This is a genomic window from Minwuia sp., from assembly GCF_048263705.1.
Taxonomy (GTDB): domain Bacteria; phylum Pseudomonadota; class Alphaproteobacteria; order Minwuiales; family Minwuiaceae; genus Minwuia.
Map to the genome: position 1 here is coordinate 401841 of NZ_JBLXDV010000001.1, position 115343 is coordinate 517183.

At 63.5% G+C, this 115343-nt stretch carries 97 protein-coding genes (2 of these 97 cut by a window edge); 49 read left to right on the forward strand and 48 right to left on the reverse strand.

Annotated elements, in window-relative coordinates; genetic code table 11:
* A protein-coding gene (locus tag ACN0X7_RS01760) for a formate--tetrahydrofolate ligase (RefSeq protein WP_417513461.1) crosses the window boundary here: on the forward strand, positions 1–1175 show its 3' portion. Its footprint begins 502 nt before the window's first position; the window shows 1175 of its 1677 coding nt (coding positions 503–1677); the start codon falls outside the window, past its left edge; its stop codon occupies positions 1173–1175.
* A gap of 242 nt (positions 1176–1417) precedes the next feature.
* On the opposite strand, the gene ACN0X7_RS01765 is transcribed toward ACN0X7_RS01760, so the two are convergent.
* Positions 1418–2005 carry a glutathione S-transferase family protein gene (locus ACN0X7_RS01765; protein ID WP_417513463.1) on the reverse strand — a complete coding sequence of 196 codons (588 nt, stop codon included), beginning with the start codon at positions 2003–2005 and terminating at the stop codon, positions 1418–1420.
* Positions 2006–2013: 8 nt separating this feature from the next.
* Entirely contained in the window at positions 2014–2598 is a 585-nt protein-coding gene (locus ACN0X7_RS01770) for a glutathione S-transferase family protein (protein ID WP_417513465.1), read from the reverse strand.
* Positions 2599–2719: 121 nt separating this feature from the next.
* Here ACN0X7_RS01770 and ACN0X7_RS01775 point away from each other — a divergent pair, with 121 nt between their 5' ends.
* Positions 2720–3292, forward strand: a complete 573-nt coding sequence (locus ACN0X7_RS01775; RefSeq protein ID WP_417513466.1) for a peroxidase-related enzyme — start codon at positions 2720–2722, stop codon at positions 3290–3292.
* Here ACN0X7_RS01775 and ACN0X7_RS01780 read toward each other — a convergent pair.
* The 7 genes from ACN0X7_RS01780 to ACN0X7_RS01810 form a co-directional block, all read right to left on the reverse strand.
* Positions 3271–4206, reverse strand: a complete 936-nt coding sequence (locus ACN0X7_RS01780; RefSeq protein WP_417513468.1) for a dihydrodipicolinate synthase family protein — start codon at positions 4204–4206, stop codon at positions 3271–3273. The genes ACN0X7_RS01775 and ACN0X7_RS01780 overlap by 22 nt on opposite strands.
* A gap of 129 nt (positions 4207–4335) precedes the next feature.
* Positions 4336–5142, reverse strand: coding sequence for a 3-methyl-2-oxobutanoate hydroxymethyltransferase (gene panB, locus ACN0X7_RS01785; protein WP_417513470.1), 807 nt, complete (start codon positions 5140–5142; stop codon positions 4336–4338).
* Between the two features lie 113 nt (positions 5143–5255).
* Positions 5256–5774, reverse strand: coding sequence for a hypothetical protein (locus ACN0X7_RS01790; RefSeq protein ID WP_417513472.1), 519 nt, complete (start codon positions 5772–5774; stop codon positions 5256–5258).
* Positions 5771–6325 (reverse strand): hypothetical protein, encoded by a 555-nt coding sequence (locus ACN0X7_RS01795; protein WP_417513474.1) that lies wholly within the window; start codon positions 6323–6325, stop codon positions 5771–5773. Before ACN0X7_RS01795 ends, ACN0X7_RS01790 begins: the two co-directional genes overlap by 4 nt.
* A gap of 171 nt (positions 6326–6496) precedes the next feature.
* The gene (locus tag ACN0X7_RS01800) at positions 6497–8131 is read right to left on the reverse strand and encodes a 2OG-Fe(II) oxygenase family protein (RefSeq protein ID WP_417513476.1); all 1635 of its coding nucleotides are present in this window, start codon (positions 8129–8131) and stop codon (positions 6497–6499) included.
* A gap of 5 nt (positions 8132–8136) precedes the next feature.
* Positions 8137–8931 (reverse strand): enoyl-CoA hydratase, encoded by a 795-nt coding sequence (locus ACN0X7_RS01805; protein WP_417513478.1) that lies wholly within the window; start codon positions 8929–8931, stop codon positions 8137–8139.
* A 140-nt stretch (positions 8932–9071) separates the two neighbouring features.
* Positions 9072–10250, reverse strand: coding sequence for a CaiB/BaiF CoA transferase family protein (locus ACN0X7_RS01810; RefSeq protein ID WP_417513480.1), 1179 nt, complete (start codon positions 10248–10250; stop codon positions 9072–9074).
* 217 nt (positions 10251–10467) lie between these two features.
* On the opposite strand from ACN0X7_RS01810, the gene ACN0X7_RS01815 reads away from it, so the two are divergent.
* Together ACN0X7_RS01815 and ACN0X7_RS01820 are read left to right on the forward strand one after the other, a co-directional pair.
* Entirely contained in the window at positions 10468–11346 is an 879-nt protein-coding gene (locus ACN0X7_RS01815; RefSeq protein ID WP_417513482.1) for an alpha/beta fold hydrolase, read from the forward strand.
* Between the two features lie 158 nt (positions 11347–11504).
* A complete protein-coding gene (locus ACN0X7_RS01820) occupies positions 11505–12356 on the forward strand; it encodes a metallophosphoesterase family protein (RefSeq protein WP_417513484.1) in 852 nt (283 codons plus the stop codon).
* Positions 12357–12367: 11 nt separating this feature from the next.
* Here ACN0X7_RS01820 and trpE read toward each other — a convergent pair whose 3' ends face one another.
* Positions 12368–13888 carry an anthranilate synthase component I gene (trpE, locus tag ACN0X7_RS01825; protein WP_417513486.1) on the reverse strand — a complete coding sequence of 507 codons (1521 nt, stop codon included), beginning with the start codon at positions 13886–13888 and terminating at the stop codon, positions 12368–12370.
* A 4-nt stretch (positions 13889–13892) separates the two neighbouring features.
* Entirely contained in the window at positions 13893–15791 is a 1899-nt protein-coding gene (locus tag ACN0X7_RS01830; protein WP_417513488.1) for a SurA N-terminal domain-containing protein, read from the reverse strand.
* A gap of 143 nt (positions 15792–15934) precedes the next feature.
* Between ACN0X7_RS01830 and tpiA the strand changes: the two genes are divergently transcribed.
* The 10 genes from tpiA to ACN0X7_RS01880 all read left to right on the forward strand — a co-directional run bounded on the left by tpiA (position 15935) and on the right by ACN0X7_RS01880 (position 31501).
* Positions 15935–16678: a triose-phosphate isomerase gene (gene tpiA / locus ACN0X7_RS01835; protein WP_417513490.1), complete on the forward strand. Its 744-nt coding sequence runs from the start codon at positions 15935–15937 to the stop codon at positions 16676–16678.
* Between the two features lie 112 nt (positions 16679–16790).
* On the forward strand, positions 16791–17111 hold the full coding sequence (secG, locus tag ACN0X7_RS01840; RefSeq protein WP_417513492.1) for a preprotein translocase subunit SecG: 321 nt from the start codon (positions 16791–16793) through the stop codon (positions 17109–17111).
* 81 nt (positions 17112–17192) lie between these two features.
* Positions 17193–18827 (forward strand): CTP synthase, encoded by a 1635-nt coding sequence (locus ACN0X7_RS01845; RefSeq protein ID WP_417513494.1) that lies wholly within the window; start codon positions 17193–17195, stop codon positions 18825–18827.
* A gap of 3 nt (positions 18828–18830) precedes the next feature.
* On the forward strand, positions 18831–19682 hold the full coding sequence (kdsA, locus tag ACN0X7_RS01850; RefSeq protein WP_417513496.1) for a 3-deoxy-8-phosphooctulonate synthase: 852 nt from the start codon (positions 18831–18833) through the stop codon (positions 19680–19682).
* 144 nt (positions 19683–19826) lie between these two features.
* Positions 19827–21101 (forward strand): phosphopyruvate hydratase, encoded by a 1275-nt coding sequence (gene eno / locus ACN0X7_RS01855; protein WP_417513498.1) that lies wholly within the window; start codon positions 19827–19829, stop codon positions 21099–21101.
* Between the two features lie 81 nt (positions 21102–21182).
* On the forward strand, positions 21183–22337 hold the full coding sequence (locus ACN0X7_RS01860) for a CaiB/BaiF CoA transferase family protein (RefSeq protein ID WP_417513500.1): 1155 nt from the start codon (positions 21183–21185) through the stop codon (positions 22335–22337).
* Positions 22334–23077 (forward strand): SDR family oxidoreductase, encoded by a 744-nt coding sequence (locus tag ACN0X7_RS01865; RefSeq protein WP_417513502.1) that lies wholly within the window; start codon positions 22334–22336, stop codon positions 23075–23077. Before ACN0X7_RS01860 ends, ACN0X7_RS01865 begins: the two co-directional genes overlap by 4 nt.
* Before the next feature lie 105 nt (positions 23078–23182).
* Complete coding sequence (locus ACN0X7_RS01870; protein ID WP_417513504.1) at positions 23183–25495, forward strand: ATP-binding protein; 2313 nt, start codon at positions 23183–23185, stop codon at positions 25493–25495.
* Positions 25496–25499: 4 nt separating this feature from the next.
* Positions 25500–30344 (forward strand): hypothetical protein, encoded by a 4845-nt coding sequence (locus tag ACN0X7_RS01875; protein ID WP_417513506.1) that lies wholly within the window; start codon positions 25500–25502, stop codon positions 30342–30344.
* Positions 30341–31501 (forward strand): aminotransferase, encoded by a 1161-nt coding sequence (locus ACN0X7_RS01880; protein ID WP_417513508.1) that lies wholly within the window; start codon positions 30341–30343, stop codon positions 31499–31501. Before ACN0X7_RS01875 ends, ACN0X7_RS01880 begins: the two co-directional genes overlap by 4 nt.
* A 143-nt stretch (positions 31502–31644) precedes the next feature.
* Here the strand turns inward: ACN0X7_RS01880 and ACN0X7_RS01885 are convergent, their stop codons facing one another.
* Entirely contained in the window at positions 31645–32160 is a 516-nt protein-coding gene (locus ACN0X7_RS01885; protein ID WP_417513510.1) for a GNAT family N-acetyltransferase, read from the reverse strand.
* Positions 32151–32900 carry a glucose 1-dehydrogenase gene (locus ACN0X7_RS01890; protein WP_417513512.1) on the reverse strand — a complete coding sequence of 250 codons (750 nt, stop codon included), beginning with the start codon at positions 32898–32900 and terminating at the stop codon, positions 32151–32153. Before ACN0X7_RS01890 ends, ACN0X7_RS01885 begins: the two co-directional genes overlap by 10 nt.
* Positions 32901–32966: 66 nt before the next feature.
* Between ACN0X7_RS01890 and ACN0X7_RS01895 the strand changes: the two genes are divergently transcribed.
* The gene (locus ACN0X7_RS01895) at positions 32967–33590 is read left to right on the forward strand and encodes an SCO family protein (RefSeq protein WP_417513514.1); all 624 of its coding nucleotides are present in this window, start codon (positions 32967–32969) and stop codon (positions 33588–33590) included.
* A gap of 95 nt (positions 33591–33685) precedes the next feature.
* Here ACN0X7_RS01895 and ACN0X7_RS01900 read toward each other — a convergent pair whose 3' ends face one another.
* The 9 genes from ACN0X7_RS01900 to ACN0X7_RS01940 all read right to left on the reverse strand — a co-directional run bounded on the left by ACN0X7_RS01900 (position 33686) and on the right by ACN0X7_RS01940 (position 44692).
* The gene (locus ACN0X7_RS01900) at positions 33686–34480 is read right to left on the reverse strand and encodes an ABC transporter ATP-binding protein (RefSeq protein WP_417513516.1); all 795 of its coding nucleotides are present in this window, start codon (positions 34478–34480) and stop codon (positions 33686–33688) included.
* Positions 34481–34566: 86 nt separating this feature from the next.
* Positions 34567–35820, reverse strand: a complete 1254-nt coding sequence (locus ACN0X7_RS01905; RefSeq protein WP_417513518.1) for an ABC transporter substrate-binding protein — start codon at positions 35818–35820, stop codon at positions 34567–34569.
* 57 nt (positions 35821–35877) lie between these two features.
* Positions 35878–36948: a branched-chain amino acid ABC transporter permease gene (locus ACN0X7_RS01910; protein ID WP_417513520.1), complete on the reverse strand. Its 1071-nt coding sequence runs from the start codon at positions 36946–36948 to the stop codon at positions 35878–35880.
* 12 nt (positions 36949–36960) lie between these two features.
* Positions 36961–37890, reverse strand: a complete 930-nt coding sequence (locus tag ACN0X7_RS01915) for a branched-chain amino acid ABC transporter permease (protein WP_417513715.1) — start codon at positions 37888–37890, stop codon at positions 36961–36963.
* A 23-nt stretch (positions 37891–37913) separates the two neighbouring features.
* Complete coding sequence (locus tag ACN0X7_RS01920) at positions 37914–39803, reverse strand: AMP-dependent synthetase/ligase (RefSeq protein WP_417513522.1); 1890 nt, start codon at positions 39801–39803, stop codon at positions 37914–37916.
* 17 nt (positions 39804–39820) lie between these two features.
* On the reverse strand, positions 39821–40618 hold the full coding sequence (locus ACN0X7_RS01925; RefSeq protein WP_417513524.1) for an ABC transporter ATP-binding protein: 798 nt from the start codon (positions 40616–40618) through the stop codon (positions 39821–39823).
* 87 nt (positions 40619–40705) lie between these two features.
* Positions 40706–43039: a PAS-domain containing protein gene (locus ACN0X7_RS01930; protein ID WP_417513526.1), complete on the reverse strand. Its 2334-nt coding sequence runs from the start codon at positions 43037–43039 to the stop codon at positions 40706–40708.
* A 97-nt stretch (positions 43040–43136) separates the two neighbouring features.
* Complete coding sequence (locus ACN0X7_RS01935; RefSeq protein ID WP_417513528.1) at positions 43137–43637, reverse strand: isoprenylcysteine carboxyl methyltransferase family protein; 501 nt, start codon at positions 43635–43637, stop codon at positions 43137–43139.
* Positions 43634–44692, reverse strand: coding sequence for a type III polyketide synthase (locus ACN0X7_RS01940; protein WP_417513530.1), 1059 nt, complete (start codon positions 44690–44692; stop codon positions 43634–43636). The genes ACN0X7_RS01935 and ACN0X7_RS01940 overlap by 4 nt, the downstream gene beginning before the upstream one ends.
* Before the next feature lie 281 nt (positions 44693–44973).
* On the opposite strand from ACN0X7_RS01940, the gene ACN0X7_RS01945 reads away from it, so the two are divergent.
* Positions 44974–45660, forward strand: a complete 687-nt coding sequence (locus tag ACN0X7_RS01945; protein WP_417513532.1) for a DUF502 domain-containing protein — start codon at positions 44974–44976, stop codon at positions 45658–45660.
* Here the strand turns inward: ACN0X7_RS01945 and recG are convergent.
* Positions 45652–47721, reverse strand: a complete 2070-nt coding sequence (gene recG, locus ACN0X7_RS01950; protein ID WP_417513534.1) for an ATP-dependent DNA helicase RecG — start codon at positions 47719–47721, stop codon at positions 45652–45654. The two genes, ACN0X7_RS01945 and recG, sit on opposite strands and share 9 nt — an antisense overlap.
* 103 nt (positions 47722–47824) lie before the next feature.
* Between recG and ACN0X7_RS01955 the strand changes: the two genes are divergently transcribed.
* Together ACN0X7_RS01955 and mfd are read left to right on the forward strand one after the other, a co-directional pair.
* The gene (locus ACN0X7_RS01955) at positions 47825–48103 is read left to right on the forward strand and encodes a succinate dehydrogenase assembly factor 2 (RefSeq protein ID WP_417513535.1); all 279 of its coding nucleotides are present in this window, start codon (positions 47825–47827) and stop codon (positions 48101–48103) included.
* A gap of 11 nt (positions 48104–48114) precedes the next feature.
* Entirely contained in the window at positions 48115–51609 is a 3495-nt protein-coding gene (mfd, locus tag ACN0X7_RS01960) for a transcription-repair coupling factor (protein ID WP_417513537.1), read from the forward strand.
* Between the two features lie 6 nt (positions 51610–51615).
* Here the strand turns inward: mfd and ACN0X7_RS01965 are convergent, their stop codons facing one another.
* Positions 51616–52272 (reverse strand): DsbA family oxidoreductase, encoded by a 657-nt coding sequence (locus ACN0X7_RS01965; protein ID WP_417513539.1) that lies wholly within the window; start codon positions 52270–52272, stop codon positions 51616–51618.
* Positions 52273–52337: 65 nt separating this feature from the next.
* Here ACN0X7_RS01965 and ACN0X7_RS01970 point away from each other — a divergent pair, with 65 nt between their 5' ends.
* Entirely contained in the window at positions 52338–53105 is a 768-nt protein-coding gene (locus ACN0X7_RS01970) for an SDR family NAD(P)-dependent oxidoreductase (protein WP_417513541.1), read from the forward strand.
* Positions 53106–53124: 19 nt separating this feature from the next.
* Here the strand turns inward: ACN0X7_RS01970 and ACN0X7_RS01975 are convergent, their stop codons facing one another.
* Together ACN0X7_RS01975 and ACN0X7_RS01980 are read right to left on the reverse strand one after the other, a co-directional pair.
* Complete coding sequence (locus ACN0X7_RS01975; protein WP_417513543.1) at positions 53125–53532, reverse strand: response regulator; 408 nt, start codon at positions 53530–53532, stop codon at positions 53125–53127.
* A gap of 249 nt (positions 53533–53781) precedes the next feature.
* Positions 53782–54903, reverse strand: a complete 1122-nt coding sequence (locus ACN0X7_RS01980; protein ID WP_417513545.1) for a trypsin-like serine peptidase — start codon at positions 54901–54903, stop codon at positions 53782–53784.
* A 297-nt stretch (positions 54904–55200) separates the two neighbouring features.
* On the opposite strand from ACN0X7_RS01980, the gene ACN0X7_RS01985 reads away from it, so the two are divergent.
* The 11 genes from ACN0X7_RS01985 to ACN0X7_RS02035 all read left to right on the forward strand — a co-directional run bounded on the left by ACN0X7_RS01985 (position 55201) and on the right by ACN0X7_RS02035 (position 71850).
* The gene (locus ACN0X7_RS01985; protein ID WP_417513547.1) at positions 55201–56700 is read left to right on the forward strand and encodes a VWA domain-containing protein; all 1500 of its coding nucleotides are present in this window, start codon (positions 55201–55203) and stop codon (positions 56698–56700) included.
* 13 nt (positions 56701–56713) lie between these two features.
* Positions 56714–58174, forward strand: a complete 1461-nt coding sequence (locus ACN0X7_RS01990; RefSeq protein WP_417513549.1) for an SrfA family protein — start codon at positions 56714–56716, stop codon at positions 58172–58174.
* A 70-nt stretch (positions 58175–58244) separates the two neighbouring features.
* A complete protein-coding gene (locus tag ACN0X7_RS01995) occupies positions 58245–61235 on the forward strand; it encodes a virulence factor SrfB (RefSeq protein WP_417513551.1) in 2991 nt (996 codons plus the stop codon).
* Positions 61236–61244: 9 nt separating this feature from the next.
* Positions 61245–63986, forward strand: a complete 2742-nt coding sequence (locus tag ACN0X7_RS02000; RefSeq protein ID WP_417513553.1) for a virulence factor SrfC family protein — start codon at positions 61245–61247, stop codon at positions 63984–63986.
* A gap of 4 nt (positions 63987–63990) precedes the next feature.
* Complete coding sequence (locus ACN0X7_RS02005) at positions 63991–65115, forward strand: hypothetical protein (RefSeq protein WP_417513555.1); 1125 nt, start codon at positions 63991–63993, stop codon at positions 65113–65115.
* Positions 65116–65162: 47 nt separating this feature from the next.
* Positions 65163–67091 carry a vWA domain-containing protein gene (locus ACN0X7_RS02010; RefSeq protein ID WP_417513557.1) on the forward strand — a complete coding sequence of 643 codons (1929 nt, stop codon included), beginning with the start codon at positions 65163–65165 and terminating at the stop codon, positions 67089–67091.
* Between the two features lie 2 nt (positions 67092–67093).
* Positions 67094–67810 (forward strand): ABC transporter ATP-binding protein, encoded by a 717-nt coding sequence (locus ACN0X7_RS02015; RefSeq protein ID WP_417513559.1) that lies wholly within the window; start codon positions 67094–67096, stop codon positions 67808–67810.
* Complete coding sequence (locus ACN0X7_RS02020; RefSeq protein WP_417513561.1) at positions 67807–69039, forward strand: FtsX-like permease family protein; 1233 nt, start codon at positions 67807–67809, stop codon at positions 69037–69039. Before ACN0X7_RS02015 ends, ACN0X7_RS02020 begins: the two co-directional genes overlap by 4 nt.
* Positions 69020–70576, forward strand: coding sequence for a formylglycine-generating enzyme family protein (locus ACN0X7_RS02025; protein ID WP_417513563.1), 1557 nt, complete (start codon positions 69020–69022; stop codon positions 70574–70576). The genes ACN0X7_RS02020 and ACN0X7_RS02025 overlap by 20 nt, the downstream gene beginning before the upstream one ends.
* Positions 70577–70588: 12 nt before the next feature.
* Positions 70589–71359 (forward strand): hypothetical protein, encoded by a 771-nt coding sequence (locus ACN0X7_RS02030; protein WP_417513565.1) that lies wholly within the window; start codon positions 70589–70591, stop codon positions 71357–71359.
* Positions 71359–71850, forward strand: a complete 492-nt coding sequence (locus ACN0X7_RS02035; RefSeq protein ID WP_417513567.1) for a hypothetical protein — start codon at positions 71359–71361, stop codon at positions 71848–71850. Before ACN0X7_RS02030 ends, ACN0X7_RS02035 begins: the two co-directional genes overlap by 1 nt.
* 9 nt (positions 71851–71859) lie before the next feature.
* Here the strand turns inward: ACN0X7_RS02035 and ACN0X7_RS02040 are convergent, their stop codons facing one another.
* Positions 71860–72774 carry a hypothetical protein gene (locus ACN0X7_RS02040; RefSeq protein WP_417513569.1) on the reverse strand — a complete coding sequence of 305 codons (915 nt, stop codon included), beginning with the start codon at positions 72772–72774 and terminating at the stop codon, positions 71860–71862.
* Between the two features lie 253 nt (positions 72775–73027).
* Between ACN0X7_RS02040 and ACN0X7_RS02045 the strand changes: the two genes are divergently transcribed.
* Positions 73028–73714, forward strand: a complete 687-nt coding sequence (locus ACN0X7_RS02045) for a CheB methylesterase domain-containing protein (protein ID WP_417513571.1) — start codon at positions 73028–73030, stop codon at positions 73712–73714.
* Between the two features lie 81 nt (positions 73715–73795).
* Here ACN0X7_RS02045 and ACN0X7_RS02050 read toward each other — a convergent pair whose 3' ends face one another.
* The gene (locus tag ACN0X7_RS02050; RefSeq protein WP_417513573.1) at positions 73796–74110 is read right to left on the reverse strand and encodes a hypothetical protein; all 315 of its coding nucleotides are present in this window, start codon (positions 74108–74110) and stop codon (positions 73796–73798) included.
* A gap of 305 nt (positions 74111–74415) precedes the next feature.
* Between ACN0X7_RS02050 and scpA the strand changes: the two genes are divergently transcribed.
* The 3 genes from scpA (at position 74416) to ACN0X7_RS02065 (ending at position 77904) form a co-directional block, all read left to right on the forward strand.
* Entirely contained in the window at positions 74416–76572 is a 2157-nt protein-coding gene (gene scpA / locus ACN0X7_RS02055; protein WP_417513575.1) for a methylmalonyl-CoA mutase, read from the forward strand.
* A gap of 64 nt (positions 76573–76636) precedes the next feature.
* Positions 76637–77248, forward strand: coding sequence for a hypothetical protein (locus tag ACN0X7_RS02060; protein ID WP_417513577.1), 612 nt, complete (start codon positions 76637–76639; stop codon positions 77246–77248).
* 35 nt (positions 77249–77283) lie between these two features.
* Positions 77284–77904 carry a trimeric intracellular cation channel family protein gene (locus tag ACN0X7_RS02065; RefSeq protein WP_417513579.1) on the forward strand — a complete coding sequence of 207 codons (621 nt, stop codon included), beginning with the start codon at positions 77284–77286 and terminating at the stop codon, positions 77902–77904.
* On the opposite strand, the gene ACN0X7_RS02070 is transcribed toward ACN0X7_RS02065, so the two are convergent.
* The 3 genes from ACN0X7_RS02070 to ACN0X7_RS02080 form a co-directional block, all read right to left on the reverse strand.
* Positions 77901–79700 carry an ATP-binding cassette domain-containing protein gene (locus tag ACN0X7_RS02070; RefSeq protein ID WP_417513581.1) on the reverse strand — a complete coding sequence of 600 codons (1800 nt, stop codon included), beginning with the start codon at positions 79698–79700 and terminating at the stop codon, positions 77901–77903. The genes ACN0X7_RS02065 and ACN0X7_RS02070 overlap by 4 nt on opposite strands.
* Before the next feature lie 136 nt (positions 79701–79836).
* Positions 79837–81513, reverse strand: a complete 1677-nt coding sequence (gene ettA, locus ACN0X7_RS02075) for an energy-dependent translational throttle protein EttA (protein ID WP_417513583.1) — start codon at positions 81511–81513, stop codon at positions 79837–79839.
* Between the two features lie 93 nt (positions 81514–81606).
* Complete coding sequence (locus tag ACN0X7_RS02080) at positions 81607–82104, reverse strand: PAS domain-containing protein (protein WP_417513585.1); 498 nt, start codon at positions 82102–82104, stop codon at positions 81607–81609.
* Positions 82105–82294: 190 nt separating this feature from the next.
* On the opposite strand from ACN0X7_RS02080, the gene speB reads away from it, so the two are divergent.
* The 5 genes from speB to ACN0X7_RS02105 all read left to right on the forward strand — a co-directional run bounded on the left by speB (position 82295) and on the right by ACN0X7_RS02105 (position 86505).
* On the forward strand, positions 82295–83347 hold the full coding sequence (gene speB / locus ACN0X7_RS02085) for an agmatinase (RefSeq protein WP_417513587.1): 1053 nt from the start codon (positions 82295–82297) through the stop codon (positions 83345–83347).
* A 61-nt stretch (positions 83348–83408) separates the two neighbouring features.
* Entirely contained in the window at positions 83409–83696 is a 288-nt protein-coding gene (locus ACN0X7_RS02090) for a ferritin (protein WP_417513589.1), read from the forward strand.
* Positions 83697–83707: 11 nt separating this feature from the next.
* Positions 83708–85015, forward strand: a complete 1308-nt coding sequence (locus ACN0X7_RS02095) for an MFS transporter (RefSeq protein ID WP_417513591.1) — start codon at positions 83708–83710, stop codon at positions 85013–85015.
* Positions 85012–85560: a tetratricopeptide repeat protein gene (locus ACN0X7_RS02100; protein WP_417513593.1), complete on the forward strand. Its 549-nt coding sequence runs from the start codon at positions 85012–85014 to the stop codon at positions 85558–85560. The genes ACN0X7_RS02095 and ACN0X7_RS02100 overlap by 4 nt, the downstream gene beginning before the upstream one ends.
* Positions 85561–85563: 3 nt before the next feature.
* Positions 85564–86505, forward strand: coding sequence for a ChaN family lipoprotein (locus tag ACN0X7_RS02105; protein ID WP_417513595.1), 942 nt, complete (start codon positions 85564–85566; stop codon positions 86503–86505).
* A gap of 114 nt (positions 86506–86619) precedes the next feature.
* Here ACN0X7_RS02105 and ACN0X7_RS02110 read toward each other — a convergent pair whose 3' ends face one another.
* On the reverse strand, positions 86620–86760 hold the full coding sequence (locus ACN0X7_RS02110) for a hypothetical protein (RefSeq protein ID WP_417513597.1): 141 nt from the start codon (positions 86758–86760) through the stop codon (positions 86620–86622).
* Between the two features lie 36 nt (positions 86761–86796).
* Here ACN0X7_RS02110 and ACN0X7_RS02115 point away from each other — a divergent pair, with 36 nt between their 5' ends.
* Positions 86797–87258 (forward strand): pyridoxamine 5'-phosphate oxidase family protein, encoded by a 462-nt coding sequence (locus ACN0X7_RS02115; protein ID WP_417513599.1) that lies wholly within the window; start codon positions 86797–86799, stop codon positions 87256–87258.
* A gap of 15 nt (positions 87259–87273) precedes the next feature.
* Here ACN0X7_RS02115 and ACN0X7_RS02120 read toward each other — a convergent pair whose 3' ends face one another.
* The 10 genes from ACN0X7_RS02120 to ACN0X7_RS02165 form a co-directional block, all read right to left on the reverse strand.
* Positions 87274–87792, reverse strand: a complete 519-nt coding sequence (locus tag ACN0X7_RS02120) for a pyridoxamine 5'-phosphate oxidase family protein (protein ID WP_417513601.1) — start codon at positions 87790–87792, stop codon at positions 87274–87276.
* 10 nt (positions 87793–87802) lie between these two features.
* On the reverse strand, positions 87803–89734 hold the full coding sequence (locus tag ACN0X7_RS02125) for a flavin-containing monooxygenase (protein ID WP_417513603.1): 1932 nt from the start codon (positions 89732–89734) through the stop codon (positions 87803–87805).
* Positions 89735–89898: 164 nt separating this feature from the next.
* Positions 89899–90066 (reverse strand): 50S ribosomal protein L33, encoded by a 168-nt coding sequence (gene rpmG / locus ACN0X7_RS02130; RefSeq protein ID WP_417513605.1) that lies wholly within the window; start codon positions 90064–90066, stop codon positions 89899–89901.
* Between the two features lie 71 nt (positions 90067–90137).
* Complete coding sequence (locus tag ACN0X7_RS02135; RefSeq protein WP_417513607.1) at positions 90138–90548, reverse strand: DUF6524 family protein; 411 nt, start codon at positions 90546–90548, stop codon at positions 90138–90140.
* Between the two features lie 18 nt (positions 90549–90566).
* The gene (locus ACN0X7_RS02140; RefSeq protein WP_417513609.1) at positions 90567–92648 is read right to left on the reverse strand and encodes a molybdopterin-containing oxidoreductase family protein; all 2082 of its coding nucleotides are present in this window, start codon (positions 92646–92648) and stop codon (positions 90567–90569) included.
* 68 nt (positions 92649–92716) lie between these two features.
* Complete coding sequence (locus tag ACN0X7_RS02145) at positions 92717–93421, reverse strand: histidine phosphatase family protein (protein WP_417513611.1); 705 nt, start codon at positions 93419–93421, stop codon at positions 92717–92719.
* Positions 93422–93496: 75 nt separating this feature from the next.
* The gene (gene rnr, locus ACN0X7_RS02150) at positions 93497–95740 is read right to left on the reverse strand and encodes a ribonuclease R (protein ID WP_417513613.1); all 2244 of its coding nucleotides are present in this window, start codon (positions 95738–95740) and stop codon (positions 93497–93499) included.
* Complete coding sequence (gene topA / locus ACN0X7_RS02155; RefSeq protein WP_417513615.1) at positions 95737–98346, reverse strand: type I DNA topoisomerase; 2610 nt, start codon at positions 98344–98346, stop codon at positions 95737–95739. The genes rnr and topA overlap by 4 nt, the downstream gene beginning before the upstream one ends.
* Before the next feature lie 104 nt (positions 98347–98450).
* Positions 98451–99572 carry a DNA-processing protein DprA gene (gene dprA / locus ACN0X7_RS02160; RefSeq protein WP_417513617.1) on the reverse strand — a complete coding sequence of 374 codons (1122 nt, stop codon included), beginning with the start codon at positions 99570–99572 and terminating at the stop codon, positions 98451–98453.
* A gap of 109 nt (positions 99573–99681) precedes the next feature.
* Entirely contained in the window at positions 99682–100218 is a 537-nt protein-coding gene (locus tag ACN0X7_RS02165) for a peroxiredoxin (RefSeq protein ID WP_417513619.1), read from the reverse strand.
* A 202-nt stretch (positions 100219–100420) separates the two neighbouring features.
* Between ACN0X7_RS02165 and ACN0X7_RS02170 the strand changes: the two genes are divergently transcribed.
* From ACN0X7_RS02170 to ACN0X7_RS02180, 3 genes are all read left to right on the forward strand, one after another.
* Positions 100421–101191, forward strand: coding sequence for an enoyl-CoA hydratase/isomerase family protein (locus tag ACN0X7_RS02170; protein ID WP_417513621.1), 771 nt, complete (start codon positions 100421–100423; stop codon positions 101189–101191).
* Positions 101192–101291: 100 nt separating this feature from the next.
* Positions 101292–101750: a DUF302 domain-containing protein gene (locus ACN0X7_RS02175; protein WP_417513623.1), complete on the forward strand. Its 459-nt coding sequence runs from the start codon at positions 101292–101294 to the stop codon at positions 101748–101750.
* Positions 101751–101811: 61 nt separating this feature from the next.
* The gene (locus ACN0X7_RS02180; protein WP_417513625.1) at positions 101812–102732 is read left to right on the forward strand and encodes a DMT family transporter; all 921 of its coding nucleotides are present in this window, start codon (positions 101812–101814) and stop codon (positions 102730–102732) included.
* Positions 102733–102769: 37 nt separating this feature from the next.
* On the opposite strand, the gene ACN0X7_RS02185 is transcribed toward ACN0X7_RS02180, so the two are convergent.
* The 3 genes from ACN0X7_RS02185 to ACN0X7_RS02195 form a co-directional block, all read right to left on the reverse strand.
* Entirely contained in the window at positions 102770–103231 is a 462-nt protein-coding gene (locus ACN0X7_RS02185; RefSeq protein ID WP_417513627.1) for a thiol-disulfide oxidoreductase DCC family protein, read from the reverse strand.
* Positions 103232–103521: 290 nt separating this feature from the next.
* Positions 103522–103896, reverse strand: a complete 375-nt coding sequence (locus tag ACN0X7_RS02190; RefSeq protein ID WP_417513629.1) for a hypothetical protein — start codon at positions 103894–103896, stop codon at positions 103522–103524.
* Between the two features lie 125 nt (positions 103897–104021).
* A complete protein-coding gene (locus ACN0X7_RS02195) occupies positions 104022–104624 on the reverse strand; it encodes a DedA family protein (protein ID WP_417513631.1) in 603 nt (200 codons plus the stop codon).
* 390 nt (positions 104625–105014) lie between these two features.
* On the opposite strand from ACN0X7_RS02195, the gene ACN0X7_RS02200 reads away from it, so the two are divergent.
* Complete coding sequence (locus ACN0X7_RS02200; protein WP_417513633.1) at positions 105015–106337, forward strand: tyrosine-type recombinase/integrase; 1323 nt, start codon at positions 105015–105017, stop codon at positions 106335–106337.
* Between the two features lie 151 nt (positions 106338–106488).
* A complete protein-coding gene (locus ACN0X7_RS02205) occupies positions 106489–107556 on the forward strand; it encodes a hypothetical protein (RefSeq protein WP_417513717.1) in 1068 nt (355 codons plus the stop codon).
* A 73-nt stretch (positions 107557–107629) separates the two neighbouring features.
* Here the strand turns inward: ACN0X7_RS02205 and ACN0X7_RS02210 are convergent, their stop codons facing one another.
* Positions 107630–108784: a reverse transcriptase family protein gene (locus tag ACN0X7_RS02210; protein ID WP_417513635.1), complete on the reverse strand. Its 1155-nt coding sequence runs from the start codon at positions 108782–108784 to the stop codon at positions 107630–107632.
* Between the two features lie 176 nt (positions 108785–108960).
* Positions 108961–110181 (reverse strand): hypothetical protein, encoded by a 1221-nt coding sequence (locus tag ACN0X7_RS02215; protein WP_417513637.1) that lies wholly within the window; start codon positions 110179–110181, stop codon positions 108961–108963.
* Positions 110182–110373: 192 nt separating this feature from the next.
* Between ACN0X7_RS02215 and ACN0X7_RS02220 the strand changes: the two genes are divergently transcribed.
* From ACN0X7_RS02220 to ACN0X7_RS02235, 4 genes are read left to right on the forward strand one after another with little or no spacing between them, the layout of a single operon-like run.
* Positions 110374–110997: a type IV toxin-antitoxin system AbiEi family antitoxin domain-containing protein gene (locus ACN0X7_RS02220; RefSeq protein WP_417513639.1), complete on the forward strand. Its 624-nt coding sequence runs from the start codon at positions 110374–110376 to the stop codon at positions 110995–110997.
* Positions 110987–111898, forward strand: a complete 912-nt coding sequence (locus ACN0X7_RS02225) for a nucleotidyl transferase AbiEii/AbiGii toxin family protein (RefSeq protein WP_417513641.1) — start codon at positions 110987–110989, stop codon at positions 111896–111898. Before ACN0X7_RS02220 ends, ACN0X7_RS02225 begins: the two co-directional genes overlap by 11 nt.
* On the forward strand, positions 111895–113322 hold the full coding sequence (locus tag ACN0X7_RS02230; RefSeq protein WP_417513643.1) for a toll/interleukin-1 receptor domain-containing protein: 1428 nt from the start codon (positions 111895–111897) through the stop codon (positions 113320–113322). The genes ACN0X7_RS02225 and ACN0X7_RS02230 overlap by 4 nt, the downstream gene beginning before the upstream one ends.
* Positions 113312–114874, forward strand: a complete 1563-nt coding sequence (locus ACN0X7_RS02235; RefSeq protein WP_417513645.1) for an argonaute/piwi family protein — start codon at positions 113312–113314, stop codon at positions 114872–114874. The genes ACN0X7_RS02230 and ACN0X7_RS02235 overlap by 11 nt, the downstream gene beginning before the upstream one ends.
* A gap of 134 nt (positions 114875–115008) precedes the next feature.
* On the opposite strand, the gene qatD is transcribed toward ACN0X7_RS02235, so the two are convergent.
* Positions 115009–115343 carry the end of a Qat anti-phage system TatD family nuclease QatD gene (gene qatD / locus ACN0X7_RS02240; protein ID WP_417513647.1) on the reverse strand. 421 nt of this gene lie beyond the right edge of the window, so only the last 335 of its 756 coding nucleotides appear in the window; its start codon lies beyond the right edge, outside the window — the gene reads right to left on this strand; the stop codon is at positions 115009–115011.

Genomic DNA, 115343 nt, shown 5'->3' on the forward strand with positions numbered 1-115343 from the left:
TGCTGGACATGAACGACCGCGCCCTGCGCGATGTGGTGCACAGTCTCGGCGGCATCGGCAACGGCTATCCGCGCCAGTCGGGATTCGACATCACCGTGGCATCGGAAGTCATGGCGATCCTGTGCCTGGCGACCAGCCTGGAAGACCTGCAGAAGCGCCTGGGCGACATCATCGTCGCCTATACCCGGGACCGGAAGCCGATCTATTGCCGGGACCTGAAAGCGGACGGCGCGATGACCGTGCTGCTGAAAGACGCGATGCAGCCCAATCTGGTGCAGACGCTGGAAAACAATCCGGCCTTCGTCCATGGCGGCCCGTTCGCCAACATCGCGCACGGTTGCAATTCCGTCGCTGCGACCACGGCTGCGCTTAAGATCGCAGACTATGTCGTGACCGAAGCCGGGTTCGGTGCGGACCTGGGTGCCGAGAAGTTCATGAATATCAAGTGCCGCAAGGCGGGGCTGGCACCGGACGCCGTGGTCATCGTGGCGACGGTGCGCGCGATGAAGATGAATGGCGGTGTCGCCAAGGACGATCTGAACGCTGAGAACGTGGCAGCCGTCGAGAAGGGCTGCGCGAACCTGGGCCGCCACATCGAGAACGTGAAGAGCTTCGGCGTTCCGGCCGTCGTCGCGATCAACCACTTCGTCAACGATACCGATGCCGAGATCGCGGCTGTGAAGGCTTATGTCGAGGCGCAAGGATCCGAAGCCATCGTCTGTCGGCACTGGGCGGAAGGCTCTGCGGGCATCACCGATCTGGCGCACCGCGTCGTGGAGATCGCCGACAGCGGCGTGTCGCAGTTCAGCCCGCTCTACCCCGACGAGATGCCGCTGTTCGAAAAGATCGAGACTGTCGCGAAACGCATCTATCGCGCCGACGAGGTCATCGCGGAAAAGAAGATCCTCAATCAGCTGAAGAAGTGGGAAGCCGACGGCTACGGTCACCTGCCGGTCTGCATGGCGAAGACCCAGTACAGCTTCACGACCGACCCGAACCGCCGCGGCGCGCCGGTCGGCCATTCGCTGCCGATCCGCGAAGTGCGGCTGTCGGCGGGCGCGGGCTTCATCGTGGTGGTGTGCGGCGAGATCATGACCATGCCCGGCCTGCCGAAGGTCCCGGCCGCCGAGCAGATCATGCTCAATGACGCCGGAGAGATCGACGGCCTGTTCTGAGTACCTGTTCGCCTCGGGCTCGTTGCATGGATGCCGGCGTTCCAAAGGCAATCTGAGGCCGTTGAACCTCTCATGCGGGTCATGCCCGCCGCGCGCGGGCATCCGGCGAACCGATGAACTTGCGGCGAAGCCGCCCCGGACCCCCGCACGGAGGCGGGGGTGACCCGTCGGGGAGATGTCGGCTCAGTCAATTACTGGATTGATCGGTATTCGGTGCACCTGTGAGTGCATGGAAGCGCCGATCAGAACACCGGTGCCGTCTCCGCGACGTCCTTGTCTTGCATCATGGCGTCGAACCACACCGCCAGTCCTTCGCGGCCGCCGCGCCAGTTGTCGTCCGCGCCGCGCCAGTCGGCATAGCCCAGGGCCGCGACGGCGGAGAATGTCGCGAGGTTCATGTCCGCAGGCTTGCCGGAGAGCCGCTCGTTCAGCGCATCGTAGCAGCGCATGATGCGGTCGGTTTCCTTCCCGACGATGGCGACGGACGGGGGGCAGTCCGTCTTCTGGCGCTCCATGTTGCGAACGTAGAGCGCATCCGTCAGCACCTGACCCAGGCCCTCCAGTTCCAGCAGCCGCTCGTCGAAACTCATCAACCTGCCGCCGGATTTCTCGCAGAGGTAGCCGGTGATGATCAGCGTCTCGGTCAGGTACACGCCGCTGTCGGTCAGCAGACCGGGGACCTTCGCACCCGGACCGTACTGTTTCAGCACCTCGCCGCCACCCTCCCGCATGCTGCCGAGACCGACTTCCTCGACCGGCAGCCCGGAGAACCGGGCCGCCAGCCGCGCCCGCCGGGCGTAGGGCGAGTTCTGCGTGTAGAAGAGCTTCATCGGTGGTCCTAGAACACTGGCGCGGTTTCAGCGACGTCGCTGTCCTGCATCATGGCGTCGTACCATGCGGCAAGCCCGTCGCGGCCCTTGCGCCATTCATCATCCGCACCGCGCCAGTCGGCATAGCCCAGTGCCGAGATGGCAGCGATGGTCGCCAGGTTGATCTCTGCGGGCTTGCCCGAAAGGCGCGCATCCAACGCGTCGTAGCAGCGCGCGATCCGGTCGGTCTCGGTCTTGAGTACGGTGGGCGAGGGCACGCCGTCCTCGGCCAGCCGTTCCTTGCTGCGCTTGTAGGTGGCGTCCATCAGAACCGATGCGATGCCTTCGATCTCCAGCAGCTTCGGTGTGTAGTCCATCAGGTCGTTTGCACTCTGGGCGTCGATATAGCGGGTGATGATCAGCGTCTCGCACAGGCAGGTGCCGTCATCCAGCAACAGGCCGGGAATCTTGGCACTGGGACCCGCAGCCTCCAGAACCTTGCGCGCCTCCGGATCCTTCGACACGTCCAGTTCCTGAATGTCGAGGCCGGACTTGCGGGCGGTGAGCCGCGCGCGGCGGGCATAGGGTGAGTTCTGGGCGTGCAGCAGTTTCATGTGGCGATCCCTCATATTGCATTGCAGGCTTGCGTCGGTGCGACGGCCTGCAAGGTTGATTGTCCAGATGATGCGGACGATAGACAGGTCAACAGCGATGACCAACAGAAAGTGATCTCCCATGACCGATGCCGCGATCAGCCGCTATCCCGTGCCCGATATCAACGACCTGCCCGATGACCTGAAGGAGATGGTCCTGACCGTGCAGGAGAAATCCGGATTCGTGCCGAACGTGTTTCTGGGCATGGCCCACCGGCCCGACGAGATGCGCGCCTTCTTCGCGATGCACGATGCGCTGATGGAGCGCGAAGGCAACCTGACCAAGGCCGAGAAGGAGATGATCGTGGTGGCGACCTCTGCGGCGAACGGCTGTCAGTACTGTGTCGTCGCCCACGGCGCGATCCTGCGTATCCGGGCGAAGAACCCGCTGATCGCCGATCAGGTGGCCATCAACTATCGCAAGGCCGATATCACCCCGCGTCAGATGGCCATGCTGGATTTCGCCATGAAGGTCTGCCTCGACAGCCGCAGCATCAACGACGATGACTTCGAGACCCTGCGCGGCCATGGCTTCGATGATGAGGACATCTGGGACATTGCCGGGATCACGGCCTTCTTCGGTCTCAGCAACCGGGTCGCGAATTTCACGTCCATGCGCCCGAACGACGAATTCTACGCCATGGGTCGCGGGTAGGGTTCCAGCCCCGCCGCGTAGCGTTTCAGGCAGTCCAGCCCCAAATCGGTTGGCGCCTGAGTTGGCGCGCGGTCGTGGACGGGGCCCAGTTCCAGGCGCTGTGCGGTCAGGCGCTTGCCGTAGCAGATGAACTGTTCGACCGACTGCATCAGGAACGTGACCAGCGGCAGGATATCGGCGTAGACTTTCTCGGCCCCGGTCTCGTCGCCGGACAGCAGCATCTCCCAGATGCGGACCTGAACATCGGCCAGTTCCGGCGCGATGATCATGCCGCTGCAGCCCGCTCGGAAATTGTCTGTCAGCTCGAGTCCGCCCCGGCCATTGAGGACATCCAGCCGGTCCCCGGTCGCTTCGATGGCCGCCCGGATGTCCAGTGCTGACCCCTCACCCTTCAGCAGCGTGAAGTTCGGACAACGTTCGGCGAGCCGCACCAGTCCGCTGTCCGACAGGCTGTTGGGCAGAAAGGCCGGCGCGTTCTGGATCGCGCAGGGCAGGGGGCTGGCGTTCATCACTTCCGCAAAGAAGGAAAGCAGTTCGGCCTCGCTGACCGTGCGGTCGCGCGGCGGCTGGAGTATCACCCAGTCGACCCCCAGTCGGGCCGCCTGCTCGACAAAGGCGATCTGCTCGGGCGGCTGGTTGCCGTAGACGGTGATGGAAACCGGAACGCGGCCCGCCGTGTCCTCGATCAGCCAGCGCATCACGTCCAGCCGCTCCGCCGGCGTCAGCTTGTGCACCTCGGTTGCCAGTCCCAGCGCCGCCATGCCGTGCGCGCCGGACGCGATACAGGCTTCCGTCTGCCGTCGCATGGCGTCACGGTCCAGCGCGCCGTCTGCGTCAAAGAAGGCGTACAGGATGGCGTAGATGCCGCGTCCCAGACCGCTGGCGGTCGATGGATGACCCTGCTGTAAACTCATATGGCCATCCCCGCCCTGCGCGGGGATCCGGTGCGGCGCTGCCGCGAGTCGCTGCCTTCGCCGGATGCCCGCGCAAGGCGGGCATGACACTTTGGTGCCGGGTCGGACACCGTCACCTGATCCGTGCAGCTATTCAAAACAGTGCTCCTTGCCGGGAAACTGGCGGGTGCGTACGTCGTCAGCATAGGCGGCGACCGCTTCCCGGGCACCCGTCGCGTGCTCGGCATAACGCTTGACGAATTTAGGCGCGTAATCGCTGGCGCGCCCCAGCAGATCGTTGATCACCAGGATCTGTCCGTCGCAGGCCGGCGATGCGCCGATCCCGATGGTCGGCGTCGATACCGTCTCGGTGATTTCGCGGGCCAGCGGCTCGATGGTGCCCTCGATGACGATGGCAAACGCACCGGCGTCGCAGATGGCCTTTGCGTCGGCCATGATCTTCTCCGCCATGCCGGTCTTGCGGCCCTGCGTGCGGAACCCGCCGAGCATCGCGGCCTTCTGCGGCATTAGGCCGACATGGCCCAGCACGGGAACGCCGCGTTCGGTCAGGAATTTCACCGTGGGGGCCATTTCCTGACCGCCCTCCAGCTTGATCGCCGAACAGCCGGTTTCGCGCATGATATGGGTGGCATTGCGGAAGGCCGTCTCCGGGCTCTCCTCGACCGTGCCGAACGGCATGTCCACGACGACGAGGGCATGCGACGCGCCGCGCACCACCGCCTTGCCGTGCAGGACCATCATGTCGATTGTCACGCCCTGCGTATTCGGCAGGCCGTGGACCACCATGCCGAGAGAATCCCCGACAAGGATCAGATCGACCAGATCGTCGATCTCACAGGCGGTCGGATGGTCGTAGGCGGTCAGCGCCACGATTGGCACCTTGCCCTTGCGCGCGCGAATTGCGGGAACACTCAGGGCCTTTGGGGGCGTACTCATCACACGAGACTTTCCTGATCTGGAAGACAGTCGTGCTGAGCGTAGTGCGTGGCGGGAGGGAACGACACCGTTCCGCCGACATGGGCGGGTTGCATCGAAGCGGCAGCGCGGCCTCAGGCCGTGGCCTGCTCCTTCAGTTCGGCGTCCGGGTCGGACAGCTGTTCGACGACCAGACCCAGTCTGGCGATCAGGTCATCAAGTGCCGGACTGGTCTCCTCCGGCGATGCGATCGCGATGCGCAGGGCCTCCACATGAACGGTGTATGATTCGTGGCAGAAGACTTCCTGTGCCTGCATGCGCGAGATCAGTTCACTCATGCTGGTGGCGATCTCGCATATCTTTCCGATCTGCAGAAACGACGCGATCTCGACGATCTCCACGGCGCGCGCATAGGCCTGCGCGAGGGCTGCGTGCGGGAAATCATCGCTGTCGGCGCACTGTCGGCCCCGTTCGCGCAGAAATTCCAGGTTCAGGCGGATGCGGTTCAGCGCCTGACCTGACATGGCCGCAATCGCCGTGTTCGCGTCGGCCAGGCACTGCGCACGCGACTTGCCGCCCGGTTTTCGTGCCATCTTCGCGAACGAGGAGACCGTGGTCGTGTCGATACGCACATCTTCCCGGGCCTGCGTCATCCGACGATTGCCAGTTCGCTGTCGGCTGCCGTCCGGTCTGCTGGATCGGCATTGCGCACGTCCGTCGCGCGCCGCGCCTTTGCGGCCCCCATGCGGTCGACGTTGATCCGGCGGCACGGGCCGCAATAGGGTTCCGATTCGACGAAGGGTCTCGGCTTCAGTGCCAGCCATGCCAGACGGTCGTAGATCGCCGTGGCGGTCAGCGGTGTCGTCATGACCATATTCGCACCGCTGTCTCGCGACGCCAGAACGTCCCGGTAGCGGGAATGGCCGTAGGTCAGCAGGATCGGTATCTCCCGCGCTGTCGCCGTTTCGCTGCGTCGGATTTCCGCCACGATGCGGCGCGTGTCATCGGCACCCAGGGAATTGTCCAGAATGGCCAGGTCGATCCAGCCGCCCGCGAGCGCCTGCCGTGCGGCCTTCACGTCTCCGACCAGTTCGATGTGCCGGATGCCGAAGCCGCGCAGGATCGAATCATAGAGCTTGGAGGTGATCGTGCTCTGATGGCCGATCAGTATCCGCGCTTCTGAAAAATTCGGTGCGTGGGTCATCGTTGTGGCAGGTCCATTCCGATCCATGCCGTGAGGGCAAGTTGTCAGAAGGGATAGGACGCTGTTCGGTTTAACATTTGTTTAATTGAGGGCGTCGTCAGCCGCGAAACGCTGTGTTTTTTGGTTGCCCGATCAATTGAATATCGCGGTTTGTAGTAACTGCGTAAGTCTTCAGAAGCCGATGGCGCGATCGGCGGGCATGATGTCGAAGGCCACGCTGATCCGTTTCTCGTCGGTTTCGAACGGGATCGTGCGATGACCGAAATAGGCCGGGAACAGGACAATCAGTCCTTCGCGCGGCCGGATCAGCCGGACCGGCGGTTCATTCTGCGCGTCCAGCATGTAGTAGGCGCGCCCGAACTCCAGCCAGCCCGCCGGTTCCCGGGCGGGGTCTTCCATGATCCGGGGCAGCTTCGGATAGTAGACGCCGCTCAACCAGGACGGCGGATGGAAGTGAACGTCCTGAAAGCCGCCCCGGTCGATGATGTTCGCCCAGCATGCGATCTCGGTCTTTTCGGGACGGCGGGCCAGAAACGGGTGATCGGCATCGACCGGATGCGCCGCGCGATAGTGCGCCGTCGCGGTTTCGATGATCGACCGGAACGCGGTCGCGACCGGATCATCGCCGTCCAGCAGTTCGCGCGTGCTCTGCCCGCCCTTCAGCGAACGGTTCAGGGGGGAATAGGACAGGCTGGGGTGCGGTTCGATATAGCTGACGAACGCCGTGTTGAACGCCTCAATGGAATCGAACCCCTCGGGCGCGGCAGCCATCTCGGCCAGAACCAGACCATCGATATCGTAGATCGACCGGGCTTCATCGTGGCGTCCGAGTTCGTTCAGGGCCATGGCCTTGTAGGCCAGCGCGGTATTGTCGCCGGGGCGGGCGTCCAGCGCCTGTTCGGCGAAGGCCAGCGCGCTTTCGGGATCGCGGTTCCTGAAGTGCGTCAGGGCAAGCATGTTCATGAAGTCGGACGAGCCGGGATGGGTCGACAGCGCCCGGCCCAGCACCTTCAATGCCTCGTCGGTCCGCCCGGAGACAGCCAGCGCATAGCCCAGATCGTAGGTGATGTTGGGGTCGTTCTGGAAGCTGCGCGAGGCCTGGCGGTGCGGCTCGATCGCTTCCTCGAACCGGCCCGCCTTGCTCAACAGGTGGCCCAGATTGCGCTGCGCCGCGGCGTGTTTCGGGTTCAGGCGCACGGCTTCCTTATAGGCGGACAGCGCGCCTTCCAGATCGTTCTTGCGGCTCAGCACGGTGCCGAGGTTGAAATGCACGTCCGGATTTTCCGCGCTGATCACCAGGGCCTGCCGATAGGCCTTTTCAGCACCGTCCGCATCGCCGGCCTGCTGCAGCGAGGCGCCGATCTGTTCCAGGATGCCGACATGTCCCGGCGCGTGCTTCAACGCCTTCTTCAGGGTTTCGGCGGCGGCCAGCCACTTGCGGTTGGCGTACTGCGCCCGTCCCAGGTTGGCGAGCACGTTCACATCGTCGGGCAGGCGTTTCAGCAGCCCTTCGAACACGTCTTCGGATTCCAGTGTCCGTCCCGCCAACCCTAGAAAGACGCCCAGATTGAACTGGATCTCAGGCACGGACGGATCGGCCTTGGCGGCCATCTGCAGGAAGTTCAGCGCGATGTCGGTACGTCCGCGCGCCTGCTCGGCCATGCCGGAGATGAACAGCGCGGGCGCGCTGCGCGGCTGCACCTCCAGCACCTGCTTGGCGGCGCGCAGGGCGACCTTCGCCTTGCCGTTGCGCATGGCGTCGCTGGCTTCCTTCAACAGGGCATCGATCTTGTCTGCATCGGCCATCCGGTTCAGCGTCCCTTGAACTGCGGTTTGCGTTTTTCCATGAAGGCCGTGCGGCCCTCGACGAAATCGGCGCTGGCGAAACAGGCCATGATGGCATCGTCGCAGGCATCCAGATCGCGGCTTCCCGGATCCTTCAGCAGCTCGTCCACGGACATCTTCGCCGCTTTCATCGTCAGCGGTGCGTTCTCGGCGATCAGCCCGGCATAGTCGCGCACATATTGTTCCAGCTCTGCGGCGGGGACGACGCGGTTGACCAGGCCCATCATCCGCGCTTCCTCGTGATCGAATTGCCGCGCGGTGAAGAATATCTCCTTGGCGAACGACGGTCCGACAATGCCGATCAGCCGCTTGATCCCCTGCCAGGCATAGCCCAGCCCCAGACGTGCCGCGGGCACCGCAAAGCGCGTGTTGTCGGCGGCGATACGAATGTCCGCGGTCAGTGAAACCGCCAGCCCGCCGCCGATGCAATAGCCGTTGATCATGGCGATGACCGGCTTGGGCGACGCGATCAGGGCCGCCTGCGCCTTGCCCGAAATCGCATCGTACAGCTTCGTGGTCTCGGGTGAATTGCGCTTCTCGCCGAATTCGGAAATGTCCGCGCCCGCGATGAAGGCCCGGTCGCCCGCGCCCTTCAGCACGATGACCCGGATCGCGTCGTCGGCCAGGAAGTCTTCCATGATCGCGGGGATGGCCGCCCACATCTCGACCGAGACGGCGTTGCGCTTTTCCGGCTGGTTGAAGGTGATCCAGCCGATGGCCCCGTCCTTCTCCGCCAGCATCTTGGTCGTGTCGAGTTTCATGTGTTTTCCCCGGTCGCGTTGGTCGTGCCGCCTTCGGATGCCGTCATCCCGGCCCTGTGCCGGGATCCGGAGCGGCGTTGCCGCAAGTCATAGGTTCGACCGGATGCCGGGACAAGCCCGGCATGACGCGTGATCGGGTTTCAGATCACGCCGTCCCGGCGCAGCCGTTCGATTTCGTCGGTTTCATAGCCTGCCTCGGCCAGAATGTCGCCGGTTTCCGCGCCCTTGTCGCCCGCGCGCCGCCACAGTTTCGGGTCGCTGCCCGACAGGGTGATCGGCTGTGCCACCAGTTTCAGTTCCGGCCCACCATCTTCGACCGCGCGGGCCATGCCCAGGTGCTGCACCTGCGGATCGGCGAAAGTCTGGTCGATGCTGTTGATCGGGCCGCAGGGCACGCCCGCCGCATTGAGGGTCTCGATCCAGTCCGCCGTCGTGCGGGTCTTCAGGATGTCGGCGATCCGCGCGTTCAACGCATCGCGGTTGCGGTAGCGCTGCCCGCCGTCGAGATAGTCCGGATCGTCGATCAGGTCCGCCGCACCGATGGCATGGCAGAAGCGTTCGTACAGCTTTTGCCCGGCAGGCGCCGCGTTCATGTAGCCGTCGGCGGTGGGGTAGGCGTTGGTCGGTACGCCGGTCGGATGTTCGTTGCCGACCTGGCCCGCGACCTCGCCGTCCATCAGCCAGCGCGCGGCCTGAAAGTCCAGCATGAAGGTCTGCGCCTGCAAGAGGCTGGTCTGCACCCACTGGCCCTTGCCGGTGCGCGCCCGCTGGATCAGCGCCATCATCGCGCCCTGTGCCGCAAGCAGACCGGCCGTCAGGTCGGCCACCGGAATGCCCACCCGCATCGGCCCGCGCCCGGGCTCCCCGGTGATCGACATCAGGCCGCCCATGCCCTGTGCGATCTGGTCGACGCCGGGGCGTTTCTCGTAGGGCCCGTCCTGTCCGAAACCGGAGATCGAGACATAGATCAGCCCTTCGTTCACCGCCGACAGGTCTTCATAGGCGATCTTCAGGCGATGCTTCACGTCGGGGCGATAGTTCTCGACCACCACGTCCGCCGTTTCGGCCAGCTTCAGCAGCACGGCCCGGCCCGCATCGGACTTCAGGTTCAGCTCCATCGACCGCTTGTTGCGATGCAGGTTCTGGAAGTCCGGGCCCTTGCGCGGTCCGCCCAGTCCGCCGTCGCCGCCCGCGCTGTCCGGCACCTCGATCTTGATCACGTCCGCGCCCCAGTCCGCGAACTGCCGCACCGCCGTCGGGCCCGCCCGAACCCGCGTCAGGTCCAGCACGCGTATCCCGCTGAGTGGTAGATCGGTCATCGTCGTTCCTCCCTCGTGCGCAGAGTTTAGGGGGCGCTGAAAATACTTGCACGGACGATCTCGCACACTCTCCGCCGTCCCGGGACGTGATCCCGGGACCCAGCCGGGCGCATCCGTCGGACTGGGCTGCGGGATCAAGTCCCGCAGCGGGCTGGTGTTATTGTTGTCAGGCTTGCGATAACCTTGGTGGACCTGATACCGATTCCGGAAGATACCCATGCCTCTCAGCACCGTTGGCCCGACGTCCCGCACCTATTTCTCGCAGCGGATGCGCCTGCATTACGTGGACTGGGGCAATCACGACAAGCCGCCGCTGCTGCTCGTCCACGGGGGCAGGGACCATTGCCGCAACTGGGACTGGGTGGCCGAGCGCTTCCGCGACGACTGGCACGTCATTGCGCCGGACCTGCGCGGCCATGGCGACAGCGAATGGTCGACCGACGGCACCTACACGATGCTGGGATATGTCTACGATCTGGCGCAACTGATCCATCAGCAGGGTCTGGCACCGGTGACCATCGTCTCGCACTCGCTGGGCGGCAATATCTCGCTGCGCTACACCGGCCTCTATCCCGAGAACGTCCGCCGCCTGGTCGCCATCGAGGGGATGGGACCGTCGCCGAAGGTGATCGCCGAGCGCGCGGGCGAGACCATCGACCTGCGCCTGCGGAACTGGATCGACGGCGTGCGCGGTTCGTCGGGCCGCAGCCCGCGGAAGTACGCCTCCATCGAAGACGCCTTCAGCCGCATGCAGGAGGAGAACAAGCACCTCTCGCCCGAACAGGCCCGCCACCTGACCGTGCAGGGCGTGAACCAGAACGAGGACGGCACCTATTCCTGGAAGTTCGACAATTACGTCCGCAACTGGCCGCCCTATGACATGCCCGAAGAAGACCTGCAGCACCTCTGGGGCCGCATCACCTGTCCGACCCTGCTGGTCTACGGTGCCGACAGCTGGGCCTCGAACCCGGTCGAGGACGGAAGGATCAAACACTTCAACAACGCCGAAGTCGTCACCTACGACCGCGCGGGGCACTGGGTCCAGCACGATCGGCTGGATGACTTCTGCGACCGGGTTGAAGCGTTTATCAAATAGCGAGGCGTTTCGTTGGCACTTGCTGATGCTTGCACGTCATCCCGGCCTTGTGCCGGGAACCGGGAAGAAGTCCATCCGGCCATATCGGTCCAGAGTGGGACTCGGCGCTGGACCCCGGCACAAGGCCGGGGTGACAGTTCGCATGTGAGGCAATGACCATGACCCTCCGCCTCGCCCTCATCGCTGACATTCACCACGGACCCGATCAGGGCACGAAGATCGGCACTGCCGCCGTGCGGTTGCTGCGCGACCTGCTGCCGGAGATGAAGGCCGTGGATGCCCATGCGGTGATCGAGCTGGGGGACCGCATCAACGATGTGGACCACGACACCGACATCGCGCTGCAGCGGGAGGTGGCCGAGCAGTTCGGGCTGGCGGGGATCGAGGCGGCGCATCTGCTGGGCAATCACGACAATCACCAGATCAGCCGGGCCGAGGCCGAGAACGCCTTCCAGCGCAGCTTCGACAGCTATTCGTTCGACGTGAACGGCTTCCACATCGTGATCTGGAACGCTCACACCCACCTGACGCGGGAGCGGGGCTTCCACTTTGCCGAGGGCGATCTGGACTGGCTGCGGGCCGACCTCGCCGCGACGGACCGCCCGACCGTGATCTGCACCCATGCGCCGCTCGACAACGGTTCGATGGTCGGCAATTTCTATTTCGAGCGGTTGCCGCAGTACGCGGGCTATGAGACCGAGGGCGCGGCGGCCCGCGAGATCATCGAGCGCAGCGGCGTGGTGGTACTCTGTCTGGCGGGCCACACCCACTGGAACGCGGTCAATGTGATCGACGGCATCCCCTATGTGACGATCCACTCCCTGACCGAGAGCTTCACCACCGCGGGCAAGCCGACCGGCGCGTGGGGCATGGTCGAGATCGGCGAGATCATCGACGTACAGGTCTTCGGACGCGACCCGGCACGCTATCTGCTGCCGCGCCGCGATCTGTCCGCGCACTGGCTGCACAAGCACAAACCCTGGGCACCGAAGCCGCCGTCAGCGGCCTGATCCGGCACGCGTCAGCGCATGTTGCCGCTGCGGTTGGCGTAGCGGACGGCCTCTTCGGCGGCGCGCATCAAGGCCTTGGCCTTGTTGACGGTCTCCTGATATTCGGCTTCCGGGTCGCTGTCGGCGACGACACCGCCGCCGGCCTGCACATACATCACGCCGTCCTTGACGACGGCGGTGCGCAGCACGATGGCCGTGTCCATGGCCCCGTCTGCCGAAAAATAGCCGATCCCGCCCGCATAGAGATGGCGCTTGTCCTTCTCCAGCTCCTCAATGATTTCCATCGCGCGGACCTTCGGCGCGCCGCTGACCGTGCCGGCCGGAAAGCCGCCGATCAGCGCGTCCAGCGCATCATGGTTCTCGTCATCCAGTTCGCCGGTGACGTTGGAGACGATGTGCATCACGTGGCTGTAGCGCTCGATGACGAACTTCTCGGTCACCTTCACCGAGCCGATCTTCGAGACCCGCCCGACATCGTTGCGCCCCAGGTCCAGCAGCATCAGGTGCTCGGCCAGTTCCTTCGGATCGGACAGCAGGTCCTCCGCCAGCGCGACATCTTCGGCGGGTGTCGCGCCGCGCGGGCGCGTGCCCGCCAGCGGGCGCACGGTGACCTCGCCATCGCGCACCCGGACCAGGATCTCGGGGCTGGACCCGACAACCGAGAAATCGCCGAAGTCGAGGAAATACATGAAGGGCGAAGGGTTGGTGCGGCGCAGCGCGCGATAGAGCGCCAGCGGCGGCAGCGTGAACGGCACCTCGAAACGCTGCGACGGCACGATCTGGAAGATGTCGCCCGCCCGGATGTATTCCTTCGCGCGTTCCACCATCGCGTGATACTCGGCCCGCGTCGTGTTCGACGTCGGTTCGGGCAGGGTGCCGATGTCTTCCGTTGCGCTGCGGTTGTGGGGCAGGGCGCGATCGAAATCGGCCACCGCATCGGCCAGCCGCTCGCAGGCGCGGGCATAGGCCTGCCGCGCGCCCACACCGGATTCGGGCCAGACCGGCGTGACGATCGTGACCATGTCCCGGACGCTGTCGAAGATGGCGATCACGGTAGGCCGCACGAACAGCGCATCCGGCACGCCCAGCGCGTCGCGGTTGCCCGACGGCAGACGTTCCATCAGCTTGACCGTGTCATAGGCCATATAACCGAACAGGCCCGCTGACATGGGGGGCAGTTCCTGCGGCAGGTCGATGTGGATTTCCGCCAGCAGCTTGCGGAAGCTTTCCAGCGTCGGATCGGGACAGGGTTCGAAGGCATCCGGATCGAAACGCGCCGAACGGTTGATCTCCGCCCTGTTGCCCTGCGCCCGCCAGATCAGGTCCGGCTTCATGCCGATGAAGGAATAGCGGCCGCGGATCGCGCCACCCTCGACCGATTCCAGCAGGAAGCAGTTGGGACGTCCGTCCGTCAGTTTCATGTAGGCGGAAACCGGCGTCTCCAGATCGGCCACGATTTCGGTATAGACGACCTGGCCGTCTCCCTGATCGTAGCGGTTCTGGAAGTCCTGCAGACTCGGCGTGAAGCTCATCGGATCAGTTCAGGTAGATGTTGTTCGGATCGACGGCCTGGCGGTAGGCGGGCTCCATGATGCTGTAGCCCACATCCTCGCGCAGCGCCTCAAGGTACTGCGACATCAGATCCTCGGCGAAGGCCTCGCCGATGGTGCGCGTCAGCACGCCGACCTGCGCGTCATCTTCATCGATCTCGGCGGGCTTGATGGCATCGACGGTCGCGATCAACTGGCTGCCGTCGGTCGGTGCAGCACCGGACACGGCCTCGCCGGCGGAGGCGCTGAACGCGGCCTGCCGTGCCTCGCCGGCCAGTGAGGGCGCGCCGCTCTGGCGGGTGATGCCTTCGACGGTTTCGATCTCGACTTCCAGTTCGGCGGCGATCTCGGCCAGCGTTGCGCCGCCCTGTATCCGCTCCATCAGCCGGGCCCGCTCGGTGGCGGCCAGTTCGGCCAGCTTCTGACGCTTCCAGGCGCCGGCAACATCATCGCGCACCTCGTCGAACGGGCGCAGGGCGGGTTCGGCGATCGTCAGCGGTTCGACCAGAAGCAGGGACCCGTCGTCGAGTTCCTGCGCGATCAGTTCGTCTCCGGGCTGGGTGCCGAAGAGTATCTGCAGGGCTTCGGGCGGCAGATCTGCCGCGACGGCATCGCCTTCCGCCGTCCGACCGGCCCGATCGACTGGCGGCAGGTCCTCGGCCTGCATCTCCAGCGCGACCGCAACGTCGGCGACGCGGCCCCCGCCGGCCAGTTCATCCTCGATGCGGTTCGAGAATTCGACAAGCCGATACTGAGCTTCCTCCAGCTTCAGGTCGCTGATGATGGTTTCGCGCACCTCATCAAGCGGCTGCACGACCTCTTCCGTCACGTCCCCTACCTGGATCAGATGCCACCCGAAGGTGCTCTCGACAGGGCCGGTGACGGTGTTCGCTTCCGCCGCGAAAGCCGCGTCCCCGACCTCGCCCGGCAGTTCGCCCGAACGCACGACGCCAAGATCGATGGGGGCCGCACCGGTGGCTTCCTGCACGACGGTTTCGAAGGTGACGCCTTCGTTGATGCGTGCCATCGCGGCGCTGGCGGTCTCCTCGGTCTGGAAGATGGCCTGTTTGACGGCCCGCGTACCCGCCGTGGTGAACTCGGCGATCCGCGATTCGTAGGCCGTTTGGATGGGACGTTCGTCGATCACCAGATCACCGGTCAGGTCCTGCGCCGTGATGTGCAGAACCTTGGCACTGCGGCGCTCGGGCGACGAGAAAAGCTGGGGGTTGTCCTGGTGAAACGTTTTCAGTTCGTCTTCGGCGGGCTCGCTCGCGCTGGCCAGCTGGTCGTTGGCAATCTCGATGAAGCTGACGTCGCGTGCCTCAAGCTGGTAGGCGAGAATCGCACGGGCCAGCGGATCCTGACCGTCCTGCAGCCCGGCCGTGATGGTGGACTCGATCTGGCGGTTGATCATGTCCTCGCGCAGGCTTTCGATGAACTGCTGTTCGCTGAAGCCCGCGTTCCGCATGATCGTGTCGAACCGGATGCGGTCGAAATTGCCCGCCGGACCCTGGAAGGCCGGGTCGGACTGGATGGCCGCGGCCACGGCCTGATCCGAAACGCCCAGATTCCAGTCTTCCGCCTGGGCCAGCAGCGCGTTGCGATCAATCAGTGCCGACAGGGTCTGTGCGTAAAGACCGGCTGCGATGGCCGTCTGCGTGTCGATGGGTCGGTTTTGCTGACGCCGTACGGCCTGAATGCGCCGCTGTGCCTCGTTGATGAAGGCGTTGCTGCGGATCTCGCGGTCGCCGACGTGGGCGACGGGCGGGTTCACGGGTGCGGTGACATAATCGGCGACACCCCACATCGCGAAGCTGAGAATCAGGAGGGCAAGCAGGGCACGCACGACCCATTTGGTCATGCCTTTCTGGGCGTTCTGCATCATGACTGGTACGCGGCTCCGCATCTTGAGAATGGCTGGCGGACATTAGTCGCCACATTGCCCGCCCGCAACTGCTGCCAGACGGTGACGTGGCAGCTTTTCCGGGTTATGCAACGGCAAATCATCAACAATGCGGGAGTGATGGCATGCTGATCGCCGGAAACTGGAAAATGAACGGATCGCTGGCGGATATCGGAAGCTTTGCCGACGCACTGTCGAAGAACATCCGAAAGGCCGGGGAGGTCTCCCTGCTGATCTGCCCGCCGTCGATCTTCATTCACCCGCTGATGGGCGCTTTCGCAAAGGCCGGGCTTTCGGACAGGGTCTCTGTCGGCGCGCAGGATTGTCACGTCGCGGAAAGCGGCGCGCATACCGGCGATGTCGCCGCCGCGATGATCGCCGAAGCGCGGTGCAGCCACATCATCGTCGGCCATTCCGAACGCCGCACCGACCATCTGGAAGACAGCGCGCTGGTAAAATCCAAGGCCGAGGCCGCCATCCGGGCCGGGCTGACCGCGATCGTCTGCATCGGCGAGACCGAGGCTCAGCATCAGGCGGGCGAAACCGACGCCGTGCTGGCGGCGCAGATCCGCGGCTCGTTGCCGGCGGGCGCGACGGCCGGGAACACCGTCATCGCCTATGAACCGGTCTGGGCCATCGGCACCGGTCTGACGCCCTCGTTGACGGATATCGAGAATGCACACCGCCATATCGCCGAGATCGCCGGAGAAATGGTCCAGGGGCAGGTGCCTGCCATCCTGTATGGCGGTTCGGTAAAGCCTTCCAACGCCGCCGAGATTCTGGCGGTTGAGGGCGTCGGCGGCGCACTGGTCGGCGGTGCCAGCCTGAAGGCGGAGGACTTTCTGGGGATTGCTGCAGCCGCGCCCTGATCGGTCGGGCTCATTCGCCGCGCCCGTGAACAGGGTTTGAACCCTTTCCACAGCGTCCCCAAATGTGTAAAAGCGCGCGTCCGATCCAAACAGCCTGGAAACAGAACACCCCATGGTCACAGTCATTCTTGTCATCCACGTCCTGATCGCCATCGCCCTGATCGGCATCATCCTGATGCAGCGCTCCGAAGGCGGTGCGCTCGGCATGGGCGGCGGTGGCGGTGGCGGCGGCATGGGCGGTATCATGTCAGGCCGGGGCACGGCGAACCTGCTGACGCGCGGCACGGCGGTGCTTGCGGCCGGTTTCTTCGCGACCTCGATCATTCTGGCGATTCTGGTGGGCGGCGATCGCGAATCGGGATCGATTCTCGATCAGCCGGTTCAGGAACAGCCGGTTCTGCCGAGCGGCCCCGTCGTTCCGCAGTCAGACTAACCTACTGAAAACAGGACATCCGGCGCCGGTCGCGAGATCGGCGCTTTTTCGTGCGCGCATTATCCGTTAAGGGGAAGGTCCATGACGCGGTACATCTTCATCACCGGCGGCGTGGTCTCCTCTCTGGGCAAAGGACTGGCGTCAGCCTCTCTGGGCGCGCTGTTGCAGGCGCGGGGCTACACGGTCCGCCTGCGCAAGCTCGACCCCTACATCAACGTCGATCCGGGCACCATGAGCCCCTATCAGCACGGCGAGGTCTACGTCACCGAGGACGGGGCGGAGACCGATCTGGACCTGGGCCATTACGAGCGCTTCACCGGTGTGGATGCGCTGCAGTCGGACAATGTCACGACGGGGCGCATCTATCAGACGGTGATCGAGCGGGAGCGGCGCGGGGACTATCTGGGCGCGACGGTGCAGGTGATCCCGCACATCACCGATGCCATCAAGGAGTTCATCCAGGCGGGCACCGAAGGCCATGATTTCGTGCTGGTCGAAATCGGGGGCACGGTCGGCGATATCGAAAGCCTGCCGTTTCTGGAAGCCATTCGCCAGTTGGGTCAGCAGCTTGGCCGTGACCGCGCCATGTTCGTGCACCTGACCCTGGTGCCCTACATCAAGGCGGCGGGCGAACTGAAGACCAAGCCGACGCAGCATTCGGTGAAGGAACTGCGTTCCATCGGTATCCAGCCGGAGATGCTGGTGTGCCGCTGTGAGACCGGCATTCCCGAGGGCGAGCGCCGCAAGATCGCACTGTTCTGCAACGTGCGCGCCGAGGCGGTGATCCAGGCACCCGATATCGACAACATCTACAACGCGCCGATCATGTTCCACGCGCAGGGGCTGGACAACGAGGTGCTGGCGCATTTCCGTCTGGATTCGAACGACGAGCCGGACCTGACGCGCTGGAAGCGGATCGGCGAGCGGGTGAGCAGTCCCGAGGGCGCGGTCAAGATCGGCATCGTCGGCAAGTACATCGGCCTGCCGGATGCCTACAAGTCGCTGGCCGAAGCCCTGCGTCACGGTGGCATCCACAACAATGTCCGTGTCGATATCGAATGGTTGGATTCCGAACTGTTCGAGAACGACAGCGCGGCGGTCCAGCGGCTGGAGGATGTGCACGCGATCCTGGTCCCCGGCGGTTTCGGCGAGCGCGGTGCGGAAGGCAAGGTCAAGGCCGTGCAGTTCGCGCGCACCCGCAATGTGCCCTACTTCGGAATCTGCTTCGGCATGCAGATGGCGGTGGTCGAGGCGGCCCGCAGCCTGGTCGGCCTGAACGATGCCAGCTCGACCGAGTTCGGGGAGTGCCAGGACCCGGTGGTGGGGCTGATGACCGAATGGGAAACCGAGACCGGCATCACCGCAAAACGCACCAACAGGGACGACAAGGGCGGCACCCTGCGACTCGGGCGCTATCCTTGTGAGTTGAAGGAAGGATCGAAAGCCGCTGAAATATATGAAACTTCCCTCATCAGTGAGCGCCACCGGCATCGCTACGAGGTGAACGTCAACTACCGCGAGGTGCTGGAGGCCAATGGCCTGACCTTCTCCGGCCTGTCGCCCGACGGGCTTTTGCCCGAGATCGTGGAACTGGAAGATCACCCCTGGTTCATCGGCGTGCAGTTCCACCCCGAATTGAAATCCAAGCCGTTCGACCCACATCCACTGTTCGCCTCGTTCATCGAGGCGGCCGTGAAACAGTCACGACTGGTCTGACCCATGCCTGATAGCGCGAAGACACCTGCACCCGGCCGCATGACTGCGGGATCGGTGACCATGGGCAATGACCTGCCGCTGGTGATCATTGCCGGTCCCTGCCAGCTGGAAAGCCGCGACCACGCGATCGAGATGGCAACGGCGATCCGCGAGATCGGCGCGCGCACCGGCGTGCAGATGATCTACAAGTCCAGCTTCGACAAGGCCAACCGCACCAGCCTGAAGGGCGCGCGCGGACTGGGGCTGGAGAAGTCGCTGGCGGTCTTCGAGGAGATCCGGTCTTCCGTCGGCCTGCCGGTGCTGACCGACATCCATACCGCCGAGCAGTGCGCGATCGTCGCGCCGTCGGTCGACGTGCTTCAGATCCCGGCCTTCCTGTGCCGCCAGACCGACCTGCTGCTGGCCGCCGGCGAGACAGGCTGCGCGATCAACGTGAAGAAGGGGCAGTTCCTGGCCCCCTGGGACATGAAGAACGTCGCCGACAAGATCCTTTCGACGGGCAACACCAATGTGTCCGTCTGCGAGCGCGGGGCCAGCTTCGGCTACAACACGCTGGTCACCGATTTCCGCAGCCTGCCGATCATGGCACAGCAGACCGGATGCCCGGTCGTGTTCGATGCCACCCATTCGGTGCAGCAGCCGGGCGGTCAGGGCGGCAGTTCCGGCGGCGACCGGACCATGGTGCCCTATCTGGCGCGCGCGGCGGCGGCGGTCGGCGTGGCGGCGATCTTCATGGAAACCCATCAGGATCCGGACAACGCGCCCTCCGACGGGCCGAACATGGTGCCCGTACAGGAGCTTGAGGCGCTGGTCGCGACCCTGAAGCAGTATGACGCCCTGACCAAGGCGCTCTGACGCCACCGGAGATTTCGGCGGGTGTGGCGCATTGCCCGGGATTTATCTCGCCCTTTGTGATTTTCAGCGCCTTGGGGTACGAGATGTTCCGGCCCGGCGTTCGTCGGGTAACCGCAACCATTATCGCCAGATCAGGGGGTTCCGATGACCGCCATCATCGACATCGTAGGCCGTGAAATTCTCGACAGCCGGGGCAACCCCACGGTCGAAGTCGATGTGCATCTGGAAAGCGGTGCCTACGGGCGTGCTGCCGTGCCGTCCGGCGCGTCGACCGGCTCCTACGAGGCTGTCGAACTGCGCGATGGCGGCGACCGCTTCGGCGGCAAGGGCGTGCGGGATGCCGTCGAGGCCGTCAACGGCGAGATATTCTCCGTCCTGTCCGGCATGGATGCCAGCGACCAGCTGGCCATTGACCGGATGCTGATGGAACTGGACGGCACGCCGAACAAGGCACGCCTGGGTGCGAACGCCATTCTGGGCGTCAGCCTGGCCTGTGCCAAGGCAGCGGCAGATGCCCTCGGCCTGCCGCTCTACCGTTACGTCGGCGGTGTTTCGGCGCGGACCCTGCCGGTGCCGATGATGAACATCCTGAACGGCGGCGCGCACGCCGACAACCCGATCGACATCCAGGAATTCATGATCATGCCGGTTGGCGCGGAGAGCTTTTCGGAGGCCCTGCGGTGCGGCGCGGAGATCTTCCACGCCCTGCGCAAACGCCTGTCTGATGCGGGCCACAACACCAATGTCGGCGACGAGGGTGGCTTCGCGCCGTCACTGAAGAGTTCCGATGAAGCGCTTGGTTTCATTATGACTTCCATCGCAGCGGCGGGCTATCTGCCGGGCGAGGACGTGTTCCTGGCGCTGGATGCCGCCTCGACCGAGTTCTACAAGGGCGGCAAGTACGCGCTTGAGGGTGAGGGCAAGTCGCTCGACGCCGGCGGCATGGTCGATTACTACGCCGATCTGTGCGGACGCTACCCGATCATTTCCATCGAGGACGGATGCGCCGAGGACGACTGGGCGGGCTGGGCCGCGCTGACCGAACGTCTGGGGGACCGGGTGCAACTGGTCGGCGACGACCTGTTCGTGACCAACCCCGCGCGGCTGGCCGACGGCATCGCCCGCGACGTTGCCAATTCCATCCTGGTGAAGGTAAACCAGATCGGCACGCTCAGCGAGACGCTGGAAGCCGTCGAGATGGCGCATCATGCGTCCTACACGGCGGTGATGTCGCACCGTTCGGGCGAGACCGAGGATTCGACCATCGCCGATCTGGCGGTCGCCACCAACTGCGGACAGATCAAGACCGGTTCGCTGGCCCGCTCCGACCGCACGGCCAAATACAATCAGCTTCTGCGGATCGAGGACATGCTGGGGCCGGACGCGATCTACGCAGGCCGGTCTGTGCTGCGGTTCTGATCTGCGCAGAGTTGCCTTGAGCCGCGGCACGTAATCCGCCACTCTGCCCCGCAGTTCATTCATTCGCGGGGAGGCGAAATCATGCGCGGTCAGGGACCATTGAGCGGAATCAAGGTAGTCGAGCTGGCGGGCATTGGTCCCGGCCCCATGGGCGGGATGCTGCTGGGCGACCTCGGCGCGGACGTGGTCCGCATTGATCGCCAGACCGCCGCCGATCTGGGGATCGACCGCGGTTCAGCCAAATGGGATCTGCTCAATCGTTCCAAACGCTCTGTCGCCGCCAACCTGAAAATGGCGGAAGGCGTCGAGACCGTCCTGTCGCTGGTCGAGAAGGCGGATATTCTGATCGAGGGCATGCGGCCCGGCGTGACCGAGCGTCTGGGGCTCGGTCCCGACGAATGCTGGGCGCGCAATCCGAAGCTGGTTTATGGACGTGTCACAGGCTGGGGGCAGGAAGGTCCGATCGCGCACGCCGCCGGTCACGACATGAACTACATCGCGATCACCGGTGCGCTGCACGCCATCGGCGACACCGGCGGCGCGCCGGTTCCGCCGCTCAATCTGGTCGGTGATTTCGGCGGTGGCGCGCTCTATCTGGCGTTCGGCTGCCTGGCGGCCTACATCGAGGCCCAGAATTCTGGCAAGGGTCAGGTGGTCGATGCCGCCATGGTCGATGGTGCATCCAGTCTGATGACCGCGATCTACGGAATGAAGGCGGCGGGCCGCATGATTCAGGAGCGGGGCGCGAACCTGCTGGACGGCGGCGCACACTTCTACAGCGTCTATGAGACCAGCGATGGCAAATATGTCTCCATCGGCTCGATCGAGAAGAAGTTCTACGCGGAACTGATCGAGCGCACGGGCATGAGCCCGGACGATATGCCGGATCAGATGAACCCGAAAAAATGGCCGGAGTACAAGGAGAAGCTGGCCGCCGTGATCAGGAAGAAGACCCGCGACGAATGGGTCGAGATCATGGAGGGCACGGACGTCTGCTTCGCACCGATCCTGGATATGGACGAAGCCCCGAATCATCCCCACAACGCAGCCCGCAATACCTTCATTGAGGTCGAGGGCGTGCAACAGCCGAACGCAGCGCCCCGTTTCTCGCGCACGCCTGCGGGAACGCCGACTGTCGCGCCCAATCCGGGTCAGGATACGGCTGACGCACTGTCCGAATGGGGCTTCAGCGCCGATGAGATCGAGCGGCTGAAAGCTTCGGGCGCGGTCTCGTGAGCAGCGACAGGCTGGCGGGTCGTACCATCTGGATCACGGGTGCGGCGTCGGGCCTGGGCAAGGCCTCGGCCCTGCGCTGCGCCGAAGCCGGTGCGGGATTGATCCTGACCGATCTGAAGGCGCCGGACGAACTGGCGGCACATATCGGCGCACAGGCCCAGGCCTTCGCGCAGGACGTCACGGACGAGGAATCGTGGGACCGGATCGCCGACGCGGCGGGCGCGTTCCACGTGCTGGTCAACAATGCCGGTGTCGGGGAAAACCGGGCGTTGGCCGAAACCTCACTGGCGCAGTGGCGTCGGGTGCTGGACGTCAATCTGGATGCGGTCTTTCTGGGGACGCGTCTGGCGTTCCGGCGCATGAAGCCAGGCGGATCGGTGATCAACGTCTCGTCTGTCCTGGGCATGGTCGGCAATGTCGGAACCGCCCACTATGGCGCGTCCAAGGGCGGTGTCCGGCTGTTGACGAAACACGCCGCCGTCGAGGCCGCCCAGACCGGACTGGGGATTCGTGTGAATTCCATCCATCCGGGCTACATCGAAACGCCGATGGTGATCGACGCCGTGAACCGGCAGCCAGCGCCCGATCAGATCCGGGCCCATATCGCCGGTCGTCACCCGGTCGGCCATCTGGGCGAACCGGACGACATCGCCCATGCGGTCGTCTATCTGGCGTCCAACGAGAGCAAGTTCGTGACCGGCACCGAAACGGTCGTCGATGGCGGGTACACAGCCTGGTGAGCGCCGGCTCGTTCCCCCGCAACTTCATTGCCTGAAAGACCCAGTCATGACAGGTTGAGGGCAGGGATCAGGGGGGCTTGATCAGGGCTGGGAGGCGTTCGAGCGATGAGCAGCGTCGACGCGTCGGGAAACCGCAGGGAACCTGTGCTTCAGAATGTCGATGTCTCGTTGCGCCGGGACGCCGATGGCCGCAGCGATTCGCCATCTCTGGACCGGGACGCGCGGGTCCGGGCGGAGATGATCTCGGAGATGATCCGGGAGTCCGGACAGCTGAGGACCAGCCCGTTCGTTTTCATCGCGGTTCTGGCGATGGTTTACGTGGACCGCGCGCCGATCTGGCCGACCGTGCTGCTGATTGTGGGAACGGCCATCTTTGTCATCGTCGGGATGCGGCTTCGGCGCGCCTTCGAGGCGGCGGACCCGGTACCTGCGAATGCCGAGGCGTGGGGCTTGCGCTACACGGTGCTTTCGGGATTCGTCGGGCTGGTCTGGGGACCGGCGCTGGCCGGATACTTCGATCCCGGCTCCTATCCGTATCAGGCCTTCCTCGCCCTGCTGACCGTGGGATCGCTGTTCGCGGTGATCATGCACCGTGCGCTCTATCCGCCAGCCTTCATGGCGCTGGCGTTTCCGGCGGCCCTGCCCCTGATCGTGATGTTCGCGCTGAACGGGGACAGGATCAGCCTGGTGACCGCGCTCCTGGGCGCGCTGGGCCTGATCGGCATGATGGGATGGCTGCGCGTGCTGCATCGCCGCTTCCGGGAATCCTTCGCCCTGCGGTTCGAGAACATCGATCTGATCGAACGGCTGGAGGCGGCGCACCGGGCGGCTGAGACGGCGCGTCAGTCCGCGGAAGCCGGGGACCGCACCAAGTCGGAGTTCCTCGCCACGATCAGCCACGAACTTCGCACACCCATGAATGGCATCATCGGCATGACCGGGCTGATGCTGGGCACAAAGCTGACAGCCCAGCAGACGTCCTATGGCGAGATCATCCGGGAATCGGCGGACGCGCTGCTCAACCTGATCAATGACATTCTGGATCTGACCAAGCTTGAATCGGGGCGAATCGATCTGGACGAGAGCCCCTTCGAGCTGACCCAGACCATCGAGGGCGCAGCGGGGCTGATGGCGGAGCGGGCGCAGGCAAAGGGCCTCAGCCTGACCAGTCATATCGGTCCGGATGTGCCCGACATCATCACGGCGGATGCCGGAAGGTTGCGTCAGGTGCTGCTCAATCTGTTGAGCAACGCCATCAAGTTCACCGAAGACGGGGCGGTGGACCTGTCGGTCGATCTTGCGCCCCACGCGCGCTCGGTGCTGCGCATCCAGGTGCGCGACAGCGGTATCGGCATTGATCCTGAAACGCTGCCGCGACTGTTCCGGCCTTTCAGCCAGGCAGGCGGTATCTCGCGGCGCTATGGTGGTACGGGTCTGGGGCTGGCGATTTCCCGGCGGCTGGTGGATGCCATGGGCGGCGAGATCAGTGTCGAAAGCACGCCCGGCGAAGGCACCCTGTTCACGGTCGATATGCCGATCCGTTCAGGCAAGACCGTACGCCATCCGGAATCGCTGGAAGGCCTGCGCGTTCTGCTCGCGGGTCCGGAAGGCAGGACCCGTGACGCTGCGGCGCGGTACGCGCGCGACTGGGGCGCACATGTCGTCGAGGCGACTTCTCTCGGCGAGATGGCCGGATACCTCCGGGACACCGACTGCGTCGTGATCGACTGGCGGGTGGAGGGCGGTGCGGCACGGTTGGCGCGAGAACTTCGCGCGCATCCAGACCATGCGGACCAGCGGCTGATCCTGACGGTGCCGGTCGGTGTCATCGAATCCGTGTCGGAAGATGAAGACGCCCTGTTCGATACGCGCCTGCTTCAGCCGCTGCGGCGCAACGCGTTTCACCGGGCGCTGTCGGGGAAGGCGGCACAGGACACGGTGCATGGCGATGGCTCGATCCGGAGACCGAAACATTCCCCCGACAGGAGTCTGCGCGTGCTGGTGGTCGACGACGTCGCGGTCAATCAGAAGCTGGCGGTTTCCATCGTCGAGATGGCGGGTCACGAGGCCGTCGCGGCCGGCAGCGCACGCGAGGCGCTGCAGGCGCTGCGTGCCCTGCCGTACGATCTGGTGCTGATGGATGTCGAGATGCCGGAAATGGACGGGCTGGAAGCCACGCGCACCATCCGCCAGATGCCGGGCGCGACCGGCGAGATCAGGATCATCGCCATGACGGCCCATCCCGGCGGCACCTTCATCGACCGCTGCCTGGAGGCGGGCATGGACGGATTTCTGGCCAAGCCGCTGAATGCTGAGGAACTTTTCAGGTTGTTGGGCGCGCAGTCGGCGCATGGATCGGACACCGGCATGTCCGTTCAGGCCGGGGCGGCACACGAGCGCAAGCAGGACGGAGAGTAGGGTGATGCTGTTGAAATGGACCGGCAATCGTGTCGATGGGGCCGATGTCCCGGCTGAATCCGAGGCGGCTTCAGGGTCCTCGGTGGCGGCCCGTCGGCGCAAGGTTGCCCTGCTGCTGACCGGTGTCACGATTGCCTGGTTCGCGGTGGCGATCCTCTATTTCAGCATGATCGCCGGGCTGGGATCGCTGTTGCTGATGCTGCCGCACGAGGTGGCACTGGTGCTGCTGGCGGTCATCCTGCCGCCGATGTTTGCCTGGCTGGTAGGGGCTGTGTTCTGGCGCGGCTTCGAGACCGAGCGCAGCCGCGCCGCGCTGCTTGAGGTGCTTTCCGACGTCAGCGGGCCGGACGCGGAAGCCGAGGCCCGGCTGAACGCGGCCGCGATGGCCCTGCGGCGGATGAGCCAGTCGGTCGAGACCGAACTGTCGAATGCGTTGGCCCGTTCGGACGAGCTGAACCGCCGTATCGAGACGGGCACGCAGCAGATGTCCGCGCTGGCGCAGCAGGCGGGTGCGCGCAGCGCCGAGGTCTCGGGCCTGGTTCAGGATGCAGCCAGTCAACAGCGCCAGTTGCTGACCGACCTGCAGGCGCTGGGCGAACAGACGCGCGAAATGGGCCGGACCGATGCCAACCAGCTTGCGGCCGCGGTCGAGGCCGCGGCACGCCGCGCCAGCGAGATTTCGGTCGCGCTGGACGCCAAGGCGAAGGCCATGACCGAAACCGTGGAGATGGTTACCAGGCGGGCGCATGAAATCGGGGCGGTTGTGGATCAGCCCATGACGCGCCTGCGCGAGGACAGCGAACAGACGGTGCGGCGTCTGAACAACGCGTCGCAGGAACTCAGGAATCGCGTCGAGGGACTCAATCAGGAGATCGTGCGCACGGCCGAGCAGGCGGGACATGCGAGCCAGGGTGTTGAAGGCAGTGCGGTGCGTCTGCGCGCGGTCGGTACCGAGATGCGTTCCGCCCTTGCCGAGGCCGGTGACGCGGTCGGCACACGGACCGAAGAATTGCGTGCGCTGGTCAGCGGCGCCATCCGTTCGTCGGATCAGGCGGCGCAGCGGCTGGATCAGCGGCTTTCCCAGTTTGCGGCGTCGCTCGATAGCATGAACGTCAGCGCTGGGGAAACCGAAGAGGTGCTTTCCGCGACGGCGGACCGGATGGGATCGGCGGTCGACCGGTTCGCGGATCAGGTGTCGTCGGTCCGTGAACTGGCGGGGGAAACGGTGGATCAGACCGATGCCGCTGCGGCAAGCGTCATGGAGGCCGGCGCCGCACTGGGGGCCTCGGCCCGTCAGATCGTGGCGACGCAGGAACGTTTCGCGCGCTCGCACGACGAGATCACCGCGACGATCACCCACCTCTCCGGGGTCGCGGAGGAAGGGATCTCGGCGCTGGAAGAACGCATCCGGGAGGCCGCTTCCTTCGCGCAGGCGGCGGCGGAGCGGTCCGGCGGAACGCTGGATGCGGTGGTCACGGGCATCGGCAGTGCCGCACGCGACCTCAATCGCCAGATCGCCCTGATGGAGCAGCAGGCACGACAGAGCGAGGCACAGGGTAGTGGGACCGCCGACATACTGGCGCTGCGGCTGGGTGAACTGAAATCGGTCCTGTCGGAGGTCCAGGCGGAGACGGCCCGCAGCCATTCCGGCATGAAATCGCTGACCGAGAGCAGCGGCGAACTGCTGGCCGAGCTGTCGCGCACGGTTGGCGGCCTCAATCGCGCCGTCTCTGACACCGTCGAGAGAACGGACCGCGCGGTCGGCGATGTTGGCGGTTCGGTGCGCGATCTGGAGGATGCGACAGTCAGGGCCGAGGGCAGGCTGACCCAGCTTTCCGATGCGGTTGCCGACCGGGCGGACAGTTTCGATGCCGTAGCCGAACGGATGCGGGAAGCCGCGGCGGGGATCGAGCGCGATACCGCAACGCGCATGGAAACGGTCGCCGATCGGGTCGAGACCATCACCGAGGTCGCCGAGCAGGCCTATGGCAAGCTGTCGGGCTCGCTGACGGCCCTGTTCAGCGATCTGGAACAGCGCGCGGAACAGATGACCGGGTCGGTTTCGCGGGCATCCGACCAGTCGGCGGCGGCGGGCGACCGGCTGAACGAGGCCTCGGCGGAACTGGCGCTGATCCTCAAGGATATCGATCATTCCGTGACCGGTGCCGGTGAAAGCTTCGGCGCGCTGGATCAGCGCGTGCGGGATGTCGCGCTAACGATCCGGGCCGGTGTCGAACAGAACCTCGCCGCACTTGAAGCGCGCGGCCAGACCGTCACCGCGAATCTGCTGGACGGATCGGCCGATCTGACCGCGGCCTCCGAGGAACTGGAACGTCGCAGCGCATCTTCGCTGCAGAGGCTGACGGCCGCGCGGGCGGCGACCGTGACCCAGGTCGACGAGATGGAGACACGGTTGGCGAACCTGTCGGAGGCCTGGGGTACGCGAGCGGCCCTGCTGGACAATGCGGCGGAAAAGATCGAGGCCTTCACCGGTCGGATCGAAGGCGAGACAGCCGATCGCCTCGCCGGGTTCACGGCGCGCCTGTCAGAGGCCACCGGTTTCGCGCGTGCGACCGTGCGCGCGCTGGATGACCAGCGCGCGCTGCTGACGGACACCAGTGCCGAAATCGGTGAGAAACTGAACGGCGTCGTGGCCGGACTGGAACAGCGGATGGTCGATCTGGCCAGCGCATCCGACGACACCGTCGAAAGGCTGAAGGGCCGGATTGACGCGCTTGAGGCTCAGGCGGCGAAACTGGGCAGTACCTCGGACGATATCGCCGATACGGCGGGCGTGAATGCCGAGCGCCTGCAGGCTGTACTCACGGGCCTGGGGACGGCTTCGCAAAGCCTGAACGGCAAGGTCGCCGAACTGATTGATGCCGCGGAAACCGGCTCGGTTCTGCTGGCGGACCGGGGCGAAGCCATGGGTGAAAAAGGGGCGGCGGTGCTGACGTCGCTGTCACGGTCCGCGGACGGGCTTTCGGGGCAGGGCGACCGCATCTCGGCATTGCTGACCCGCCTCAGTGCCGAGGCGCAACAGTCCGATGCGTCATTGTCGGAAACCATGTCGGCCATGGCTGACAAGGTGCGCGAATCCACCGAACTGGCCCGCATCACCTCGGACACGCTGCTGTCCGGCACGGATGCATTGGTGGCCGAGGCCGGACGCGTGCATACCGATATCTCCGCGACGACGGCAGATCTGCAGCAGCGCATCGAGACCATCCGGATCGCCGGCGGCCAGACGGCGGAACGCATTGCGGGCGCGGCCAGCGAGATCGAGATCCGGACATCTGCGCTGCAGTCCCTGGGGCAGGAGACCGAGGCCGAGATCCTGCAGCGCGCTCAGACGGTTGCCGATCGCATGCAGTCGCTGACGGATCTGAACCGGTCATCGCAGGTCGCGTTCGAGGATTCGGCACGCAGCATCGCGCAGTCATCCGAAGTGGGAGAGGCGCGCGCGCGGGCGGCGGTCGCGGCGATGCAGGAGGCCGTTGCAGCCCTTGAGGCGGCCCTGCCGCGCGCCAGCGGGCTTCAGGTCTCGGCGGAGGCGTTGAAGGAGACGGGCCAGTCGGTGACCGAGATCATCGGAAAGCTGGAAACCGGCAGCCGCGATGCAATCGAACGCCTGTCCACCGAGCGGGATGCCTTCGCGGGCGAAAACCGGCGCATGGCCGACGAGGTCGGGTCCGGCCTGTCGCGGTTCAACGCGACCCTTGAGGAAACCCGCGCGCGGATGTCGGCGTTCGTATCGGGCGAGCAGAAAGCGGCGGAGACGGCGGAGGCCGTCGCTGCGAGACTCGACAGCCAGCTTGAGCGGACCGAGGTCATCACGACCCGGTTCGACGAGAAGGGCGCGGCGCTGGACCGCCTGCTGAGTGACAGGATCGCAGCCGTCGAAGCAGCCGAGCAACGCGCAGCCGAAGCCGCGACCCTGCTTGCCGAAAGCTTCGAGCGGGAGCAGGCGCGGCTGTCGGAGATGCGCGACCTGACCGTGGCGGAACGGGAAGCCTTCGGGGCCTCGACGGCGGCGGCACTCGACGATCTGAGGGCGCGCGCTTCGGACTTCCTCGATCATGTTCGGACATTGAATGCGGCCGCTGACGCGTTGCGGGCGGATCTCGGCGATGCCACCGACCGGATATCGAAGGATGTCGCGACGGCGTCCGAGGCCGGTGCGAAGATCGCCGGGGTGGCCGAGCAGTCGGCGCAATCCCTGATGCGTCAGCGGGAGGCCTTTGCCGGATCGGTCGAGCAGGCCGAACAGGCGGCACGCCGGGCACGCAAGGCCCTGGGCGAACAGGCGACCGCGATCGCCAGCGCTTCACAGGCAGCGACCATGCAGTCCGGTCTGGCAACGCGCGCCTTTGAAGGACAGGCCGCGCGGCTGGACCAGTCCGCGCGCAAGGCTGCGGAAACCGCCCGTGATCTGGACGAGAAGGCGCGCACCGATCGGGACCGGCGCTTTCTGCAATCGGCGTCCTACGTCGCCGAAGGGCTCAACTCGCTGGCGCTGGATCTGCACCGCATTCTGGACAGCGAGGACACCGAGGCGCAGTGGCAGAAGTACTATCGCGGCGACAGGGGCCTGTTTGCCCGTCGTCTGGTCAGTCGCGCGAACCGCAGGGAGATCGCACGCCTGTACGAAGGTGACGGCGACTTCCGCCGCAACGTCGATCTGTACCTGAACGAGTTCGAATCGGTGATGCTCGCGGTTGACGAATCCGACCACGAAGGGCTTCTGCTCAGCGTGTTCCTCAGCGCGGACGTCGGAAAACTCTACCTCGTTCTGTGCGAGGCGCTGGATCGGAAACCGGCAAGCAGGAAACAGAGAAGCAGTCGATGAAGCAGGGCAACAGCATTCTGGCCGAATATGGCGTCACCGTTTTCGAAGTGATGAGCCGTCTGGCGATCGAGCATGGATCGATCAATCTGGGGCAGGGATTTCCCGACGACAACGGCCCTGCCGATGTCCGCAAGGTGGCGGCGGAGGCACTGGAAGATCAGCCGAACCAGTATCCGCCCATGATGGGCGTGCCGGAACTGCGCCAGGCGGTGGCGGCACATGGCAAGCGGTTCTACGGCCTGGATGTGGACTGGCAGACGGAAACGATGGTGACTTCGGGCGCGACGGAATCCCTGGCCGCCTGTTTTCTCGCCCTGATCGAGCCGGGCGACGAGGTAATCTGCTTCGAGCCGCTCTACGACTGCTATCTGCCCATGATCCGCCGTGCGGGCGGCATTCCGAAGCTGATCCGGCTATCGCCGCCGGACTGGGCGGTGCCGGCGGATGCGCTGCAGGCGGCGTTCGGCCCGAAGACCAAGCTGGTGCTGCTGAACAATCCGCTGAACCCGGCGGGCAAGCGCTTCAGCCGGGAAGAACTGACCACGCTGGCCGATCTGGTGATCGCGCACGACGCGTTCGCGGTGTGTGACGAGGTCTACGAGCACATCGTCTTCGACGAACAGGATCATGTGCCCCTGATCACCTTGCCCGGCATGCGCGCCCGCACGGTGAAGATCGGGTCCGCCGGCAAGACCTTTTCGCTGACCGGCTGGAAGGTCGGTTACATGACCGCTGCTGCGCCTATCCTGCAGCGGATCGCCAAGGCGCATCAGTTCCTGACGTTCACGACACCGCCGAACCTGCAACGGGCCGTGGCGTTCGGCCTGATGAAGGACGATGCCTATTTTGCCAGCCTGTCGTCGGACATGCAGGCCAAGCGGGACCGGATCCGCGATGGCCTGTCCGATGCGGGCTTCACGCCGGCATTGTGCGAGGGCACCTATTTTCTGAACGCGGATATCCGCAGCCTGGGGTTCGATGGCAGCGATGTCGATTTCTGCAGCCAGATCACGACCGAAGCCGGTGTCACCGCCGTGCCGGTGAGCGCCTTCTACGCATCGCCGGACGCGCCGGACAATTTCGTGCGTTTCTGCTTCAGCAAGCAGGACGGCTTGCTGGATGACGCCGCGGCGAAGCTGAAAGCCTACTTCGGGTAGAGCGTTCCAGCCTTTGATTGAAAGGGCCAAACGCACAGGGTGTCACCCCCGCCTCCGTGCGGGGGCGAAGAACAACCCGGCGAACACCGCAGTTCAGGAAGGCTCCCGGATAAACCGGGGGTGACAGTCCGGGAGTCGGTGATTCAGTCAGGGACAGGACGGTGCGGGCGTAGGGCAGGCTTTGTCGGCCTGCGCATGGTGATGCTTGTGGGACGGCGATAGCCGGCGTGGGCATCTTCGCCGGTCTTCACGAAGCCCAGCCGGCGGAAGGTCTCGTGATTTTCCAGCAGTTCCACGCGCGTCTGCAACTCAAGGTATGCGAGGCCGCGCTCGTGGGCCATGGCCTCTGCCTGTTCGAAGAACTGCCGCGCCAGCCCCTGACCGCGTGCCTGCGCCGTAACCGCGACCTTGCCGACATAGAGGCAGTCGGGCCTTGGATCGAGGAAGGCGCAGCCCACGATCTCGTCGCCCTGCCAGGCGATCAGGGCGATTTCCCGCCCGGCCTTCGCGCGCAGGCCGTCCAGATCGAGCCGGTTCATCGACGACGGCGGGTCAATGCGGTCAGCCATGTAGGCGAACGCGTCGCGCAGGAGTTCAAGAACCTCGGGCCAGCGATCGAAGTCCGCCGGCGCGGGCGCGATCGTCGTGGTCAGACGCACCGTCCGCCATCAACCTCGATGCAGGTGCCCGTGATGAAGACCGCGTCGTCGGATGCCAGGAACAGGCAGGCGTTGGCGATATCGAGCGGTGTACTCATGCGACCCAGCGGAACGGTGGCCACGAATTTCTCTCGGATTTCCGGTGTGTCCTCGCCGCCCATGAACTCCGACACCATCCCCGTATCGCCGATCACGGGATGGATCGCGTTGACCCGGACCTTGTAGGGTGCCAGTTCCAGCGCCATCGACTTGGTGATGACCGATGCCGCACCCTTGGAGCCATTGTACCAGGTCAGGCCGGGGCGGGGGCGCTCGGCGGCGGTCGAGGACGTGACGATGATCGATCCGCCTTCCTCCTTCAGCAGGTCCAGCCCATGCTGCGCGACGTAGTAGAGGCTCTTGACATTCACCGCATAGATTCGGTCGAAGGTGTCCTCGTCGACTTCCCACATCGGACCGTTGCGCTGCGGGACACCGGCGTTGCAGACCAGACAGTCCAGCCTGCCGTCGAAGCGGGAGCGCGCGCGGGAAAACATGCCCTTGACGCTGAGGCTGTCGGCGACGTCGGCTGTGTGGGCAAAGGCGTCGCCGCCGATCTCCTCGGCCACCCGCTTCGCCGCATCCGCATCGATATCGACGACCATGACCGCCGCGCCTTCTTCGGCAAATCGCCGTGCGATGCCCTCACCGAACCCTGATCCAGCGCCTGTGACCAGCGCGGTTTTATCCTCCAGCCTCATGCGTTTCCCCCCTTGCGACCGCTTGTCATCATGATTGTGCGCCTTTCCGGCTGTATCACAAGCGCTATGAAACGTTCTCAGATTGCCGGAATTATTATTCTGGTCATTGCCGCCGTGGTCGGCGTCAGTGCGATCCTTCTCAATCTCGCAAGGAATGAACCGCAGGTCGCGGGCGGACTGGGTGTCAGCCGCGCCGTGCCCGTGGGCGGACCTTTCACGATGACCGACCATACCGGGCAGCGTGTGACCGAGAAGATGATGGAAGGCCGGTATTCGCTGATCTATTTCGGCTACACATTCTGCCCCGACGTCTGCCCCACCGAACTGCAGGACATGGCCGTGGCCCTAGATCTGGCCGGGGAAGCCGGTAAAAAGGTGACGCCGGTGTTCGTTACCGTCGATCCGTCACGTGACGGGCAGGAAGAAATCGCGGCCTATGTCGAGGCCTTCCACCCCAGGATGATCGGCCTGCGCGGAACCGAGGCGGAAACCACCGAGATGGCCAGCGCCTACCGGGTTTTCTATACGCCGGTCGAGCAGACGGGCCAGAAGGACGACGAATATTACCTGATGGATCACTCCAACTTCATCTATCTGATGGGGCCGGACGGCAAGAACATCGCTGTCTTCAACGGCGAGGTCGATCCGCAGCTGATGGCCGAAGGTATCCGGCAGGCCGTGAAGGGCTGACGGGACAACGCCACCACGGGCGACTGCGGTCTGCCCGGAAAGGTATTAGGTGACAGGCTGCGACGGGGCGGTGTCCGCCCGGACGCCGAACGGACTCAGGACAGCCAGCGTTTCCGCCGACGGTAGTGCTTCACGTTGCGGTAGGAGCGCTTGTCGCCGCCTTCGCCCAGGCCCAGGTAGAATTCCCTGATGTCCGAATTGTTGGCCAGCTGCTCGGCGGGGCCTTCCATCACGATCGATCCGTTCTCCATGACGTAGCCATGGTCCGCGATCGAAAGGGCCAGATTGGCGTTCTGTTCGACCAGCAGGATGGTCACGCCGGCTTCCTCGCGCATGCGCTGGATGATGCCGAAGATCTCCTCGATGATCAGCGGCGCCAGGCCCAGCGACGGTTCGTCCAGCATGATGACCTTGGGATCGGACATCAGCGCGCGGCCGATGGCCAGCATCTGCTGCTCGCCGCCGGAAAGGTAACCGGCCTCGCCGGACCGGCGTTCCTTCAGCTTGGGGAAGAAGGTGTAGACCATGTCGATCTTTTCGCGGACGGTCTTGATGTCGGGCACGATATGCGCACCCGCCAGCAGATTGTCCTCGACCGACAGGTGCGTGAAAATCCGGCGGCCTTCGAAGACCTGCACGATGCCGCGTTTGACGACCTCATGCGGCGGCAGCTTGTCGATCCGCTCGCCCTCGAACTCGATCGAACCGCGCGTGACCTCGCCGCGTTCGGGCCGCAGCAGGCCGGACACCGACTTCAACGTCGTCGATTTACCCGCGCCGTTCGCCCCCAGAATGGTGGTGATCGACTGCGGCTTGACCTCGATCGAGATGCCCTTCAGCACCAGGATCACATTGTCATAGACGACTTCGATGTTGTTGATGACGATCATCTGCCGCCCCTTTGAAAAACAGTCTGTCGTGAAAATTGTCAAACTCCGGACCGGCGCATGCACCGGTCCGGAAATATCAGGCGCTGCTATTCCTTCTTCTGAGCAGCGTCTTCCTTGATCATCTCGAAGACGACATCGCGATAGCCCTTGAACCAGTCGGTCTTCGCGGCGTAGCCGTCCTTGGTGACCGTGAAGACACGGACCCAGCCGCCGCCTTCATGGTCGCCACCGCCGAGGTTCAGCGGCGGGATCAGGCCACCCAGCGAGAAGTCCTTGATCTGGTGGAAACCGTCGCGCACCTGTTCGCCGGTGATGTCGGCCTTGCCGCCGTTCGCCTTGATGGCGTTGCGGATCGCCTCGACATGCAGCGCCTGGGTCAGGATGCCGCGGTTGTAGAAGACGGTCTTGTCCATCTCGGCAGGCGGTTCCTCACCGGCCGCCTTGTACATGTCGCGGATCTCCTGACGGATCGGGAAATCGTCGCCCACGCCGGCAAACTGGATGCCGTTGTAGCCGACGTTCTCGGCGAAGCCGCCAGCGGCTTCAATATCCGATTCCGAAGCGCCCCACACGAAGGAGACAACCTTGCTGAGCGGATAGCCGGCGCGGTTGAACTCTTTCAGCTGCACGGAAGGTGCACGGCCGAACAGATGGCTGATCACGAAGTCGGCCTTGAAGCGACGCGAGATGTCACGAACCTGGTTGGACATTTCCACGCCCGGTGCGGGCACCGGGAATTCCTGCAATTCAAATCCTTCGATCTCAGCAAGCTTGCGGATCACGGGCAGGCCTTCACGTCCCGCCGGGTTGTCGTAGAACAGGTAGGCGATCTTCTTGCCCTTCAGCTCGCCGCCGAGCTCATCCTTGGCGAACTGAACCGCGCCACCGGCCTGTGACCAGTAGCTCGCGGCCGCCGGGAACAGGAACGGATAGCTGGCGCCATCCGCCGACGCGGCGGTACCGAAACCCGGTGACGTGCCCGGAATCTTGTCTTTCTGAAGATCCGCCGTCAGGGCCTGGGTGATCGGCGTACCGTAGAGGCCGACCAGGACGGCGCCTTCGGACTTGAAGCGCTGGTAGGCTTCGACCGACGGCGGCACCTTGTACTGGTTGTCGACCTCGATCATCCGGATCGTGTGGCCTTCGACGCCGCCCTTGGAATTGATCAGGCGGATGTAGTCGTTGTAGCCGGTGCCCATGCCGACGCCGACATTGGCGGTCGGTCCGGTCCGGTCATTCAACTGACCGATGACGATTTCACCGGCCTGTGCGGCGGAGAACGCCGCAACCGCACCGGCGATCACGCCCGCCGCGGTGAGTGTTTTGAAGAGACGTTTCATTTGTTTACCTCCCTGGGGTTATCCGCCTGTCTCTGTCGAGGCGGAATTCTTTGAATTCTAGTACGAGAAGGGCCAGACCCGGAAATAGTTCCGGATGTTCAGCCAGAGCCTGTTGAGTCCGTCCGGTTCGACGACCAGGAAGAACATGATCAGGCCGCCGAAGATGATCAGGCGCAGATGCGACTTGATGCCGGCGAGCGCACCGATGTCATCGGTGAACAGGGGGCCGACACTGGTCATGAACTGGTCGATGCCGATCGGCAGGATGGTCACGAAGATCGCGCCGAAGATACTGCCGAGGACCGATCCCGCGCCGCCGATGATCACCATGGCCAGATAGTCGATCGATACCACGAGCGGGAAGAATTCATTGTTCGCCACGCCGGAATAATAGACGAACAGTACACCCGTCACGCCCGCGTAGAAGGACGAGATCGCGAACGCCGTCAGCTTGTAGCGGCGCACGTTGATACCGATGATCTCGGCCGCGATATCCTGATCGCGGATGGCGATGAAGGCCCGTCCCACACGGCTGCGTGCGATGTTCAGTGACGCGATGATCGCGATCGTCGCGACGACAAGGATGAAGTAGTACAGCTCACGCTGGCTATCCAGTTCCTCCCCGAACAGCACCGGACGCGGCACCTGGATGGATGCCGCGAAGCCGCCCGATATGGAGGGCGTGTGGATGATGATCCAGTCGATGATGAATTGTGCCGCCAATGTCGAAATCGCCAAATACAGTCCCTTGATGCGCACCGAGGGAAACCCGACGATGATGCCGATGAAGGCGGCCATCAGACCGCCCGCCGGCAGCGTGATCCAGAAGGGCAGATCAAGTCGGGTTGCCAGGTTCGCAGCTGTATATGCACCCACGGACATGAACGCAGCATGACCAATCGAGATCTGTCCCGTGAGGCCGAGCAGGATGTTCAGGCCCAGGGCCCCGACAACCGCGATGCCCACCAGGTTCAGCAGGGTGATGTAGCGGTCGCCGACGATCGCCGGTGCAACGACATAGAAGATCACCAGTAGTGCGACGATGGTGAATTTCGAAATGGGCAGCGGATACAGGGCCTGATCGGCCGCATACGTGCTCTTGTAGTAACCGCTCTCGCGATGAAACATGCTGCTGCCCCCTTACACGCGCTCGATGATCTTCTTGCCGTACAGGCCGTACGGACGGAAGAAGAGCACGATGATCATCAACACATAGGGCAGGAAGTCCTTGGTCCCGCCGCCCTCGAAGGGGAAGAACTCCCGGAACCATTCCTGCGTCATGGCCGGATCGAGATAGGTGCCGCCCCATGCCTCGACGATCCCGACGATGATGCCGCCCACGATGCAGCCCTTGATCGATTCCAGGCCGCCCAGAATGACCACGGGGAAGACCTTCAGGCCAACCACCGCGAGCGTGTTGTCCACGCCGATGGCGCTGCCCCAGAGCAGGCCGCCGAGCACCGCCACGACACCGGCCATCGACCAGGCGAGAACGAAATACATCTCGACGTTGATGCCCATGGCCATCGAGACGCCGTGATTGTCGGCAACCGCGCGCAGGGCCACGCCCTTGCGGGATTTCATGAAGAACAGGGTGAAGCCGGCGAAGAAGATCACGGCGATCGCGGCACCCACCACGTTGATCGGCGTCAGATAGACCTCGCCGATGATCCAGGGATCGTTCGGAATGCCGAGATCCAGCGAGCGTGTCGATGACCCGAAGATCATGGGGAACAGGCCTTCCAGAAAGGCTGCGAGACCGATCGTCGCCATGATGATCGAAACCACCGGCCGACCGATCATCGGGCGCAGGACCACCCGCTCAAGCGCGACGTTGAAGACGATCATGAACACCAGGGCGATGATGAAGCCCAGGAAGATCGGCACGCCGTAGTCGGCAGCCAGCGCTGCGACCATGATGCCGGCGATCATGATGAACTGACCCTGTGCGAAATTGATCGCGTCGGTCGACTTGTAGATCAGGACGAAACCGAGCGCGACGAGCGCGTACATCAAGCCGATCAACGCGCCGTTGATGGTCGATTCCACGAAATACCAGACTGCAAACATGTCCACGGTGAAAAGCCTCCCCTCTAGGCCGCTTCCTGAATCGTCAGGTGCGCTTCCATCGTGGCCTTGCGGCCATCTTCAAAAGTTACTTCGGTCTCGATATCGACCTCGTTCGCGCCGCCGTAGAAGGCCTCGATCACCGGAGCATAATGCTCGGCGATGTAGCCGCGCCGCAGCTTCCGTGTGCGTGTCACCTCGGCGTCGTCCGCATCCAGATCCTTGGCCAGCAGCAGGAACCGCTTGATGCGGCTGACGGCGGGCAGCGATGGATTGATGCGGGTGATCTCGTCATGGATCAGGTCGCGGACTTCCTGCTTCTGCGACAGGTCCACATAGTTCGAGTAGGCGATCCCCGCCTTCTCGGCCCAGTTGCCGACCGTGTTGTAGTCGATCGCGATCATCGCACAGACGAACGGCTTCTCGTGGCCGAACGACACGGCCTCCGAAATGTAGGGGCTGAACTTCAGCTTGTTTTCCACGAACTGCGGTGCGAACGGGGAGCCGTCCACCAGCTTGCCCACGTCCTTCGCCCGGTCGATGATGGTCAGTTCACCGGTGCTTTCCAGGATCCCGGCATCGCCGGTATGGAACCAGCCATCCTCGTCGATGGCTTCGCGTGTGGCTTCCTCGTTCTTGTAATAGCCCACGAAGATGCCCGGGCTCTTCACCAGAACCTCACCATTCTCGGCGATCTTCACGTCGATGCCGGGGCAGGGCTTGCCCACATTGTCCGGCGAGGCGTGGCCGTCCTTCTGCAGGGTCACCGTCCCGCAGGCCTCGGTCGAGCCATACAGCTGCTTGAGGTTGATGCCGAATGCGCGGAAATAGCGGAACGTGTCGGGGCCCAGCGGCGCGCCACCGACATAGCACCAGCGCGCGCGCCGAAAGCCGTATTGGTCGCGGATGGGGCCATAGACCAGAATCTCGCCCAGCGCCTTCTTCAGTTTCAGACTTGTCGGCACCGGCTTGCCTTCCGCCTTCAGGTTCTCGGCCTTGACGGCGGCATCCTTGAACGTGTTGTAGACCCACTTCTTCAACGGCGGGGCATCGTTCGCCTTCACCTGAATCTCGGACAGGATCATCTCGAAGTTCCGGGGGGCGGCAACCAGGCCGGTCGCACCCAGTTCCCGGCCGTCACGGCGGAACGTCTCGGGTTCTTCGGGGCAGTTGGACGAGCATCCGGCCACGATGCTGACGGCGGTGCCGTACAGGGCTTCACCGACCCATGCCAGCGGCAGGTAGGAGAGGAAGTCGTCGCTCTCGCGGACGTCCTCATTCTCCAGGAAGATCCGGGCGGAGGTCACGAGATTGCGATGCGACAGCATCACGCCCTTCGGATTGCCCGTCGTGCCGGACGTGTAGCACATGAAGGCGATATCCTCGGGCTTCACCGCGCGGGCGGCAGCCTCGAAATCCGCGGCGTTCTGCTGCCGGCCCTCTTCCTGAATGTCCTCGAAGCTCTTCAGGATGGAATCGTCATAGCCGCGCAGACCGCGCCCGTCGTCGAAGACCAGCAGTTCGAGGCCGGGCAGGTCTTCGCGGATCGACATGATCTTGTCGACCTGCTCCTGATCCTCGGCCACGATGACCTTCACTTCGGCGTTGTTCAGCACGAAGTTCAGTTCGGAAGCGATCGCATCCTGATAGACGGGGACGGCGGTGCCGCCGAGACAGACCGCAGCCATTTCCGCCCAGTACAGGCGGGGGCGGTTGCTGCCGGCGACGCACAGTTTGTCGCCGGGGCCGAAACCGCGCGCTTTCAGTCCCAGCGCGAATTCCCGCACGTTGCGAATGTAATCGGACCAGGTGTAGGTCTGCCAGATGCCGAGATTTTTCTCGCGCATGGCCGGCTTGTCGCCGCGTTTCTGTTCGTTTTCCAGCAGCAGGCTGGCGAGTGTGTCCGTGTCAGACATCCGTCAGGATCCTCCTGTCAGTTAGATGTGCCGAGATAGGCCTTGATGACCGCCGGGTTGGCCTGAACCTCCGAAGGGGTGCCTTCGGCGATCTTCTCACCCTGATCCAGCACCGCGACATGGTCCGAGATGTCCATGACGACACCCATGTCGTGCTCAATCAGAATGATGGTCGTGCCCAGCTCTTCGTTCACGTCGAGGACATAGCGGGCCATGTCCTCCTTTTCTTCCTGGTTCATGCCGGCCATGGGTTCGTCCAGCAGCAGGAGCTCCGGCTCCAGCGCCAGCGCGCGGCCCAGTTCCACGCGTTTCTGGAAACCGTAGGCCAGGGCGCCGGTCGACTGCTTGCGCAGGTCGTTCAGCTTCAGGAAATCGATGATCTCCTCGCAGCGCTTCCGGTTCGCGATCTCTTCCCTTTGTGCCGGTCCCCAGTAGAGAAACGAACTCAGCACGCCGGACTTCATCCGCACGTGCCGTCCCAGCATCAGGTTTTCGAGAACGTTCAGGCCGCGAAACAGGGCGATGTTCTGGAACGTTCGCGCGATACCGATCTCCGCGCGCTCATTCGGGCGCAGATCGTTGATCCGTTTTCCGTTGTAATCGATGGATCCGCTGTTGGGCGTGTAGAAACCGCTGATCATGTTGACCAGTGATGTCTTGCCTGCCCCGTTCGGTCCGATGACTGAAAAGATAGAACCCCGTGGCACGTCGATCGAGACGTCTGCCACAGCGCGCACGCCGCCGAAAAACTTCGACACGCCGTCTACTTCCAGAATGACGTCGCTGGACGTCGATGCCTGTTGCACCGCTGTCATAGCCCTCCCCAATGCGCAGTCGTTCTTGTTGTTGACTGAACACTACCAGCGGGTAGCGGAAGAATCCAAGCACCTAATGCAACGAAATTATCTCGTGATGTTTTCCGGTGTGTTTACCCGTGCAACGGGGAGTTTCAATACCGCTTCCGTCCCGACGCCTTCGGTGCTGGAAATCTCGACGGTTCCGCCATGCAGTTCGGCGAGGGAGCGCGACAGGGGCAGTCCCAGGCCGGTGCCCTCGTATTTTCGCGACAGCCCGGTGTGGCCCTGCGAAAAGGCCTCGAACATCTGTCCGACCCGGTTTGCCGGGATGCCGATTCCATCGTCCGCGACGCTCACGGTCAGCCATTCCGGGCCAAGTTCGGACGTCACGCGGATGGTGCCGCCTGATTCGGTGAACTTCAGGGCGTTGGACATCAGATTGAGAATGATCTGTTTCACCAGACGCTCGTCGGCATGCAACTCGATCTCGCCCTCCGGTTCCTCGATATCCAGCTGGATCTCCTTCGCGGCCGCGCGCTCGTGAAAGAACCTGACGGATGCGGCGATCGCCGTCCGCAGCGAAAACCGGGTTTCGCGGATCGAGAACTGGCCGGATTCGGCTTTCGACAGATCCAGGATATCGTTGATGACCCTCAGAAGATGGCTACCGCTCTCGTATATGTCGCTGACGTAATCATTGTACTTGCTGTTGCCCAGCGGTCCGAACATCTGCTTTTCCAGGATCTCCGAGAAGCCGATGATGGCGTTCAGCGGAGTCCGGAGTTCGTGGCTCATGTTGGCGAGGAATTCCGATTTGGCGCGGCTCGCCAGTTCGGCTTCGGTTTTCGCGCGCATCAGATCCTGCTCGGCTCTCATGCGCGCGGTCACGTCGCGTGCGATGACCTGTACCGTCGGCAGGCCATCGAATTCGATGATCGAGGATTCCGTCTCCATCTCGAAAATCTGACCGTCCATGCGTACCGCCCTGAAGCCGGTCGCGCCACGGCGGCTGCCGATGCCTTCCTTCATCATCTCGCGCACGTGCGCCTCGATCAGATGCAGGTCGTCGGGATGCATCAGGTCGGACGGTGCGGTTTCCATCAGTGCGCTGTGGGATGGCGCCCCGAAGGTTCTGACGGCTTCCGGGTTGGCGTAGACGACCTGATTGTGCCGATGTACCAGAATCGCATCCGGGTTATTCTCGACCAGGTGTCGATACCGGCTCTCACGTTCTTCCAGCCGGGTCAGCATCCGATGCAGGTCGGAGACGTCGGACACCGCGACCACCATCCCGCCATCGGGCAGGGGAATGCCCTCGACATCGACGACCGTGCCGTTGGGGCGTTGGCGCTGGTACCGGTGCGGCTGGCGGCGCCTCAGTATCGTTATGAAGTTCCGGACCCGCCTCTTTTCGGCTTCGTCGTCGCCGAATTCGTTGCGGGCATCGTTGAACGCGATGATTTCGTCATAGTGACTGCCCGTCTTCACCAGGCCGGTCGGCAGACCGAGCAGTTCGCTGAACCGACCGTTCACCGTGCGGACCCGCAGGTCCTTGTCCAGGACACAGATGCCCTGACGCACGTTCGCGAAGATCGACGCCATGAGCCGGGTCTGGGCGCGCAGCTCGATCTCGCGGCGCTTGCGATCCGTGATATCGGTATAGACGGCCACCGTGCCGAAGTCGGGAATGGCGTGCTCGCTGATCCGGAACCATTGCCCCGTGCTCATCAGCGTTTCCGTCCTGAAATCACCCGCCTTGTGCGCCTCGACCCGGCGTGCCAGCCAGCCTTCGGCATCCGTCGCGGCTTCGGGGACCAGACCGTTCTCCAGGAAACGGCGCATGATCGTCTCGAACGTATCCCCGATCCTCACCATCTTTCGTTCGGGGTCGAAGAAATCGAGGTAGTTTTCGTTGGCGATAACGCACCGGTCGTCTGTATCGAAGAAGACGAGGCCCTCGTTGGTCGAACTCAGCGTCAGTTCCAGCCGCGATCGGGCCCGGGTGGCGTCCTCGTCGGCCTTGACCTGTTCGGTGATGTCGATGCCGTTTCCCCGGTATCCGAGAAACCTTGTTCCCTCGAAGACCGGTGCACCGGATATCTTGAACCATCGGGCGCCCGATGGCGTCTGACGCCGGTAGACGTAGTCCCGGAACGGCTGGCGGGCGGCGAGGAGTTCCAGATGGGCCTTGCCTTCCTCCGTATCCGGCATCAGCCCCATGTCGACGCGGCTCTTGCCGATATAGCTGGCGGCGTCGAGTCCGGTGATCTGCGTGAACTTGTTCGAAACGAAAGTGAAGCGATGCGTATGGTCCGTCTCCCAGAACCATTCATTGGCGATGGCCATGAAGTCTTCAAGACGTGCGGCATCAGATGACCGCCCGCGATCCGCGGAGGAGGTCACGGCACTGATGTCTTTATGCTTGGGAACGGCGGACATTTGCGATTTTCTGAACTCATTATACTACAACACGCTGGATCCTGTGAGGGAGCAGGATACTTCATACCAGCATGGCTTCCCATCACCTAACGTGCAGTTAACGATCCCGCCGGTCCTGCAGCGCGCGATCCTCGATCCGGATGCGCCAGGCGATCAGCATCAGATTGAGGATCGAGAATACCAGGGCGATCTGCCAGAGGCCGACCATCAACGGCACCACCGCGATCTCGCCGATCACCACCAGATAGTTCGGATGCCGCACGAACCGGTAGGGCCCTCCTGTAATGACCGGTGCATCGGGCACATTGATGACCCGGGTCGTCCAGTAGCGACCGAGGGTGGAAATCACCCAGATCCTGCCGCCCTGCAACAGCACGAACGCGATCAGAAGCACCGGATTCACCTCGGCGTCCGCAGGGGCGAACCAGATCAGCGCCGCGATCCAGCTGGTGTGCAGCAGGACAAACAGCGGGTAATGGGCCCGGCCGTGTTCGGTTGCGCCGTCGGCCAACAGACGTCTCGTGTTCCGGTTCGCAAGCCAGAGCTCGGCCAGGCGCTGAACGATCAGGGCCGCCAAGACCACGTGAAAGACGGTCATGTCAGATCCATGCTGAGAAACCCGGCAGTGAAACCCGGACCCAGCGTCGAAAGCAGGGCCCGGCCTTTCAGCCCTTCACGGATGGCAGCCTCGACCACGAAAAGGACGGTAACCGCCGACATGTTGCCGAAATTCCGCAGGATCTCGCGGCTCTGTTTCAGCCCGCCTTCAGGCAGTTCGAAGATTTCCTCCAGCGCGTCCAGAACCTTCGCGCCCCCCGGATGCGACAGGAAATGCCGGTGTTCGTCGAGGGACAGACCTTCCCGCTGCAGGTAGGCGTGCATCGCGGACCCCATCATCGTGCGCACATGGGTCGGGATATCGCGCGAGAAGATCACCGACAGCCCGTCATCGGTCACATCCCAGCCCATCACGTCCAGTGTGTCCGCCCAGGTATGCTCCCCGGCGCAGAGCAAGGTGGCATCGCCCTCCACACCGGTTCCGATCAGCGCCGCCGCCGCGCCATCGCCGAACAACGCGGTCGCGATGACGTTGCTCTTTGTGAAATCCCGGCTGCGGAAGGTCAGCCCGCAAAGCTCGACCACCAGAAACAGGTACAGCTTGCCGGGCTGGCTGCGGGCCATCTGTGCCGCGCGGGCCAGACCGACGACGCCACCGGCGCAGCCCAGTCCGAAGATCGGAAGCCTCTCGACGTCGCGCCGCAGCGCCAGCCGCTCCATCAGCAGGGCATCCAGGCTGGGGGTGGCGATGCCCGAGGTCGAGACCGCGATGATGCCATCGATGTCGTCCACCGTGCGACCGGTCTTGTCCAGCGCGGCCAGCGCGGCTTCTTCCAGCAGATCGACCGCGTTCTCGATGAACAGCCGGTTCCGTTCTCCGAAGCCGTGCACTTCCTTGTACCATTCGATCGGCACGCAGGAGTGGCGGGTTTCGATCTCGGCGTTCTCGTAAACCGGGCGCAGGCGTTCGAAACTGGGCAGCGCACCGCCGAACAGTTCGCCGGCACGCCGCGCCACTTCCGATTGATGCAGGACGTGTTTTGGATTGGCGGTCGACAGGCCCGCCATCTGAACGCTGGTGTCCGATCTGCTCACGTGCTGCTGCTCCTGTGGGCCGGGAAAATTCTTCGACGGGTCTGCAACACCCTAGCTCGGCCTGCAATTCGATGCCGATCCGGTGAGCGGGCCTTTCCCATGCATTGCCGAATGACCATATGATATGGCACACACTTGCTGATGTGGCACAAGCTGATCGACTGCATGCATTGCATATCACAGTCCGGCCTCATTCCGCACGGACACGATCACGCGCGCAACCGGAGTAAAAGCGTAAAATGAGCGGGCAAACCGGGAACAGAAAACCGAGCAAGGAACGTGTGCTGACACCCCGTTCACCCTTCAAGACACGAATTCGCAACTACTTCCTGACCGGTGTCATCGTCACCGCGCCGATCGCCATCACGATCTATCTGACCTGGTCGTTCATCGAATGGGTCGATCAGGTGGTGATCCCGCTGGTGCCTGTCGCCTATCGCCCCGAAACCTACCTGCCGTTCAGTGTGCCGGGTCTGGGCGTGATCGTGGCGGTGGTCGGCCTGACCCTGATCGGCGCGCTGACCGCGAATCTTCTGGGCCGCACCATCGTCCGCATCGGCGAGCAACTGGTCGACCGGATGCCGATCATCCGGGGCATCTACAATGTTTTCAAACAGATCTTCGAAACGCTGCTGAAGGACACGAGCGACTCGTTCAAGCATGCCGCCCTGGTCGAATATCCACGCCGGGGGCTGTACACGATCGGCTTCGTCGCGGGCGATACCAAGGGGGAGGTGGTGCGCCAGACCGGACTCGATCTGGTCAGCGTCTATGTCCCGACGACGCCCAATCCGTCGTCCGGGTTCATCCTGTTCATTCCCCGCGAGGACGTCCACGTGCTGGACATGAGCGTGGAGCAGGCGATGAAGTACGTCGTTTCGGTCGGTGTCGTCGTTCCGCCGGACGGTAAGCCCCTGATCGAAAAGGAATTCGAGCAGGACAGCCAAAGCCGCAAGCAATCATCCTGATCTGAGATAGCGGATCGCCGCGTCGCGTTCGAACAGATACAGCAGCACGCGCAGGGCCGCGCCGCGCGAATGCTTCAGGTCGGGGTCCCGATCCAGGATCAGCCGTGCATCGTCATGGGCTGCGGCCAGCAGTTCCTGATCTCGTTCCAGCACGGCAAGGCGCATGGCGGGCAGGCCGCTCTGACGCGTGCCCAGCAACTCACCGGCGCCGCGCAGGTTGAAATCCTCTTCGGCAATGCGAAATCCGTCATCGGTCTCGCGCAGGGTCTTCAGCCGTTTCCGGGCGGTCTCGCCCAGCGGTGTGCGGTAGAGCAACAGGCATACGCTCGGCTTCGATCCCCGGCCGACCCTCCCGCGCAACTGGTGCAACTGGGCCAGCCCGAAGTTCTGCGCGTCCTCGATGACGATGATCGTCGCCTCGGGCACATCCACGCCCACCTCGACAACGGTCGTCGCCACCAGCAGGGACGTCCGGCCGTCGGCGAACGCCTGCAGCGCGGCGTCTTTCGCCTCGGGCTTGAGCCGTCCGTGGACCAGACCGACCCGGGCGCCGAAATGCTGCGACAGTTCGCGGTGCCGCGCATCGACGGCGACCATCTCGCTTTCCTCGGTCTCCTCCACCAGCGGGCAGATCCAGTAGGCACGGTCGCCGCGCGCCAGCACGTCCCGCAGCCGATCGATGATCTCCGGCAGGCGTTCGGCGGGCAGCACGCGCGTGTCGACCGGCGTGCGTCCCGGCGGGCGTTCGTCGATGCGGCTGACGTCCATGTCGCCGTAGGCGGTCATGGCCAGCGTGCGCGGAATGGGCGTCGCCGTCATGACCAGGATATCGGCGGGATGTTTCGACTTGTCGGTCAGCATCATCCGCTGATGCACACCGAAGCGATGCTGCTCGTCGACGATGGCCAGACCGAGATCGGCGAAATCGACACCGTCCTGGAACAGGGCGTGGGTGCCGACCAGAAGGTCGATCCGTCCGTGCTTCAGGTCGTCGAGTATGCGCGCCCGATCGGGCCCCTTGTCGCGACCGGTCAGACAGGCGATGCGCAGGTTCGATCCTTCGGCCATCAGCGCCAGCGAGCGTTCATGCTGACGCGCCAGAACCTCCGTCGGTGCCATCAGGGCGGTCTGCAGACCCGCTTCCGCTGCGGTCGCGGCAGCCAGCAACGCCACGACCGTCTTGCCGCTGCCGACATCACCCTGCACCAGACGCAGCATCCGGTGCGGAGATGCCATGTCCGCAAGAATTTCGGACAGGGTGCGTTCCTGCGCGCCGGTCAGCGAGAAGGGCAGGTTTGCGCGGATCGTACCGGCGATCCGGCCTGTCTCGGGGATCGATCGCCCGCCACGCTTCTTCAGGTTCCGTCGTACCAGCGACAGGGCGAGCTGGTTGGCCAGCAGTTCGTCATAGGCCAGGCGCTGCCGGGCCAGGCTGTCGGGGCTGCCGTCGGGCCTGTGGACGGCATGCACCGCCTCCAGCCAGGGCGGAAAGCCGCGTTGCGCCAGCCATGCGGCGTCCTGCCATTCCGGCAGGGCCGGCACGTTCGAGACGGCACGTTCCACCGATTGCCGCAGTGTCTTCGCCGCCAGTCCGGCGGTCAGGGGATAGACCGGTTCGTTTGCCGGAACCGTCTCTCCGGAACCGGGATCAATGACATGATCGGGGTGCGGCATCTGCAGCTGTTCGCCGTACCGTTCCAGCTTGCCGGAAATGATCCGGCGTTCGCCCGCCGGATACATCCGGTTCAGCCAGTCCTTGCGGGGATGGAAGAAGATCAGTGCCGCGCTGGCCGTGCCATCGGTCACGATCACCCGGTAGGGCTGGCGGCCATGTCCCTGCCGGTGTTCGACGATATCGACCTCAAGGGTGACGATCCGGCCCGGCTCGGCGTCTTCCAGCGCGGGCCGATAGGTGCGGTCCACCACGCCTGTGGGCAGCAGCCACACCAGATCCAGCGTTCGCGTAACACCCAGGCGTTCCATCGACGCGGCGACGCGCGGTCCTACGCCCTTCAGGCTGGTGACGGGCTGGAACAGGGGGAAAAGCACTTCCGGTCGCATATCGCTTTATGGTCCTGCGATACTGTCCGTGACAAGCCGTCCGCTGACTTTATGCGATCAAGGCACTATATCTGACGCACTTTACCAGACGCGGACGGAAAACATGTCGGACACGAACCAGGATCTGGATGTCAGGCGGCGCAAGCTGATGTACCGGTCGACCTATACCGGAACCAAGGAAACCGACATCATCCTCTCGCGATTTGCCGAGCGGAACCTGCCGACCTTCAGCGCACGCCAGCTGGATCTCTATGAGGAACTGCTGGCGGCGGGGGATCCGGAGATCATGGCCTGGGTCGTCCGCGGCAAACCGGTGCCGCCCGAGTTCGACAATGAGGTCTCGCGCCTCCTGGTGCGCTTCAACTACGCCACATCAGCCTAGTGGCGGATGCGGTGACGGAAGAACTGGCCGGGGCCTTCGCGGCACCGGGGCGGACCCTTGTCCAGAACGCCCCGGAAGGACTCGATGCGCGCTTCGCGGCGGAACTGGCCCGGTCTCGTGAGGCTGGTGCGGTCTTTGTCGCACGTGACGACCAGCGCCTGACGGCTGTTCGCGATCTGCTGAAGTTCTTCGCGCCGTCCCTGAAGCCCCTGATCCTGCCCGCATGGGATTGCCTGCCGTACGACCGTTCGTCGCCCAACCGGCTGATTCTGGCCGAACGGATGCGCACGCTGGGCGAGATCGCCGAAAAGGGCCTGTCGGGGCGGCTTCTGCTCACCACGGTCAACGCCGTGACGCAGCGCCTGCTGCCGCGCGACGAGGTGCGGGGCGGCGGTTTCAGGGCGTCCGTCGGGCAGCGTGTCGACGAGGCGGAACTGGTCGCCTATCTGACGCATCAGGGCTACACGCGCACCGGCACGGTGATGGAACCCGGCGAGTTTGCCATCCGCGGTGGCCTGATCGACATTTTCCCGCCCAATGACCGCAATCCCGTGCGGCTCGACCTGTTCGGCAACGAACTGGACGGCCTGCGCCGCTTCGATCCGATGTCGCAGCGTACCCTGCGCAAGATCAGGCGGTTCCGTCTGACACCGGTCAGCGAAATGGTACTGGAAGAAGGCCGTTGTAACCGGTTCCGCGCGAAATACCGCGAAATCTTCGGCAATCGCGCCGAGAAGGATCCGATCTACGAGAGCGTCTCGGAAGGCAGGCCGTTTCCGGGCATGGAACACTGGCTGCCGCTGTTCCAAAGGGACATGGAAACCGTCTTCGACTATGCCGGGGATGCCGTCTTCATCCTGGACCATCTGTCCGAAGATGCGACCCAGAACCGGTTTCAGGCGATCGCCGATTACTACACGACGCGGAAGGAAGCCGCCGACGTTTCAAGTCCCGCGACAGGCGCGACCTACCGACCGTTGCCGCCGGATCAGCTCTACCTCAGCGCGGGCGAATGGACCGAGGGACTTGCCGGACAACCGGTGGCGGCGCTCACGCCGTTTGCGGTCAGCGATCGGCCCGATCCCGCTGTGCGCGATCTCGCCGGCCGCCAGGGCCGGGACTTCGCGCAGGAACGGGCCGTGCCGGGCGCGAACGTTTATGAAGCCCTGATCAAGTACATCGAGACGGTGCTGGCCGAGGATCGGCGTGTTGTCCTGGCAAGTTACTCGGACGGTGCGCGGCAGCGTCTGTCCGGGATGCTGCGTGACGGCGGCGTGCCCGCGCTTGCCGATGTCGATGATTTCGCCGAGGCGATGAGCCTGCATCCCAAGGTCGTGGGCCTGGCCGTGCTGCCGCTGGAACACGGTTTCGAGAATGCCGAAGTCGTCGTGATTTCGGAACAGGACGTGCTGGGTGACAGGCTGGTGCGCAAGCGCAAGCAGCGCCGCCGGGCCGAGAACTTCATCGCCAATGCGTCGGATCTGCAGCCCGGTGATCTGGTGGTCCACGCGGATCACGGCATCGGCTGCTATCAGGGGCTGGAAACGCTGGACGTCGCGGACGCGCCGCACGACTGTCTGTTGCTGACCTATGAGGGCGGCGACCGTCTGTTCCTGCCGGTCGAGAACATCGAACTGCTCTCCCGCTACGGGTCGGGCGACGGCTCGACCGCAACGCTGGACCGCCTCGGCGGCCGGGCCTGGCAGAGCAAGAAGGCCCGCCTGAAGCAGCGCCTGAAGGACATGGCGGAAGCCCTGATCAAGGTGGCGGCGGACCGTGAACTGGCCGAGGGGCAGGTGCTGGAACCGCCCGCGGGGGCCTTCCAGGAATTCTGCGACCGGTTCCCGTATCACGAGACCGACGATCAGGCCCGCGCCATCGAACAGGTTCAGGACGATCTGGGTTCGGGGCGGCCCATGGACCGTCTGGTATGCGGCGATGTGGGGTTCGGCAAGACCGAGGTCGCGCTGCGTGCGGCCTTCATCGCGGCGATGGAGGGCGTGCAGGTCGCGGTGGTTGCGCCGACGACTCTGCTGGTGCGTCAGCACTACCGGACCTTCAGGGAACGGTTTCGGGACTTTCCCGTCCGGATCGAACAGCTTTCCCGGCTGGTCGCGGCCAAGGATGCGAAGCTGACCAGGGAAGCCCTGAAAGAGGGCCAGGTCGACATCATCATCGGGACGCACGCTTTGCTGAGCAAGACGGTCGGTTTCAAGCGGCTGGGCCTGCTGGTCGTGGATGAGGAGCAGCATTTCGGCGTGAAGCACAAGGAGCGGTTGAAGGAACTGAAGGCCAACGTCCATGTCCTGACACTGACGGCGACACCGATCCCGAGGACCCTGCAACTCGCGCTGACCGGTATCCGTGACCTGTCGATCATCGCCACGCCGCCGGTGGACCGGCTGGCGGTCAGAACCTTCGTCATGCCGTTCGATGAGGTCGTGGCGCGCGAGGCACTGCTGCGTGAGCATTATCGCGGCGGACAGAGCTTCTTCGTCTGTCCGCGCATTTCCGATCTGTCGACGGTGGAAGCGTTCCTGACGGATCATGTGCCTGAAGTGAAATTCGTCGTCGCGCACGGTCAGATGGCGACCGGCGACCTGGAAGACGCCATGAACGCCTTCGACGATGGCACCTACGACGTGCTGGTCTCGACGAACATCGTCGAATCCGGTCTGGACGTGCCCAACGCCAACACGATGATCATCTATCGCGCGGACATGTTCGGTCTGGCGCAGATGTATCAGTTGCGCGGCCGGATCGGACGCTCCAAGACCCGTGCCTACGCCTATCTGACGGTGCCGGCGAACAAGCGGCTGACCGATACCGCCGACCGACGGCTGAAGGTGCTGCAGACGCTGGATCAGCTGGGGGCCGGCTTCACGCTGGCAAGCCACGATCTGGACATTCGCGGGGCAGGCAACCTGCTGGGCGAGGAACAGTCGGGCCAGATCCGCGAGGTCGGCGTCGAACTGTATCAGTCCATGCTGGAAGAGGCGGTCGCCGAGGCGAAGGGCGCGACCGACGCCGCGAACGATCAGAGCTGGTCGCCCAACATCAATCTCGGCGCCCCGGTCCTCATCCCGGAACATTACGTGCCCGACCTGTCGGCGCGGCTGGACCTCTACCGGCGCCTGGCGCATGTCGCCGACACGGACGAGATCGAATCGATCGCCGCGGAGATGATCGACCGGTTCGGGGCACTGCCGCCCGAGGTCGACAGCCTGTTCGAGGTCATGACGATCAAGCGCCTGTGCCGGACGGCGAACATTTCCAAGCTGGACGCAGGGCCGAAGGGCGCGACCGTGACGTTCCGGGAAAACCGCTTTCCCGATCCGGGCGGTCTGGTGCGCTTCATCTCCGGCCAGTCGGGAACGGCCAAGCTGCGGCCTGACCACACGCTGGTCTATCTGCGCGGATGGGATGATGTGCCGGCCCGGGTCAAGGGGGTCAGGCAGCTTGTGCGCGGACTGGCGAAGATCGTGGAACAGGCCGAAGCCGCGTAGGTCCGCTTATCCCACCGACGCGTCTTCGGGCGTGACGGCCTCGTTCAGCGCCAGATCGAAGACCTTGTGGAACACGGGCACATCCTGGGCACCGGAGACGGCGTACTTCCGGTCGATGATGAAGCAGGGGACGCCGTTGATGCCCATCGAGCGCGCCATGGAATCTTCCTGCTTGACCAGTTCCAGGTCCGTGTCGTCATCCAGTTGCCGGCGGACCGTCGCGGCATCCATACCCGCCTCGGCGGCGATCCGTTCCAGCACGTCGCGGTCGCCGATATCCTCACCGTTCTCGAAATAGGCATCGAACAGAAGCTGCACGACCTCGTTCTGCAGGTTGTCGGCCAGCGACCAGCGCACGAGCCGGTGCGAATCCAGCGTCGAGGGCGTGCGTTGAATCCGGTCGAACCGAAAGTCGATGCCCAGTTCCGCGCCCGCCTGGCGAATGTTGTCATAGATCCGGCTCGCCCGTTCGGCACCGCCGAACTTGGCCGACAGATAGGCCGCACGGCTCATGCCGGCGCGGGGCATCTCCGGGTTCAACTGGAACGGACGCCAGCCCAGTTGCACCTCGATGTCATCACGTGTCGCCAGCGCCGCTTCCAGCTTGCGCTTGCCGATGTAGCACCACGGGCAGATCGTGTCGGAAACAATGTCGATATTCATGCCAATACTCTAGCCCGACTCAGTTAGGTTACAACCATGACATGGAAGTTCTGCTGGAGAAGACAATGACCGACGCACGACGGCTGGATGGCAAGACGGCACTGGTAACCGGGGCGAGTTCGGGGCTGGGTGCGCACTTTGCGCGGGTGCTGGCCCAGGCCGGTGCGGCGGTCGGTGTCGCGGCGCGGCGCGTCGAGCGGCTGAATGATCTGGTGGCCGAGATCGAGGCGTCGGGCGGCAAGGCCTTCGCGACCGCGCTGGACGTGACCGACCTGAAGCAGATCGACAGTGCGGTGACCGAAGTCGAGGCGGCGCTCGGTCCGATCGATATCCTGGTCAACAACTCGGGGGTCACGGCACCGTCCGCGATCCAGCGGATTTCCGAGGAAGACTATGATTTCGTCATGGATACCAATCTGAAGGGGGCCTTCTTCATGGCCCAGGCAGTGGGAAAATCCATGATCGAACGCAAGTCCGGCGGCCGGATCATCAATATCTCCTCAACCCTGGCGCATCGGGTGATCGGACAATTGTCGATCTACTGCATGTCGAAGATCGCGCTGGACCAGATGACCACGGCGATGGCGCTGGAATGGGCGCGGCACGACATCAATGTCAACGCGATCTGTCCGGGCTACATCGAGACCGAGATGAACGCCGACTACTGGCAGACCGAGGCCGGACAGGCGTTCCTGCAACGCTTTCCGCGACCGCGGGTCGGGGAGCCCGCCGATCTGGACGGTGCGCTGCTGCTGCTGGCGGGCGACGAGGGCCGCTTCATGAACGGCTCGGTCATCCGCGTGGATGACGGCTTCGCGGTGGGCTTCAAGTAGAAACGGGTTCCGGTCGCGATCAGGTGCTGGCGATCTTGGGGTCCTGGAACTGCTGCAGACCGGCCCGTGTATCGAAGGCGTCGATCGTCGACAGCAGGGTCGCGCGGATGATTGGCTTGGTCAGATAGGCGTCCATGCCGGCCGAGCAGGTCTGACTGCGCATGCCCGGCACGTCGTGCGCCGTCCAGGCCACGATGGGGATGCTCGCTGCTGCAGATTTCAGTGCGCGGATCGCGCGGGTCGCGCTCAATCCGTCAACATCCGGCATCGCAATGTCCATCAGCACAACATCGAACGCCTCAGTCGAAACCCGCTCGATGGCGCGCGCGCCACCCTCGGCCTCGGCCACCACATGCCCTGCGTTTTCGAGCAGAACCCTGGCAATATTCCTGTTCGCCTTGCTGTCATCGACAACCAGAATGCGCATGAAAAACGAGGCCCTTTGCAAATCTTTCTATTCCGGCCTGATCCCCGATTCCCAAATCGCCAGTCATTTGGCGAAATGAAACGATCAGAGCCGGTTTTGGTCTTTCAGAACCATTCGCAGCAAGCCCGATGCCAGATTGTATGTGTGATTTCGATACCACGTCGGCGGACGACAATATGTGAGCAGCATCATAAAATTGACAACATATTGTGTATCGATGCGGTATGGCATCAAGATCGGCGTGCAAGATCACTTGCAGACGCGATTATCATTCGGGATCGATATCCCGTTCCGGTTGAGGAAATCGCCTATATTTTTGGCAGAAAGCGCGCTGTTGAACTTGGCAGTCTGCTTCTGGTCCACCTGGATGAAGGTGTTCATGCCGACCGCGCGGCCGCACAGATCGATCAGCGGCCCGCCGCTGTATCCGCCCAGCACGTCGGCGGTGTGGATGATCGATGTCGTGGCGCCCAGGTCCTGGGTCGAACGGATCTCGCCGCCGTTCTGGTGCATGTCGGGAGCTGCCGACCGATCGCCCCGCAACAGTCGCAGGAAGCCCGCGTCGGTGCCCAGCGCCATGCCCGGATAGCCGGCAACCAGGACGTTCATGAGCTTGTCGACCTGACCGGCAAGCGGCAGCGTGGACGGCGCAACCGGTCTTTCGGTCTTGAGCAGGGCGAAGTCCGGATTGCCGGGCCTGCCGGGCGGGGAGGTCGCGATCACGCGGGCCCGCACGATATCGCCCAGCGCATCGCTGGTGACGATCACGGTTTCCGGATCGGCTGATTCAATGACGTGGCGGTTGGTCACGATCAGATCGCGGCTGATGAAGAAACCGGTGCCCGTGGCCGAGACACGCCCGCCGTTCACCGGCAGGATGAAGACCACCGCGTTTTCAAGCAACTGGGAGAGTTCTGAGACGGGACGGGCGAGCGCCTCACCCGTGGGGGCCGGTCGGAACTCGGGATCCTGCGGTGCGACAGCCGGTTGAGGCGCGGCGGGTTGCACCTGTCCCTGGCCCGTACGACCGAGCATCGCGTTGGCCTTGGCTTTCAATGCTTCCAGACGGGCGACGTCGGACGGGGCCGTGCCCGGTGGGCATTCGTAGGCCGCGACGAACTTCAGGACGGTGATCAGTTCGGCTGACAGTTCGCCGCTTTCCGCGTCGAGCTTCGCCACCTCGGCCAGCATCTCGTCGCTGGGGGCGCCCGATTGCGACGAAGGCACGTCCCTGACGACAGTCTCCGGTTCCCGCGTCAACAGCAGATAGAGGGCCACCGCGATCCCGAGCGCTGCGAGCAGGGAGATGATCCACCAGGCCGTGAAGGCCGGAATGCCGCGGTGCCGATCGTGTGTTTCGACCGCGCTCATCGCAGGTTCATCGGCAGTTCAGTCAGGTCAGTTATACGCATGATCACTTCCGCAGGTTGAACCGTTAACGTAGGTTTGCCACATCGGAACTGCAACGCGCCCTGCCGTATCAGGAAGAAACGGAACGATAATCTGTCTACGATCAGGACAAGCAACGCCGACCTGAACCGTCTTGGCACAGCCGGGCGTGACGTCTCGGAATCCCGTGAGCAGATTGCCGCCATCCTGCGGAACCGCATCGGACCTGATGCAGCCCGGCTGCTGGCGGTGCCTGCCGGATCGGACAGCTCAACCGACATGAACTGGGCGGATGCCGAAGGGGCCAGGCTGGTGCCGCTTTCGGCACTGCCGCCTGATCAGCAGGACGCCGTCAGGGCTTCGTTCGAGGTGCTTTCTGCGCGAATCGAACGCCTGGCCGAACAGATCAGCGGCGAAGGCGACGCCGGGCGGATTGCCGGGCACATGATGCGGCTGGCCCTGGTGACGCCGGACGGGTTCGATGCGCTTCACGCGGCTGACGGCCAGCCCGTCCTGGTGAACTGGGGACACGCCGCCGAAGGGCAGGATGTGCCGGTCCTTGATCCCGTACAGCCCGAACCTCTGGCCGCGGCACCCTTGGCGGGTGCGGCTGCCGCGATCCCGGCCGCCGCCGCCACGACCGCGACCGCCGGTTCGGCAGCGGCTGCCGAAGCTGGCCCGGCGTCCGATGCCGCCGAACGCCGTTCCGGCGGGGGTGCCGGTGTCATGGCCTGGCTTCTGCCGGTCCTGCTGCTGTTGGGTCTCGGCTATCTGATCTGGCTGCTGATGCAACCGCTTGAACCGGAGATCGTGGAACGCGAACTGCCGCCTCCCGACGTCGAAGACCCTGTTCCGGCTGCGCGCGACCGTCTCGCCGCCCTGCGTGAGGAACTCGCCGAGGCCGAGGCCCTGCGCGATGAACTGGGCGGCCTGTGCGAGGTGATCCCGCAGGAGCGTGCCGTCCTGCCGCCGCCCGAACCGGAACCCGAGCCGAGGGTCACCGTTATCGAGCCGCCAAAACCGCCCGAGGAACCGCCGAAGGTCGTGGAGCCCGCGCCTGCACCGGAACCGAAGCCGGTCCCGCAGGTGCGCCCAAGACAGCGCCCGCTGCTGCCCGACGAGGTGCCCCGTGTCAGCGAGAAGCCGCCGCAGATTGCGCAACTGCCCTCTCAGACCGACCCCGAGCCGACCCTGTGCGAGCCGGGCTGGACCCCGACCCAGCGACCGGAAGTGATGATCGTGATCGATGGATCCGGATCGATGCAGGACAGCTTCCCCGGTGCCTCCTCGCGGATCGATGCCGCGAAACGGTCTGTCACCGGTGTTGTCCGGAACCTGCACAAGGACATCAAGACGGGCCTGGTCTCGTTCACCGATTGCGGCGAGACCTCGACGCCGCAGAAATACAGCTATTCCCAGCGACCAACGCTGCTGTCACGTGTGCAGGGGGTGACCCCCAGCCGGGGCACGTCGCTGGCCAATTCGATCCGCCGCGCGGGCAATGCCGCGAAATCCGTCGGTCCGGCCACGGTCGTGGTTGTCAGCGACGGCGAGGACACCTGCGGCGGCGATCCCTGTGCTGCGGCGCGCGCGCTGAAGGCCAGCAAGCCGCTGCTGAAGGTGAATGTGATCGACCTGAGCGGCGGGCGATCATCGGTGCTGCAATGTGTGGCGAATGTGACCGGCGGGCGCGTCTTCACGCCCCGGAACGCGAACCAGATGAATCAGGAAATGCAGCAGGCGACCGGCCAGCCCGACGCGAGCCGGTGTAACCCGTGAACGGAGCAGTAAAGTGACCGAGGAACGGACCGGGCCGGTTTTGGCCGAGGAACAGCTTGATCGTTACCAGCCGCTCGGCGCTTTCGGGCAGCCGGTGTACCAGAGCCACATTCAGCTTCAGGCTGCGCTGAGTCAGCGGCTGGGACCGAAGTACGCCAATTTCTTCGCCATTCCGCAGATCGATCCGCAGGGCAAGCGCGTGGCCTGGGTTTCGCCCGTCGAGGGCGAGCCGCGCCGCTGGTCCGAATTGCCGGAAGACGAGCAGGCGTCGCGGGCGCTGGATCTTCAGGTCATGAAATCGGAATTCGATACCTATCTTTCGGAACTGAAATCCTACGAAAAGCAGGGCAAGGAGCCGCGCGGCGCAAAGGCGTTCGTGGCGGTGATGGAACAGGCCCTGCGGACACCGAACGACCGGCATCTGCACTTTGTCGGCGATCAGCCGGTCTCGACGTTCTGGGGCTTTCGCGAGGAGGAGAATCCGCCGTTTGAAACCCTGACGGCCGCGCCGCGTGTCGCGGGTGCGGCGGCTCCCGCCGCCGCTGCGGTCGCCGGTGCCGCCCCCGCCCGCCGCTTTTCCTGGTGGTGGCTGCTGATCCCGCTGCTGCTGTTGCTGGCGTTGTTGCTCTGGTGGCTCTGGCCGGGTGATCTGCCCGTCGTGGATGAGAACAACGACCGGGCAGGGATCGAGGAACCGGTGGGCGTGGACGAACCGGTGGTTGAGGACCCGCTGCCCGAAGGTCCGCGTGATCCGGCGCTGATCGAGCGGGACGGCGTGATCGTCGACCGCGACGGCGTCATCGTGCCCGACGCTACGGTCGAGGGCGAAGGGGGGGTGCTGGTGCCTGAGGAAGGTGACGCCCCCGTTGTCGAGGGCGAAACCCCCGTCGATCCGGCTGGCCCGGAAGCGGTCGACCCGGATGCGCCCGCGCCGGAAGGCGAACAGCCTGCCGAGGAGCCGGCAGTACCTGAGCCGCCCGCACCCGAGGAAACCCCAGCTGACGAACCGACGCCACCTGAAACGCCGGAGCCGCCGGCCCCCGATCAGGGCGACGGCAACGACGGCCCGGAACCGTCTGCACCGGATCCGGGTGAACCGCCTGCGATTCCCGAGAACGCCCAGGACGGCGTTGCCGACTTCATGCAGGGTCAGTGGCGCAGCGACAGCGGTCTTGTCGATACGCAGACCCGCCAGAAGCTGACGCAGGAGTACAAGTTCGACAAGGATGGCAAGGGCGAAGCCGTCATCCGGCGCGCCGACGGTGTCACCTGCCGCGCACCGGCCGAGGCAACGGTGAAGGATGGCAAGCTTCGGGTCGAAGAGAAATCGAACCTGAAATGCAGCGACGGGTCGTCCTTCAAGCGTTCGCGCACGGTCTGCACCAAGGATGCATCCGGCAAGGCCGAATGCATCGGAACCGACGCCGACGGCAACCGTTTCAAGGTTGATCTCAATCGTGGCGGGCAACCATGAGGTTTTCCGTTGCGGCGCGATTTGCGCTACACAGGCTGAAGTGTGAATTCAAAGAAGGCGATCAGCGCCCATGCCTCTCGCGACCCTACTGAAACGACCGCCGGTTCTGTCCCTCGTGCCGTCCAGTGGCGTCCAGATCATTGATCTGGGCTTCGCGGGCGGTCGTGCCGCGGGTGTGGAGACAAGCTGGGGGTTTCACGACAAGGCCGGCGACGAAACGCCACCGATCCGGATTGCCAGCGACGACGAAAGCGCGGCCAGCAGCTATGAGGTCGATCTGAAGAAGCTGCTGGAGACGTTCGGCGACGTCTGGACGCCCCTGCCGATGCTGCGGGAAGAGCAGGGCGGCGACTACTTTCACGGACCCACCAACTGGGCGCGTGTCTATCTGAAGAAGCTGGACGAGCCGGACGAGAACGGTTTCGATCACCGCGTGCTGGTCGCTTTCGACACCCATCTGCTGCCGCAGCGGGAAGGCGAGGCCTATCTCGCGCCATCCGACAACGACGCGCAGCGCGGTGCCGTGTTCTCCATCTGCCGCTCCGAAAAGGCCCTGAACTGGTTCGTGCAGGAGCCGTGGGTGTCGGAATGGTGCCATGAGGCCGTGCGCGACATGGTCACCCGCGAGGAAGCGAAGCGCCGCCGCAGCTCCGGTCCGGCTACTGACGAGCAGGTGGCGGAACGGCTGGAAGGCCCGAAGGAAGCGATCGCCCGCTACAAGGCGCTGGTCTATCTGCTGTCCGACCTGGACCTGACGCCGAAGGTCCGGATGATCGACCGCGTGACCGAACCGCGTCCCACGCCCATCGACGTCGACCTGGTGCTCGACGTGGGCAATTCGCGCACCTGCGGCATGCTGATCGAGACACACCCGGACGAAACCGGCACCGACATCACCCAGGCGGTGAAGGTGCAACTGCGCGATCTGTCCGATCCCGTGCATGTCTACTCCGACCCGTTCGAGAGCCGCATCGAGTTCAATCGGGCGAGCTTCGGCAAGGACGATATCTCGCTGACCAGCGGACGTCCGACCGCCTTCTCATGGCCCACGGTGGCGCGGATCGGACCCGAGGCGCAGCGCCTGGCCGGCCTCCGGCGCGGCAGCGAAGGCGCGACGGGCATGTCATCGCCCAAGCGCTATCTCTGGGACGAGGATCCGCGCCAGGACGGCTGGCGCTTCAACAGTCCGGCGCTGCACGGTGAACATGCCCCCGCCGCGACCGGCGTGTTCTTCACCACGCTGGTCAATGACGCGGGCGAGCCCCTGCACAAGGTGCCGGATCATGTCTCGCCGCATGACGAACGGCGGTTTCCGTCGTTCCGCGCGGTCTACGCCCGCAGCCACCTGATGTCGTTCGCGCTGACCGAGGTCTTCCTGCAGACCCTGGTGATGATGAATTCGGCGGCGCACCGCCTCAGGCGTCGCAACGCCGACCTGCCAAGGCGGCTGCGCCGTGTCATCATGACGATGCCGACGGCCTTGCCGCTGGCCGAGCGCCAGATCCTGAAGAAGCAGGCCGAGGCTGCGCGCGACCTCGTCTATCTCTGCCTCGGACAGGCAAAGGTCGTGAACGATGCGGAAACCGGCGCGCCGGTGCTGCAGCCGTCGCCGGGCGTCGAACTGCCCGAGATCCGCATCGACTGGGACGAGGCCAGCGCCACGCAGGCGGTATATCTCTACAGTCAGATCGCTCAGTCCTATTCGGGAGATGCGCGCGCCTTCTTCAGGCGCAGCCGCCTGCCGATCAACCGTACCGATGACAGTCTCGGAGACGACTTCCGGCTGGCGACGCTGGATATCGGCGGCGGGACGACCGACCTCGTGGTCTCGGCGTTCAGGGTCGAGGGCAAGGGCGCGAATGTCACCCTGTTCCCGAAACAGATATTCCGGGAGGGCATGAGCCTCGCGGGTGACGATATCGCCTTTCAGATCATCCGCGAGCATGTGCTGCCGCCGATCATCGAACGCCTCGAAGAGAGCGGGCTGGGCGATCGTGCCGAGTTCCTCGCGCAGCAGCTTTTCGGCGGCGACCGCGGCGACATGGACATCGAGGAGCAACTGCTGCGGCAGCAGTTCGCCGTACATGTCGCATTGCCCACGGCGCTTCATCTCATCGGCATCTACGAGAACTGGGACCGGGTCAGTGCGGCGGACGAGGCCAGTCTGCGGCTGGGCGATCTGTTCGGCGATGGCGGCGAGGCAGGGCTGTCGGTTGTCGGGCACGTCAACGAAAGCGCACGGCGCCAGGGCGCAACGGATTTCGACCTGGCCGATGTGACCGTACCGATCGAGCCGCGTGCCATCGACCTCACCGTGCGCGGTGTCGTGCTGGAGATGCTGCAGGCGTTTGCCGAAATCGTCTATCGGGCCCGTGCCGACGTGCTGATCCTGTCCGGCCGGCCGTCGCGGATGCCTGCGGTCGCCGACATCCTGACCGAGAGTATGGCCCTGCCGCCGCACCGCGTGATCCCGCTGCACAGCTTCCGGGCCGGGTCGTGGTATCCGTTCCGCGATTTTGCGGCGACGATCTCCGACCCGAAGACGACGGCGGCCGTCGGTGCCATGCTGTGCCTGCTGGGCGAGGGCCGGTTGAAGAACTTCAACTTCCGTTCCGACCATCTGACGACCAAGTCGACCGCGCGCTATTTCGGCAAGCTGGACCGCGACAACCGACTGCGTGATGACGATGTGTATTATCGCGATCTGGATCTGGAGAACGAGGACTACGAACTGCCGGAGGAGCCGTTCGAGTTCCGGGGGCCGATGACCCTGGGCTTCAGGCAGTTCGACGCCGACTGGTGGCCCGGCAGCCGCCTGTACAGCCTCGATTACGCCAGTCCCGACATCGCGGCAAAGCTGAATCCGCGCACGCCCCTGAGTGTCACTCTCAGGCGCAACACGCGGGGCGAGAACAAGAGCATCGTTGACTCCTTCATCATCGACAGGATCGAGGATACGGAGGGGCGGGCGGTCGGATCGAACCAGCTTCGGCTGCGGCTGCAGACAATCGAAAACCAGGACGGTTACTGGCTCGACACCGGTATCCTGCTGAACAGGTAGGGGCAGGCAATGGTGGATCAGACAAGCACAGGCGAGATTTCCGAGGCGGTCGAACGGCTGAGCAGCGGCGGCGCGGATGCGCGGCTCTGGATCGACAAGGTACGCGGATCGTCGGCCAGCGTCGCCAACGAGGCCGACAGCCTGATCGAGACGACGCGGCGCGCCCGGCTGGCCGCCCGGCGGATCGGCGGGGCGCTCGACCGCCGCAACTGCGTCGGGGTGTTTGGCCCCAGCCAGGCCGGCAAGTCCTATCTCGTCTCCGCCCTGGCGCGCCGCAAGGACGCGCCGCTGGAGATCGATTTTGCGGGCGATGTCAAAGACTTCCTGCGCGAGATCAATCCGGCGGGTGATCGCGAATCCACCGGGCTCGTTTCCCGGTTCACGCGCCACAGCGGCGAGGCCGATCCGGAGTTTCCGGTCGAACTGCGGCTGTTGAGCGAGATGGATCTGGTGAAGATCATCGCCAACAGCTTCCTGTCGGACTTCGATCCCAACAACATGACGCTCGAACTGCCGGACGAACAGGCGATCCGCGATACCATCCGGGAACTGGAAGGCGGTATCCGGTCCAGCGCGCAGGCCGCGGATCATCTGGACGAGATCGAACTGTTCGACCTCGCCGAATATTTCCGTCAGCATTTCCGCAGCCGGGTTGGCGCGCTGGACCGTGCCAACTACTGGGATGCCGTGATCCGCATTGGCGGGCGGCTGCCGATCCCGTCCCGGGCGAAGCTGTTCGCATTGCTGTGGGGTGATCTGCAACCCTTTACCGACCTGTTCATTTCGCTGGCCAAGGCGCTGGAAGCAATCGGAAATGCGCCGGAGGCCCGCGCAGCCCTGGCGGGGCTTATTCCGCGCGAGACCGGCGAGCCGCCGCGCCCCAACACGATCATCGATGTGGCGGTGCTCTCGCGGCTGAACTCGGAAGAGGATGCGCAGGACACGGTTGCCATCAAGCCCGTTCACGCGGATGGACCGGCGGCACCGACCAGCCTGCCGCGTGCCACGCTGACGGCGCTGATCGCCGAGGTGAAGCTGGTCATGGTGGATGCACCCTGGCCGTTCTTCGAACACACCGACCTGCTCGATTTCCCCGGTGCCCGGTCGCGGCTGAAGCTGAACGATCTGCCGCCGGTGGAGGCGGACCGCGACAAGCAGCTTCGCGAACTGTTCCTGCGCGGCAAGATCGCCTACCTGTTCCAGCGCTATACCAGCGAACTGGAACTGACGGCGATGCTGCTGTGCATGCCGCCCAGCGTGCAGGAGGTGAAGGACCTGGCCGGCATGGTCAGGTCATGGATCGACACGACCCACGGTGCGACGCCGGATGTGCGTGCGCGGGTCAAGAACGCCCTGTTCCTGGTGCTGACCAAGTTCGATCTGGAGTTCCTGGAGAAGGGCGGCGACGATGCCGACTCGCGGCGCAGCAAGTGGGATCGGCGGCTGCACGCATCCTTCCTGGAACTGTACGGCAAGGACGGCTGGACCGAGGACTGGGACGGCGATCCGTTCGCCAATACGGTGTTCCTGCGCAATCCCGGGATGAAGCAGGTTCATCTGATGGACTATTCGGATGTGGACCGGCTTGTGGAATCCGGGCCCGCGGCGCAGTCGTCGAAGGTCATCGGCGAATATCGCGATGCCTTTCACGGTTCGGCACTGGTCGCGAAGCATTTCAATGACCGCGACAGGGTCTGGGATGCGGCGATGCAGCCGAATGACGGTGGCGTCGAATATCTGGTCGAGCGCCTGTCGGATGTGCTGGACCCGAACCTGAAGCGCCGTCAGGGCACGGAACGGCTTCTGGAGGCCGTCACGCGGCTGGAGACGGCACTGAAGCGGTTCCATCACGGTGATGGCGATGATGCGCGCCGCAAACGCGATGAACGCCTGCAGGAGGTCCGCAAGGCGCTGCTGGGGGCCGTCCGCACACAGGAGTACCGGAATTTCGCTCATCTGATCGACCAGCTCCAACTGCCGGAGACCGATGCACGGGGCATCTTCTTCAATGTCGCGGCGATGCGGGAAGAGGATCTGGCTGCCGAGCAGGCCGATGACAGCGAAGACGCCGGCGGCGATGCGGACCCCTGGGCGGACGATGACCCGTGGGCGTCCGAAACAGCCGACTCCGGCGAAGGCGAAGCTGCGCCGCTGACAAAACGGCGCGAGCGGCCCGAGATCTTCGCCGACCGGGTGATCAACGCCTGGACGGCGCGTCTGAGGCGTTTCCAGCAGGATGACGCCAGCCTGCGCGCGCTGGGCATGAGCAGCGAGATCGTGGGCGAGATCGTCGATGATCTGATTGTCGGCGCGGATCGTCACGGGTTGCCCGATTCCATCGCGGAATCCGTGCGGGCCGAAACGCTGACCGCAGGCGCCCGGTGGGAAGATGCCGCCGACCGTGCCGTGCGGATCGCGGCCTACGAGATCAACGACTATGTTGGCTATCTGGGGTTCGGTGCCGCGCCCGAGTCGGAGCGTCCGAAATTCCCGGAAGCGCCCCGCGATCCGGTCCGGTCGATCTTCAGCCCGCCGCCGACCACGCTGGGCATCGAGGTCGGCAAGTCGCGCGCGCTGCTGGAACGTGAGTTCTTCGTCGACTGGGGCGTCGCCCTGCGCAGAATGGGTGTCGACAACGTCAGCCATGATTCCGGCCGGGAAATCTCGGATGCGGACAATCGGGAACTGGGCAGGATCATCACCACCATCGATGTGAAGGACCAACTCATGTCGGGCAGCGGGGCGGAGTAGGGCAATGCCGGTACGGGTCGAGCAGGATCAGGACCATGCGGCGGGGGTGGCCCGTCTCACGGCGGTCGGTGCGGCGGGGCTGGATCCCGATACACTGGAGATCCGGATCACATCCAGTCAGAACGGGGCCGACCGGCATCTGGATCCGTCCCGGGCGGGTGCCGACGCCTGGGTGCCGGCTGAACGCTGGTTTCGCGGCGCGTCCGCCGCTGAAGCGGGGTCTGGCTTTTCCGTCGAACTGGGCCCGGCAGCCACCTGGCACCTGAAGCCATTCCAGCCCTACGCGGTGACGTTCCGGGACGGCACGGGAAAGACGGTCGAAGACCGCATGATCTGGATCGACATGCGGCTGCCGTCCAATCCGCCGCCGCCCTCGGAAGATGCGGGTGTTGCCTCGGCGGCTCCTGTCGAGGAAACGCCGGTCGATCCGGCACCTGAGCCGGACCCGCTGGCGGCTTTTGCCGAGATGGAAGAGGAGCAACCCGAGGCACAGGCTGAACCGGTCACAGATCCCGATCCGCCAGTCTCCGACGAGGAAAAATCCAGAGGCAGCAGCGTGTTGTGGTGGATTCTTGGTGTATTGCTTCTGATTGCCGCGATCGGCGCGGCTGTATGGTTCTTCCTGCTGAACGCGCCGGACGAACCGGTGGCCGAGGATCCGCCGCCGGTCGCCGAGACGCCCGCCGGCGATCCTGCACCCGATGTTGTGGAAGTGCCGCTGACGCTTGAGGGGGCCCGCGCGTTTCTTCTGGAGCAGAAGCCCGCGCCCGACCGGGCGTTGGACGAAGCGGATCGGTTCACGGCGGGTGACCAGCATCAGGCGGCTTTCCTTCTGACCAAGTACGCCGCCCAGAAGGGCGATGGTCAGGCTCAGTTCAGAATGGCTCAATACTACGATCCGGCAACGCATGACCCCGCGACCGGTGTGATTCCGGAGGCGGACCCGCGCGTGGCCGCCGACTGGTACGAACAATCCGCCAAGCTGGGCACTGTCGAGGCGATGGCGCGTCTGGGTGAGATGCTGAAACAGGGTCTCGTGGATCGACCGGATGCCCCGGAACAGGCTGTCTTCTGGCTCAGAAAAGCCGCCGAGGCAGGCAATGAAAAAGCGAAGGAGTTGCTTGAATGATCGCGCGTATCCTTCTGATATTGATGTTTTTTGTTGTCGCGTTACCGATGGCTGTTTCCGCACAGGATCGCCGCCCGCTGCTGCTTGAGGGCAAGACGGCGCTCTATCAGAAGATCCTGACTCGACCGGACGCCTCTCTGGCCGAGGGGCCCGGCGGCCCCGGCACGCGGGCACTGGACCCGTTCACGGTTCTCTACATCTATCAGCGGCATCCGGTGGATGGTGGCGGCCAGACCTATCTGGAAGTCGGTCCCGATGCGAAGGGCACGGTCTCCGGATTTCTGCCCGAGAGCGCGACAGTGCCGTGGGATCATGCGCTGGTGCTGGCCTTCACCGATCGCGGGAACCGGGACAGGGTGCTGTTCCTGGAAGACGAGGCTTCGCTGGACCGGTGGCTGAACGATCCGAACCTGGCGCTGCGGGCGGAAGAGGCGCGCAAACGGGCCGACGAACGCACCCTGCCCGAAGACAGTCCGGTGCTGTCGATCGAGCCGGAGGCCTACGTCGATTTCGCCAACGAGTTCTACATGCTGCCGGTGCTGGAAGCGAAGCCGAAGCGCCTGCCGGGCCGCAAGCGGGCCATGGGGGTCCGCATCGCCAGTGTCACGCGCGATGATGCGCCGAAACTGCAACTGCTCAACACGCGCCAGAATCTGGAAGCTCTTGGTGAGTTCCGGGCGGGCGTGGTGTTCGTCATCGATGCGTCAAGCTCCATGCAGCCCTACATCAGCCGGACCCGGAAGGTTATGCGCGAGGTCCTGGACAAGGTTGCCGACGCCGGTCTGAAGGACAAGGTCCGCTTCGGCGTCGTCGGATATCGCGATGACCCGGCCAAGGTGAAGGGTGTGGGCTATCTGACCCGGACCTTTGCCGATCCCAACCAGATCGAAAGCACGACGGACTTCCAGACCGCCGTTGAACCGCTGAGTGCCTCGAAGGTGTCCACGCGCGCTTTCTCGGAGGACGCCTTTGCCGCCATCGATCACGCCATGGGGCGGATCGACTGGCAGGGCTTCGATGCGCGCTACCTGGTGCTGATCACGGATGCGAGCGCGCGGGACGCATCCTCGCCGATCGCGACCCTGCCGCTGACCGCCGCCGACATGCGGCGCGATATCCAGGGAGGCAGCAAGGCCTTGCCGACGGCGATGTACGTGCTGCATCTGAAGACGCCGGTCGGCGCGGATGATCACGCGAAGGCCGAAGCGCAGTACACCGAACTCAGCCGTCTCGATTCAGGCCGCTCACTCTACTATCCGGTGCCGTCCGGCGATCCCGCCGCATTCGAGCGCAAGGTCGGGTCCCTGGCCGATGCGCTGGTCGAACAGGTCCGCCAGACGCGTGATGCCAAGGATGCTAGCGACATCGCCAACGCACCGGCAGCACCGTCCGGTGATACCGACGACGATCTGCGTCAGTCCGCTGCCGAGGTGGGCCGGGCGATGGCGCTGGCCTATCTGGGCCGCGTCTCGGGATCGAAGGCCCCGCCGATGTTCGAGGCCTGGGCATCGGATCGCGACTTCGCCGATCCGACGGTGCCGGCCTTTTCGGTGCGGCTGCTGCTGTCGAAGAACCAGTTGAGCGATCTTCAGCGGACGATGCAGGCGACGGTCACCGCGCTGGACGCCGGTCAGATCGATCCCGGCGATTTCTTCAATCAGTTGCGCAGTGCCGCGACCGCGATGGGCCGCGATCCGAATCAGGTCGGGCAGGGGGATGTGCGGAACCTGGCCGCGACCGGACTGATGGGCGAGTATCTGGAGGGGCTGCCCTATCAGAGCCGCATCATGTCGCTGACCGAGGATGACTGGATCAGGATGAGTGTCGGCGAGCAGCAGTCGATCATCGATGACGTCAATTCCAAGATCCGTCTCTACCAGCGGTTCCACGATGATTCCGACCGCTGGATTGCGCTGAACGACGGTGACGACGCAGGCGACCGGGTGTATCCGGTGCCGCTGGACGCGCTTCCCTGACCATGCCCGATGCCCTGATCGACTTCAGGCAGGTGGAACGGCATCGGGGAGATGGTTTCCGGTTGCTGATCGAGCGGTTTGAACTCGGGCCGCGTGAACGGATCGCCATCGTCGGCCAGAGCGGTTCGGGCAAGAGCACCTGTCTCGATCTGCTGGCCATGACTCTCAGGCCGGACCGCGCCGCATCGATGACATTCTCAAGGGCCAACGGCGAGTTGCGCCCCATCCACGAACTCTGGCGCGATAACCGCCGCGCCGAGCTGGCGGGTCTGCGCGCGCGGCATTTCGGATACGTCCTGCAGACCGGCGGGCTGGCCCCGTTCCTCAGCCTCTTCGAGAACGCCATGCTGTCGCGCCGGCTGCTGGGCCTGTCCGGCGGCGGGCCGATCCGGCGGCTTTCGGAGCAGCTGGGGATCTCGCACCTGCTGTCGCGCAAGCCCCGGCAGGTTTCCATCGGCGAGCGGCAACGCGCCGCGGTCGTCAGGGCACTGGCGCACGAACCGTCCATCGTTCTCGCGGACGAACCGACCGCCTCGCTGGATCAGTCCAACGCCGAAGAGGTCATGCGCCTGCTGACCGAAGCTGCAGCGGAGGCCGATACGGCGCTGATCGTGGTGACGCACGACCGGGATCTCGCCGGCTGCTTCGGTCTTGAACTGGTCGAATGCATCCATGATCCGGCGACCCGGACATCCTCGATCGAGCGGGTGGCGGCATGAGACTGCGTCCCGTGCATCTGGGCCGCCTGGCCCTGTCGGACCTGCTGGACGAATGGCCGATCGCCTTCGCGGTCACGCTGGCCATTGCGGCCGTGCTGGCCCCGTTGCTGGTGCTCAGCGGGCTTCAGTCGGGCGTCGTCGGAGAAATCTTCGACCGGCTGCGTGCGGACCCCGCGATGCGCCGTATCACCCTGGACGCGACCGGCGCCAAGCGCTTCGACGCGGACTGGTTCCGTATGATGCGGGATCGGGAGGACGTGGCGTTCATCATGCCGTCGACCCGCTTTGCCGCAGCGCAGGTCGAGATCACGCCCGCGGACAGGGACGGGGCGCGCCCGATGCGTGTCTCACTGACACCGACCGGCCCGGGCGACCCGGTATTCGCGCCGGAAGGTGTCGACCTGGATGCGCTGGACGATGTGCTGATCAGCGCTGCCGTCGCATCGCAGGGCGAACTGAAGGTCGGCGACCGGCTGTTCCTGGATGTCGAGCGCCGCAGGGCGAACGGACGCGTGGAGGCGGCGGGACTGGATGCCTTCGTGCGGGACATTGCCAGACCCGAGGCCCATGGCGGAACCGTCGTCTTCGTCAGACCCGAACTGCTGCAGGCCATCGAGGCATTCCGCGATGGTTTCGCCGCGCCGGAGCTGGGATTCGAGACCGGAGAGGCGCGGGCGACGCGCGATGTCTTCCCGAACTTCCGGCTTTACGCCCGCCGGATCGAGGATGTTGCCGGACTGGCCGCATGGCTGCGCACCGACCAGGGGTTGAGCGTCAGCGCGCAGGAGGCCCGTATCGGATCGGCCATCGAACTGGACAGCAACATCAGTGCGGTGCTGCAGGCAATCATCGTGCTGGGCGTCGTCGGACTTGCCGGCAGTCTGGCGGCGATCCAGTGGGCGGCGGCGGCGCGCAAGCGACGGACCATCGCGATGCTGTCGCTGATCGGCTATGGCCGGTCGTGGCTGATCGGGTTCCCGGTGTTTCAGGGGCTGTTGCTCGCCGCCAGTGGCATACTCGCGGGAATTGCGCTTTCATGGGGCGCTGCGACGTGGATCAACCAGTATTTCGCGGGCAGTTTCGGGGCGACCGGTGAGGCGTGCCGCATCACGTTTGCCGCGATGTTGAGCGGTGCGGGGGTGGTGGTCCTGTTCTCCCTGCTGCCCGCCGGGCTGATCGGTGTTCATTTCAACCGTCTGGAGCCGAGCGATGAAATCCGCGATATGTAAATCGCTGTTCGCCCTGACGGTCCTGGTCGTTCCGTTTGCGGCCGCCGCTGCGGACTGGAAGACCGAGAGCTACAATCCGGCACCGCTGGAGGGGGATCTGATCTTGCCGATGCCCTGCGGCGGAGCGATGGCGTTCCGCAAGGTGCAGGTGCCCAGCACCGGACTGCTGGACGATCAGCGCTTTACCATGGGTACGCTTGAGGAAGAGCAGGCCTATGCCGAGTTCCGGCGCAACGCCTGGCTGGCCGGCTCGTTTTCCGATCGCACGGATGAGAACTCGCGCTTCTACTATATGGGCAAGTACGAAGTCTCGAAGATGCAGTTCCAGGCGCTGTCCGGTACCTGTCCGGACCCGGCAGATGCCGATCTTGAGATGCCGGTCACCCGTGTCTCCTGGGCGGAGGCGGCCCTGTTCGCCGAAGGCTATTCCGACTGGCTGCTGAAGAACCGGAAGGATGCCGTGCCGTTCGAGGACGGCGCGCCGGGGTTTCTGCGGCTGCCGACCGAGGCCGAATGGGAATATGCGGCGCGCGGCGGCAGCAAGGTCAGCCCCAGCGCGTTCTCCGACCGGCTGCCGTTTCCGCAGAAGGATCTGGATGCCCACGTCATCCACGACGGCAATTCCTATCGCGAACTGAACCTGATCGGCACCCGGGCATCGAACCCGCTGGGCATTCACGACATGCTGGGGAATGCCGCCGAGATGACCATCGACCCCTTCCGGCTGAATGTCGTGACACGGCTGCATGGCCGGGCCGGGGGGTTTGCGCTGCGCGGCGGCAGTTACCGCACCCGCCCGACCGAGGTCCGGACCAGCGATCGCGAGGAATTTCCGCCGGTCGATGAACGCGGCATCCGGCGGCCCGATACTGCCGGCTTCCGGCTGGTCATGACCGCACCGGCCCTGCCGAGCCGCGCGAGCATTGATACCGTCCGCAAGGACTGGGAGAAGCTGCCGCAGGAGAATGAAGCGCCGTCGAACACCGGAAAGCTTGCGGACGAACAGGCGGATCCCGTGAAGGAAGCCCGTGCGCTGGCGGACGCAACTGCCGATGCCGAGGTGAAGCGTCGGCTGGAAAACCTGTCCGTGGTGATCGCCGAGAGCATTCGCACACGCAACGAACAGCGCGACCGGGCAGCGCGCGAACTGTTGTCGAACGCGGTCTTCGCCGCCCGTCGCGTGACGACCGATATCCGCATCGTCGACCGATGGGCGCAGCTGGCCAGATCGACCGGCGATGCAGACCGGCGCAGCCGCTACGAGAAGAACCGTGACGAGGATCAGCAGGTGCTGGACTTCAATCTGGGTTACTATATGGACCGGCTGACAACCATTGCGGGCGAATATGGCCCTGCCACGCTGTCGTCCCAGGCCGGTGCGCTGAAGGCGGGTTATCGCGCGCGGGGGCTGACGACGCTGCCGCCGCTGACCGATGGTGTGCTGGCCCATGTCGAGGCAGTGCGCACGTCCGGTACGCAGGCCCGGGACGATGTGCTGACGTCGCTGAAGCAGCTGGCGAAAGCGGCTGAGGAGTAGAGGAGAACGGGTATGGATCTTTCATTTCGAACCGTCGGGAGGGGGGTCGCTGTCGGCCTTCTGTCGCTGTCGGTGTTGGTTGGCGGGTGTGCCACGAATGGCGATACAGGCCAGTCCAATCCGTTCGATTTCCTGGCTTCCGACAGCGCGGACAATCCGAATCTGACGCCGGAAGAGCGGGCGCTTCGGAAAGATGCGGAGATTTTCAACGAGACGGTCTTCGGGGGCGCGGCCACCGGCGCGGCGCTGCTTGGCGGCCTTTGCGTGGTGGGCGCGCTGCTGGGGAACAACAATTCGCTGGGCCGTTGCGCGGTTCTGGCCGGTGTCGGCGCGGCGGTGGGTGCCGTGGATGGCTATCTGGTCGCAAAGCGGCAGGAAGCAGCGCGCAAGCAGGTGCGTGAAATCGATCTGGTCACGCAGGAGATGGAAGAGAAGAATGTCAAGCTGCGCCGGCTGGTCGCCACATCGAAGAAGGTGGTCGAGCAGAACCGGGAACGCATCCGCGACGTGCAGATCAAGGTCGCGCAGAATCAGGCCCGGCAGGACGAACTGCGGATCGAAAAGGAACGCCTGGAATCCAACATCGACGTCATGGACGAGACGATCGCCAGCCTGAAGAAGGAGCGTGAGAACTATCAGGATGTCGCTGATGATCTGACCAATGAAGGGCGCAACACGACAGCCCTGCGACAGGAGATTTCGGAGATGAATCAGCAGATCGCAGCCCTGGAACGCGAACGTAACGAGCTTGAACAGATCAACCGTGCCGTGAGGATTGGATGATGTATCTGAGATTTTTCAGCCGCGCAGGCATGATGGCGTCGGTCCTGATGATGGCTGTGGCCTGCACGACCTATACCCAGCAGAAGGCCGACGCGCTTTCGGGCGGGCCGGAACGCCGGGTGCAGGAGGCGAAACAGCGTCAGCAGGCGGCACAGGACGCCAATCTGGGTCTGAAGAGCGACCAGGAGGCGCTGGCCGAGGAACGCGAGATGCAGGAACAGCAGATCGTGGACCTGAACCGGCAGGTCCGGGACCAGGAGCAGGCGATCGCGCGCGCGCGGGCCGAGAACAGGATCAGCCGGGCAAAGGAGCAGCAACTCCGCGACCGGGTGCGGGATCTCGACCGGGATATTCAGGAAGCCGAGCTGCGACGGCTTTCGGCATCGGCGTCCGGGAACAAGGCCCAGGAACGGGCGCTGGAGTCGGAACTCGACCAGTTGAGAAGCAAGGCCCGTTCCCTGGATCGGGAAATCAGCGATCTCAGCAGTTGAGACCGCGGGTCACCAGCCCTCGTTCTTCAGAAAGTTCTGAGCGAGAAAGCGGTACATGTCGTTGATCGCCACGCGTGACGGTTCGGCGGCCCGCAGGTCGGTCTTCTTCCAGACCGGCTCGACTTCGCCCCAGACCAGCGTGTCGCGATGCAGTACATCCCGCGCGCGACGGATGTAACTGATCACCGAGGGCAGGTCCTGAAACGCGGACATGACCTCCGTGAACTGGTTTTCCACGCCCTCGAAAATGATGCGGTATTCGCGGATGGGGACGGCGACGATCTGGCGGGCGCGCAGCGCGACTTCCAGTGCCTGCCGGTCGTTCTTCAGCGTGGTCTGAACCAGATCCATGTCCTTCGGCAGTTTCGCGATCCAGCCGTAATAGCTGCGAAGCGCCTCGATATAGGCCATCTCGCGGCCCATCTGCTCCAGCATGCTGACAACCTGTTCGCTGTCGTCGAGCTGCAGAAGGCGGGCGGCGTCGCTGAAACCCTTCTGGATGTGCTGCTTCAGTTCGGGATTTTCCATCATCCGCGGCAGGGCCGCCGCAGTGGCCTCGGTCAGGTCCTGCTGTGTCGCCCAGGAAGCCAGGCGCAGCATCAGCTTGTCGCGCGCCCGGTCGTAGTGCTGGTCGTCGATTTTCCAGGAGGCGGTGCCGTCGATGATCTCGGTCGGGATGGCATCTCCCGGCGCGATGTGCTTGACGAACTTCAGCGCCTTCTCGGCTGCATTGAGAAGCTGATAGTCTTCCGTGTCCGCCGTGATACCGAATTCCTTCTTCACGACTTCCAGCGTCATGGCCGCATCAATGTCACCGAGGGGAATGTTCAGAACCGCCTTCCGGTCGGTGGACAGGGAGATGACCGCACCGTGGAGACCGAAGACCCGGTGCTTGAAGTCGAAACGTGTGAGATCGAGCGGCACAGATTTCGTTGACTGTGCCTTTGGACGGGTCTTGGGGACTGGTATCAGTTCAATTTCCACCTCCATACAGTGCCGCATCGGCGATTAAGGATTACTGAACGCGGTTGACGGCCCGCAGACGGCTGGGACCGAACGCTTTCTTAAGGGTGTTCCGACACAATGCACCCCCTGGAAACCCGCGCCGAAGGGTTTGGTGTGCGTTGGTCTCGCGGTTTCCAGGGGACGTTATCTGCTGCAGACCGGCGATGGGAACATGAACCTGACCACTGAAACCATGCGAGGACCTGCCCCGCGCCGCGGAGTCGTGCCCGGGGCTGTCGACCGCGGAAGAACCGGCCATGGCGGCGATATGGTGCAGGACAAGGTGATCGCCATCGGCGCATCGACCGGCGGCCCTGAAGCCATCGCCGAACTGCTGTCGCTTTCCCGCGGGCGCGTGGATGCTCCGATCCTGATCTGCCAGCACATGCCGGGCAACCTGACGGCGATTCTCGCTGCGACCCTGAGCCGCCAGACCGGACTGTTCTGTCACGAAGCCGTCGACGGAGAGGTCCCGGTTGCCGGCAGGGTCTATCTGGCGCCTGGCGGGTTTCACTTGCTGGTGGAACGCCGTTCCGCCAGGCCGGTACTGCGCCTTTCGACCGCGCCGCCGGTTCATTTTTTCCGGCCCGCCATCGATCCGCTGTTCGCGTCGGTTGCGGCCCTCTATGGATCGCAGGCGCTGGGCATCGTGCTGACCGGGCTGGGTGAGGATGGAACGATCGGCGCGCGTGCGCTGACCGACGCCGGCGCGACCGTCGCCGTGCAGGACCGGCAGTCCAGCCTGATCTGGGGCATGCCGGGTGCCGTGGTCAAGGCCGGTGCGGCCAGCGAAGTGGCTAGCCTTTCACGGCTCGCGGAACTGATGCGGCTGCCGCCTGCTGATCCGAAGTGGTGCTGAAAGCGGTGAAGGGCAGCCTCATGCGAGACCGCCCTTCACGTTGAACTTGCGACCCGGGCTGTCCGGGTGGCATGTTGTCAATCAGTTGCTGGCAACCTGTTCCTTGCTCTCGAAGCAGTTGGAGCGCATCTGTTCGTAGTTGCCGGCTTCGCGCATGGCGATGCGGAGTTCGGCACGGGCGGCCTTGCAGGCTTCCAGGCTGTCGTAGGCACCGAAATGAACGGTCGCCTCCGCCTGCATCTCGGCTTCCCAGTTGCGGACGTTGTAGTTGATCCGCTGCATGTCATAGGTCGTCAGCTCGGAAGCGGGCTTGACATTGTCCTTGATGGTTTCCAGGCCGTGATCCGAGGCGGGGGTGCCAATTCCGACGGCGGCAGCTACGAGCAGATAGTACATGTGTTTTCTCCAGGTCTTTGCGCCACTGTGACCAAGCGGCTTTCGTGATTTTCGAAAACCAGTTCAGCAAGCCGCGTGCCAACTCGGAGATTCGGCGTTTGTGACGGATGACACGGTCCGGACGCGACTTTCCGGTGCAATTCGAGAAGGCGGTACGATCCGGCATCCAGAACGTGACTGTTGCCCCGGCAAGCTTTGCCGCCATGCAGCGCCTGCACGTCAGGCGCTGCCGATCGCGGCTTTGCGCCTGCCTGCCGCCTCTTGTATATGTGTGGGATATCCAAAAATGCAGCGGGTGATGGAACGTGAGTGGCTCAGACAAGAAATCGATAGATGACTGGCGTGCGGCGGCGGAGAAGGAACTGCGCGGTCGCAGCCTCGACGATCTGACCTGGCACACGCCGGAAGGCATCGACGTCAAGCCGCTGTACACGGCCGAGGACACCGACGGTATCGATCATCTGAACAGCCTGCCGGGGTTTGCACCCTATGTCCGGGGCGTGCGCGCCAGCATGTATGCCAACCGGCCCTGGACGATCCGCCAGTATGCGGGTTTCTCGACCGCCGAGGAGTCCAATGCCTTCTACCGGCGTAATCTCGAAGGCGGCCAGCAGGGGCTGTCGGTTGCCTTCGATCTCGCCACCCATCGCGGTTATGACAGCGATCATCCGCGCGTCATGGGCGACGTGGGCAAGGCGGGTGTCGCCATCGATTCCGTCGAGGACATGAAGATCCTGTTCGATCAGATCCCGCTGGATCAGGTGTCGGTGTCGATGACCATGAACGGCGCGGTGCTGCCCTGCATGGCCGGCTACATCGTCGCGGCGGAAGAGCAGGGCGTGACGCCGGACAAGCTGGCCGGAACCATTCAGAACGACATCCTGAAGGAGTTCATGGTTCGTAACACCTATATCTATCCGCCCGAGCCCTCCATGCGGATCGTGTCGGATATCATCGGCTACACGGCCGAGAACATGCCGAGGTTCAACTCGATCTCGATCTCCGGCTACCACATGCAGGAAGCCGGTGCGACGCAGGTTCAGGAGCTGGCCTTCACGCTGGCGGACGGTCTGGAATATGTCCGCACCGCGGTGAACAGCGGCCTGGACATCGACAAGTTCGCCCCGCGTCTGAGTTTCTTTTTCTGCATCGGCATGAACTTCTTCATGGAAGTGGCCAAGCTGCGGGCGGCGCGCCTGTTGTGGCATCGCATCGTCAGCCAGTTCGATCCCAAGGATGAACGTTCGACGATGCTGCGCACGCATTGCCAGACCTCGGGTGTCAGCCTGACCGAGCAGGACCCCTACAACAACGTCATGCGCACGACCATCGAGGCGATGGCGGCGGTGCTGGGCGGGACGCAGTCACTGCACACCAATGCGCTGGACGAGGCGATCGCGCTGCCGACGGATTTCTCGGCACGGATCGCGCGGAACACGCAGCTCGTCCTGCAGGAGGAAACGGGCATCCCGAAGGTCGTGGATCCGCTGGGCGGTTCCTATTACGTCGAGGCGCTGACCAACAAGCTGGCCGAGGACGCCTGGGCACTGATCCAGGAAGTCGAGGAACTGGGCGGCATGACCAAGGCCGTGGCCGAAGGCATGCCGAAGCTGCGGATCGAGGAGTCGGCCACCAAGCGTCAGGCCCGCATCGACCGCGGCGAAGAAGTCATCGTTGGCGTGAACAAGTACAAGCCGACGCAGGACAATTCGCCGGACGTGCTCGACATCGATACGACCAAGGTCCGTGAGGCGCAGATCGCGCGCCTGAAGCGCATCCGCGAAACCCGTGACGAGGACGCCTGTCAGGCCGCGCTGAAGGCACTGACCGAAGGGGCCCGCGGCGATGCCAACCTGCTTGCGCTGTGCGTCGACGCGGCGCGCGCGCGGGCGACCGTCGGGGAAATGTCCGATGCGATGGAAGAGGTCTTCAGCCGTCATCGTGCCGAGATCCGCTCGGTCTCAGGGGTTTACGCGGCCGCCTATGAGGGCGACGAGGGCTTTGCCAAGATCGGCAGGGATATCGAGGCCTTTGCCGAGGCCGAAGGCCGCCGCCCGCGCATGCTGGTTGTGAAGATGGGGCAGGACGGTCACGACCGTGGTGCCAAGGTCATCGCCACCGCCTTCGCCGATATCGGCTTCGATGTCGATGTCGGCCCCCTTTTCCAGACGCCCGAAGAGGTCGCACGGGATGCGGTCGAGAACGACGTGCACGTGATCGGCGTCTCGTCGCTGGCAGCGGGGCACAAGGCGCTGGTGCCGGCCCTGATGCAGGCGTTGAGGGATCAGGACGCCGAGGACATTCTGGTGATCTGCGGCGGCGTGATTCCGGCGGGCGATTACGAGATGCTGAAGGAGCAGGGTGTTTCGGGCATCTATGGACCAGGCACGCACATCCCGGCTGCGGCTGCGGAAATCCTGGAACTGGTCAGCAACGCGCGCCGTCCCGAAGCTGCTGAATAGCGCCAGCAGATGTTCCGGCGCGCGCGCCGGCCCGATTGATCCCGTTTGAGGTGATGACATGCGTATGAGTTTCTTGTCCCGGGCTGCCGGTCTGGCATGTCTGGCCGGAGTGGCAGCCGTTGCTGCATTTCCGGCAGCCGCGCAGCAGGGCAAGTGCCCCGAACCGGGCGCTAACAGCTTCTCCGTCGTGCGCGATCAGCCTTTCATCAAGGCCGATGTGCAGCGTGATGGCAGCCAGATCATGGTCAAGACCACATCCGTGGTCGATGGCAAGACATCCCAGGTTCAGACCCGGTTCGATCGTGGTCTCCTGCCGGTGATCCGTGCGGACCAGAGCGGCCTCATCCGCCAGAGCTTCGGGCCTATCCCGGATGATTTCTGGAGCTTTACCGTCGGTCAGGAAATTTCGGTCCCCGTTACGGTCGACATGCGCGGCCAGGAAAAGTTCGAAGGCACGCACCGGATCACGGTCGAGAGCATCCGGACGCTGGCCGTGGGCGATTGCGAGTATGACGTGGCCATGCTGCTGCAGGACACGGATCTGGGCTTTACCCGGCTGGTGTTCCGGCAGGCCTATTCACCCCGCCTCGGGTTCGTGCTCGCGGCCCAGAGGATTGATCCGGCGAACGGGGAAACGCTGTCCTTCGTTTCCTATGACCGGATCGAGGCGCAGTAGGACTTGAACCGCGCCCGCTTTCCTGTCTGTGCGCCGTGCTGAACAGCCTGCAAACCCTCATTCTGGTTCTGACCGTGCTGGCCACAGCGGTGATGGCGGCATCGGCAGCGATTCAGGCCGTACGCAGCGAATTCGATCCCGTCGGGGCCATCTTCCTTTCCGTGGTCACAGCCGTAGGCGGCGGAACGCTGCGCGATCTGCTGATCGGGGCGACGCCGGTTTTCTGGCTGCAGGATGTGACCTACCTGACCACGGCAGTGCCCGTCGGCCTGATCACCTTCTTTCTGGCGCGGCGGATGGCGATCGGGACGGGCCGGCGGCAGAAGCTGCTGGCCTATCTGGATGCCGTGGGGCTGGCGCTGTTCACGCTGGTCGGCATCAAGGTCGCGCTGGCCAACGGCATTCCGGCCCATTTCGCCGTCGTGCTCGGCTGCATCACGGGGATCGGGGGCGGCATGTTCCGGGATGTGCTGTGCGGGTTCACGCCGATTGTCCTGCGCAAGGATCTGTACGCCACGCTCTCGCTGGCAGGCGGCGCGCTTTACATCCTGTTGTCGGAATATCTGACGGACCAGATCAGCGTCACCGTCGCCTTTCTGGTGATTGCCATCTCGCGCATCATCGTCGTCGCCCGGACGCCGGTCGAGACCGTCTAGCTTTCGGTTTCCTCGCGCAGCAGTTCGATCTCCAGCCATTCCTCTTCCGCCGCGGAGTGGCGGGCGAGGGCGGCTTCCAGTTCGACCGTGACCGCCTTGAAACGGTCCGGATCCCGGGTGAACAGCGTGGGATCCTCGATCTCCGCCTGCAACCTGCCAACCTTCTTTTCCAGCGTTGCGATTTCGCCCGGCAGTTTCTCCAGCGCGTACTTCTGCTTGTTCGTCAGGCGTGGCGCTGGTTTCCGGTTCTCTGCGGTGGTCGGCTGTTTCTTCTTCGACGGCGCCGAGGATCGGGCCTTCTCCGGAGTGCTGGCCCTGCGCTGCCGCATCATGTCTGTATAGCCGCCGGCGTAGACCTGCCAGCGCCCATCCCCCTCATAGGCCACCGTCGAGGTGACGATCCGGTCGATGAAGTCGCGATCGTGGCTGACCAGCAGCACCGTGCCGGCGTAGTCGGACAGGATTTCCTGCAGCAGGTCCAGCGTTTCGATGTCCAGATCGTTTGTCGGTTCGTCGAGCACCAGCAGGTTCGAGGGGCGGGCGAGGGCGCGGGCCAGCATCAGACGGCCCCGCTCCCCGCCGGAAAGGGCCGAGATCGCGGTGGGCCGCTGCTTCGGGTCGAACAGGAAGTCCTTCATGTAGCCGATCACGTGGCGCGGCGTGTCGCCGACCATCACCTGATCGCCGCCGCCGCCGGTCAGCGCATCGCCCAGCGACATGTCCGGGTCGAGACTTTCCCGCCGCTGGTCCAGCGTCGCCACTTCCAGTTTGGTGCCGATGCGGACGGTGCCGCTGTCGGGCTCCAGATCCTTCAGCAGCATCTTCAGCAGCGTCGTTTTGCCCGCGCCGTTGGGACCGACGACACCGATCCGGTCGCCGCGCAGCACGCGCAGGCTGAAATCGCTGACGATGGGACGTTGGTCGTAGGTCTTGGAAATGCGTTTGGCTTCCAGCACCAGCTTGCCCGAGGCCTGCGCCTCGGACGCCTCCATCTGCACCTTGCCCTGCGCGCGGTCGAAGTTGCGCCGGGTGTCGCGCAGATCGTGCAGCGCCCGCAGGCGGCCCATGTTGCGCTTGCGACGGGCGGTGACGCCCTTGTGCAGCCAGTCGGTCTCGGACGCGATCTTGCGGTCCAGCTTGTGGAGCTGTTCCTCCTCCATCTCGATGGTCTCGTCGCGCCAGGCCTCGAAATGGGTGAAGCCCTTTTCCAGCTTCCGGGTCGTCGCGCGGTCCAGCCAGATCACGGCGCCCGTCAGGTTCTGCAGGAACCGGCGGTCATGGCTGATGATCACGATGGCCGAATTCATGCCCTTCAGCTCGGCTTCCAGCCACTCGATGGCGGGCAGGTCCAGATGGTTCGTCGGTTCGTCCAGCAACAGGATATCCGGATTGGGGGCCAGCGCCTGAGCCAGCGCCGCGCGTCGCGCCTCGCCGCCGGAGAGATTTTCCGGATCCTCGTCGCCGGTCAGGCCGAGCTGTTCCAGCAGATAGCTGGCGCGATAGGGATCGTCGCCCCCGGTCAGACCGGCCTGCACATACGCCATCACCGTCGCATGACCGGCCAGATCCGGTTCCTGCCGCAGATACCGGATCGTGGTGCCGGGCTGGCGGAAGATGTCGGCCTCGTCCGCATCGACCGTACCGGCGGCGATCTTCAGCAGTGTGGATTTGCCGGACCCGTTGCGTCCGACCAGCGCCAGCCGCTCTCCGGCCTCGACAGCCAGTTCTGCACCGTCCAGCAAGGGCTTGCCGCCGAAGGTCAGGTGGACATCACGAAGGTGGAGAATGGGGGGCATGAATTACGGGCAATCCAGTTGTGTCATCCCCGCCAAAGCGCGGGGATCGGGTTCAGGACAGATCTCCAATCGGCACCCGATCCCCGGGTCTCACTGCGTTCGATCGGGGATGAAGCGGGGCGACGCCTGTTATTTTCTATCCCACCAGCTTCTTGTAGCGAATCCGGTGCGGCTGGTCGGCATCGTCGCCCAGGCGTCGTTTGCGGTCGGCTTCGTAGTCGTCGAAGTTGCCTTCGAACCATTCAACGTGGCTGTCGCCCTCGAAGGCCATGATGTGTGTGACGATGCGGTCCAGGAAGAAGCGGTCATGGCTGATGACCAGCGCGCAGCCGGCGAAGCTCTCCAGTGCCTCTTCCAGCGCCCGCAGGGTCTCGACATCCAGATCGTTGGTTGGTTCGTCCAGCAGCAGGACGTTTGCGCCCGAACGCAGGGTCTTGGCCAGATGCACGCGGTTGCGCTCACCGCCCGAAAGCTGTCCCACCTTCTTCTGCTGGTCGCCGCCCTTGAAGTTGAACGAGCCGACATAGGCGCGCGACTGCATCTGCCGTTTGCCCAGTTCGATCACGTCCAGCCCGTCGGAGATTTCCTCCCAGACATTCTTGTTGGGATCCAGTGCGCCACGGCTCTGGTCCACATAGCCCAGCTTGACCGTGTCACCGATCTTGATGGTGCCGCTGTCCGGTTCTTCCTGCCCTGTGATCATCCGGAACATGGTGGACTTGCCCGCACCGTTCGGACCGATGATGCCGACGATGGCGCCCGGCGGGATCTTGGCGGTGAAATCGTCGATCAGGAACTTGTCGCCGAAGGCTTTCGAGACGCCGTCGAACTCGATGACGTTGCCGCCCAGACGCGGTCCCGGCGGGATGTAGATCTGCATGTCGGCACGACGCTGCTCGCTGTCGGCGGACAGCAGTTCCTCGTAGGCCGAGATGCGGGCCTTCGACTTGGCCTGCCGGGCGCGGGGGCTCTGGCGCATCCATTCCAGTTCCTTGGCCAGGGTGCGCTGACGTGACTTGTCCTCGCGCTCTTCCTGCTTCAGGCGCTTTTCCTTCTGTTCCAGCCAGCCGGAATAGTTGCCCTCGTAGGGAATGCCGCGCCCACGGTCGAGTTCCAGAATCCACCCGGCGACGTTGTCCAGGAAGTAGCGGTCATGGGTGACGGCCACGACCGTGCCGGGATAGTCGTCCAGGAACCGCTCCAGCCATAGCACGCTTTCGGCGTCCAGGTGGTTGGTCGGCTCGTCGAGCAGCAGCATGTCGGGGCGCGACAGCAGCAGACGGGCCAGCGCGACACGGCGGCGTTCACCGCCCGACAGTTTCTCCACGCTCCAGTCGCCGGGCGGGCAGCGCAGCGCGTCCATGGCGATCTCGACCTCGCGGTCCAGATCCCACAGGTTCATGGCGTCGATCTGTTCCTGCAGCTTGCCCTGTTCCTCGATGGTGGCATTCATCTCGTCGTCGTCCATGCGTTCCGCGAACTTCATGGAGACCTCGTTGTAGCGGTCCAGAATGGCTTTCTTTTCAGCCACGCCGTCCATCACGTTTTCTAGGACGCTCTTGGCTTCATCCAGCTCCGGCTCCTGACGCAGATAGCCGACATTTACGCCATCGGCCGCCCAGGCCTCGCCGTTGAACTCGGTGATGTCGCCTGCCATCACCTTCAGCAGCGTCGATTTGCCCGATCCGTTGATACCTAGGACGCCGATCTTCGCGCCGGGCAGAAACGACAGGTGGATGTCTTTCAGGACAGTCTTTCCGCCGGGCCAGGTCTTGGACAATCCCTGCATGGTGTAGACGTACTGATAGGCCATGGACATGTTCTCCGACCGAGGGACAAGGGGGAAGCCGCCTTCTAGCCGATGGCGTCATGAGAGGCAATTGGCAGAACCCCTGTCAGGCGGGTTTCATTGCCAATGGCTGAACGCCAGCAGCATGTCGATCGCCACGCCGTCGGTGGACAGCGGCAGATCGATACTCTCCAGCGTGATGAAGTTCCGCTCGTTGTCGGGCGCGCCGGCGACGGTGCGGCAAGGCTGACCGGTTGTCAGCGCGGTCCTGGGGCCGATGGTGAGTGTCTCGAAATGCTCTTCGGAGTATAACTCGCTCCAGACCCGTCCCGTGGAATCGCGTCCCATCACACCGGTCACATGCGTGCCGATCAGCCGCCATCTGAAATCGGGTGGATTCGTGCTGATGATGTCGATCAGCAGAACATAGGGCAGCAGGTGCCGGGGCATCGTCAGCGGATCGACGTCCCGGCGCAACGGGTATGGCCGTTCGCCGCGCAGCCGATCCCAGTAGGCGGCACCATCGCGGATGATCCGGCTTTCGAACGCCGTATCCTTCTCGTCTGCGGCGGGCAGTCCGGTCTGGACCTCTGGATGTTTTGACAGGATAGACACTGTGTCCTGCTTGCCTCCGGCGTCGTAGAGTTCATTCGGGTTGCGCTGGGCTGCGAATGTCTGCCTACGACTAGCAAGAATCGGGAGGAGATGGAAATGCGCGCGCATGACAGAAAGGCACAACTGGCCAACAGCGGGCATCATTGTCACTGTGCGTCGCTGCGGAGTTCGTTCCTGAGAGGTCCCGGCCATGGATGCTGACAGACTTGCCCGACTGAGAGAGAAATATGCCGACGCGCTGGGCGGGGACGTGCACGATCCGGCCATGAAAAAGGTCGTCGACCTGGTTTTCGCGGACCCGCAGCGCCGCAAGCCGCCCTATTCGGGCATTCCGACCCTGCTGGATGCGAAGATGGCCGAAGGGCTCGACGGATTGGATGTCGCCCTGATCGGCGTGCCGATGGATCTGGGGGTGACCAACCGCCCCGGTGCGCGCTTCGGCCCGCGTGCCCTGCGTGACATCGAGCGGATCGGTCCCTACCACCACGTCCTGAAGCGTGCACCTTTCGCTGAAATGACAGTGGCCGATGTCGGTGACGTGCCCTTTCGCAGCCGGTTCAGCCTGGACATGTGCATGGAAGATATCGAAAGCTATTACCGGGACGTGAAGGCCGCAGGAGTGCGGCCCCTCTCCGTCGGCGGGGATCATTCCATCACCTATCCGATCATGCGGGCGCTCGGCGCGGATCGACCGCTCGGCATGGTGCATATCGACGCCCACTGCGATACCGGCGGCGAGTACGACTACTCGAAGTTTCACCATGGCGGCCCGTTCCGGCAGGCCGTGCTGGACGGCGTGCTGGACCCGGAACGCTGCATCCAGATCGGCATCCGCGGATCCTCGGAGATGATCTGGGAGTTTTCCTACGACGCCGGGATGACGGTGCTGCATGTCGAGGATGTCGGGCGGATGGGCATCGATGCGGTCGTGGCGAAAGCGCGCGCGGTCGTCGGCGCGGGGCCGACCTATGTCACATTCGATGTGGACGGCATCGATCCGGCGTTCACACCGGGGACCGGTACGCCCGAAGTGGGTGGGCTGACGCCGCGCGAGGCACAGGGCATTCTGCGCGGTCTGGATGGTCTCGATATCGTCGGTGGCGATGTGGTCGAGGTTGCCCCGCAGTACGACCCATCAACCAACACTGCGCTGACAGCCGGACAGATTCTTTTCGAGATTCTGACCGTCATGGTCCGCCGGTCACCGAATGAAGCGGACGGTCTGCGCCATTCTGTCTCTTAGAAGCGCGCGCGTTTCAGGTCATATTCGGCGCGGGATCACATAACGGATTGAGGAGAACACCATGTCGAGTGAAGGACTTCACGCCCCCCGCGAACGTCTCAGCAAGAAGACGCTGCACATGCACCACGCGATCGTTTCCCTGATGGAAGAGATGGAGGCCGTCGACTGGTACCAGCAGCGGGCCGACGATTGCGATGATGAATCGCTGAAGGAAATCCTGTTGCACAACATGCGAGAGGAGATGGAGCACGCGGCCATGGTGATCGAATGGATCCGCCGCAACAGCGACGAATTCGACGGCTTTCTGAAAGAGTTTCTGTTCAAGGACGGCGAGATCGCCGATCACTGACGGTCGGGATCATGATGTCGGCAGTCATCTCCCGGGCCTACGGTCTGCTGGCAGCGGATGACGAGGGGCGCGTCTGCAAGGACATCCCGGAAAGCGCCTGCAACGATCAGCCGCAGAACTTCATGCGGCATGTTGTGGCCCTGTCATCGACCAAGCTGGGTGACGGCATTTTCGACCCGAAGCTCGTGTTGACGTGGCTGATGGGCGCGCTCGGGGTGCCGGTCTACCTGACCGGTGCGCTGGTGCCCCTGCGCGAGGCAGGCGCATTGCTGCCTCAGCTTTTCACGGCGGCCTATATCCGATCCATGCCGCAGCGCAAATGGGTCTGGGCCGCGGGCGCGGTGGTTCAGGGTCTGTGTGCTGCCGGCGTCGGCGCTGCGGCACTGACACTGGAAGGTGCGACCGCCGGATGGGTGATCGTGGCGCTGGTGGCGATCTTTGCCATCGGCCGCAGTGTGTGCTCGGTCAGCTACAAGGACGTGCTGGGCAAGACGGTCTCCAAATCCACCAGAGGCACGGCGACCGGCACGGCGGGCAGCGTTGCGGCGGTCGGGGTGCTTCTGTTCGGAATTCTGATCGGATTCGAGATCGTTCCGCTGGAACCGCTCACGATTGCCATCGCACTGTTCGTTGCAGCCTGTCTGTGGGGTTTTGCGGCACTGGTTTTCACGACACTCGCTGAAGAGAAAGGCGCGACGGAGGGCGGTGGAAATGCGTTCGGCGTCGCCGTGCAGCAGTTCGGCCTGCTGACCGAAGATCGTCAGCTGGTGCTTTTCATCGCAGTCCGCGGACTGCTGGTGTCGACGGCGCTGGCACCGCCTTACCTGCTGGCCCTGACCGGATCCGATGAAGCGCGGTCACTGGGCGATCTGGGCCAGTTCGTCATTGCGTCGTCGGTTGCCGCGATCATCGGCGGCTATGTCTGGGGGCGCCTGTCGGACCGATCCAGCCGCAAGACACTGATTGCCTCCGGCGTGCTGGCTGCCGCGACCCTGCTGACGACCGCCGGTGCGGAAATCACCGGGAATGCCGGGCTGGCCTTCCTGCTGCCCGGATTGCTGTTCGTGCTGATGCTGTCCTATCAGGGCGTTCGGCTTGCCCGGTCGACGCACCTGACCGACATGGCCACGCAGGATACGCGCGCGGCCTACACGGCGCTGTCCAACACGATCATCGGCGTGCTGCTGCTCGCGGCGTCCGGCGTCGGAGTCCTCGCAGCGGCGTTCGGAACGCTTTTCGTGCTGTTCCTGTTCGCGGGTATGAGCATTGCCGCCGCCCTGCTGGCAATCGGTCTCGACGAAGTACAGGCCGACGGATGACCGACATTCACAGCAGCATACATCACGCGCTGTCTGTCATGCTGGACGTGGCGGCGCGACCTGTCTCGTCAATCCGGCTGGAAACGCTCTTCAGGGAACTGTCAGATCCGTCGTCTGCCGATCTGCCTTTCGAGATCGAGGACCTGATCTGGGCCGTCTGGCACGATCATCATGACCGAGAGCCTGCGGAGTTGATGGAGCGGGTGATTGGTCACATTGCGGCCCGCAGCGACGATGACGCCGAAGAGGGGTTGAGCGTACTGCTTCAGCGCTGGCCCGACTGGGCCGAGCCCTGGAACAAGCGGGCGACGCTGCGCTTCCTGCAGGGGCGGGATGCCGAAAGCGTCGCTGATATCGCCGAGACCCTGCTGCGAGAACCGAGACACTTCGGCGCGCTGGCGGGCTTCGGGCAGATATGTCTGCGCAACGGCGATGATCGTTCGGCGGCGCTCGTCTTCGATCGTGCCCTTGAGGTCAACCCGCACATGTCCCAGATCAGAGGTCTGCGAGCACGCCTGGGTGCTGGCCGGCAGGAGATGAACTGAACGATGCTCAAACTGTTTTTAGCCGGTCTGGCCATTTCGATGGCGACCCTGACGGTGGGGTGCTCGGGTCCGGCACCGTCCCAGGCCGCCGAGACCTCACTTGAGGGAGCGATCCTGAACCCGTCTACAGGCGACCGCCTGTCGTTCGAGGATGTTCTGGAAGAGGCCCGCGCGGCGCGCTTCGTGATGCTGGGCGAGAAACACGACAATCCGGCCCACCATCGTATGCAGGCGCGGATACTGGAAGGTATTGCCGCCGACGGCAGAAAACCCGCCGTCGTGTGGGAGATGATTCCCTTTTCGAAGGAGGCGGTGCTTGCCGCCTACCTGTCGGGTGACAGCGCGACGCCCGCAGGTCTGGGCGCGGCACTGAACTGGGACGCGAGCGGCTGGCCGGACTGGGTCTTCTATCAGCCGATCGCGAAAGTCGCGATGGATGCAGGGCTGAAGCAATATGCCGGCAATATCGACAGCGCGTACGTCAGATCGGTGGCCCGCGAAGGATTTTCCGGACTGCCGGATCCGACCTCCCGTACGCTGGCAAGCAAGGCCCGCTGGACCGAGAACGATGAAACCGCGCTGAACGCCGATCTGGTCGACAGCCATTGCGGTTTCATGCCCGACGGCATGCTGGGGCCGATGAACAGTGTGCAGCGCGGGCGGGATGCTGTGATGGCCGCCAGCCTGCTGGAGGCTGACGTCGGCGACGGGGCTGTGCTGATCGCGGGCAATGGCCATGTGCGGGCGGACCGGGGTGTGCCGCGTTATCTGGAGCCGGAACGGAATGTTCTGTCGATCGGCCTGATCGAGGCGGTGGACGGCGAAACCGACCCCATGGCCTATCTCGAGGCGGTGGATCAGTTCGACATTGTCATCTTCACATCCCGGGTGGAGACACCAGATCGCTGTGCAGAACTGGAAAAGAGGTTCGGCAAGCAGAACTAGGGCGGAAACAGTCTGAATGGAACCATTCACACTGTTTTCAAGAATGGCAACCACCTGTGCGAGTTGCGTTATTTCGATTTCATGGTGATTCCATGAAAACGAAAAACGCTCTAGTCAGCATCGCTCGGTGTAACCGCCGGCATATCCGGCGCACGCGGGATTGACGCTTTCTGGGTCGAGCGGTTCAGGCTCGGCACATGCAGACAGCAGAGCGAATGCGATCGCGACAGGCAGCAAATGGACGATGCGCAGCATGATTATCACCTCCAGTACTGACACGGGTACGAAACGATGAAGCTGAATGGACCATGGTCGGAAGAGAAAATCGGTGCCTATCTGGGCGAGACGCGCCTGCCGGTCAGACTCGCAGCAGCCGGAACTTCAGGCGGACCCATGGTGGTGTCGCTTTGGTATCTGTGGCGTGACGGTGCGCTGTGGTGCGCATCGACGGACAATGCCGCGGTCGTGAAATCGCTGAAGAAGGATCCCGTGTGCGGCTTCGAGGTGGCGCGGGAAATGCCGCCCTATTTTGGGGTTCGCGGACAGGGCCGGGCGGAGATTCTCGACGATGGCGACGGTCTGCTGCGCGAACTCTATGCCCGCTATGGCGGCGCCCCGGATCACGGTTTTGCCGACTGGCTGCTGAACCGGGACGAAAGGGAAGTCGCGATCCGTATCGCGCCCGACCGCATGATGAGCTGGGACTACCGCGACCGGATGCGTGGTGCTTTCACGCCCGAGGCGGACGACTGAAGCGCCCTGTTCCGATCAGGCAGGCTTGCGCGTGTCGAAACTGATCTTCTCGTCCTGATAGTAGCGACTGTGCCAGATGCCCTCGCCGGGCTCGTCACCGACCGGCAGGCGCCAGGTACGGACCTTTGCATCGGCCAGCACGACGCGAAAAAGTCCCCGGCGTTCGTTGATCGTGTTGTCGACATAATCGTCCGCATCCTTCGCGGGCACATAGCGCCGTGCCATGTCCCGGTAGAGGTCGCGCCATGCATCATCCTCGCCCACGTCGTGGACCAGTTCGGCGACGCCGTCGATCATGACCTTGCGATAGGGCAGGGGCTGCTCGTCGATCACCAGCGATACGCGTGGATCGTTGCGCAGGCAGGCGAACCACTCCGCCTTTTCGCGCGGCGTGAACCAGATGGCACCGTCGTGATGGATGAACCAGAGCGGAGTCACCAGCGGGCTGCCGTCCGGCCTCACCACGGCGATCTTCATGATCACGCGCTTTTCCTGCAGGAAGGTTTCGCGTTCTTCTCTGGTGAGACGGGGCATGCGGGTTTCCTCAGGCTGCCTTCGAGCGGCGATCATCGCCCCGATAGGCGTCCGGGTCCACCTCACGCGTCATCTCCCAGTAGTCGACCAGGCGGAAGGGCGTGACCGAATACACGCGCCCCGCCTTGTTCCGGTAATAGGTCGACATGCCCGGATGCGACCAGACCATCTTCTCATGCCTTTCGTCGACTTTCGCGCACCAGTCTTCCTGGGCGTCCATCGTGGCCTCCAGGACCTCGGGGCCGCCGTCCATCATCAGCTTCAGCGCCTGCGTGATGTAGTGGGCCTGACATTCGGCGATGAAGATCGCGCTGCCGCCGTGGCCCAGGCCGGTGTTCGGACCCTGCATGATGAACATGTTGGGGAAGTTCGGAACCGAAATGCCCAGGTAGGCCCGTGCATCCTCGTCGGCCCACTGGTCCTCCAGACTGATGCCGTCGCGCCCGGTCAGATTGAGGCGCGCCGCCATCAGCGACAGTTTGAAGCCGGTTGCGATGATGACGATATCGGCTTCCCGCTCGGTGCCGTCGCGCGTGCGAATGCCTTTTGTCGTGATGCGGTCGATGTCATCGGTGATCAGTTCCGCCTGCGGCCTCTTGATGGCCCTGTACCAGCCATTGTCGAGCAGGATTCGCTTGCCGTAGGGCGGGTAGTCCGGCATCGATTTCTCGATCAGATCGGGTCGGTCGGCGAGTTCCTTCCTGATGTGCTCGGCCATCTCGATCCGATGCCGTTCGTTGGCGCGGTTCAGCGATCGCTCGGGGTGTTCCCAGTCCGGATCGATGAACAGTGTCGGCAGCAGACCGTCGCCGTAGCGCCACAACATCGTGAACCGCACCCAGTTCGCGTAATAGGGCACATTCTCCAGCAGCCACTGAGCACCGGGTCCGATGTCGTCGTGATAGCGCGGGATCGGGCGCGCCCATTGTGCGGTGCGCTGATAAATCTGCAGTTCCGCAACCTCGTCGACGATCGACGGCACGACCTGCATCGACGATGCGCCGGTGCCGATGATGGCGACGCGCTTGTCCTTCAACTCCAGATCGTCGGGCCAGAGCGCGGTATGGAAGATCGGGCCTTCGAAATCGTCGATGCCGTCGATGGGCGCGATGGACGGCAGGCTGAGCTGGCCGATCGCGCTGACCAGAGCCGCGGTCTTCAGTGTCTCGGACCCATCAGGTGTCGAGAGGTTCACTTCCCAGACGCCTTCCTGTTCGACCCACCGTGCATTCATGACCTCGGTGTGGAAGCGGATCTCGTCGATCAGTCCGAACTCATGCGCCGAACGTTCGAGATAGTCATGCAACTGGTCACGCTCGGAGAAATAGCGCTTCCAGGGGTAGGGACTGGCGTTCGAGAACGAATAGGCGTGGTTAGGCGTATCGACGCCACATCCGGGGTACCTGTTCTCGTACCATGTGCCGCCGACACGATCGTTGCGCTCGACGATGGTGAACGGAATGTCCAGCGCCTTCAGGCGCGATGCCAGCGCCAGCCCGCTGGCCCCTGCACCGACGATGAGCGCCGGATAGCGGTCGAGCCTGGTCCGGCTTGCTGGGCGCTGCCAGTCGCTGGTCTGTTCCTGCAGGCCGATCTGTTCGCGCATCATGGGCGCGTATTCTTCCGGGATGGCCTCGCCCTGAGCCACGCTCATCATCCGGACCATCTGCGCGTCGCCGGGATCGGCCACCCGGGCCGTGATGCGGGGCTGCGTCAGGACGTCGAGCGCGGCTTCTCTCAGTTCGGCCCGCACATCGTCGGGAAGTCCCGCATCTTCGTCCGCGATCAGCTTCACGTCGCGCTTGGGTCGGTACGGCGCTTCCAGCCATTTCTCATCACCGGTGAACTGGAACAGGATCAGTGGCAGGATCCGGTAGTCGGCTTCCTCAAGCGCAGTCTCAAGATTCTCACGCGGCAAACCGTCGAAACTCTTCATGGTCATGGCAGCAGTTCCTCCCAGAGTCTGGCGACAACTATACCAATCAGATCAAAAATATACCAGTCAGTACGAAAACCATCGTATTGCGTGGTAACACGCTGATGTGAAACGAAAAAGGGCCGCGCAACGCGCAGCCCTTCAGCATCTCTTCAAGCCTGCGGGCAGGCTTACTTGATTTTGGCTTCCTTGAACTCGACATGCTTGCGCGCGACGGGATCGTACTTCTTCATGACCATCTTCTCGGTCAGGTTCCGGGGGTTCTTCTTGGTCACGTAGTAGTAGCCGGTACCGGCGCTGCTCACGAGTTTGATCTTCTGAACGACGGGCTTTGCCATGGATCGTCTCTTCTCAAAGCTGGAAATCTGAAAGGCGGAACATAGTCAGGTCGCAGCCCGTGTCAAGCGTATCAGGCATCCACGTCGTCGACATCGGCCTGGCCCGAAATACGGCGCCGCACGTGGCTCCAACTGACGCCGATCGCCATGGTCGTCGTGATGGCCAGCAGCGATACCCAGATCAGCAGGATCTCGTTTTCGGGATCCAGGACGCGCAAATCCGCCAGGATCCAGATGATCACCGCGAAGAAGGCCGCGACCAGCACGATACCGACGATCCCGATGGATCGGAAGGTGGCGCGCAGGAAGATCACATAGCCCACCAGCAGCACCAGACCGGCCAGCGCCTTGTAGGGCAGGTCGGCCTCCAGATCCGACATCACCCAGCTGACGAAATTGTAGGGTGTCGGATTGTACGTCACCATCACCAGAATCAGGGCGATGATCCACCGCTGTAAGAAGCCGCTCAGGCTGAAACTCATATGACAGGTCCGACTCTGCTATGCGGCTTCGACGTTGACAGCCGTGTCATGGAACAGGCCCCCGCCGACGGGTGCGCCGGGCTCGGCGCTGGTCAGCGTGTTGATGCCCATGCCGTCGACGAAGGCCGCGTTCGGCCAGACCGATTCGACCACGACCACGCCGCCGCGCAGGCCTTCCTCGATCTCGGCATGCAGCCGCACGGAACCGCGTTCGTTCGAAAGCCGCACCAGCGACCCGTCCGTGATGTTCAGACGATCCGCGTCGGCCTGACCGATCTTCATCGTCGGCCGGGCTTCGCGCTTCTTCGACGTGGGCGTTTCGGTGAAGGATGAATTCAGGAAGTTGCGTGCCGGGCTGGTTGTCATGCGGAAGGGACGCTCATCCGTCGCCTTGTCCTCGCGGGCCCAGTAGTCGGGGAACGCCGGCATGCTTCCCGGTGCACCCTCCGGGCCGAAGCCCTGAGGAGCCGCTTCGCCCCAGTTCGGGCTGAAACGGAACTTGCCGTCCGGATTGCCGAAGCCGTTCAGGAAGTGCGATGTCTCGAAATCGGGCTGCACGTCGATCCAGCGCTGGGCCTTCAGTTCCTCGTACCCCGGCCAGCCGGAGTTCGTCAGCGTCCAGTCGATGATTTCCTCGGGCGTCATCTGAAACCCGCGATGCTCGGCCCCCAGACGTTCCGCCAGTTCGACGATGACATCGTGGTTGCTGCGGCATCCCTCGGGCGCGTCGATGATCTTCGGTCCCAGCAGAATGTGCTGATGCCCGCCGCCCTGGTAGAGATCGGTGTGTTCCAGGAACATGGTCGCAGGCAACACGACATCGGCGAACTGCGCGGTCTCGGTCATGAACTGCTCGTGGACACAGGTGAACAGGTCTTCCCGCATCAGACCCTTGTGCACCTGATTCAGGTCGGGCGCGACCATGGCCGGATTGGTGTTCTGCATGAACAGGCCCATCACCGGCGGCCCGTCGCCCAGATCGCGTCGGTCGCCGTTCAGGATCGGACCGAGACGCGACTGGTCCAGAATACGGCTGTTGCGTTTCGGCGCATCCAGTCCCTCGATCAGCGACCGGTCCCAGTGATAGATGGCGCCATTGTTGTGGAACGCACCGCCGCCTTCGTGCTGCCATGATCCCAGAACGGCGGGAATTGACAGCGCCGCGTGCATGTTGACCGAGCCGTTGCGCCCGCGCGTGAAGCCGTAGCCGAGCCGGAAGAACGTGCGCGGCGTGGTGCCGACCAGCTTCGCGAACGCCTCGATCTCCTCGACAGGCAGGCCGGTGATCTCGGCGGCCCATTCCGGCGTGCGGGTTTTCAGATGCGCTTCCAGGCCGGCCGGATCGTCGGCGAACCGGGCCATGTATTCCCGGTCGGCATAGCCGTCACGGAAGGCGATGTGCATCACCGCGCAGGCCAGCGCCCCGTCCGTACCGGGCTTCAGGATGATCCCCATGTCGGCCTGTTCGACCGTGCCGTTGCGATAGACGTCAATGGCGACGATCTTGGCACCGCGTTCCTTGCGGGCCTTGATGGCGTGTGTCATCACGTTGACCTGCGTGTTCACCGGATTGGTGCCCCAGATCACCACGCAATCGGACTTCGCCATCTCGCGCGGGTCGACGCCGGCGAGCTTGCCGGTACCCGCGATATAGCCTGCGAAGGCCATCGAGGTGCAGAAGGTGCCGTGCATGCGGCTGTAGCCCTTGGCGTGACGCAGGCGGTTGATGCCGTCGCGCATCACCAGGCCCATCGTACCGGCGTAGAAATACGGCCAGACCGCTTCAGGACCGTGTTCCGCCTCGATCTCCAGAAGCTTCGACGCGGTGAGTTCCATGGCCTCGTCCCAGCTCGCCTCGCGGAACTGTCCCGATCCCTTCGGACCGGAGCGGATCATCGGTTTGGTCAGCCGGTCCGGATGGTGTACCCGTTCGGCATAGCGGGCGACCTTCGCGCAGATGACGCCATCGGTGTAGGTGTTGTCTTTGGACCCGCGCACGCGCCCGATGTGAGTGGGCGAGAGCACCTCGACCTCCAGCGCACATGTAGAGGGACAATCGTGCGGACATGCCGAATAGGCGGTTGTGACCGGCGCGTTCATGGCTGTGACTCCCTGAAATCTCAGGAACTACACCTAACGCCCGTCGACCGCAGCGGCAAGCGTCCGCGTCAGCTATCGGCGCGCTGGCTGAAATAACGTTCCTGATTGGTCCGCCGGTCGGCCAGCCGCCACGGCTCGTCCGGTCGCCAGTTCATCAGACGCAGGAAATAGCGCTCCAGTTCGCCATCCTTCACGTCCAGATCGATGATGTTGAGGCATGCGGTGTCCTGTTCGAACCGTGCGAGGCCTTCCAGTCCGCCGCCGGTCAGCCATGAGAACACGGCGCGGTTCACGCCCCCATGGGCGACCAGCAGCATCGTGTTCCAGTCATCCTCAATCAGCAATTCCATGATCGCCTCGCTGACCCGCGCGTAGAAATCGGCAAAGGGTTCGCCAAGCGCGAAACGCATGCCAGGCTCGGCGGCCCGCTCGAATGCATAGACCATGTCCGTCAGCGACTGTTCGCGGCTGAGCATCTGCCCGCCGCCCGACTTGATCTCGCGCAGGCGGGGAATGACCTCCAGCTTCGGTTCGGCGCGCCCCTCCATCACGCCTTCGGCTGTCTGCACCGTGCGCAGCAGACCCGTGCAGACAGCGCGATCGAATTCGATGTCCGACAGCGCCTTGCCCATGGCCCGGGCCTGCTTGTGGCCCAGATCGGTCAGCGGCACCTTGTCGGGGTCTGCGACGCGCTGGCCCTGATCGTCATAGTAGCGGACGTCGCCATGACGCATCAGGTAGACGCGTCGGCGGTTGGCTCCCAGTTCGGTCATGATCGGTTTCTCCCCTTGGTGCTGGGTCGTTCCAGGGCTCTGAAAAAGGTGCATCCGGCAATCGTGACGTTCATGCTACCGCCGTTTGCTCTTCTTCTTCAGACTCGGTTTGCCGCCGCGCTTGGGCAGGTTGCGCGGCCGCCCCTGCTGTTTGCGCGGGCCGCCCGGCCGGGCCTTCGACGCGGGCTGGTTCAGCATTTCGAACAGCAGGCCGCCGGTGACCGGTGCCGCTTCCTTCAGGCGAACGCTGACAGGCTGCCCCATCCGGTAGGTGTTGCCGGTGCTCCGGCCCTGCAGGATCTTCCGGTCTTCGTCCAGGTCGTAGAAATCGCTGCCCAGATTGCGCATCGGGATGAGGCCTGAGGCCCCCGTCTCGGTCAGCGTCACGAACAGTCCGGCGCGGGTGACGCCGGAAATGCGCGCCGAGAACTGCGCGCCGACCTGATCCTGCATGAAGACGGCGGTGAAGCGGTCCATGGCGTCGCGTTCGGCCAGCATCGCACGGCGTTCGTGTGCCGATACCATCTCGGCGAGATCCTGGATCTCCTCAATCTTCATCGCGCCCAGCCCATCGTTGCCGGCATTCAGCGCGTCGATCAGAGCACGATGGACCAGCAGATCGGCGTAGCGCCGGATCGGCGAGGTGAAATGCGCGTAGCGGCGGAGCGCCAGTCCGAAATGACCCTGATTGTCGGTGCCGTAATAGGCGGGTGTCTGACTGCGCAGCACCGCCTCGTTGATCATCGCTTCGGCGTCGGTGCCTTTCGCCTTGTGCAGCACGCGGTTGAAGGTCTTCGGCTCGACCTTCTCGCCAATGGTGAAGGGGATGTCGAGGGTGTCCAGCATCTCCTTCAGCCCCTTCAGCTTCTCCCGGTCGGGCGGCTCGTGGATGCGGTAGACGCAGGGTTTGCCGCGGCGCTCCAGGGTCTCGGCCGCGCAGACATTGGCGAGGATCATCATCTCCTCGATCAGCTTGTGCGCGTCCAGCCGCTCGCGCGGGACGATGGCGCGGATGAAACCGTCCGCACCGATCTCCGCGCGACGTTCGGGCATTTCGATGTCCAGCGTGCCACGTTTGGCGCGTGCCTTCTCAAGCGCGGCATAGGCCCCGTAGAGCGGCTTCAGAACCGGCTCGACCAGTGGTCCGATGCCATCGGCGATCTCACGGTCCTCTATCGCGGCCTGTACGGCTTCATAGGCGAAATTGCCGGCCGAGCGCATCAGTCCGCGCATGAACTTGTGGCGCAGCTTCCGGCCATTGCGGTCGATCACCATATCGACGGCCATCACGGGCCGCACTTCGCCGGGCATCAGCGAGCAGAGATCGGCAGACAGTGCTTCGGGCAGCATCGGCGATACGCGGTCGGGGAAGTAGGTGGATACGCCCCGTTCCTGTGCCGCCTTGTCCAGCGCCGAACCGGGGCGGACGTAATGCGCGACGTCCGCAATGGCGACGATGATGCGGAAACCGCCCTCGTTCTTCGGGTCCGTGTCGGCTTCGGCCCAGACGGCATCGTCGTGGTCGCGCGCATCGGACGGGTCGATGGTGATCAGCGGGATGTCGCGCAGGTCGACACGGCCCTTCAGTCCGGTGACCGGCTGCGCTTCGGCGGCTTCACCCAGCGCTTCGGGGCGGAAGCTGTCGGGAATGTCATGGTTCTCGATGGCCAGCAGCGAGATGGCCTTCGGACTGTCGAAGCTGCCGAGCACGTCGACGACTTTCGCCAGCCGCGGTCCCATGGGGCGGCCCGGAAGACTCTCCACGATCACCAGATCGCCGGATTTCGCGCCGCCCAGATCGCCGGGCTTGATGTGCATCTCCTGCCGCAGCTTGCGATTGGTCGGCTGCACGCGGCCTTCGGCACCGACCATCTGCAGCACACCGGTGACCGTGCGCGGCGTGATCTCCAGCCGTTTCATGGCACGGGCTTCGTAGCCGCTGCGGCGTTTGTGCAGGCGGCACAGGAACTGGTCGCCGGGCTTCGGGGAGGGACCGCGCACCGTGTCCGGATCCAGTTCGATGCGCGGGCTTTCGGCGTCTGCGTCCCATGTCGTCGGACGGCACAGGATGTCGCCGTCGCGGGTGGTTTCGACGATGGTTATCACTGAAACGGGCGGCAGCCGGCCCGGTGGGCGGCCCTTGTCCTTGGTCTCGACCGCCCGCTCGGCTGTCACTTCCTTCATGATCTTCTTCAGCCAGATCCGGTCCTGGCCCTTGATGCCGAAGGCACGGCTGACTTCGCGTTTGCCGGCAGTACCGCCGGACTCATCGATGAACTTTCGGATTTCCTGTTTCGTCGGGAGTGGGGTGTCGGTCACTCGCCCTCAGCTTTCTTCGGTGCCGCCTTCTTCTTCGCGGCAGGTTTCTTCTTGGCTGCCGCTCTCTTCTTCGGCGCAGCCTTCTTCCTGGTGCCCGCCTTGGCGGCGCGTTCCGCGATCAGCCGCACGGCTTCCTCCATGGAAATCGACTGCGGGTCGATGTCCTTCGGAATCGTCGCATTGATCTTGCCGTGCTTCACGTAAGGTCCATAACGGCCTTCCAGCACCTTGATCTCGCCGCCTTCATCCGGGTGCTCGCCCAGGTCCTTCAGCGCCTTCGGGGCTGCCCGGCCGCCGCGCGTCTTCGCCTCGGCGATCACGGTCACGGCGCGGTTGATGCCGATATCCAGCACCTCGCGCCAGTCGGGCAGGTTCGCGTATTTCTTCTCGTGCTCGACGAATGGTCCGTAACGCCCGATGCCGGCGGTGATCGGATTGCCCGATTCCGGATGCGGCCCGATCTCGCGCGGCAGGGCGATCAGCTTGATCGCCAGTTCGTGGTCCACGTCGTTCGGTTCAAGACCCTTGGGCAAGGAACAGCGCTTGGGCTTCGGCCCGCCCTTTTCCGCCTCGCCGAGCTGGAGATAGGGGCCGTAGGGGCCGACCTTCAGCCAGATCATCTCGCCGGTGGCCGGATCCACGCCGATCTCGCGGTCGCCTTCCATGGCGGCTTTCTGGTCGTTTTCGCTGCCGCCCAACTGGCGGGTGAACTTGCATTCCGGATAGTTCGAACAGCCAAGGAACGCGCCGAACTTGCCCAGGCGCAGGCTTAGCGAACCGCCTTCGCAGTTGGGGCAGGCCCGCGGGTTGGAGCCATCTTCCCTTTCCGGGAACAGCGACGGCGCGAGGAAATCGTTCAGCGCATCCAGAACCTCGGTGATGCGCAGTTCCTTGGTGTCGTCCACCGACGCCTTGAAGTCCTTCCAGAAGCGCCGCAGCACCTCCTTCCACTCGATCTTGGCGGAGGTGATGTCGTCCAGTTCCTCTTCCAGCGAGGCCGTGAAATCATATTCCACGTAGCGCGGGAAGAAGTTGGACAGGAACGCGGTCACGACGCGGCCCTTGTCCTCGGGCATGAAGCGCTTCTTGTCGAGCTTCACGTATTCGCGGTCCTGCAGCACCGAGATGATCGAGGCATAGGTCGAGGGACGACCGATGCCGAGTTCCTCCAGGCGCTTGACCAGTGTCGCTTCCGAATAGCGCGGCGGCGGCTGCGTGAAGTGCTGCGCCGGATCGACGGCCTTGCGCTCCAGACCGTCGCCTTCGGTCAGTTTGGGCAGGCGCTTGTCGTCGTCGTCGTCCTTCGCGTCGTCGCGGCCTTCCTCATACAGTTTCAGGAAACCGGGAAACTCGACGACCGTGCCCGTCGCGCGGAACACGATGTTGCCGCCGTCGCCGGGAATATCGACGCCGGTCTGGGCCAGTCTCGCGTCCGCCATCTGGCTGGCGACCGTGCGTTTCCAGATCAGATCATAAAGCTTGTGCTGTTCGGCGCTCAAAAACTGCCGCATCTGCGCCGGCGTGCGCGACGCGTCGGTCGGCCGGATCGCTTCATGGGCTTCCTGCGCGTTCTTGGCCTTGGTTTCATAGTGCCTTGGGCGCGAGGGCAGAAAGGATGTGCCGTATTCGGCGTTCACGGTCTCCCGAATGGCGTCGATCGCTTCGGCGGCCAGCTGCACGCCGTCCGTCCTCATGTAGGTGATCAGGCCGACCGTCTCGCCGTCCAGTTCGATGCCTTCGTACAGTTTCTGCGCGACCTGCATGGTCTGCCGCGCGCCCATGCCCAGCTTGCGCGATGCCTCCATCTGCAGGGTCGAGGTGATGAAGGGCGGCGCGGGACGGCGGCTGGTCTGCCGTGTTTCGATCTCGCCGACCCGGAAGTTCGATTTCAGAGCGCGTTCGACCAGCGCCCTGGCCTCGGCTTCGGTCGAAATGCTCAGCCGGTCCAGTTTCTCGTCATCGACACGGGCCAGCCGGGCTTCGAATTCGGAGCCGTCTTCCGATTTGAACCGGGCCGTGATCGACCAGTATTCGCGCGGCTTGAACTTCTCGATCTCAAGTTCGCGTTCGACGATCAGGCGCAGGGCGACCGATTGCACACGACCCGCCGACCGTGCGCCCGGCAGCTTGCGCCAGAGCACCGGGCTGAGGGTGAAGCCCACCAGATAGTCCAGCGCCCGCCGGGCCTGCTGCGCGTTGACCAGATCCATGTCGATGTCGCGCGGATTCTCCATCGCGTTCAGGATCGACTTCTTGGTGATCTCGTTGAAGACAACGCGTTCGACTTCGACGGATTTCTTGATCGCACGCCGCTTTTTCAGCGCTTCCAGCACGTGCCAGGAGATGGCCTCGCCCTCGCGATCCGGGTCGGTGGCCAGCACCAGCTTGTCGGCATCCTTGACCGCATCGGCGATGGCTTTCAGATGCTTGGCCGACTTGGGATCGGCCTCGTACGTCATCTCGAAATCTTCCTCGGGCCGGACCGAACCGTCCTTGGACGGCAGGTCGCGCACATGCCCGAACGACGCCAAAACCTTGTACCCGGAGCCCAGGTACTTGTTGATGGTCTTGGCTTTTGCGGGGCTCTCGACGACGACGACGTCCATGATTTCCAACATGCTGGAGGAAGGGCGCTGAGGCCCTGTTGATGATCTGGAAAATGGGGAAAGGGTGAATCCGTGTCAACGGGGCGTCTTCACAGAACGGTCAGTCAGGCCTTTTCGAGCGCATACCGGTTGCCCGCATGGCGCTGGACCTGACCGACGATTTCCAGTTCCAGCATGATCGTATTGAAGACCGGTGCGGGCAGGCCGGTGGCGCGGATCAGGGCGTCGGCGTCGGTGGGTTCGACCGACAGGGATTCCAGGATGGCGCGGCGCGCCTGATCCTCGTCGCCGGGCTTCAGCGGTTCCGACGCCGGCATGGCCCGCGGTTCCGGTGATGCCGTCGGCGCGCGCAGGACGAAGAGGTCCTGGGGTCCCAGTTCCTCCAGGATATCGTCGGCGCTTTCGACCAGACGTGCACCGTCGCGGATCAGCCGGTTGGCACCGCGCGCCCTGGGGTCCAGCGGTGAGCCGGGGATCGCGAAGACGTCGCGTCCCTGTTCCCCCGCCTGCCGCGCGGTGATCAGCGAGCCGGAGCGGAGCGCCGCCTCGACCACCAGCACGCCCTGTGACAGGCCTGAGATGATCCGGTTGCGTTTTGGAAAATGGCGGGCGCGGGGCTGCGTGCCGAACGGGGATTCGGCGACAATCAGCCCCTCGACGGCCATGCGCTCGTGCAGTTTCCGGTTTTCGGGCGGATAGATGACGTCGATACCGCCCGCAATCGCGGCGATCGTCCCGGTTTCGATGCTCGCCTCGTGCGCTTCCGCATCGATGCCGCGCGCCAGACCCGACACGATCACCAGACCGGCCCGCCCCAGTTCACCCGCGATCTTCCGGCAGAGCGCCCGCCCGTTGGCGGAGGCGTTGCGCGCGCCGACAATGGCCAGTGCGGGCGAGGAGAGATGCTTGATATCGCCCTGTATGGCCAGAACGGGCGGTGCGCCCTCGGCGGCTGCGAGCAGGGGCGGATAGAGCGGGTCGCCCAGCATCAGGAACCGGGCGCCGAACTTCTCGGTGGCCTCCCATTCACGTTGGGCCTCGGCATCGGTCGCGATCCTCAGCTTCCTGCGTCCTGCCTTCGCCGCGATGTCCGGCAGGGCATCCAACGCATCGACCGCCGACCCGAACCGGGCCAGCAGCCGCCCGAAATTCACCGGTCCGACGTTCTCACTGCGTATCAGGCGCAGTCGCGCCAGGCGCTCCCTGTCTGTATCCGCATGGTCCATGGCGGGACTATCGCATTGGCTGTGCGCTTGCCCAAGAGGGCAGTGAGGCAAGAAAAAGGCCCCCGCATGACTTGCGGAGGCCTTGTTCTGATCGCGTTCGGATCTGGCGTCAGGCAGCCTTCTGGCTGTTCCGTTTCCGGACGACATCCAGCATATGGTCGGCACCGGAGATTTCGAACGGATCGCCGTCCACGTCATCGCCCTTGCCGGGTTCCTCGAAGGTTTCGACGATCTCGCCGTCCTCGACCAGCATCGAATAGCGCCAGCTGCGATATCCGAAGCCGAGATTGTCCTTTTTCACCAGCATGCCGATCTTCGACGTGAACTCGCCGGTGCCGTCGGGCAGCAGCGTGACCTTTTCAGCGCCGATGTGCTTGCCCCACTGATACATCACGAAGGCGTCGTTCACCGACACGCAGATCACCTCGTCGATACCTTCCTTCATGAAGGTCTCGTGCAGTTCCTCGAACCGGGGCAGATGCGTCGAACTGCACGTCGGCGTGAATGCGCCCGGCAGGCCGAAGAGCACGACACGCCGGCCCTTGAAGATCTCGTCGGTCGTACGGTCCTGCCAGCGGAAGGGATTCGGTCCTTCGACGGACTCGTCGCGGACACGGGTCTTGAAGGTAACGGAAGGGACACGCATGTCGTTTCTCCTGTCTGAGTTTGAAACGTTTTGTTCGATAGGCCGTATATGGGACTCGCATGCTCACCGTCAATACGAATTAGAATTATTTTAATTTATGGAGAGGCGAGCTGGGTAAATGCCTGAAATCAGCGCTTCGCTTTCACCCCCGGAAAGCGGATCATGCGGCGATCATCGAAGTACAACCAGGGAAGGACGCCGGATGCTGGATGTCGTCCGCGAAGCCGCAACGACGCGACTCACACTGAACAGGCCCGAACGTCGCAATGCCCTGACGCCCGAGCTGTCGGCGGCGATACATGCCGCCGTGATATCTGCCGATGCCGATCCCGAATGCCGGTTGATCGTGATCCGCGGAACAGGGGGAAATTTCTGCGCGGGCCGCGATCTGTCCGGCGACATGGCACCCCGACCGCTGGCCGAGATCATGGCCACGGACAGGCTCTGGGCGGACATCTTCCGGGTGCTGGACCGCAGCAGCAAGGTCTCGCTGGCGGTGGTCGAAGGGTACGCTGTCGCCGGCGGATTCACGTTGGCGATGGGGTGTGATTTCGTGATCTCCACACCCGGCGCGCAGTACGGTGCCGCCGAGATGCGAAACGGGTTCCCGGCGGCGGTGAACACGCCGATCCTGACGCATCTGGTCGGTCGCAGGATGGCGCTGGAACTGCTCATGTTCGGCGACATGGTCGGTGCCGAGCGGCTCTGGCAGATGGGGCTGATCAATGAAATCTCGGATGATGAGGCCGCGATTGACTCCCTGGCCGGGGCATGGATCGACCGGCTGCTCGCGGTCGATGGCGAAGCCATGGCGCTCACCAAGGAAAACCATCGCCTGGCGCGAACCGCACCGCTGTCCGAGGCGCTGACGGCGGGGGCACAGCAGAACGCGTTGCTGAACGCGTCAGGCGTGTTCCGGGAGGGGGCCGCCCGCTTCAAGGAGGCCCAGGCGAGGCGACGCGGCACTGAATAGCGTTTCCGATGAACTGATAGAGCGCTTGTGAACGGCACCGCGGTTGTCCCCGGTATCTCTTTCCGTCAGCATCGGAACCGAAAACCGAAAGGAAGAACTGATGAAATTCGCACGTTTTCTGATCGCCGCCTGCATGATCGCGGGCCTGAGTTCCGTCGCTGCGGCGGCCGAAGATGGCCTGATCCGCAAGCAGAGCGCCAACGGGGTCTATCAGACCATCGACAAGCTGAAGGCCGCCCTGGAATCCAAGGGGCTGACCATCTTTGCGGATATCGATCACAGCGCCGGTGCGAAACGCGCGGAACTGGCGCTTCGTCCCACACGCCTGCTGATCTTCGGCAATCCGAAGCTGGGCACGCCGCTGATGCAGGCCGCTGCGACCACGGCGATCGACCTGCCCCAGAAAGCGGTCGCCTATCGCGATGACGATGGCAAGGTCTGGCTGGTGTACAATGATCCGATGTACCTGAAACAGCGTCACGCTATTGAAGGTCGCGACGAGGTGCTGAAGAAGATCGCCGGCGCGCTGGACAATTTCACGGATGCCGCGATCAAATAGGCGCCATTCGGGAATTCCGCTTGCACCGCGATAGGGACACGCGCCTTATCGCAGCATGAAGATGACCAGCGAAAACATGCGTGGTGCCACGCTGATGATGCTCTGCATGGCGGGGTATGGCATCAACGACGCGCTGATCAAACTGGCCGGGGAGGCAGTGAGCCTGCCGCAGGCCATCTTCTTCCGCGGTCTGGTCGCGACATCGCTGCTGGTTCTGCTGGCGTGGCGCAAGGGCGCTTTCCGGAAAGCCGTCGGGCGGCGCGACCGCCGGATCCTGGTTTTCCGGATCATCGGCGAGGTCGGCGGGACTTACTGTTTCCTGCAAGCGCTGTTCAACATGCCGATCGCCAACGCCACCGCGATCCTGCAGTCGCTGCCCCTGGCCGTTGCGCTTGCCGGAGCCGTCTTCCTGGGCGAGCGCGTCGGCTGGCGGCGCTACAGCGCCATCCTTGTCGGCTTCGCCGGTGTGATGATCATCGTACGCCCAGGGTTGCAGGGGTTCGACGCGCACGCCTTCTGGGCGCTGGCCGCCGTCGGATTCATCGTCCTGCGGGACCTGCTGACCCGCCAGTTGTCCAGCGACGTCCCCTCCGTTCTGGCGGCAATGATCACGGCTGCCGTCATCACGACCATGGGGGCCGTCATGCTGCCCTTCTACGAATGGAAACCGCTTCAGGCCGCGCCGCTGGGCTTTCTGGCAGTGGGCGCGTGCTTCCTGATCGGCGGCTACCTGTTTTCGATCTCGGCCATGCGCACCGGCGATGTCGGCTTCGTGTCGCCCTTTCGCTACACGATCCTGATCTGGGCGATCCTGACCGGCATCATCATCTTCGGTCACGTGCCGGACGTTCTGACCTTTGCCGGCGCCGCCATCGTCGTCGCGACCGGCATCTATACGTTCTACCGCGAACAGAAGGTCGGCCGTCGTGCGGCACAGGCAATGGCACCCGCACAACCGGAGGGGCTCCGGAAGTTCAGATAGCGTCCACGTTCGCCTGTTCCGCCGACGATCAGCGCCTTCATTGCACCAGCCGCTTGCGCAGCTCGGGATCGGGTATTGCGCACATGTCCGTGTTTCCGAACAGCGCGTAGCGGTTTCTCGCGATCCGCCGGTAGATCCAGTCCTGAAACGCCCGGGGCAGGGGGGCGAGCACCGTCAACAGGTGCCCCGGACCGCCGAGCAGGGCACCGACGCGGATCATCGCGTCAAGCGATGTGTAGCCCTTGCCTTCGTGCAGCAGGATCCATGTTTCCGGATCCGTCTGATCGATGTCGAAATGCATCAGCATGGCCTGCCCGAGCGGGCTCTGGATCGGGCAGATCGAAAAGCGTTCATCGGTATCCCGTCTGGCAATCCACCGTGCACCTCTGGAACAGAGCGCACAGTCGCCGTCCATGAAGACCACCGGGCCATGATCGTCGAACGCGGGCACATTCGGATCGGTGCGGTAGGCGTAGGCTGGTCTGGCGGAAAGACGCATGTCGCATGTCGTCCGGGGTTGCTTCAGCCTGCACACTCTAACCCGGGCCGGGTCCACGGCTTCCCGTCAGATTGACGCTGCGACCGATACGCCGTCCGACTGCAACGCACACGGAAAAAGGGCTCCGCCGCAGTCGCGATGGAGCCCCTGATCCGTGCAGGTCGAATGACGCCTGGCTAGAGCGTTTTTCGTTTTCATGGAATCACCATGAAATCGAAATAACGCAACTCGCACAGGTAGTTGCCATTCTTGAAAACAGTCTGAATGGTTCCATTCAGACTGTTTCCGCCCTAGCAGGACGGTTTCGGGAAACCTTCGAAGTCCTCGGTGCCGCGGACCTTCACCAGCGCGCGTCCGGCGGCGATCGTGACGAACTCCGGGGGCAGGGCATGGCGGCTCTTGATGATGCCGTAGGGGCCGCTGCCGGATTCGATCACATGGGCGGTCACGGCCTCGTCGTCGCCACGGATCTCGCCGACCAGGTCACCCAGCCGGATACCGTTCGGCGTGTAGGCCGGACGGGGATCTTCCAGCGCCACGGTGCACCCTGCTCCCGCCGTTGTCTGCGCATTGGCTGTGCCCGCCGCCGCCACGACCGCCGTTGCGATCGTCAGTGCCGCTACGCCTGTTGCCAGAAACCCGTTCATCTGTTTTCCCCTGTTCATGCCACGTGGTATCCCGGAATTGCGAATGACCGCCCGGGAATTCAAGTCGAAATCGCAGTCTGTTCATTAATCCGAGAGCGTTCCAGAGAAATCGACGGCGATTTTCACTCAAGCCCGGATCCGGATCAGGTTTCCCGAAGGCCGTCTGCGCCGCCGGGGCCGGTGCGTGCCAGCCGGTTGACCCGCCACCAGCCGAGGGCGGCCAGGGCGACGAAGATCACCAGCAGGCCGACGCTGAAGATGCCCCAGTTGGTCTCGACGGCCCGGGCAATGATGCCGCCGAAGAAATAGCCGCCGCCCACCAGCAGACCCGTCCAGAGTGCCGCCGATGCCGCGTTGACGGGTGAGAATATCCGCCAGGGCATCTCGCCGAGACCGACGGGCAGTGCGCCGATGGTCCGCATGCCCTTGGGGTAGCGATACAGGAAGATGTACCAGATGCCATAGTGGGCCATCAGGGCCTGGGCGCGATGCATCGCCTTTCGGGTGAAGGCGCGGCGGCCCATGACGCCGGCACCATGGCGGCGGGCCAGTGCGAACCGCATTTCATCGCCCAGATAACCGCCCGCGAACGTGGCGACCGCCACCGCCACCGGGTCCAGCGCGCCGGCGTAGGCCGCATAGCCGCCGAACAGCGGCAGCGCGCCGCTCTTCAGGGCGCAGTAGAAAAACAGAAGCGCATAGATCCAGGGGCCGTATTGCGACAGCAGGTCAAGAAAGGCTTCCATTCACCGGCTCCCCATCATGCTGTCTGCATGCCATGTCGATACATCGTTGAGAGCAACATGGTGCCCCCGTCAGCGGGAGCAAGGCAGAGACGGGTAAATCCGGTGCGCGCCCCCGTCGCCCGTCGGAGCGGGTGAGCTGAGCGAATTGGGCGAGATACGGGAAATCGTGGCGGACCCGGCAGGATTCGAACCTGCGACCTCTGCCTTCGGAGTTGGTTTAAGGACCCATCCGAATTGCACGATAGGGCGCGCCAGAGCACGATAACCACCTGGAATATATTGCTTTTCAGAAACGAAGCTCCGAAGTCTCTATCCGAGAATACGCCTTGATTTCCGTCCGCGTGCTTGCGTGGTGCTTACTCGAAATCGGGGCTTCCGAAGGACGGGAGCATGACCAAACTGACCAAACGGTTTGTAGAGGCAGTCGAGCCGCGGAGCAAAGGCCACGTTATCTGGGATGACGAGCTGCCAGGTTTCGGTCTTCGTGTCTATCCCTCAGGGAAGCGTAGCTACCTCATCCAGTATAGAGCAAAAGGTCGATCCCGGCGCTACACGATAGGAATCCATGGTGTGTGGACACCCGAAACGGCACGTCGTGAAGCAAAGGCATTGCTCGGCCAGATCGCTCAGGGAGAAGACCCCGCTGCCGAGCGTGAGGAGGAGCGCCGCGCCGTGACCGTTCGGGAGCTCTGCGAGCAGTACATCGCCGATATGGAGGCAGGCTTGGTTCTCGGAAAAGGCGGTCGTCCCAAGAAAGCGACCACCGTCGCGACAGACGTCGGTCGCATCCGCCGTCACATCATCCCCTTGCTCGGCACGCGGAGGATCAAGGACATCACCAAACCGGACATGAACAATTTGATGAAGGACATCATCGCCGGAAAGACGCGCGTCGTGATGAAGACGGAGAAGCTCCGCGGCAAAGCGATCGTGCGCGGCGGACGTGGCACTGCCATCCGCACCATAGGCCTCCTCGGCGGCATCTTCACTTACGCAATCGAAGCCGGGATCATCGACCAGAACCCGACCCACGGCCTAAAAAAGCCGCGATACAAGGTGCGCGATCGACGACTGAGTGAAGCGGAGTACCGGACGCTGGGTCGCATTCTTAAGGACGTGCAGCATGACAGCCACTTCGGCATACACACCGAGATCCTCCGTCTCATCGCCCTGACCGGCTGTAGGCGTGGCGAGATCATCAGTCTGCGGTGGAGCGAGGTCGATATCGAAGGCAGTTGCCTGCGTCTGAAAGACAGCAAGGAAGGCGCATCCGTGCGACCGGTCGGCCTTCCGGTCATCGACTATCTTGAGGCCGCCCGCCTGAAACGGGATGGCACCTATGTTTTCCCAGGCCAGGGCGAAGACAACGCCGTCGGAAACTTTCCGCAAAGCTGGAAGAAGCTCTTCGCGGACACGCCACTCTGGGATGTCACACCCCACGTTCTTCGGCACAGCTTCGCCAGCATCGCCAACGACCTCGGATTTACAGAGATCACCATCGCCGCGCTCATTGGTCATGCCAAAGGGTCGGTCACGAGCAAGTACGTTCACACACTGGATTCAACCTTGATCATGGCCGCCGATACGGTGTCGGGCTATGTGAAGGCGCTTCTTGAAGGGGTCGAGTTCAGACGAAATACGTACACGCTTGACCGGCAGACACGACGGACCGCTATCAATGACATGCTAAACGACGCGCGGCCGTGCACTTAGCCGACCCTATCAATCACCACCATTCGGATCGCTAACCGTCATATTTGGCAGCTAATCTCACGCTAAACGTCATATCTGACGGTTAGGGCCGCATCAGACAATGCCAGCTCAATTGCTTGCTAACCGCGAGCCGGTTGCGTCTAATCGTCATATGGAATGCTACAGGATCGATGAGAGCGGCTATACTGGTTTCGACCTGCTCAACGCTGACCAGCCCTTCCAAGGCGCAGCGGCCATAGCCATAAGCGACGACGATGCTGCACGACTAATCGGTGAACATTTCCCCAAACTGCAGGCGAGCGAGCTAAAGTACCGAGCTCTCTCCCGCCGCTCTGGCAATCGCCCCCGTTTGCTCGCGCTGTTGCGCGATCTGTTGGCTGACCACAAGAGCGTCACCTATGTCTGTGACAAACGGTTTTTGCTAATTCTGATGTTTTGCGATTACGCCGTCGAACCTTGGTATTACGAGCGAGGGCACGACTTCTACAAAGACGGTCAGAACTATGCCATGGCATCGCTGCTCGCGATTACCGGGCGTACGCTGCTAGGCGATCCACAATTCGACAAAATGCTCGCCGCCTTCCAGCATGCGGTCAAAGAAAAAGACGCTAGTGCCCTTCATGCCCTCATCGATGCCACTCGTGAGACAGCATGGCATCAGTTCCCTGAGGCACTTGGACCACTTGCCCAATATGCCGCTCCTGAATGCCTGTCGGCAGTAGCTAATCCGGGCGTTGACACAGACGCAGCGCTAATCGTGCTGCAATCACTGATCAGCCGGATGGAGGTGATGTCCGATGCGCCATACAGGGTCGAGCATGACCGCTCCAAGAACTTGGCGACATATAACTCACTCTTGCATCAGTTGATCGCCCATGAAGACGAGATCGAACTCAAACAGACAAAGATAGCTAGCTTCAAGTTTCCGCTAAAACTAACGGAGGTCCGTCAGGTTGATTCAAAAGCCAGTCCAGCTGTTCAAATCGCGGACGTGATGATTGGAGCTGCAATTGAGGCCGCTATGGTGATGACTGGCCATCGCAAGAACGGCATCGACCCCGATGGCCTGATGTCGTTGTACGCGGACAATCAATTTATCCATCTAACGCCGAGCCTCGACTTCGAGGAGCAGAAGGAGTTTCGTCGCGGCACGCAAGCATCTGAAGCAATCGATTACTTTGCTGCTAATTTCGTTGATCCTGCGCGGGGGCATCGTTGATCGCGACTGGATCCCGATCGAAAAAATTCTGAACCAAAGGTTTGCATGCATACACAAAGACGGTGTTCGTGAATCAACGCAATTGTTGCGGTTCCAGCGGGGGCCAATCAACTGAGTTGAAACTTTCCAATGCGCGTGCGCCATAGTCCGGCTCAACGGTCTCGGCCCAAGCGATCAAGCCACGGACGTGGTGAAAGATACCGGACACCGATGTCTTCCGTGAGGCAGCATGAACGGACGGTCCATACGACGCGGAGCCAAGATAATGCAGATGCATGCGGATGTTATCTTTGTATTCGCGCGGCAATCGCGGCCGCTCGGTATCTACCAACATGCCCAGAACAATTCGCCGCGTCCCTGGTCCGCGAATGACCGTTTTCCTGTGGTTGGGCCGAAACCCTGACTCATTGAGCTTCTCCAAAACCAAGCGCTTGAAGCGCCGGACGTGCTCAATGTCGTTTTCATCGCCGCACGAGAACGCCAAGTCATCGGCATACCTTGTGTAGGTCATCCCGTGTTCCTCAGCGAGCGCGCTCAAGATCTCGTCCGCCTTCAACATAGCCAGGTTGGCGAGCATCGGACTCGTCGGCGCGCCTTGGGGAAGCATTCCTTCATGCTCGCACTGGTAGTGCGGAATTGCCGGCCAACGGTCTGCTGGGTCAGGTCGCGGTCCGGGTCGTTCGCAGGCAACCGTCGTCAATCTTGCGAGTTCGAAGGAAAGGAGGCGCGGGAACCCCAAACCCTCGAAGACTGCGGCGACGCGCCCTTCCGATACAGTGTGAAAGAATTCTTCGAGATCGATCTTGAGCAACCAGGCGCATCCGCAATGTTCCGCCGCCGCTTCATAAGGCCGACAGTCGGGGTGGAACGCGAAACTGGCGGCATGTGGCCGCGTGAATTGGAGGATGTTGTCGACGATCCATCTCTGAAGACACATTAACGTCGCATTTGGAACGCTGATCATGCGAACGCGATTTCGGCCCGGAATACGTTTCTTGAGATAGAAGAATTTGTAAGGCCGATGCACGCGCCGCGCTACCAGATCTCGAAGATGCAGGAACGGAATATCGGTCAGATAGCTGAGGTGTCTGAGCGTCAGGACCGGCGTGATCCTGGAATCAACAGCGCGAATCCGCTCGAAGGTCGCCACCGCATTGTCGAGTACCGTCTCATCGACACCTTCGCGACGTCCCTGAGAGCGATAGCGTTGAGGGTTCGGCGTTGGCATCTACTTTGACCCACCCGGGTGGGTGGTACTGCGCGTCGCGGCCAAGACACCGCCAGACGTGACGTGCAGTATCGCGCAGCGTGAATACTCCGCTCCTCTTAACGAACGTCGGAAATCCGACGTTCCAGGCCCCCAAGGGACCCGTCGCTGCCGAAGCAGCGCATTTCTAGACCCCGTCACCGAGCCCTCAACTGGGTGGGATAGTAGAAGGGTTTGTTCGGCTTTGGAAGGACGGGGCTGCGCGCCCGGCGTCGTTTCAGCCGCCGAAGCTCGGATCGTCCGAGCGCAGACAATGTCAGCTTTCGCGTCGTCCAACGCGCGATTTCGGTGAAGTCGACGATTTCTCGGACCGTCTCAAGCTTTAGTCTGCTATGCGCCGATATCTGTGCGCGGGAGCGCGCGCCCGCCTCGATCGCCGCCAACACCAGCATCGTTTTGATCCATCGGCGACCACGCGAGTCGGACAGATAAGTCTGGGCATCGCGGATACGAAGCAACTGCTCAGCACGCGCAGCGAGTTCCTCACGGTTCGTGCTTGGAAATTCTCCTTTGGCTGCGATGGTGCTTCGCCGCTGGAATAGCGGTTCCCATTTGCCCCATCCGCTATGTAGGATGGGCGGAGCATTGTTCGGCACGCCATGCTCGAACGCAATCAGCGCTCCCGCCCAACCATAACCAAGGGGCCGGTTGTGATTAGGAGGATAAGTCCGGCACAATTGCCTCACAGCGTCGCGCGTCGGCTTGCGGAACGCGGTGTCGATCGTCGGACATCCCGTCACCGTCAGCACCTTGGGCCGCAAGCGGTTTGATCGTACGTGGCGCAAACCTTCCTCGGTGCCCGAATACGCGACGACGTAGAAATCGATCAGGTGATAGGAGCGCCAACTTCGAACGGAGGCAACAGCACGAAATGCCTCGAGCATCTCCCAGACCCGCTGCCCTGATCCGATGAAATCAGCAACGATAACAATCGGGCCGGCTTTGCGCCCGCGCAGGAAGTCCGGACCCGGATGGTTGAGCATCTGTCGGCCATGCTGGCGACAGTAGTTTGTGATGAGATTCGCGATCAGGCCTTCGCTTCCGACCTCGGGGCGATTGGGATCGAAGGGAATTGGTGCCGGGCCTTTGCCGACCGCGCGACCGTCCCGGGCACCAGGGAAGATGGGCAAGACTTGGTTCTTGTCCCACTCCACTTCGCGTTCTGCGTAGAAGGCGAGCGGTCCCTTGTTTCCATGCTCAGCTTGGATTTTGTCAAAAATCCGTTTGATGCCGTTTGCCAACTCGCCCGCGCTGACGAGGAGCACCTCGTCAATGAGGCTGGCGGCTATCTCTCGATCCGTTCCTGAAAAGCGGTCCAACCAGCGTTCCGCAATATCGCTTTCAGAGAATCTCGACACCTATCCACCCATCATCGTTCACAGCTCGCACCTTAGCGGATCTTTCGGCAATGTGATAGAACCTCTGCAGTTTCGGGTTTTATGCAAGGATTCGTCACATGGCTTCGCGGCCTCTCGACATGGCCGGAATCAGTTTGAGCTCCTATCAGTCATGTGATAAAACCTCTGCACTTATCGATGAAAGCAGAGTAAATGTCACTCTCGCCCAAGACCCAACGCGAAACCGCCTGCGCCCTCCTGGGTGAAAAGGGCCTTGTCCGCATGCGTGAATTCCGCGACGCAGGCATTGGGGCCGAGACCGTTGCGCGCCTGGTCCGAGATGGCGCAGTCGAGCGCATTGCACGCGGTCTCTATCAGCTTTCTGGCGCCATGCCCGATCCGCAGCACAACTTCGCGGAAGCCTCGGCTCTGGTGCCCAAAGGCGTGATCTGCCTGACCTCAGCGCTGCAATTCCATGAGATGACCCTGCAGATGCCGTCCGCGGTATGGATGGCCATCGACCGAACCGGCTGGAAGCCAAAGGTCGACTATCCTCCTATCCGTTTCGTGCGATTTGGAACCAAGGCCATGTCGGAAGGCGTTAAACGCCATCAGATCGATGGGGTTGCGGTCCCGATATTCGAGCCCGCCAAGACGATTGTCGACTGCTTCCGATACCGCAACAAGATTGGTCTCGACATCGCACTCGAGAGTCTTCGGGAAGGGCTCCGGGCCAAACGCGTGACGCCAGACCAGCTCTGGAAGTTCGCGCGATCCGCTCGTGTCTGGACGGTCATGCGTCCCTATGTCGAAGCCACGGTGGCCGATGGCGCGTGAAGTCAACAATATTGGCGCATCGGTGCGCGCTCGTTTGCTCGCCCGCGCGCGTGCCGAACACCAGGACTTCCAGATCTTATTGACGCGCTATGCGCTGGAGCGGCTCCTCTATCGCCTCAGCGTCTCGGACAAGCGAGACGATTTCATCTTGAAGGGCGCTATGCTCTTTGCCGTTTGGCGCGATGATCCGTTCCGTCCTACGCGCGATTTGGATCTGCTCGGTCGCGGTGATTCTGCGCCGACTGAAATAGCCGCCAGCATACGGACCATCTGCGCCACCGCTGTACCCGAAGACGGCGTGGTCTTCGATGTAGACGCTATCCGAGCCACACCGATAAGGGACGAGGCCGAGTATGGCGGTGTGCGCGTCAAAACCAACGCCGTCATCGCCGGTGCGCGTGTGCCGATCCAGATCGATGTCGGTTTTGGCGACGCGGTCACGCCAAGCGCGATAGAAATTGAATATCCCGCCCTACTTGACCAGCCGTCGCCGGTCTTGCGCGCCTATCCGCCCGAAACCGTCGTCGCCGAGAAAACCGAAGCCATTGTGTCCCTTGGCATCGGCAACAGTCGGATGAAGGACTTCTACGATCTTTGGATGATCGCTCAAACATTTGAATTTGATGCGGCGTCGCTCGCGTCCGCCTTTCAGAAGACCTTTGAGCGACGCAAAACGCCTTGGCCGGATGAAACCCCAGTTGGGCTTAGTGATGACTTTGCTGGTGAGAAACAAAAGCAATGGCAGGCGTTTGTGACACGCGACCGCCTGGGCGCGGTGCCTGCTTCGCTCATTGCTGTGATTGGTAATTTGCGAGCATTTCTGGACCCTGTACTGGCCAAAGAGCCGGTGCAGTCCTGGCAGCGTGGCGGACCTTGGACGGTCGCGGGCGGTGACACTTGACCGCTTCATCGAAATCCAAAGAGGCGGATGCCGAACCGCGCGAAGCCATCTTCATCAGTCATGCCGCCCCTGAAGACAATGCATTCACGATCTGGCTGGGCGCCAAGCTTTCAGCCCTGGGCTATGAAGTCTGGGCGGATGTTCTGCGACTTAAAGGCGGCGACGATTGGCAACGCAAACTCGAACACGCACTGCGCCATCGCGCTTGCAAGATGCTGCTGGTCGCCAATCCAAATGCCGTCCAAAAACAGGGCGTTCGTAATGAAATCCAGATCGCATCCGACGTTGCGCGAAAGCTCCAAGACAACGCCTTCATCATTCCCCTGAGAATGGAGCCCTTCGAAGCCCCATTCCTCATTGCCCATGCCCAGTACATTGACTTCACGAAGGGCTGGGCGCGCGGCCTCTCGGAGCTTCTGGAAACCCTGCAAGAAACCTATCACGTTCCACAAAACACAAGAGATGGCGAGGCGATCTGGCGCGACATTCAGCTCCTCCACGCCAAGACGCTCACCCGTCAACCCGAGCGTCTGATCTCCAATTGGCTGTCGATTGATGGTTTGCCGGACAAGATCCGCTACTCTGAATTCAGAGGGCAGATATCCGAGCGCCGTGCACAGGCCGCCATGAAGGATGCGCCATGGCCGCTCAAACCTTTTCGGCGCGGCTTTCTTTCGTTCGCACGCATCCACGACCTGCAGGACCATTTTGGCGGCAACCTTCCACTTGACTCGAAGGGTGAGCGCCGTGTCGCCGGCTTTCTTGAGACGGGATGGGACAAGATCGGCATCGAGCGCATCGATGCGCGCAACCAGTTCAGCGATCTCACCAGACAGGCCTTGGAAACGCTGTTCACAGAGCGAGGTCTTCGTTCCTACGCTATGTCTGGGACACAGCTCGCCTGGTGGGCGCCGCTCGACGTTGCGCCGACCAACAAAATCAGTTTCCGCTGGGATGATATCTCAGGGCTCCGCCAAATTCAGGGCAGATCGGAAAAGCGCCAGATGAACTGGCATTTCGGCGTCAGTGCCGCCGCGCGATCGGCGCCTTTGCGCCACGTTCGGGTCGTCAGCCGGCTGATTTTCACAGAGGATGGCCAGAAACCTTTCGACGATCCAGCAAAGATGCATCGCCTTCGTCGATCCTTCGCGAAGACCTGGCGCAATGCTCGCTGGCGCGACATGTTGCTCGCGTTTCTGCATTGGCTCGCTGACGGAAAAAATGCGCTAGCTGTGCCGGTCAGCTCCGAAGAAGACTTGGTCCTGGGGTTGCCGCCGATCACGTGGCAAGTGCCTGTAAGTCTTCCAGTCGCAGAGGAAGACCCCGAACGTGACGAGGATGACCCGAGCGACAACGAGGAGCCGGAGGACTTCGACGCGCCGAACGAACATGATCGGGGCGAGGATGGCGACGATGAAGACTAAGAAATATCGCTTCACGCCGAGCATGCTGCACCTGCCGGAACCGCCACTGGAGTTCCATCACGGCCAACAGCTCGTCTATCCTCGCGACGGTCTGTTCCTCTACGGCCCGGTCGGCGATTCCTCGCAACTACCTTCGATCCGTTATGGTGTCATCGGTACAAAAGATGGCGTCACGCGTTTCAAAAAATGGGCGGCGTCGATGGCGGGCTTCATCGACATCCCTGAGCCCGGACCACGCTCTCGCGCGGTCGAACCGCAACATGTCCCGTTTCCCGGTTTCGCCGCCGCCTTCAATGCTGATTGGCCCATCGAGCCGCCATGTCTGATCGACTCGCTTGATCCAGACGAGATTGACGAAACGCTGCGTATCGCAAATCGGCATGAGGCGGTTCGCAAAACGGTCGACATGTTCGTTTCGCGCCTCGTCGCCGAAAACAACCGCCTCGAAAACGCGCCCCAATTCTGGTTCGTCGTGATACCTGAGAAGGTCTACGAACTTGGCCGCCCGAAATCGACCGTCAGGCGCGACGAACGCGTTTCTGGCGAAGTCACCCTCACGCAGCGCAAAGCGAGAGACTTGCAGCGCCAACCGACCTTATTTGGCGACGATGAGCGCGAAGCCGAAGTCTATCAGTACGCCACGCATTTCCGGCGCCAACTGAAAGCACGCTTGCTCAAAGAGCGCATCGTGACCCAGATCGTCCGGGAAACCACCCTCGCTCCCGGCGACTTTCGCCACGAAAGCGGAATGCCGATCCGACGGGTCGAAGATCCGGCAACAATCGCATGGAAACTCGGAACCGGCGCTTACTACAAGGCGGGCGGAAAGCCCTGGCAACTGGCCAATGTCCGCCCCGGCGTTTGCTATGTCGGGCTGGTCTACAAGCGCAGCGAGTTGACGAGCGACAAAAAGCACGCCTGTTGCGCGGCCCAAATGTTCCTCTCCGACGGCGAGGGGGTTGTCTTTCGCGGCGCCCTCGGGCCGTGGTTTCAAACGGACACAAAACAGTTTCATCTTGATGAGGCGGCTGCGAGGAACCTCATCGAAATGGTGGTCGGAGAATATACGCGCCTCCATGATGGCCCGCCAACCGAACTCTTCATTCATGCCAAATCCGCCTTTACGGATGATGAGTGGAAGGGCTTCTCTTCGGCATGCAGCCAAGACACGAATGTCGTTGGCGTACAGATCGCTGACTCGCGTGACGACCTAAAGCTCTATCGCCCGGGCGAGTATCCGGTGATCCGAGGGACGGCGTTACAGATTGGCGAACGCCATGCCCTTTTGTGGACGTCGGGCTACGTTCCGCGCCTCGACACATACATGGGACCGGAGACGCCAAACCCGATATCGGTTCGTGTCTTGCGCGGTGATTGCGATCTGGAAACCGTTTTAAGCGACGTTCTCGGCCTTACGAAAATCAACTTCAACTCATGCCTTCACAACGACCGGCTTCCCGTGACAATCCGCTTCGCCAATGCTGTGGGCGATGTGCTCATCTCAGCACCAATGGAAGGTGAGCCGAAGCTTCCCTTCAAATATTATATCTGACTAAGAGGATTCTGGCGTCGCCCTACGGGCCGGACTGTCGGCAAAGCGGAAGCCCCTTCTGGTCTTCCCCCTGACGGGCATCCATCGCTGACGCGGGTCTAGATCAAACGTCGTTGAGTTGCCAATCCCAAAGATCAGCTAACGAGTTCGCGCAGGTTCTCCGAGATCAGTGCGTCAATCTCGTTTTGGCCCATCTGGAACAGTATGGCCAATCCGTCCCGTGCCGGTTTTACATCGGCCGGACCAACGCCGCCCGGCGCATTATCCGTAAAGGGGCCGTCCGTCTCAGTTAGGATACGCTCCTTCGGGAGCGTCCGTACTAGCGCTGCCGACCTCTCATTCCGCAACATCGCTGCATTGATCGAAAAATAGCATCCCATATCGGCGGCGCGCCGAGCCTCGGACGCAGATCCAGTGAACCAGTGCAACACTACGCGCCCCCTCCCGACCGGCAACCGAGCATCGATCG

Coding starts and splice junctions, on each gene's coding strand:
- ACN0X7_RS01765 (WP_417513463.1), bottom strand. CDS start 2,005: ATGAAGCTCTTCTACACGCAGAACTCGCCCTACGCCCGGCGGGCGCGG.
- ACN0X7_RS01770 (WP_417513465.1), bottom strand. CDS start 2,598: ATGAAACTGCTGCACGCCCAGAACTCACCCTATGCCCGCCGCGCGCGG.
- ACN0X7_RS01775 (WP_417513466.1), top strand. CDS start 2,720: ATGACCGATGCCGCGATCAGCCGCTATCCCGTGCCCGATATCAACGAC.
- ACN0X7_RS01780 (WP_417513468.1), bottom strand. CDS start 4,206: ATGAGTTTACAGCAGGGTCATCCATCGACCGCCAGCGGTCTGGGACGC.
- panB (WP_417513470.1), bottom strand. CDS start 5,142: ATGAGTACGCCCCCAAAGGCCCTGAGTGTTCCCGCAATTCGCGCGCGC.
- ACN0X7_RS01790 (WP_417513472.1), bottom strand. CDS start 5,774: ATGACGCAGGCCCGGGAAGATGTGCGTATCGACACGACCACGGTCTCC.
- ACN0X7_RS01795 (WP_417513474.1), bottom strand. CDS start 6,325: ATGACCCACGCACCGAATTTTTCAGAAGCGCGGATACTGATCGGCCAT.
- ACN0X7_RS01800 (WP_417513476.1), bottom strand. CDS start 8,131: ATGGCCGATGCAGACAAGATCGATGCCCTGTTGAAGGAAGCCAGCGAC.
- ACN0X7_RS01805 (WP_417513478.1), bottom strand. CDS start 8,931: ATGAAACTCGACACGACCAAGATGCTGGCGGAGAAGGACGGGGCCATC.
- ACN0X7_RS01810 (WP_417513480.1), bottom strand. CDS start 10,250: ATGACCGATCTACCACTCAGCGGGATACGCGTGCTGGACCTGACGCGG.
- ACN0X7_RS01815 (WP_417513482.1), top strand. CDS start 10,468: ATGCCTCTCAGCACCGTTGGCCCGACGTCCCGCACCTATTTCTCGCAG.
- ACN0X7_RS01820 (WP_417513484.1), top strand. CDS start 11,505: ATGACCCTCCGCCTCGCCCTCATCGCTGACATTCACCACGGACCCGAT.
- trpE (WP_417513486.1), bottom strand. CDS start 13,888: ATGAGCTTCACGCCGAGTCTGCAGGACTTCCAGAACCGCTACGATCAG.
- ACN0X7_RS01830 (WP_417513488.1), bottom strand. CDS start 15,791: ATGATGCAGAACGCCCAGAAAGGCATGACCAAATGGGTCGTGCGTGCC.
- tpiA (WP_417513490.1), top strand. CDS start 15,935: ATGCTGATCGCCGGAAACTGGAAAATGAACGGATCGCTGGCGGATATC.
- secG (WP_417513492.1), top strand. CDS start 16,791: ATGGTCACAGTCATTCTTGTCATCCACGTCCTGATCGCCATCGCCCTG.
- ACN0X7_RS01845 (WP_417513494.1), top strand. CDS start 17,193: ATGACGCGGTACATCTTCATCACCGGCGGCGTGGTCTCCTCTCTGGGC.
- kdsA (WP_417513496.1), top strand. CDS start 18,831: ATGCCTGATAGCGCGAAGACACCTGCACCCGGCCGCATGACTGCGGGA.
- eno (WP_417513498.1), top strand. CDS start 19,827: ATGACCGCCATCATCGACATCGTAGGCCGTGAAATTCTCGACAGCCGG.
- ACN0X7_RS01860 (WP_417513500.1), top strand. CDS start 21,183: ATGCGCGGTCAGGGACCATTGAGCGGAATCAAGGTAGTCGAGCTGGCG.
- ACN0X7_RS01870 (WP_417513504.1), top strand. CDS start 23,183: ATGAGCAGCGTCGACGCGTCGGGAAACCGCAGGGAACCTGTGCTTCAG.
- ACN0X7_RS01875 (WP_417513506.1), top strand. CDS start 25,500: ATGCTGTTGAAATGGACCGGCAATCGTGTCGATGGGGCCGATGTCCCG.
- ACN0X7_RS01880 (WP_417513508.1), top strand. CDS start 30,341: ATGAAGCAGGGCAACAGCATTCTGGCCGAATATGGCGTCACCGTTTTC.
- ACN0X7_RS01890 (WP_417513512.1), bottom strand. CDS start 32,900: ATGAGGCTGGAGGATAAAACCGCGCTGGTCACAGGCGCTGGATCAGGG.
- ACN0X7_RS01895 (WP_417513514.1), top strand. CDS start 32,967: ATGAAACGTTCTCAGATTGCCGGAATTATTATTCTGGTCATTGCCGCC.
- ACN0X7_RS01900 (WP_417513516.1), bottom strand. CDS start 34,480: ATGATCGTCATCAACAACATCGAAGTCGTCTATGACAATGTGATCCTG.
- ACN0X7_RS01905 (WP_417513518.1), bottom strand. CDS start 35,820: ATGAAACGTCTCTTCAAAACACTCACCGCGGCGGGCGTGATCGCCGGT.
- ACN0X7_RS01910 (WP_417513520.1), bottom strand. CDS start 36,948: ATGTTTCATCGCGAGAGCGGTTACTACAAGAGCACGTATGCGGCCGAT.
- ACN0X7_RS01915 (WP_417513715.1), bottom strand. CDS start 37,890: ATGTTTGCAGTCTGGTATTTCGTGGAATCGACCATCAACGGCGCGTTG.
- ACN0X7_RS01920 (WP_417513522.1), bottom strand. CDS start 39,803: ATGTCTGACACGGACACACTCGCCAGCCTGCTGCTGGAAAACGAACAG.
- ACN0X7_RS01925 (WP_417513524.1), bottom strand. CDS start 40,618: ATGACAGCGGTGCAACAGGCATCGACGTCCAGCGACGTCATTCTGGAA.
- ACN0X7_RS01930 (WP_417513526.1), bottom strand. CDS start 43,039: ATGTCCGCCGTTCCCAAGCATAAAGACATCAGTGCCGTGACCTCCTCC.
- ACN0X7_RS01935 (WP_417513528.1), bottom strand. CDS start 43,637: ATGACCGTCTTTCACGTGGTCTTGGCGGCCCTGATCGTTCAGCGCCTG.
- recG (WP_417513534.1), bottom strand. CDS start 47,721: ATGCGACCGGAAGTGCTTTTCCCCCTGTTCCAGCCCGTCACCAGCCTG.
- ACN0X7_RS01955 (WP_417513535.1), top strand. CDS start 47,825: ATGTCGGACACGAACCAGGATCTGGATGTCAGGCGGCGCAAGCTGATG.
- ACN0X7_RS01965 (WP_417513539.1), bottom strand. CDS start 52,272: ATGAATATCGACATTGTTTCCGACACGATCTGCCCGTGGTGCTACATC.
- ACN0X7_RS01970 (WP_417513541.1), top strand. CDS start 52,338: ATGACCGACGCACGACGGCTGGATGGCAAGACGGCACTGGTAACCGGG.
- ACN0X7_RS01975 (WP_417513543.1), bottom strand. CDS start 53,532: ATGCGCATTCTGGTTGTCGATGACAGCAAGGCGAACAGGAATATTGCC.
- ACN0X7_RS01980 (WP_417513545.1), bottom strand. CDS start 54,903: ATGAGCGCGGTCGAAACACACGATCGGCACCGCGGCATTCCGGCCTTC.
- ACN0X7_RS01985 (WP_417513547.1), top strand. CDS start 55,201: ATGAACTGGGCGGATGCCGAAGGGGCCAGGCTGGTGCCGCTTTCGGCA.
- ACN0X7_RS01995 (WP_417513551.1), top strand. CDS start 58,245: ATGCCTCTCGCGACCCTACTGAAACGACCGCCGGTTCTGTCCCTCGTG.
- ACN0X7_RS02000 (WP_417513553.1), top strand. CDS start 61,245: ATGGTGGATCAGACAAGCACAGGCGAGATTTCCGAGGCGGTCGAACGG.
- ACN0X7_RS02005 (WP_417513555.1), top strand. CDS start 63,991: ATGCCGGTACGGGTCGAGCAGGATCAGGACCATGCGGCGGGGGTGGCC.
- ACN0X7_RS02010 (WP_417513557.1), top strand. CDS start 65,163: ATGGCTGTTTCCGCACAGGATCGCCGCCCGCTGCTGCTTGAGGGCAAG.
- ACN0X7_RS02015 (WP_417513559.1), top strand. CDS start 67,094: ATGCCCGATGCCCTGATCGACTTCAGGCAGGTGGAACGGCATCGGGGA.
- ACN0X7_RS02020 (WP_417513561.1), top strand. CDS start 67,807: ATGAGACTGCGTCCCGTGCATCTGGGCCGCCTGGCCCTGTCGGACCTG.
- ACN0X7_RS02025 (WP_417513563.1), top strand. CDS start 69,020: ATGAAATCCGCGATATGTAAATCGCTGTTCGCCCTGACGGTCCTGGTC.
- ACN0X7_RS02030 (WP_417513565.1), top strand. CDS start 70,589: ATGGATCTTTCATTTCGAACCGTCGGGAGGGGGGTCGCTGTCGGCCTT.
- ACN0X7_RS02035 (WP_417513567.1), top strand. CDS start 71,359: ATGTATCTGAGATTTTTCAGCCGCGCAGGCATGATGGCGTCGGTCCTG.
- ACN0X7_RS02045 (WP_417513571.1), top strand. CDS start 73,028: ATGAACCTGACCACTGAAACCATGCGAGGACCTGCCCCGCGCCGCGGA.
- ACN0X7_RS02050 (WP_417513573.1), bottom strand. CDS start 74,110: ATGTACTATCTGCTCGTAGCTGCCGCCGTCGGAATTGGCACCCCCGCC.
- ACN0X7_RS02060 (WP_417513577.1), top strand. CDS start 76,637: ATGAGTTTCTTGTCCCGGGCTGCCGGTCTGGCATGTCTGGCCGGAGTG.
- ACN0X7_RS02070 (WP_417513581.1), bottom strand. CDS start 79,700: ATGCCCCCCATTCTCCACCTTCGTGATGTCCACCTGACCTTCGGCGGC.
- ettA (WP_417513583.1), bottom strand. CDS start 81,513: ATGGCCTATCAGTACGTCTACACCATGCAGGGATTGTCCAAGACCTGG.
- speB (WP_417513587.1), top strand. CDS start 82,295: ATGGATGCTGACAGACTTGCCCGACTGAGAGAGAAATATGCCGACGCG.
- ACN0X7_RS02090 (WP_417513589.1), top strand. CDS start 83,409: ATGTCGAGTGAAGGACTTCACGCCCCCCGCGAACGTCTCAGCAAGAAG.
- ACN0X7_RS02095 (WP_417513591.1), top strand. CDS start 83,708: ATGATGTCGGCAGTCATCTCCCGGGCCTACGGTCTGCTGGCAGCGGAT.
- ACN0X7_RS02100 (WP_417513593.1), top strand. CDS start 85,012: ATGACCGACATTCACAGCAGCATACATCACGCGCTGTCTGTCATGCTG.
- ACN0X7_RS02105 (WP_417513595.1), top strand. CDS start 85,564: ATGCTCAAACTGTTTTTAGCCGGTCTGGCCATTTCGATGGCGACCCTG.
- ACN0X7_RS02110 (WP_417513597.1), bottom strand. CDS start 86,760: ATGCTGCGCATCGTCCATTTGCTGCCTGTCGCGATCGCATTCGCTCTG.
- ACN0X7_RS02115 (WP_417513599.1), top strand. CDS start 86,797: ATGAAGCTGAATGGACCATGGTCGGAAGAGAAAATCGGTGCCTATCTG.
- ACN0X7_RS02120 (WP_417513601.1), bottom strand. CDS start 87,792: ATGCCCCGTCTCACCAGAGAAGAACGCGAAACCTTCCTGCAGGAAAAG.
- ACN0X7_RS02125 (WP_417513603.1), bottom strand. CDS start 89,734: ATGACCATGAAGAGTTTCGACGGTTTGCCGCGTGAGAATCTTGAGACT.
- rpmG (WP_417513605.1), bottom strand. CDS start 90,066: ATGGCAAAGCCCGTCGTTCAGAAGATCAAACTCGTGAGCAGCGCCGGT.
- ACN0X7_RS02135 (WP_417513607.1), bottom strand. CDS start 90,548: ATGAGTTTCAGCCTGAGCGGCTTCTTACAGCGGTGGATCATCGCCCTG.
- ACN0X7_RS02140 (WP_417513609.1), bottom strand. CDS start 92,648: ATGAACGCGCCGGTCACAACCGCCTATTCGGCATGTCCGCACGATTGT.
- ACN0X7_RS02145 (WP_417513611.1), bottom strand. CDS start 93,421: ATGACCGAACTGGGAGCCAACCGCCGACGCGTCTACCTGATGCGTCAT.
- topA (WP_417513615.1), bottom strand. CDS start 98,346: ATGGACGTCGTCGTCGTCGAGAGCCCCGCAAAAGCCAAGACCATCAAC.
- dprA (WP_417513617.1), bottom strand. CDS start 99,572: ATGGACCATGCGGATACAGACAGGGAGCGCCTGGCGCGACTGCGCCTG.
- ACN0X7_RS02165 (WP_417513619.1), bottom strand. CDS start 100,218: ATGCGTGTCCCTTCCGTTACCTTCAAGACCCGTGTCCGCGACGAGTCC.
- ACN0X7_RS02170 (WP_417513621.1), top strand. CDS start 100,421: ATGCTGGATGTCGTCCGCGAAGCCGCAACGACGCGACTCACACTGAAC.
- ACN0X7_RS02175 (WP_417513623.1), top strand. CDS start 101,292: ATGAAATTCGCACGTTTTCTGATCGCCGCCTGCATGATCGCGGGCCTG.
- ACN0X7_RS02180 (WP_417513625.1), top strand. CDS start 101,812: ATGACCAGCGAAAACATGCGTGGTGCCACGCTGATGATGCTCTGCATG.
- ACN0X7_RS02185 (WP_417513627.1), bottom strand. CDS start 103,231: ATGCGTCTTTCCGCCAGACCAGCCTACGCCTACCGCACCGATCCGAAT.
- ACN0X7_RS02190 (WP_417513629.1), bottom strand. CDS start 103,896: ATGAACAGGGGAAAACAGATGAACGGGTTTCTGGCAACAGGCGTAGCG.
- ACN0X7_RS02195 (WP_417513631.1), bottom strand. CDS start 104,624: ATGGAAGCCTTTCTTGACCTGCTGTCGCAATACGGCCCCTGGATCTAT.
- ACN0X7_RS02200 (WP_417513633.1), top strand. CDS start 105,015: ATGACCAAACTGACCAAACGGTTTGTAGAGGCAGTCGAGCCGCGGAGC.
- ACN0X7_RS02205 (WP_417513717.1), top strand. CDS start 106,489: ATGGAATGCTACAGGATCGATGAGAGCGGCTATACTGGTTTCGACCTG.
- ACN0X7_RS02210 (WP_417513635.1), bottom strand. CDS start 108,784: ATGCCAACGCCGAACCCTCAACGCTATCGCTCTCAGGGACGTCGCGAA.
- ACN0X7_RS02220 (WP_417513639.1), top strand. CDS start 110,374: ATGTCACTCTCGCCCAAGACCCAACGCGAAACCGCCTGCGCCCTCCTG.
- ACN0X7_RS02225 (WP_417513641.1), top strand. CDS start 110,987: ATGGCGCGTGAAGTCAACAATATTGGCGCATCGGTGCGCGCTCGTTTG.
- ACN0X7_RS02235 (WP_417513645.1), top strand. CDS start 113,312: ATGAAGACTAAGAAATATCGCTTCACGCCGAGCATGCTGCACCTGCCG.